This window comes from Chromobacterium fluminis (assembly GCF_011602385.1).
In the GTDB taxonomy this organism is placed as follows: domain Bacteria; phylum Pseudomonadota; class Gammaproteobacteria; order Burkholderiales; family Chromobacteriaceae; genus Chromobacterium; species Chromobacterium fluminis.
Window position 1 is genome coordinate 57,672 of sequence record NZ_JAAOMA010000011.1, and the last position, 84,068, is coordinate 141,739.

General features: G+C 63.0%; 68 protein-coding genes (1 of these 68 only partly in view). 47 read left to right on the plus strand and 21 right to left on the minus strand.

The window, feature by feature from the left end:
• The 3 genes from HA052_RS09795 to HA052_RS09805 form a co-directional block, all read right to left on the minus strand.
• Positions 1-680, minus strand: the start of a protein-coding gene (locus HA052_RS09795) for an FAD/NAD(P)-dependent oxidoreductase (RefSeq protein ID WP_166451793.1). It extends 718 nt beyond the left edge of the window; only the first 680 of its 1,398 coding nucleotides appear in the window; it begins with the start codon at positions 678-680; the stop codon falls past the left edge of the window.
• The gene (locus tag HA052_RS09800; protein ID WP_269473801.1) at positions 677-955 is read right to left on the minus strand and encodes a (2Fe-2S)-binding protein; all 279 of its coding nucleotides are present in this window, start codon (positions 953-955) and stop codon (positions 677-679) included. Before HA052_RS09800 ends, HA052_RS09795 begins: the two co-directional genes overlap by 4 nt.
• A gap of 539 nt (positions 956-1,494) precedes the next feature.
• Positions 1,495-2,190 (minus strand): GntR family transcriptional regulator, encoded by a 696-nt coding sequence (locus HA052_RS09805; RefSeq protein WP_081547724.1) that lies wholly within the window; start codon positions 2,188-2,190, stop codon positions 1,495-1,497.
• Positions 2,191-2,564: 374 nt separating this feature from the next.
• Here HA052_RS09805 and HA052_RS09810 point away from each other — a divergent pair, with 374 nt between their 5' ends.
• From HA052_RS09810 to uhpC, 8 genes are all read left to right on the plus strand, one after another.
• Positions 2,565-3,566 carry a 4-hydroxyproline epimerase gene (locus HA052_RS09810; RefSeq protein WP_166451794.1) on the plus strand — a complete coding sequence of 334 codons (1,002 nt, stop codon included), beginning with the start codon at positions 2,565-2,567 and terminating at the stop codon, positions 3,564-3,566.
• 2 nt (positions 3,567-3,568) lie between these two features.
• Positions 3,569-4,813: an NAD(P)/FAD-dependent oxidoreductase gene (locus HA052_RS09815; RefSeq protein ID WP_166451795.1), complete on the plus strand. Its 1,245-nt coding sequence runs from the start codon at positions 3,569-3,571 to the stop codon at positions 4,811-4,813.
• Between the two features lie 64 nt (positions 4,814-4,877).
• The gene (gene nhaC, locus HA052_RS09820; protein WP_166451796.1) at positions 4,878-6,281 is read left to right on the plus strand and encodes a Na+/H+ antiporter NhaC; all 1,404 of its coding nucleotides are present in this window, start codon (positions 4,878-4,880) and stop codon (positions 6,279-6,281) included.
• Between the two features lie 44 nt (positions 6,282-6,325).
• Complete coding sequence (gene dapA, locus HA052_RS09825; protein WP_081547716.1) at positions 6,326-7,201, plus strand: 4-hydroxy-tetrahydrodipicolinate synthase; 876 nt, start codon at positions 6,326-6,328, stop codon at positions 7,199-7,201.
• Between the two features lie 12 nt (positions 7,202-7,213).
• Positions 7,214-8,695: an aldehyde dehydrogenase gene (locus HA052_RS09830; protein ID WP_166451797.1), complete on the plus strand. Its 1,482-nt coding sequence runs from the start codon at positions 7,214-7,216 to the stop codon at positions 8,693-8,695.
• Positions 8,696-8,770: 75 nt separating this feature from the next.
• The gene (locus HA052_RS09835; protein ID WP_166451798.1) at positions 8,771-9,904 is read left to right on the plus strand and encodes a branched-chain amino acid ABC transporter substrate-binding protein; all 1,134 of its coding nucleotides are present in this window, start codon (positions 8,771-8,773) and stop codon (positions 9,902-9,904) included.
• A 12-nt stretch (positions 9,905-9,916) separates the two neighbouring features.
• Positions 9,917-10,717 carry an inositol monophosphatase family protein gene (locus tag HA052_RS09840; RefSeq protein ID WP_166451799.1) on the plus strand — a complete coding sequence of 267 codons (801 nt, stop codon included), beginning with the start codon at positions 9,917-9,919 and terminating at the stop codon, positions 10,715-10,717.
• A gap of 72 nt (positions 10,718-10,789) precedes the next feature.
• The gene (uhpC, locus tag HA052_RS09845) at positions 10,790-12,139 is read left to right on the plus strand and encodes an MFS transporter family glucose-6-phosphate receptor UhpC (protein WP_166451800.1); all 1,350 of its coding nucleotides are present in this window, start codon (positions 10,790-10,792) and stop codon (positions 12,137-12,139) included.
• Positions 12,140-12,145: 6 nt separating this feature from the next.
• Here uhpC and HA052_RS09850 read toward each other — a convergent pair whose 3' ends face one another.
• The 7 genes from HA052_RS09850 to HA052_RS09880 all read right to left on the minus strand — a co-directional run bounded on the left by HA052_RS09850 (position 12,146) and on the right by HA052_RS09880 (position 20,509).
• On the minus strand, positions 12,146-13,540 hold the full coding sequence (locus tag HA052_RS09850) for an aminotransferase-like domain-containing protein (protein ID WP_166451801.1): 1,395 nt from the start codon (positions 13,538-13,540) through the stop codon (positions 12,146-12,148).
• Positions 13,541-13,653: 113 nt separating this feature from the next.
• Entirely contained in the window at positions 13,654-15,015 is a 1,362-nt protein-coding gene (gene ccoG, locus HA052_RS09855) for a cytochrome c oxidase accessory protein CcoG (protein WP_166451802.1), read from the minus strand.
• 288 nt (positions 15,016-15,303) lie between these two features.
• The gene (locus HA052_RS09860) at positions 15,304-15,933 is read right to left on the minus strand and encodes a MarC family protein (protein WP_081547702.1); all 630 of its coding nucleotides are present in this window, start codon (positions 15,931-15,933) and stop codon (positions 15,304-15,306) included.
• A gap of 146 nt (positions 15,934-16,079) precedes the next feature.
• Positions 16,080-17,213 (minus strand): succinyl-diaminopimelate desuccinylase, encoded by a 1,134-nt coding sequence (dapE, locus tag HA052_RS09865; RefSeq protein WP_166451803.1) that lies wholly within the window; start codon positions 17,211-17,213, stop codon positions 16,080-16,082.
• Positions 17,210-17,560: an arsenate reductase gene (locus HA052_RS09870; RefSeq protein ID WP_166451804.1), complete on the minus strand. Its 351-nt coding sequence runs from the start codon at positions 17,558-17,560 to the stop codon at positions 17,210-17,212. The genes dapE and HA052_RS09870 overlap by 4 nt, the downstream gene beginning before the upstream one ends.
• 7 nt (positions 17,561-17,567) lie before the next feature.
• Positions 17,568-18,695, minus strand: coding sequence for a PilT/PilU family type 4a pilus ATPase (locus HA052_RS09875; RefSeq protein WP_240937327.1), 1,128 nt, complete (start codon positions 18,693-18,695; stop codon positions 17,568-17,570).
• A 131-nt stretch (positions 18,696-18,826) separates the two neighbouring features.
• Positions 18,827-20,509, minus strand: a complete 1,683-nt coding sequence (locus HA052_RS09880) for a long-chain-fatty-acid--CoA ligase (RefSeq protein WP_081547694.1) — start codon at positions 20,507-20,509, stop codon at positions 18,827-18,829.
• Positions 20,510-20,821: 312 nt separating this feature from the next.
• Here HA052_RS09880 and rimP point away from each other — a divergent pair, with 312 nt between their 5' ends.
• The 8 genes from rimP to HA052_RS09920 all read left to right on the plus strand — a co-directional run bounded on the left by rimP (position 20,822) and on the right by HA052_RS09920 (position 30,902).
• Positions 20,822-21,247, plus strand: coding sequence for a ribosome maturation factor RimP (rimP, locus tag HA052_RS09885; protein WP_081547692.1), 426 nt, complete (start codon positions 20,822-20,824; stop codon positions 21,245-21,247).
• A 52-nt stretch (positions 21,248-21,299) separates the two neighbouring features.
• Complete coding sequence (nusA, locus tag HA052_RS09890) at positions 21,300-22,778, plus strand: transcription termination factor NusA (protein WP_081547690.1); 1,479 nt, start codon at positions 21,300-21,302, stop codon at positions 22,776-22,778.
• Between the two features lie 39 nt (positions 22,779-22,817).
• Positions 22,818-25,751, plus strand: coding sequence for a translation initiation factor IF-2 (infB, locus tag HA052_RS09895; protein WP_166451806.1), 2,934 nt, complete (start codon positions 22,818-22,820; stop codon positions 25,749-25,751).
• 170 nt (positions 25,752-25,921) lie between these two features.
• Positions 25,922-26,341 (plus strand): 30S ribosome-binding factor RbfA, encoded by a 420-nt coding sequence (gene rbfA / locus HA052_RS09900; RefSeq protein ID WP_081547686.1) that lies wholly within the window; start codon positions 25,922-25,924, stop codon positions 26,339-26,341.
• Positions 26,338-27,261, plus strand: a complete 924-nt coding sequence (truB, locus tag HA052_RS09905; RefSeq protein ID WP_166451807.1) for a tRNA pseudouridine(55) synthase TruB — start codon at positions 26,338-26,340, stop codon at positions 27,259-27,261. The genes rbfA and truB overlap by 4 nt, the downstream gene beginning before the upstream one ends.
• A gap of 120 nt (positions 27,262-27,381) precedes the next feature.
• Complete coding sequence (gene rpsO / locus HA052_RS09910) at positions 27,382-27,651, plus strand: 30S ribosomal protein S15 (RefSeq protein WP_019104449.1); 270 nt, start codon at positions 27,382-27,384, stop codon at positions 27,649-27,651.
• A gap of 192 nt (positions 27,652-27,843) precedes the next feature.
• Positions 27,844-29,988, plus strand: a complete 2,145-nt coding sequence (gene pnp, locus HA052_RS09915) for a polyribonucleotide nucleotidyltransferase (protein ID WP_166451808.1) — start codon at positions 27,844-27,846, stop codon at positions 29,986-29,988.
• A gap of 212 nt (positions 29,989-30,200) precedes the next feature.
• Positions 30,201-30,902, plus strand: a complete 702-nt coding sequence (locus HA052_RS09920) for a hypothetical protein (RefSeq protein WP_166451809.1) — start codon at positions 30,201-30,203, stop codon at positions 30,900-30,902.
• A gap of 87 nt (positions 30,903-30,989) precedes the next feature.
• On the opposite strand, the gene HA052_RS09925 is transcribed toward HA052_RS09920, so the two are convergent.
• Complete coding sequence (locus tag HA052_RS09925; RefSeq protein WP_166451810.1) at positions 30,990-31,667, minus strand: DUF3313 domain-containing protein; 678 nt, start codon at positions 31,665-31,667, stop codon at positions 30,990-30,992.
• A 295-nt stretch (positions 31,668-31,962) separates the two neighbouring features.
• On the opposite strand from HA052_RS09925, the gene HA052_RS09930 reads away from it, so the two are divergent.
• The 15 genes from HA052_RS09930 to HA052_RS10000 all read left to right on the plus strand — a co-directional run bounded on the left by HA052_RS09930 (position 31,963) and on the right by HA052_RS10000 (position 53,091).
• Positions 31,963-34,584 (plus strand): family 20 glycosylhydrolase, encoded by a 2,622-nt coding sequence (locus tag HA052_RS09930; protein WP_166451811.1) that lies wholly within the window; start codon positions 31,963-31,965, stop codon positions 34,582-34,584.
• A gap of 371 nt (positions 34,585-34,955) precedes the next feature.
• Entirely contained in the window at positions 34,956-36,170 is a 1,215-nt protein-coding gene (locus tag HA052_RS09935) for an aspartate aminotransferase family protein (RefSeq protein WP_166451812.1), read from the plus strand.
• 305 nt (positions 36,171-36,475) lie between these two features.
• Complete coding sequence (aruF, locus tag HA052_RS09940) at positions 36,476-37,507, plus strand: arginine/ornithine succinyltransferase subunit alpha (RefSeq protein WP_166451813.1); 1,032 nt, start codon at positions 36,476-36,478, stop codon at positions 37,505-37,507.
• Positions 37,504-38,538 carry an arginine N-succinyltransferase gene (gene astA / locus HA052_RS09945; RefSeq protein ID WP_166451814.1) on the plus strand — a complete coding sequence of 345 codons (1,035 nt, stop codon included), beginning with the start codon at positions 37,504-37,506 and terminating at the stop codon, positions 38,536-38,538. The genes aruF and astA overlap by 4 nt, the downstream gene beginning before the upstream one ends.
• The gene (astD, locus tag HA052_RS09950; protein WP_166451815.1) at positions 38,538-39,998 is read left to right on the plus strand and encodes a succinylglutamate-semialdehyde dehydrogenase; all 1,461 of its coding nucleotides are present in this window, start codon (positions 38,538-38,540) and stop codon (positions 39,996-39,998) included. Before astA ends, astD begins: the two co-directional genes overlap by 1 nt.
• The gene (gene astB / locus HA052_RS09955; RefSeq protein WP_346774552.1) at positions 39,995-41,341 is read left to right on the plus strand and encodes an N-succinylarginine dihydrolase; all 1,347 of its coding nucleotides are present in this window, start codon (positions 39,995-39,997) and stop codon (positions 41,339-41,341) included. The genes astD and astB overlap by 4 nt, the downstream gene beginning before the upstream one ends.
• Before the next feature lie 600 nt (positions 41,342-41,941).
• A complete protein-coding gene (locus HA052_RS09960; RefSeq protein ID WP_081547664.1) occupies positions 41,942-43,252 on the plus strand; it encodes a lysine N(6)-hydroxylase/L-ornithine N(5)-oxygenase family protein in 1,311 nt (436 codons plus the stop codon).
• On the plus strand, positions 43,249-44,301 hold the full coding sequence (locus HA052_RS09965; protein WP_166451817.1) for an NAD(P)/FAD-dependent oxidoreductase: 1,053 nt from the start codon (positions 43,249-43,251) through the stop codon (positions 44,299-44,301). Before HA052_RS09960 ends, HA052_RS09965 begins: the two co-directional genes overlap by 4 nt.
• Positions 44,302-44,307: 6 nt before the next feature.
• A complete protein-coding gene (locus HA052_RS09970; protein ID WP_166451818.1) occupies positions 44,308-46,326 on the plus strand; it encodes a class I tRNA ligase family protein in 2,019 nt (672 codons plus the stop codon).
• Entirely contained in the window at positions 46,323-47,945 is a 1,623-nt protein-coding gene (locus HA052_RS09975) for an AMP-binding protein (protein ID WP_166451819.1), read from the plus strand. The genes HA052_RS09970 and HA052_RS09975 overlap by 4 nt, the downstream gene beginning before the upstream one ends.
• 36 nt (positions 47,946-47,981) lie before the next feature.
• Complete coding sequence (locus HA052_RS09980; RefSeq protein WP_081547656.1) at positions 47,982-48,587, plus strand: GNAT family N-acetyltransferase; 606 nt, start codon at positions 47,982-47,984, stop codon at positions 48,585-48,587.
• 53 nt (positions 48,588-48,640) lie between these two features.
• On the plus strand, positions 48,641-49,351 hold the full coding sequence (locus tag HA052_RS09985) for an alpha/beta hydrolase (RefSeq protein ID WP_166451820.1): 711 nt from the start codon (positions 48,641-48,643) through the stop codon (positions 49,349-49,351).
• Positions 49,352-49,483: 132 nt separating this feature from the next.
• The gene (locus HA052_RS09990; protein WP_166451821.1) at positions 49,484-50,455 is read left to right on the plus strand and encodes a cupin-like domain-containing protein; all 972 of its coding nucleotides are present in this window, start codon (positions 49,484-49,486) and stop codon (positions 50,453-50,455) included.
• Positions 50,456-50,502: 47 nt separating this feature from the next.
• On the plus strand, positions 50,503-51,720 hold the full coding sequence (locus tag HA052_RS09995) for an ATP-grasp domain-containing protein (protein ID WP_166451822.1): 1,218 nt from the start codon (positions 50,503-50,505) through the stop codon (positions 51,718-51,720).
• A gap of 153 nt (positions 51,721-51,873) precedes the next feature.
• On the plus strand, positions 51,874-53,091 hold the full coding sequence (locus HA052_RS10000) for an MFS transporter (RefSeq protein WP_166451823.1): 1,218 nt from the start codon (positions 51,874-51,876) through the stop codon (positions 53,089-53,091).
• Between the two features lie 396 nt (positions 53,092-53,487).
• Here the strand turns inward: HA052_RS10000 and HA052_RS10005 are convergent, their stop codons facing one another.
• Both HA052_RS10005 and folE read right to left on the minus strand, forming a co-directional pair.
• Positions 53,488-53,913, minus strand: a complete 426-nt coding sequence (locus tag HA052_RS10005; protein ID WP_081547646.1) for a BLUF domain-containing protein — start codon at positions 53,911-53,913, stop codon at positions 53,488-53,490.
• Between the two features lie 93 nt (positions 53,914-54,006).
• On the minus strand, positions 54,007-54,702 hold the full coding sequence (gene folE, locus HA052_RS10010) for a GTP cyclohydrolase I (RefSeq protein WP_081547644.1): 696 nt from the start codon (positions 54,700-54,702) through the stop codon (positions 54,007-54,009).
• Between the two features lie 496 nt (positions 54,703-55,198).
• On the opposite strand from folE, the gene HA052_RS10015 reads away from it, so the two are divergent.
• The 11 genes from HA052_RS10015 to HA052_RS10065 all read left to right on the plus strand — a co-directional run bounded on the left by HA052_RS10015 (position 55,199) and on the right by HA052_RS10065 (position 69,309).
• Positions 55,199-57,112, plus strand: coding sequence for a thiamine pyrophosphate-binding protein (locus HA052_RS10015; protein ID WP_166451824.1), 1,914 nt, complete (start codon positions 55,199-55,201; stop codon positions 57,110-57,112).
• Positions 57,113-57,143: 31 nt separating this feature from the next.
• Positions 57,144-58,739 carry a flavin monoamine oxidase family protein gene (locus HA052_RS10020; protein WP_081547640.1) on the plus strand — a complete coding sequence of 532 codons (1,596 nt, stop codon included), beginning with the start codon at positions 57,144-57,146 and terminating at the stop codon, positions 58,737-58,739.
• Positions 58,740-59,007: 268 nt separating this feature from the next.
• Positions 59,008-60,660: an ATP-binding cassette domain-containing protein gene (locus tag HA052_RS10025; protein WP_166451825.1), complete on the plus strand. Its 1,653-nt coding sequence runs from the start codon at positions 59,008-59,010 to the stop codon at positions 60,658-60,660.
• Between the two features lie 331 nt (positions 60,661-60,991).
• A complete protein-coding gene (locus tag HA052_RS10030) occupies positions 60,992-61,441 on the plus strand; it encodes an Os1348 family NHLP clan protein (protein WP_166451826.1) in 450 nt (149 codons plus the stop codon).
• Between the two features lie 91 nt (positions 61,442-61,532).
• On the plus strand, positions 61,533-62,528 hold the full coding sequence (locus HA052_RS10035) for a radical SAM protein (protein WP_166451827.1): 996 nt from the start codon (positions 61,533-61,535) through the stop codon (positions 62,526-62,528).
• A gap of 27 nt (positions 62,529-62,555) precedes the next feature.
• Positions 62,556-64,067 carry a radical SAM/SPASM domain-containing protein gene (locus tag HA052_RS10040; protein WP_166451828.1) on the plus strand — a complete coding sequence of 504 codons (1,512 nt, stop codon included), beginning with the start codon at positions 62,556-62,558 and terminating at the stop codon, positions 64,065-64,067.
• Entirely contained in the window at positions 64,064-64,960 is an 897-nt protein-coding gene (locus HA052_RS10045; protein ID WP_166451829.1) for a hypothetical protein, read from the plus strand. Before HA052_RS10040 ends, HA052_RS10045 begins: the two co-directional genes overlap by 4 nt.
• Before the next feature lie 29 nt (positions 64,961-64,989).
• On the plus strand, positions 64,990-65,808 hold the full coding sequence (locus HA052_RS10050; protein WP_166451830.1) for a hypothetical protein: 819 nt from the start codon (positions 64,990-64,992) through the stop codon (positions 65,806-65,808).
• The gene (locus HA052_RS10055) at positions 65,792-66,943 is read left to right on the plus strand and encodes an aKG-HExxH-type peptide beta-hydroxylase (protein WP_166451831.1); all 1,152 of its coding nucleotides are present in this window, start codon (positions 65,792-65,794) and stop codon (positions 66,941-66,943) included. Before HA052_RS10050 ends, HA052_RS10055 begins: the two co-directional genes overlap by 17 nt.
• Positions 66,940-68,175, plus strand: coding sequence for an aKG-HExxH-type peptide beta-hydroxylase (locus HA052_RS10060; RefSeq protein ID WP_166451832.1), 1,236 nt, complete (start codon positions 66,940-66,942; stop codon positions 68,173-68,175). Before HA052_RS10055 ends, HA052_RS10060 begins: the two co-directional genes overlap by 4 nt.
• Positions 68,176-68,184: 9 nt before the next feature.
• Positions 68,185-69,309, plus strand: a complete 1,125-nt coding sequence (locus HA052_RS10065; protein WP_166451833.1) for a 2OG-Fe(II) oxygenase — start codon at positions 68,185-68,187, stop codon at positions 69,307-69,309.
• 17 nt (positions 69,310-69,326) lie between these two features.
• On the opposite strand, the gene HA052_RS10070 is transcribed toward HA052_RS10065, so the two are convergent.
• Positions 69,327-69,929 (minus strand): TetR/AcrR family transcriptional regulator, encoded by a 603-nt coding sequence (locus HA052_RS10070; protein ID WP_166451834.1) that lies wholly within the window; start codon positions 69,927-69,929, stop codon positions 69,327-69,329.
• Positions 69,930-70,041: 112 nt separating this feature from the next.
• Here HA052_RS10070 and HA052_RS10075 point away from each other — a divergent pair, with 112 nt between their 5' ends.
• The 3 genes from HA052_RS10075 to HA052_RS10085 are packed head-to-tail and all read left to right on the plus strand — an operon-like array spanning position 70,042 to position 72,950.
• On the plus strand, positions 70,042-71,097 hold the full coding sequence (locus HA052_RS10075) for a sugar phosphate isomerase/epimerase family protein (RefSeq protein WP_166451835.1): 1,056 nt from the start codon (positions 70,042-70,044) through the stop codon (positions 71,095-71,097).
• Between the two features lie 30 nt (positions 71,098-71,127).
• On the plus strand, positions 71,128-72,006 hold the full coding sequence (locus HA052_RS10080; protein WP_166451836.1) for an alpha/beta hydrolase: 879 nt from the start codon (positions 71,128-71,130) through the stop codon (positions 72,004-72,006).
• Between the two features lie 2 nt (positions 72,007-72,008).
• Positions 72,009-72,950: an alpha/beta hydrolase gene (locus tag HA052_RS10085; protein WP_166451837.1), complete on the plus strand. Its 942-nt coding sequence runs from the start codon at positions 72,009-72,011 to the stop codon at positions 72,948-72,950.
• A gap of 257 nt (positions 72,951-73,207) precedes the next feature.
• On the opposite strand, the gene HA052_RS10090 is transcribed toward HA052_RS10085, so the two are convergent.
• From HA052_RS10090 to HA052_RS10110, 5 genes are all read right to left on the minus strand, one after another.
• Positions 73,208-73,780: a hypothetical protein gene (locus tag HA052_RS10090; protein WP_166451838.1), complete on the minus strand. Its 573-nt coding sequence runs from the start codon at positions 73,778-73,780 to the stop codon at positions 73,208-73,210.
• Positions 73,781-73,917: 137 nt separating this feature from the next.
• Positions 73,918-74,898: a T6SS immunity protein Tli4 family protein gene (locus HA052_RS10095; RefSeq protein WP_166451839.1), complete on the minus strand. Its 981-nt coding sequence runs from the start codon at positions 74,896-74,898 to the stop codon at positions 73,918-73,920.
• A 154-nt stretch (positions 74,899-75,052) separates the two neighbouring features.
• Positions 75,053-76,021, minus strand: a complete 969-nt coding sequence (locus tag HA052_RS10100) for a T6SS immunity protein Tli4 family protein (protein WP_166451840.1) — start codon at positions 76,019-76,021, stop codon at positions 75,053-75,055.
• 12 nt (positions 76,022-76,033) lie between these two features.
• Positions 76,034-77,758 carry an esterase/lipase family protein gene (locus HA052_RS10105; protein ID WP_206118853.1) on the minus strand — a complete coding sequence of 575 codons (1,725 nt, stop codon included), beginning with the start codon at positions 77,756-77,758 and terminating at the stop codon, positions 76,034-76,036.
• Positions 77,758-80,448 (minus strand): type VI secretion system Vgr family protein, encoded by a 2,691-nt coding sequence (locus tag HA052_RS10110; protein ID WP_166451842.1) that lies wholly within the window; start codon positions 80,446-80,448, stop codon positions 77,758-77,760. Before HA052_RS10110 ends, HA052_RS10105 begins: the two co-directional genes overlap by 1 nt.
• Positions 80,449-80,748: 300 nt before the next feature.
• Here HA052_RS10110 and HA052_RS10115 point away from each other — a divergent pair, with 300 nt between their 5' ends.
• Together HA052_RS10115 and HA052_RS10120 are read left to right on the plus strand one after the other, a co-directional pair.
• Positions 80,749-80,898, plus strand: a complete 150-nt coding sequence (locus HA052_RS10115) for a hypothetical protein (RefSeq protein ID WP_166451843.1) — start codon at positions 80,749-80,751, stop codon at positions 80,896-80,898.
• A 505-nt stretch (positions 80,899-81,403) separates the two neighbouring features.
• Positions 81,404-82,141 (plus strand): protein NO VEIN domain-containing protein, encoded by a 738-nt coding sequence (locus tag HA052_RS10120; RefSeq protein ID WP_206118854.1) that lies wholly within the window; start codon positions 81,404-81,406, stop codon positions 82,139-82,141.
• Between the two features lie 167 nt (positions 82,142-82,308).
• Here HA052_RS10120 and HA052_RS10125 read toward each other — a convergent pair whose 3' ends face one another.
• Positions 82,309-82,620 carry a DUF1484 family protein gene (locus HA052_RS10125; RefSeq protein WP_166451844.1) on the minus strand — a complete coding sequence of 104 codons (312 nt, stop codon included), beginning with the start codon at positions 82,618-82,620 and terminating at the stop codon, positions 82,309-82,311.
• Between the two features lies 1 nt (position 82,621).
• Entirely contained in the window at positions 82,622-83,965 is a 1,344-nt protein-coding gene (locus HA052_RS10130) for an amidase (RefSeq protein WP_166451845.1), read from the minus strand.
• Between the last annotated feature and the right edge of the window lie 103 nt (positions 83,966-84,068).

The following is an 84,068-nucleotide window of genomic DNA, read 5'->3' on the forward strand; positions in this document are numbered from 1 at the left end:
TCCACGATGCCCCAGCCGTAGTGCAGCGGCACGCCATGGCGCTTCAGGTAGGCCAGCATGCTCAGACCGTCCAGAAACAGCTGCGGCTTGTTCAGCATGGCCAGGGTTTCCTTGGCGATGCGGCCGAAGGAACTGGCTTCGTAGACGCCCTGAACGTCGGCGCCGGCGCGGTGCAGTTGACAGGCCACCAGCGGCAGCAGGGGACCGGTGCCGACGATGGTGGTGCGGCCCAGCGGCTTGACCACGCCGCTCTTGATCTGCAATTGCAGGCCGCCCAGCATGATCACGCCGGGCAGGGTCCAGCCGGGGAAGGGCACGCTGCGTTCGTGGCAGCCGGCGGACAGCAGCAATTGTTCAAAGTCGATCTTTTCGACTTTTTCCTGTTCATTCAGCGCGTACAGCCACTGGCCGGCTTCGCCGCCGACGACGCGGGTGTTCAGCTTGACTTCCACCGCATGGCTGACCTTGGCGAACTCCGCGTGCAGAGCCTGCATGGCGTCGCGATAGCGTTCGCCCAGGTAATCCAGAGTCACGCCCTGGCGCAAGGGGCCGCGATAAACCACGCCGCCCAGGCGCGAGGCCTCGTCCAAAAGGGTGCAGGGCTGGCCATGGTTGACCAACTCGATGGCGGCGGCCATGCCGGCGGGGCCTCCACCGACGATGATGGGGCGCGTGCTCATTGCAGGCCCTCCAGTTCGATGCGATTGGCCGCGGTCTCTACGGTCATGCCGGCTTGCACCACCGTCTGGCAGGCGCGGCGCTTGTAGCGGCCGTCGATGCGCACCAGGCAGCAGTGGCATACCCCCATGCCGCAGTAGGAACCCATGGTTTGCTGGCTGTCGTTGCGGCTGACGCGGCGCAAGCCAACGGCGTTGAGCACGCTGAGCACGGTCTCGCCCTGCGCGGCGACGACGGTGTTGCCATTGATGTTGATGGCGATTTGATCTTCATTCAATTTCTGAATGTCATATTTTCTGTCTAAATTTGGCATCGAAATAGCTCGTTCTGGTTCTGCTGACACGAAAGAGGTGCCGGAGAGAGGGCAGTCTTTTCCGGCTGTGAGCGATTTTGTCTCGTCTGATTTTGGTCAGACAATCAGACTGGGCGGTGGATGCCGTAGTCTAATTATGATGAATCGCTTTTTAATTGTCGCAAGCATTGTTATCGCATTGTATGGGTACAGGCAATGTACAGATTGCTGTGATCAGATGTGTACAGATTGGCGGGTGCGGCAGGGGCTTGGTGGGCGATGGCTTGCTGTTTGTTTTTGAAAAACAATGGATTGCTTGTGTTTTGCACGCGACTAGACCGTTGGAATAATGTATTTTTCTGTTATTTTAATGCGTATAGCATTTTCAAAACTGTGCATTATTTGATTATGATCAAATGGCTACAGGGTTGATGTCATCATCATTATTTTAGCTATTGGATATAGTGTGTCTAAAGACTTTTCTGTTTGAAACCAAGCGCTTGTCGCGTTTGGCTGGGCGGGGTTCAGGCCGGTTTGCGCGCGCCGCGTCCGGTTTCGCTCTGGTGCTCCTGATGCCAGGCCTCCAGAGCCTCTTCCGCGTTCAGAATGTGTTGCCGCAAGAAGGCGGCGGCGCTGATTGCGTCCTTGCGGCGGCACAGTTCGAGCATTTCGCTGTGTTCGCGGTGGGCGCGGTCGCTGAAATTGGTCAGCAGAATCTGCATTCGCGTGTAGCGATCAGTGCGATTGTGAAGCTGCTCTATCAGCGCCAGGGTTTGCGGCCGGTTGGCCGCCTGATACAGCGCCAGGTGGAAGCGTGAATTCAGAATGCCCCAGGCGCCGACATCCCGTTGGCGCAGCGCCTCTTCGAATTGCGTCAGCAGCGCGCCGGCCGCGTCCAGGTCCGCCTGGGTTTGCCGCGGCACGGCCTCTAGCAACATATCGCATTCCAGCAGCACTCTCACCCGCAGCAATTCCATCACTTCCGGCAGCGACAGTTGGGCGATCACCGCGCCGCGCCGCTCGGTAATCGCCACCAATCCCTCTGCCTCCAGTTGGCGCAGCGCCTCGCGCAAGGGAACCCGGCTGACGCCCAATTCCTTGGACAGCGCTTCCTGGCGCAGTTGAGTGCCGGCAGGCCATTCTCCCAGCAAGATGCGCTGTCGCAGCGTGTCGGTCGTGGTGGCGGTGAGGGTTTGGCGCGGGGCGGTGGTTCGAGGCATGGTGGTGTCGACGGTTGGGATTCTCAAATTATCACAGGCGCGGGGTGGGCCGGCAATGGTCAAGGCAACGGTGGCTTGACTGCGGCCGGCTTTGATCTTTGTAGGTGCTGTTTACGGATCAGGCTTTAATTTTGTATTCAATTATCGATGGGTTTTTCGTTGTTTTCACAAGTTGATTTGGCGTTAAATATGTTGCAATGCAAGGTGATCAAAAAACAACAAGCAATAACTAGTTGATTTTATTGTGTAAAAAATTAATTTTGATGTAAATCAATGCTTTCTCATCGCTGTCTCCTTTCCATTTCATGTTGGCAAAATTGTATTCAAAAAATGATGGAGTTAGAGTGGCCCCATCACAAGCGAGGAGCAAGAACATGGCGGTGCGCGAATTCGAATGTCTCGATGGCCATACCTGCGGCAACCCCGTGAGGCTGGTGGTGAATGGTGGCCCGCAGCTGGAAGGAGAGACGCAGGCGGAGCGGCGTTTGGACTTCATTCGCCGCTATGACTGGATACGCACCGGCTTGATGTTCGAGCCGCGCGGCCATGCGCAGATGTCCGGCGCCTTCCTGTATCCGTCGACGCGGGAGGATTGCGACATCGCAGTGCTCTACATCGAGACCAGCGGCTGTCTGCCGATGTGCGGCCACGGCACCATAGGCGTGGTCACCATGGCGCTGGAGCACGGGCTGGTGACGCCGGCCGAGCCCGGCGTGTTGAACCTGGATACGCCGGCGGGCAAGGTGGCGGCGCAATATCGGATGGAGGGCGGCAAGGTTGCCGCGGTAACGCTGACCAATGTGCCGTCTTTTCTCTATCTGCGCGATGTGGAGGTTGAAGTGTCGGCGCTGGGGCGTTTGCGGGTGGACATCGCCTACGGCGGCAACTTTTATCCCATCGTCGAGGCGCAGCCGGGCTATCGCGACATGGCGGATTATTCGCCGGCGCAATTGGTGGCGATGGGACGTGAGCTGCGCGAATACCTGAACCGGCATTACGACATCGTTCACCCCTTGGACCCGAATATCAGCGGCGTCCGTCATTGCCAGTGGACCGGGGCGGCCAAGAACGCCGGCTCCAGCGCGGCCAACGCGGTGCTGTACGGCGAGTCGGCGCTGGACCGCTCTCCATGCGGCACCGGCACTTCGGCGCGGCTGGCGCAGCGCCATGCGCGCGGCCTGCTCGCCGTCGGCGAGAGTTTCGTCCACGAGAGCCTGATCGGCAGCCAGTTCGTCGGCCGCGTGCTGGCTGAGACTCAGGTTGGCGATTACCCGGCAATCGTGCCCTCGGTGCAGGGCTGGGCGCGCTTCACCGCTTACAACCGCATCCTGCTGGACGACGCCGATCCCTATGTTCACGGTTTCGAGGTGGCCTGAGCATGAGCGAGCGAATCATTGTCGTCGGCGCCGGCATCGTGGGCATCGCCACGGCGCTGCAATTGCGGCTGGCCGGCCTGGAGGTGTTGTTGCTGGACCGCGGCGAGCCGGCGCGGGAAACCAGCTACGGCAACGCCGGCGCGCTGGCGGTCAGCGATGTGATCCCGCTGGCCGAGCCCGGCGTCTGGCGGCGACTGCCCGGCTGGCTGCTGGATCCGCTGGGGCCGCTGGCGGTGCGTTGGCGTTATCTGCCGACGCTGGCGCCGTGGTTGGCGCGCTTCGCATTGGCCAGCCGGCCGGCGCGGGTGGCTTCGCTGACCCGAGCGCTGGCGGCCTTGTTGAACCGAGCCGCCGCCGACTACGCGCCGCTGGTGGCGCGGGCCGGGCTGGGCGGCATGTGGCGGCGGCACGGCGCGCTGACCTTGTACCGCGACGCGGCCGAGCTTGAACAGGCCTTGCCGGCCTGGCGGCGCAAGGCCGAGCACGGCGTGGCCTGGCAGGCGCTGGATCAGGCGGCCGCTCAGGATTGCGAGCCGTCGCTGCGGGATGGATGGGCGCGCGCGGTCAAGGTGGCGGCCTGGTCCCATGTCGACGACCCTTATCTGTTCAGCCGCGGCCTGCTCGATGCCTTCGTCGCCGCCGGCGGCGTCTTCGAACAAGCGGAAGCGGCCGCCTTGAGCGAGCGCGGCGGCAAGGTGGACGGCGTGGTCTGTGCCGACGGCCGCACGCTGGCTGCCGGGCAGGTGATCGTCGCCGCCGGCATTTGGAGCGACCGCTTCACCCGCCAGTGCCGTTACCGGGTGCCGCTGGAAAGCGAGCGAGGCTATCACGTCAACCTGCCCAAGGCCGGGGTGGATTTGCGCCATTTCATTCAGTGCGCCAGCGAAAGTTTCGTGATTCTGCCGCTGGCCGACGGCGGCCTGCGGCTGGCCGGCACCGTGGAACTGGCTCACCGCGACGCGGCGCCGGACTGGCGGCGCGCCGAGATCCTGCTGGACAAGGCGCGGCGCATCGTCGGCGAATTCTCCACCGAAGGCATGACGTTGTGGATGGGCAACCGGCCGTCGCTGCCGGACACCGTGCCGGTGATCGGCCCGGCGCCGGATCGCCAGGGCCTGTATTTCGCCTTCGGTCACGGCCATCTGGGCCTGACGCTGGCCGCCACCACCGGCGCATTGCTGCGCGACATGGTGTTGCAGCGGCCGGCCAGTCTGGATTTGCATCCTTACCGCTTGGCGCGTTTTTAGCGCCGCGGCCGCGCCGGCTGCTGAGAGCCGCCGGCCGCCCACCCATCCGCAGAGGAGAGACGCCATGCAGCAAACATCGCCGCGCTTGCCGAGCGCGATCCAGGTTGTCGCGGTGATGGCCGGTTTCATCGCCATCATGTTCCTGTTCCTTAACGTGCTGGATCTGCCCATCCAACTGGCGCTGTTCAGCAGCTGGTTTCTGGTGATTGGCCTGGGCGTGTGGCTGGGCCGCAGTTACGACGATATGCAGCAGGGGCTGATCCAGGGCATCCACAACGGCATGGTGGCGGTGCTGGTGTTGATCACCGTGGGCGCGTTGATCGGCGCCTGGATCGCCGGCGGCGTGGTGCCGGCCATCATCTACTACGGCCTGGCCATCATGAGCCCGCAGATATTTCTGGGCGCGGCCTTCGTCATCTGCATGCTGACCTCGCTGGCCACCGGCACCTCCTTCGGCACCGCCGGCACGGCCGGCATCGCGATGATGGGCATAGGCTATAGCTTCGGCATGCCTTTGCCCTTGGTGGCCGGCGCGGTGATTTCCGGCGCTTACGTCGGGGACAAGATGTCGCCGCTGTCGGACACCACGGTGATGACCGCCTCGTTGTGCAAGGTGGATCTGATTGACCATATCCGTTCAATGATGTGGGTCAGCGCGCCGGCCACGTTGTTGACCGCTTTGTTGTTCCTCGGCGTCGGCTTCTTTTATGCGGACGCCGGCCTGGACACCAGCCGCGCAGATCAGGCGATGCAGGCGCTGACCTCGCACTTCGTCATCAACGGTTGGCTGCTGCTGCCCGCGGCGGCGGTGATCGGGATGCTGGCGATGCGGTTGCCGTCCATTCCTGTGATCACGGCCGGCGCGGTCATGGGCATAGTCTGCGCCTGGTGGGCGCAGGACATGCCCTTGCTGGACGCGGTGCGCACCGCGTATTTCGGCAACCGCACCGCGTCCGACGTGGAGTTTCTCAATACCTTGCTCAATCGTGGCGGCATCGAATCCATGCTCAGCGTGATCGCGCTGATCCTGTTCGCCCTGGGCCTTGGCGGCTTGATGGAGCGCGCCGGCATTCTGGAGGTGATCAGCGCCAATTTTCTGCGCTGGGCCAACAATCCGGGCCGGCTGACCGTCTCCACGCTGCTGGGCGGTTTCTTCGGCAATTTCTTCGGCGGCGCCGCCTATGTGTCGCTGATCACCGCCAGCACCATCACCGAGCGCAATTACGATCTGCAGGGCATTGAGCGCAGGGTGTTGTCGCGCAATGTCGAGGCCGGCGGCACGGTGACCGCGCCCATGGTGCCGTGGAGCGACGGCGGCGTGTTCATGGCGGCGACGCTGGGCGTGTCCACGCTGCAGTATCTGCCCTTTCTTTGGTACCACCTGCTGGTGATCGCCATCAGCGTGTTCTATGGCTACGCCGACATTGCGATCTGGCGCACCCGTTCCGCCGCCGCGACGCCGGTTTGAGCCGCGCGGCTTCCGTCCACCCTCAAGCACAAAGGAAACACCCTATGCAACAACAAGGCATTCTGGTCCCCATCGTCACGCCGTTCGACCGCGACGGCCGTCTGGATTTGGCGGCGCTGCGGCAGCTGGTCGAGCGCTTCATTGAACAAGGCGTCGCCGGCGTCGTCGCCTGCGGCACCACCGGCGAATACTACGCCTTGGACGAAGGCGAGCGCAGACAAGTGCTGGAGTGCGTGGCCAAGACGGGCAAGGGCCGCTTGCGCTTGATCGCCGGCGCCAATGATCTGTCCACCCACGGCGCGATAGCGCGCGCCCGCCAGGCGGCGGAGCTGGGCTACGAGGCGCTGATGCTGGCGCCGCCGGCCTATAGCCTGCCGGATCAGGACGGCATCGTCGCTCACTTCAAGGCGGTGGCCGCCGCCAGCGCGCTGCCCATCATTCTCTACAACTTCCCGGCCCGCGCCGGCGTATCCATCGACGTCGCCAGCGTGATCGAGTTGAGCCGCGTTCCCAATATCGTCGGCATCAAGGAAAGCAGCGGCGATTTCAGCCGCGCGCTGGCGCTGATTCAGGCGCGGCTGCCGGATTTCGAAGTGATCTGCGGTTGCGACGATCAGGCGGCGGATTTCCTGTTTTGGGGCGTGCGCAGCTGGATCAGCGGCGCGGCCAATGTCTTCCCCGGCGAGCAGGTGGCGATGCTGAACGCCGCCAAGGCCGAAGACTGGGCGCGAGTGCGCGCGCTGATGGCGGCGATGTATCCGGCGATCCAGGCGATGGAGTCCGGCGGCTACAACCAGAAGGCCAAGCTGGGCGTGCGCCGCCACGGCGTCGAAGCCGGCGATGTGCGCCTGCCCTTGCTGCCTTTGCCGGGGGCGGAAGCCAAGGCTTTTCTCGACGCGCTGGCCGCGTTCGATCGTTAACGGGAGACTGAGATGCCATTAAGCAAGGAAACGGTATTCGAGCAGGCCCGCGCCGGGCAATTGTGGGCCGGCTTGCTGATCCCCGGACATGAGGGCAGGGGAGCGCGGCTGGACAATATGACGCCGATGGACAACAGCCTGATCGGCCATGTCGCCGCCGGCGACGCCGCCGACGTCGACGCCGCGGTGGCGGCGGCGCGCGCTTGCTTCGAGTCCGGCGAATGGTCGCGTCGGCCGCCGGCCGAGCGCAAGCAGGCGATGCAACGGTGGGTGGCGCTTTTGCGCGAACACGTGGAGGAACTGGCGGCGCTGGACTGCATCGACGCCGGCAAGCCGATCACCGAATGCCTGAACACCGATCTGCCGGCCACGCTGGACACCTTCGCCTGGTACGCGGAGGCGATAGACAAGTGCTACGGCAAGGTGGCGCCCACAGGGCCGGAAGCGTTGGGTTTTATCGTCAAGGAGCCGATAGGCGTGGTGGGCGCGGTGCTGCCGTGGAACTTCCCGGCGCAAATGTACGCGTGGAAAGTGGCTCCGGCGCTGGCCGCCGGCAATTCAGTGGTGGTGAAGCCGGCCAAGCAGACCTCGCTCAGCGCCTATCGCATCACCCAGCTGGCGCATCAGGCCGGCATTCCCGCCGCGGCGCTGACCCTGGTCACCGGCTCCGGCCAGGCGGTGGGCGAGGCGCTGGGACGGCATCCGGACGTGGACATGGTGTCCTTCACCGGCTCCACCGAAGTGGGCCGCTTGTTCCTGCAATACGCCGCCGAGAGCAATCTGAAGGAAGTGGTGCTGGAGCTGGGCGGCAAGAGCCCGCAGCTGGTGTTCGAGGACGCCGAGCTGGATGACATCGTCGACGACGTGTTGGCCGCGGCCTTCTGGAATATGAGCGAGAACTGCAGCTGCGGCTCGCGCTTGATCGTCGCCGCCGGGGTCAAGGACGCCTTGCTGGAGAAGCTCAAGCGGCGGCTGGCCGGATGGAAGCTGGGCCTGCCCACCGATCCGACAGTGCAGGTGGGCCCGCTGGTGGAACAAGCCCATTTCGAGCGGGTGAAAGCCTATCTGGAAGCGGCCAAGGCCGAGGGCGCGCGGCTGGTCCACGGCGGCCGCATCCACGCCGAGTTGGGCAGCGGCTGGTATATCGAGCCCACCATCTTCGATCAGGTCAGCGCCAAGATGCGTATTTTCCAAGAGGAAATCTTCGGCCCTATCCTGGCGGTGAGCACCTTCGACAGCGAGGAAGAAGCGGTGCGCCTGGCCAATGACAGCGTCTACGGTCTGGCCGCCTCTCTGTACACCCGCGATGTCAAGCGCGCCCAGCGCGTCGCCGCCGCGCTGCGCGCCGGCACGGTGTCGGTCAACGGCTTTTCCGAAGGCGACATCACCACGCCTTTCGGCGGTTTCAAGCAGTCCGGCTTCGGCGGCCGCGACAAAGGCCTGGAAGCGCTGGAGCAATATCAACAGACCAAGACCATCTGGTACGTGAACTAGAGTCAGGCCCGGCGTCGCCAACGCGGCGCCGGGCTGTCTTCGGCAGCACCCATGTCAAAACAAAGGAGAGACGAGATGAAACCCATTATCCCCTTGCGGGCGGCGCTCGCCGGCGCCGCGTTGCTGATAGGCGCCTGGCCGGCCGCCGCCGAAACTCTGGTCAAGATCGGCTTCGCCTCGCCCTTGTCCGGCCCGCAGGCGCATTACGGCAAGGACAATGAAAACGCCGCTCGGCTGGCGGTGGACGAATTGAACGCGCGCAAGCTGCAGGTCGGCGGCCAGTCGGTGCGCTTCCAGCTGTTGGCGGAGGACGATCAAGCCGATCCGCGCATCGGCACTCAGGTGGCCCAGCGCTTCGTCGACTCCGGCGTCAAGGCGGTGCTCGGCCATTTCAACTCCGGGGTGTCGATCCCGGCGGCGCGCATCTACGCCGCCGCCGGCGTTCCGCAGTTGTCGGTGTCCACCAACCCGGCTTATACCCGGCAGGGCTACCGCACCGCCTTCCGGCTGGTGGGCAGCGACAGCCAGGTGGGGGCGGCGTTGGGCCGCTTCGCGGTGCAGACGCTGAAGGCGGCCAGCATCGTGGTGATAGACGACCGCACCGCCTACGGTCAGGGCATCGCCGACGAGTTCGCCAAGGCGGTGCAGGCCAGCGGCGGCAAGATCGCTCGCCGAGAGTACACCAACGACAAGGCCAGTGATTTCTCCGCCATTCTGACCGCGGTCAAGCCCTTGCGGCCCCAGGTGATCTTTTACGGCGGGGCCGACGCCCAGGCCGCGCCCATGGCCAAGCAGATGAAACGGTTGGGCCTGGACGCCAGGCTGTTGGGCGGCGACATGTTGCAGACGCCTACCTTCCTCAGCCTGGCCGGCGACAGCGCGGGCGGCCACTTCGCCGGCATTCCCGGCGGCCAGTTGAACGACAGGCCAGCGGGCAAGGCTTTCCGCCAGCGTTATCAGGCGCGTTTCAAACAGGATGTGGTGCGGCTGGGTCCGCAGTTCTACGACGGCATGATGATGGTGGCCGCCGCGATGCAGCAAGCGGGCTCGGTGGAGCCGGCGCGCTTCATGCCGGTCTTGGCCAAGCTCAGCTACGCCGGGGTCAGCACCGATTTTTCCTTCGACGCCAAAGGCGATCTCAACAAGGCGGCGGTGACGATTTCCGAGGTCAAGAACGGCCAGTGGACGACAAGAGCGGTGATGCAGTGAAAGGAGGTTTGAATGATGCGGTATTCCCAAGGGCAGTTGGACGAATGGTTGAGCTTCGCTCGGGAACTGGTGGCGGACAGCCGCGCTTTGCTTGCTTCCCGTTCTGAGTGGAGTTCGCAGTTCAAACCGGACCGCACCCTGGTGACCCAGCTGGATCTGGAGATTGAGCAAAAGCTGCGCGAGCGCATCCTGCTGCGCTATCCGAGCCACGGGGTGCTGGGCGAGGAGTTCGGCGCGCGGGAGCTAGACGCGGAATGGTTGTGGGTGTTGGACCCTATCGACGGCACCGCCTCCTTCATGGCCGGCATGCCGGTCTACGGCACGTTGATCGCGCTCTTGCATCAAGGCGTGCCGGTGCTGGGCGTGATAGATCAGCCGGCCACCGACGATTGCTGGATCGGGCGTCGGGGATTGCCCACCTTATTGTTTACGCGCGACGGAGCCCGCGAATGCCGCACCCGCGGCAGCGCCAGCCTGGAGCGGGCTTTCGTCTCGGTCAGCAGCCCGGATTTTTTTCTGCCGGAGGAAAGGCCGGTATGGCAGGGCTTTTGCGAGCGCACGGGCTGGCGGGTCTACGGCGGCGCTTGTCGCAGCTACGGCCTGCTGGCCTCCGGGCGTACCGATCTGGCGTTGGACGCCGGCCTCAAGCTCTACGACTACGCGGCGATGCGGCCCATTATCGAAGGCGCCGGCGGCGTGATCAGCGACTGGGAGGGCAGGGCGATCACATTGGACAGCGGCAGCCGGGTGTTGGCGGCGGGCGACCCGGCCCGCCATCGCGAGGCGCTGGAGTTGATTCAGCGCCTGGGTTGAGGCAAGGCGCGCGGAGACGCGCCAGTAACAACAGCGCCGCCGTCGCAGCGGCGCGGACAGAGGAGAACGCACATGTCCCTGAGAACATGGCTGAGCTGGCTGCGCGCGCAGCCGGAAGCGCCGGTAGACAAGAGCCAGGAAGAAATCAACGCCAGCTACCGCCATTGGCGGCTCCACATCATGCTGGGCTTGTACGCCGGTTATGCCGTTTACTATTTCACCCGCCGCAGTTTCAATTCCATCATGCCGGCGATGCTGGACGACCTGGGCTGGGAACGGGCCGCCGGCGGCGCCATCCTGTCGATGTTCTACATTGTTTACGGCGTGTCGCGTTTCGTGTCCGGCATGGTGAGCGACTTCGCCAATCCGCGTTACTTCATGGGCTTGGGGCTGATCGCCACCGGCATCGTCAACATCCTGTTCGGCTTCAGCAGCAGCCTGCTGGCCTTCACCGCGCTGTGGACGCTGAACGCTTTCTTTCAGGGCTGGGGCTGGCCGCCGTGCGCCAAGCTGATGACGGCCTGGTACTCGCGCAACGAGCGCGGTTTCTGGTGGGCGATTTGCAATACCTCGCACAATGTCGGCGGAGCCTTGATCCCGCTGCTGGCGGGCGCCTTGGCGATGGGGTACGGCTGGCGCTACGGCATGATTGTACCGGGCCTGATCGGCATCGCCGTCGGTCTGGTGCTGTGCGTCCGTTTGCGCGATCGGCCGTCGTCCATGGGTTTGCCGACGGTGGGCGTCTGGCGGGGAGACGAGCTGGAGCTGGAGCAGGAAAAGAACAGCGCCAAGCTGCCGATGGCGCAGGTGCTGCGGCGTTATGTGTTCGGCAACCGCTTCATCTGGCTGCTGGCCGCGTCTTATCTGTTCGTCTATGTGGTGCGCATCGGCATTAACGACTGGGGCAACAAGTATCTGCAGGAGCAGCATGGCTACGCGTTGCTGAAGGCCAACTCAGCGATTTTCTGGCTGGAGGTGGGGGGCTTCATCGGCACCATTGTCGCAGGCTGGGGATCGGATCGTTTTTTCCGCGGCAACCGGGTGCCGATGAACATCATCTTCACGCTGGGCATCTTGCTGTCGGTGCTGCTGCTGTGGACATTGAGCGTCGATCACTACTTATTGATCGCCGGCAGCTTCTTCTTCATCGGCTTCTTTATTTTTGGGCCGCAAATGCTGATCGGCATGGCGGCGGCCGAAGCCGCGCACAAGGAGTCGGCGGGCGCCGCCACCGGCTTTGTCGGCGTGTTCGGCTATTTGGGCGCGGCCTTGTCCGGCTATCCCTTGGCCAAGGTGACCGATGCCTGGGGCTGGGACGGGTTTTTCCTCGCCCTGTCCATCACCACCTTGTTGTCCGCCGTCTTGCTGCTGCCCCTGCTGGGGCAGCGCAAGCGGTTGGAGCCGGCCCGTGGCCGGGCCTGAGGAGACTTAGCGGACGTTGGCCGGGCTGAGCAGCTCGGCCAGCAGGGGGACGCCGGAACGGTGTTGCAGCGGATCGAAGAAGCTGAAGTTCAGCCGCATCGCGTTGCCGGTGTCCTGGCCCGGGGTGTGGAACATCTGGGACGGCGCGAAGTGCAGCCCTTGTTGCATCGCCATCGGCAGCAAGCGGCGACAGTCGACGCCCGGCGGCAGCTCCACCCACAGGAAGTAACCGCCTTGCGGCCGCGCCATCCGGCAGTCGGCGGGGAAGTGAGCGGCGATCTGCTGTTGCAGCGCGGCCAGATTGTTTTGCAGGCGCTGGCGCAGCAGGCTGAGCATGTCCTCGTGATGGCCGCCGGCCAGCAGCCGGGCCAGCGCCATCTGGCTGGGCAGCGGCGTGGCCAGCGAACTGCATAGCTTGAGGCCCAGAATGCTGTCGCGGAAACGTCCGGCGGCGATCCAGCCCACGCGATAGCCGGGGGCCAGCGATTTGCTGAAGGAGGAACAGTGCAGCACGCTGCCGCGCTGATCGAAAGCCTTGAGCGGCAGCGGCGCGCCTTCGCCGAAGTACAGCTCGCGATAGGTGTCGTCCTCGATGATGGGCACGCGGTGGCGTTCCGCCAGCGCCAGCAGCGCGGCTTTTTGCGAATCGCTCATCACCTGGCCGGTGGGGTGCTGGAAATTGGGCATGGCGATGATGCCGGCCGGCTGGTGCTGGATCAGCAGCGCTTCCAGCCGCTCCAGGTCCAGCGGCTGCCCCGGCGGGCAGTTGAAGCCGACGGCGCGCAGTTCCAGGTGTTCCAATTGCTCGAAGATGGGCGGGAAGGCCGGGGTGATCACCAGCATGCAGTCGCTGCCGCTGAGACGGGCCACCGAGCGGATCGCCAGGTTCAGCGCCTCCATGCCGCCGCAGGTGATCAGCATTTCCTCGCCGTCCAGCTCCACGCCCTGGGCCAGGTAGCGCAGCGCCAGTTCTCGGCGCAAGCCTTCGTAGCCTTCGCTGTCGGTGCTGGACAGCGCGTAGCGGTAATCGCTGAGCGCGCGGGTCAGCGCGCGGGTCAGCGGCGTGGTGTTGATCAGCACCGGGTTCATGAACGGGCAGCCCCATGGCATGGGCAGCGCCATGGTCAGGTGCTCGGCGCGGAACTCCCCGGGGTGGTCCGGGAGCGGCGGCGCTTGGCGCAGCGACAGCGAAGACAGGCCCAGCACCCTGAAGCCGGAGCGGGGAAGGGATTCGATCAGGCCTTGTTTTTCCAACTCGGCGTAGGCGCGTTGGGCGGTGGTGATGCTGACCTTGTGGTCCAGGCACAGTTTACGCAGCGAGGGCATGCGATCGCCGGGGCGCAGATGGCCTTGCTCGATGGCATGGCGAAAGCGCTGGCTCAGTTGACTGGTCTTGCTCATTGTATTCCTGGCGGTTGGACCGCGGCGGCGTTGCGCCGCGGCTTGACTCCTGATGGACTGCCTAGGATCGCCGACGTTTGCTTGGCGCGGAAAAATGTCGGCGGATCCTAGATTCATTCGCCGATGAAGCTGGATTTTTCCCTGATCATACTACCGTCATGGCTCAGCGAGCTGACCACAAAGTAGATGTCGTGCGCGCCACGGGTGGCGTGCTCGGGTTCGGCCTGTACCCGCACGGTGACGGTCTCGGTTTGGGTGGGCGCGACTTCGACCACCTGTCCGGGCTTGTCCAGCCTCAGGCTGGGCAGGCCTTCCACTTGGATCTTGAAGCGCTGTGCCTGTTCGCTGGTGTTGATCAGCTTCAGGTTGTAGCTGTTTTCCAGCAGGCCGTCGTCGGTGGCGCGCACCAGGACGGCGCGGTCGCGCAGCACATCCACTTTGAACGGTTTTTTCAGGATTAGCGCGGTGGTGGACAGGGCGATGATGCCGGCCAGCAGGCTGGAGTACACGATGACCCGCGGACGATGGCTGCTGCTGGGGCGGTTTGGCTTACCGGCGGCTTCCAGCGCGGCGGCGCTGGTATAGCTGATCAGCCCGCGCGGCGCATGGATCTTGTCCATCACCTGGTCGCAGGCGTCGATACAGGCGGCGCAACCTATGCACTCGTATTGCAGGCCGTTGCGGATGTCGATGCCGGTGGGGCAAACCTGTACGCAGATGCCGCAATCGATGCAGCTGCCGCGCGCCTTGTCCGCGGCCTGCTTGCTTTTGCCGCGCGGTTCGCCGCGGCGGTTGTCGTAGGAGATGATCAGCGTGTCGTTGTCGAACATCGCGCCCTGGAAGCGGGCGTACGGGCACATGTGCAGGCAGACTTTCTCGCGCAGCACGCCGGCCAGCAGCCAGGTGAAGCCGCCGTAGAACAGGATCCAGAAGCTTTCCCACGGGCCGTAGGCCAGGCTGGGCGCGGCGGCGGCCAGTTCGCGCACCGGGGTGAAGTAGCCCACCAGGGTGAAGCCGGTGATCAGCGAGAACAAGCCCATCAGCCCGTGCGACAGCGTTTTGCGCGTGAACTTGTTCACGCTCATCGGCGCCGCGTCCAGTTTGCGGCGCGCGTTGTGGTCGCCTAGCGTCAGCCGTTCTATCCACAACATGATCTGGGTGTAGACTGTCTGAGGGCAGCTGTAACCGCACCAAAGCCGTCCCGCCAGCGCGGTCCACAGGAACAGGCCCAGCGCGCAGATCACCAGCAAGGCGGCGAAAAAGATGAAATCCTGCGGCCAGAAAGTGAGGCCGAAAATCAGGAAACGGTGTTGTTCCAGGTCCAGATGCACAGCCTGCCTGCCGTTCCACTGCAACCAGGGCAGGCCGAAGAACGCCAGTTGGGTGGCGAGAACCATGAACACCCGAACATTGTTGAAGCGGCCGGTGGTCAGGCGCGGATAGATTTTGATGGGGACGGCTTGCTGGCTAGACATGGCAAAATGACCATTGGATGAAAACCCCTTATTAGTACTGCTTGGGATCGGTACAAACAATGAACAGTTGTCTTTGAAAATGTGTATACAGGGCTGTCTGTCTATATACAGATAAGGGGTGAGGCTTGACCGGGATATGGAGAAACTTCAAGTGAAAACAATGAGTTTTCCGTGCATGAAACGGGTGCGTCCTCTGGCTGATCCCGCTTCATGCTGTATTGGATGCTTGAGGCTGTGCTGATGGCCTCCACACAATAATCCTGCCGAGTTTGTGGGTTTTACGGGATTTTATCTGGCAAGCTGCGGGAAAAGCCGATAAATCCCATCCACGATGATTTCCACCGACACCGCCGCCAGCAGCATGCCCATCACCCGGTTGACGATGTTGATGCCGGTTTGCCCCAGCAGGCGCGACAGCGGAGAGGCCAGCACCAGCGCGCCGTAGCAGGTGATGGCCACCAGCAAACTGCTTACCAAAAGGTAAATCACCTGTACCCATGACGACGCCGTGGTCGCATAGATGATCACGGTGGAGATGGTGCCAGGCCCGGTCATCAGCGGAATCGCCAGCGGCACCACGGCGATATTGGTCTTGGTTTCCGCTTCCTCGCGTTCCACCTTGGTGGTTTTGGTGGGGCCCGGCTTGGCGTTCATCAGGGCGATGGCGATCAGCATCACCAGCAGGCCGCCGCCCACCTGGAAGGAGCCGACGCTGATGCCGAGAAAGCGCAGCAAGGTTTCGCCGACGACGGCGAACAGGCAGAGCACGATGGCCACGGAGATGGCCGTGGTCTTGGCGATCTTCTTGCGCTCCAATTGATTGGAGGTGGGCGTCAGGCTGATGAAGATGGGGATGGCGCCCAGCGGATTGACCAGCACCAGCAGCGCGATGAATATTTTTGCGATTTCGACTTCCATGGTTCGGATCATACCTTTCGCTGGGGGACTGCGCATTCAGGCGGGAGACGGGAAGCGTCGGCACTGCGTCAGACTGGGTCGTCTTCACGTAAAAAACCGGTTGGCCCAATTGGGCGCAACCGGTTTCAGCATAGCCGGAATTCAGCTCAGTCCGCGTTCAGCAATTGCTCCAGCGTGTGCCGGTAAATCGCGGACAGCGGCTCGATGTCGGCCACTTCCACGCATTCGTTCAGCTTGTGGATGGTGGCGTTGACCGGGCCGAACTCCACCAGCTCGCGCGCGATGCGTTTGATGAAGCGGCCGTCGGAGGTGCCACCGGTGGTGGACAGTTCGGCCTGGCGGCCGGCGACGGCGACGATGGCGCGGCCGAGGGCCTCGGTAAGCTTGCCCGGCTGGGTGAGGAAGGGGTGGCCGGACAGCTGCCAGTGCAGTTCGTAGCCCAGGCCGTGGCGGTCCAGAATCGCGCAGACGCGTTCCTTCAGCGATTCCGCGCTGCTCTCCGGCGAGAAGCGGAAGTTGAAGCGAATTTCGCAGTGGCCGGGGATGATGTTGCTGGCGCCGGTGCCGGCGTGGATGTTGGAGACTTGCCAGCTGGTGGGCGGGAAAAAGGCGTTGCCCTCATCCCAGCGCGTCGCCGCCAGTTCCGCCAGCGCCGGCGCCATCAGGTGCACCGGGTTTTTGGCCAGGTGCGGGTAGGCGATGTGGCCCTGAATGCCGTGCACGATCAACTGGCCGGACAGCGAGCCGCGGCGGCCGTTTTTGATGGTGTCGCCCAGGGCTTGGTCCGAGGTGGGTTCGCCGACGATGCAATAGTCTATGGTTTCGCCGCGCGCCTCCAGCGCGTCCACGACCTTAACGCTGCCGTCCACCGCCACGCCTTCCTCGTCCGAGGTGATCAAGAGGGCGATGGAGCCGGGATGTCCGGGGTGGCGGGCGACGAAGTCTTCGCAGGCGGTGACGAAGGCGGCCAGCGAGGCTTTCATGTCGGCGGCGCCGCGGCCGTAGAGCAAGCCGTTGCGGACGGTGGGCTCGAAGGGCGGGCTGTCCCATTGCTCCAGCGGGCCGGTGGGCACCACATCGGTATGGCCGGCGAAGCAGACCAACGGGCCGTCGCCGCCGCGGCGCGCCCAGAAATTATCGACGTCGCCGAAGCGCATGCGTTCCACGCGAAAGCCGATGGCTTCCAGCCTGGCTATCATCAGCTCCTGGCAGCCTTGGTCGCGCGGGGTGACCGAGTCCAACCGGATCAATTGCCGCGCCAGTTCTAGGGTTGCGCTCATTTCAGCAGGCGCTCCGCCCAGTCGGCTTCGAAGAAGCCGACGCTGATCTTGCCGCCGGCGTCCAGCACCGGACGCTTGATCACCGAGGGGTTGGCCTGCATCAAGGCCAGCGCGGCAGGCAGCTGATCGGCGCCGGCCTTGACCTCGTCCGGCAGCGCGCGCCAGGTGGTGCCCTGGCGGTTGATCAGTTTGGCGAGGCCGACCGCGGCGGCCCAGCGCTCCAGGCTGGCGGCGTCCGCGCCCTGTTTCTTGAAATCATGGAAGTGGTAGTCGAGGCCGTTGTCGCTCAGCCATTGGCGCGCTTTTTTGACGGTGCTGCAGTTGGGGATGCCGTAAAGAGTAATCATGGGTGGGTTACAGGTCCAGTTTGATGCTGTCGAAGCTTGGCGGCTCGCCGCCGGTTTGCTTATCGTCGCCGCTCGCCGCTTTTTCCTTGCTCTGATTGATCAACCAGTACAGGTTGGTGGGCGAGTCGGCGTTTCTCAGGGCCTCGTCCAGGCTGATGCGCCCCGTGCTGTAGAGCCGGTACAACGCCTGTTCAAAGGTTTGCGAACCATCGCTCATGCTGCTTTCGATGGCCTCCTTGATTTTGTCTATCTCTCCGTTGCGGATCAACTCCGAAATGCGAGGGGTGTTGATCAGGATTTCAATCGCCGGCACTCGGGAGCCGTCCACGGTGGGGATCAAGCGCTGCGAAACCACCGCCTTTAGCGCGGCGGAGAGGTCCATCAACAAGGCGGTGCGGCTTTCCGCCGGGAAGAAATTGATGACTCGGCTCAGCATGTGATAGCTGTTGTTGCCGTGCAGCGTGGAAATGCACAGATGGCCGGACTGGGCGTAGGTGACCGCCTGGGTCAGGGTTTCCGGGTCGCGGATCTCGCCTATCATCAGCACGTCCGGCGCCTCCCGCATCGCGTTCTTCAGCGCGCGAGCGTAGGAGAGGGTGTCGAAGCCCACCTCGCGCTGGTTGACGATGGATTTATCGTGGCGGAACAGAAACTCGATCGGGTCCTCCACGGTGAGGATGTGGCCGCTCATGCTCTGGTTGCGGGTTTGCAGCATCGCCGCCACGGTAGAGCTTTTGCCGGAGCCGGTGGAGCCGACCACCAGGATCAGACCGCGCTTTAGCTTGATCAGTTCGCTGAGTATCGGCGGCAGCTGCAAGTGATCCAGTGAAGGAATGTTGGGCAGGATGTAGCGCACCACCATGCCCACCGAACCGCGCTGCCAAAAAATATTGATGCGGAAGCTGCCGAGGCCGGGCACGGGATGGCCCAGATTCATTTCGCGTTCCTGCTCGAAAACGCTGATCTCCTCTTCGCTCATCAGGCTGTAGGCCAGTTGCTTGACCATGTCCGCGGTCAGCGGTTTTTCATTCAGCGGCAGCAGTTCGCCGTTCTGCTTGATCATCGGCGGAGAAAAGCTGGTGAAGAACAGATCGCTGGCGCGGCGTTCGGCCATCAATTTGAAAAACGGCAGCATCAACATAATCGTGCACCCGGAAGCGACAAGGTTTATCAATAAAGCGGTTTTTTAAAGTGTAGCCGTCCCACGGCCAAAAAAAACGCCGCCCAACAGAACGGGCGGCGGTGATTTCATGGTGTCGGCATGCGTCAGGCGGGTTTGGCGCTGCTGCTCTCGTCCCGCAGCGCGCGGCGCAGAATCTTGCCGACATTGGTCTTGGGCAATTCGTCGCGGAACTCCACCAGCTTGGGCACTTTGTAACCGGTGAGATTGTCGCGGCAATGCTGGATGATGTCCTTTTCCGTCAGCGCGCGGTCCTTGCGCACCACGAAGACCTTGACCACTTCGCCGGACTTGTCGTCCGGCACGCCGATGCAGGCTACTTCCAGCACCCCGGCGTGGCCGGCCACGACGTCTTCGATCTCGTTGGGGTAAACATTGAAGCCGGACACCAGAATCATGTCCTTTTTGCGGTCCACCAGTTTGACGAAGCCGTCCGCGGTCAGCATGGCCATGTCGCCGGTGGCGAGGAAGCCGTCCGGGCTCAACACCTTGACGGTTTCGTCCGGGCGGTTCCAATAGCCTTTCATCACCTGAGGACCGCGGATGCACAGCTCGCCCTGTTCGCCAGGGGCCACTTCATTGCCGTTCGCGTCGCGCAGTTGCATCTCGGTGGAGGGCACCGGCACGCCGATGGTGCCGTTGTAGGCGGGGAGGTCCAGAGGGTTCATGCACACGGCCGGGCTGGCTTCGGTCAGGCCGTAAGCTTCCACCAGGGTGACGCCGGTCACTTGCTTCCACTTGTCCGCCACCGCTTTTTGCACCGCCATGCCGCCGCCCAACGCCAGGCGCCAGGTGGAGAAATTCAGCTTGGCGAACTCGGGATTGTTCAGCAGCGCGTTGAACAGGGTGTTGACCCCCGTCATGCAGGTGACCGGGTACTTGCCCATTTCCTTGATGAAGCCGGGGATGTCGCGCGGATTGGTGATCAGAATGTTGAGCGCGCCCACCTCGGTGAATACCATAAGGTTGGCTGTCAGCGAGAAGATGTGATACAGCGGCAGCGCGGTGACGATGATCTCTTGTCCCGGACGGATAACCGGTTTCACCCATTCGCCGGCCTGCAGCATATTGGCGACGATATTGCGGTGCAGCAGCATTGCGCCCTTGGATACGCCGGTAGTGCCGCCGGTGTATTGCAGGAAGGCGATGTCGTCGTGGCAGAGCTCCACCGGACGATAGGGCGCGCGCGCGCCGCGGGACAGGGCGTCGCTGAAGCGGACATGGCCGGGCAGCTGCCACGGCGGCACCATTTTCTTGACCTTGCGCACCACAAAGTTGACCAGCATGCCCTTGGCGAAGCCCAGCATCTCGCCGATGGAGGCCACGATCACATTCTTGACCTGGGTGCGCGGCAGCACTTGCTCCAGCACATTGGCGAAGTTTTCCAGGATCACGATGGTTTCCGCGCCGGAATCCTTTAGCTGGTGCTCCAGTTCGCGAGGGGTGTACAGCGGGTTGACGTTGACCACGGTGCCGCCGGCGCGCAGGGTGCCGAACACCGCAACCGGATATTGCAGCAGATTGGGCATCATCACCGCAACGCGGTCGCCCTTCTGGAGTTTCAACTCATGCTGCAAATAGGACGCGAACTGACCGGAGAGCTGATCCATCTCACGGTAGCTGAGCTCTTTGCCCATGCAGGCCAGAGCGGGGCGGTCATGGAATTTCTTTACGCTGCGGTCGAAAACCTCGACCACGGACTGAAACTGGTTGATGTCGATTTCATGAGCTACGCCCGGCTGGTAGTTTTTGAGCCACACCTTTTCCATAAATCCCGGTTTCTCCATCGTGCTGGTTAACGAGAGTCGCGCCAGCGTGTCGCGCGCCGGCGGGCGTCGTACCTATTTGGTGACTATATATTGTTATGTCGCGGCGGCTTGGCCGCTCATGACGTCAAACTACTGTTTGAGTGCCCGGTAATGTACCGTAACTGGAACCGCTCGCAAAGAAGTCCGGTGCAAACAGCCGCCCGAGTCCGTTGGGGGCGGGTGGTTCGCCGGTTTTCTTTTTCAATGGAATAGGTTACAATCGCGTCGGTTAGGGATGGGCGTTTCGCCCATTTTTTATTTGTGGAAAAAGCAATGGATGTTCGTTTGCTGCTGGACAGCACCCTGCCGGGTCTCGGCTATGAGTTGGTCGATTTCGAAATGACCCCGGGGGGCGGTTTTCGCGTTTTTATCGACAAGCCGGGTGGTATCACCGTGGAAGATTGCGTCCAGGTGAGCAATCACTTCACCCGCCTTTTCATGGTCGAAAACATCGACTACGAGCGACTCGAAGTATCTTCGCCGGGCTTGGACCGTCCGCTGAAGAAAGAGGCTGATTTCGTCCGCTTCGCCGGAAAGCTTGCCAAGATCAAGACGCGCATGCCGATCGAGCAGCAGAAGAAATTTACCGGTCGTCTTGCCGGGGTCGAAGAAGACTCTGTGAAGCTGGATGTGGATGGCCGCATCATGGCGATTCCGTTTGCCAATATCGACAAAGCCAGGCTGGAGCCTGAGTTTTGATGTCTGGACGGCCATAAAGCCACGCAAAAGGACAAAAATCGGAGAGGAATGAATGAGTCGCGAGATTTTGTTGCTGGTGGATGCCCTGGCGAGCGAAAAGAATGTCAGCAAGGATGTGGTGTTCTCCGCCCTTGAGATGGCGCTTGCCTCGGCAACCAAGAAAAAGTTTACCGATGACGAGATGGACGTGCGCGTCGAAATCGACCGTCACAGCGGCCAATACCAGACTTTCCGCCGCTGGTTGGTGGTGGAAGACGAGCTGCTGGAATCGGAAAGCAAGGAAATCGGCGTAATCGACGCGCGTGAGCGCGATCCGCGCATCGAAGTGGGCGCGTTCATCGAAGAGCCGATGGAAGCGGTGGAGTTTGGCCGCATCGGCGCTCAAACCGCCAAACAAGTGATCCTGCAACGCATCCGCGACGCTGAGCGCGAGCAGCTGCTGAACGAGTTCCTGCAGCGCCGCGAGCACCTGGTGACCGGCACCATCAAACGCATCGAGCGCGGCAACGCCATCGTCGAATGCGGCAAGCTGGAAGCGGTGCTGCCGCGCGATCAGATGATCCCCAAGGAAAACCTGCGCGTGGGCGACCGCATCAAGGCCTTCCTGTTGCGCATTGATCGTTTGGGGCGCGGCCCGCAGCTGGTGCTGTCGCGGACCTCTCCGGATTTCCTGACCAAGCTGTTCGAGCTGGAAGTGCCGGAAATCGATGAAGGCCTGCTGGAGATCAAGGCCGCCGTGCGCGATGCCGGCATGCGCGCCAAGATCGCCGTCAAAGCCAACGACGCGCGCATCGACCCGCAGGGCACCTGCATCGGCATGCGCGGTTCGCGCGTTCAGTCGGTCAGCCAGGAGCTGGGCGGCGAGCGCATCGACATCGTGTTGTGGGCGCCAGAACCGGCTCAGTTCGTGATCAACGCGCTGTCGCCGGCCGAGGTTAGCCGCATCATGGTGGATGAAGACAACCACAGCATGGACGTGGTGGTGGAAGAGGAACAGCTGGCGCTGGCTATCGGTCGTAGCGGCCAGAACGTCAAGCTGGCCGCCGAATTGACCGGCTGGTACCTCAACATCATGACCGTTGCCGAGGCTGAAGAGAAGCACCAGGCGGAAGACGCCGCCGTGCGGGATCTGTTCGTGAGCGCCCTGGGTGTGAGCGAGGATGTCGCCACCGTACTGGTGCAAGAAGGCTTTGCCGCTTTGGAAGAAGTGGCTTATGTGCCAATTGCGGAAATGCTGGAGATTGAAGGGTTTGATGAGGAGCTGGTCAACGATCTGCGCAGCCGCGCACGTGACGCTCTTTTAACACAGGCTATTGCGTCCGAAGAAAAGGTGGAAAGCGTTTCCGATGGCCTGCGCGATATCGAGGGCCTGGACGCCGAGCTGGTTCGCAAGCTGGCCGAAGGCGGCGTGATCACCCGGGACGACCTGGCCGACCTGGCCGTGGACGATCTGGTGGACATGACCGGCATGGAGGCCGAGACCGCCCGCGCTGTCATCATGAAGGCGCGTGAGCACTGGTTCGACCAGTAAGGCCTGTCCGGAAAGAATTTACAGAATTTGGGAAGACGCATGGTTTTGACAAACGTAAAACAATTTGCCAGTGAGCTGAACCTCACACCGGAACGCCTGCTGGAACAGCTGGGCGCGGCCGGCGTGAGCAAGCGCTCGCCGGATGACGCGCTATCCGCGCAAGACAAGACCCAGCTTCTAGACTATCTGAAGCGTTCCCACGGCGCGCGCGACGAAGAGTCGCGCATCGCCCTGACGCGCAAGTCTACCAGCGAGATCAAGACCGCCGACGGCAGCACCGTCAAGGTGGAGACCCGCAAGAAGCGTTTCGTGGTGCGCCCGGAAGAAGCGTCCGCGGCTCAGCCCGCCGCGGCGGAATCCCGCCCGGCCGAGCCGGTGAAGGCGCCGGAACCGGCGCCGGCTCCGGTGGCGGAAGCCAAACCCGAGCCGAAACCGGAAGCCAAGCCCGAGCCTAAGCCGGAAACCGCTCCGAAAGCGGCGGAAGCCAAGCCCGAGTCCAAGCCGGCGGAAGCGCCGCGCCAGGAAGCCGCCAAGCCGGCCGCTCCCAAGCCGGCCGCGCCGGCGCAGCGTCCCACCGTGGCGTCCATCCTGACCCCGGAAGAGATTGCCTCGCGCGAAGCGGAAGAAAAGCGTCAAGCCGCGTTCCGCGCCCGTCAGGAAGCGCTGATGCGCGAGAAGATCGAACGCGAAGAGCGCCGTCAGGCCGCTCGCCAGGCCGCGCTGCAGCCGCCACCGCCGCCGCCGGCTCCCGAGCCGGTACGCGCCGCAGAGCCGGCGCGCCGTGACGAACCGCGTCGCGACGACCGTCGTCCGGCAGGCGACAACCGCGGCCCGCGCCCGGCAGGCGACAACCGTGGCCCGCGTCCGGCAGGCGACAACCGCGGCCCGCGTCCGGCTGGCGATAACCGTGGCCCGCGTCCGGCAGGCGACAACCGTGGCCCGCGCCCGGCAGGCGACAACCGCGGTCCGCGTCCGGCTACGGCTGGCGCGCCCGGCGCGCCGGCGGTGCCGGCCACCGTGGCTGGCCGTCCCGATGCCAAGAAGGGTGGCAGCGGTAACAAGAAGGGCGGCGATCGCTGGGATGACAATAAGAAGGGCGGCCGCGGCCTGAGGACCAAGGGCGGCGATGCCGGCAGCGACTGGAAATCCCGCGGCGGCAAGAACCGTCACAAGCAGAACAATCAGCACGCCTTCCAGACGCCGACCGAACCTATCGTGCACGAAGTGCTGGTGCCGGAAACCATTTCCGTCGCCGACTTGGCGCACAAGATGGCCGTCAAGGCCGTTGAGGTGATCAAGGCGCTGATGAAGATGGGCATGATGGTGACCATCAACCAGGTGCTGGACCAGGAAACCGCGATGATCGTGGTGGAAGAAATGGGCCATGTGCCGAAGGCGGCTCAGGCCGACGATCCGGAAGCCTATCTGGAACTGGGCGGCGGCGAAACCGTGGAAGTGGCCGAGTTGCCGCGTTCCCCGGTGGTGACCGTAATGGGGCACGTCGACCACGGCAAGACCTCGCTGCTGGACTACATCCGCCGCGCCAAGGTTGCCGCGGGCGAGGCCGGCGGCATTACCCAGCACATTGGCGCCTACCACGTGGAAACCCCGCGCGGCATGATCACCTTCCTGGATACCCCGGGTCACGAAGCGTTTACCGCGATGCGTGCCCGCGGCGCCAAAGCCACCGACATCGTGGTGCTGGTGGTGGCGGCCGACGACGGCGTGATGCCGCAAACCATCGAAGCCATTCACCATGCCAAAGCGGCCAAGGTGCCGATGGTGGTGGCGGTGAACAAGATCGACAAGCAGGGCGCCAACGTAGAGCGCATCCGCCAGGAACTGGTATCGCATGAAGTGGTGCCGGAAGACTGGGGCGGCGACACTCAGTTCATCGAAGTTTCGGCCAAGATGGGCCTGAACATCGACGCGCTGCTGGAAGCCATCCTGCTGCAAGCCGAAGTGCTGGAACTGAAGGCTCCGGTGGAAGCGCCGGCCAAGGGCATCATCGTCGAGGCTCGCCTCGACAAGGGCCGCGGCCCGGTGGCCACGCTGCTGGTGCAGTCCGGCACCCTGAAGAAGGGCGACGTGATACTGGCTGGCACCGCTTTCGGCCGCGTTCGCGCCATGATGGACGAAAACGGCAAGGCCATCGAATCCGCCGGTCCGGCGATTCCGGTGGAAATCCTGGGTCTGTCCGACGTGCCGCAGGCCGGCGAGGACGCGATGGTGCTGACCGACGAGAAGAAGGCGCGTGAAATCGCCTTGTTCCGCGCCGGCAAGTTCCGCGACGTGCGCCTGGCCAAGCAGCAGGCGGCCAAGCTGGAGAATATGTTCGCGCAGATGGCGGAGGGCGAGGTGCAAACCCTGTCCATCATCATCAAGGCCGATATGCAAGGTTCGTACGAAGCACTGGCCGGCAGCTTGCAAAAGCTGTCCACCGACGAAGTGCGCGTGGGCATCCTGCACTCCGGCGTGGGCGGCATCTCCGAGTCCGACGTCAACCTGGCGATCGCCTCCAAGGCCATCGTGATCGGCTTCAACACCCGTGCCGACGCCGCCGCCCGCAAGCTGGCGGAGAGCGAAGGCGTGGACATCCGCTACTACAACATCATCTATGATGCGGTAGACGAAGTGAAAGCGGCCTTGTCCGGCATGCTGGCTCCGGAGAAGAAAGAGCAGATCCTGGGCACGGTGGAAATCCGTCAGGTGATCCCGGTGTCCAAGGTGGGCAATATCGCGGGTTGCATGGTGACCGACGGCATGATCAAGCGCACCGCTTCGATCCGTCTGATCCGCAACCACGTGGTGGTGCATACCGGCGAACTGGATTCCTTGAAGCGCTTCAAGGATGACGTGAAGGAAGTGAAGCAGGGCTACGAATGTGGTCTGATGCTGAAAAACTTCAACGACATCCAAGAAGGCGACCAGCTGGAAGCGTTCGAAATCGTGGAAGTGGCGCGCTCTCTGTAAGCGAGACGCCAGGGGCGGGCGCCGGTCTGACCGTGAGGTCGGCGGGCGCTCGCCTTTTTTAATTTTCGCCGCGAAAACCACGAAATGACATGGCGGTTCGGGCCGTGCCATTTCGTGGGTTTCGTGGCCTTGAGCGGCGGCGACGCCGCGCAAAGTTGATTGGAAGTGATATGGCAAAAGCCAAAAAAGGTTTCTCCCGTTCCGACCGCATCGCCGAACAGATTCAGCGCGAATTGGCGGAACTGACCCGCAAGGGTTTGAAAGATCCGCGCGCCGGTTGGATCACCATCACCCTGGTGCAAGTGACCCGGGACTACTCGCACGCCAAGGTGTTCTACACCGTGATGGACGAGAAGACCCGCGAAGCGACGCAGGAGGCGCTGGAAAGCTCCGCCGGCTATCTGCGCTCCGAACTGGGCCGCAGCATCAAGATCTTCACCACGCCGCAGCTGCATTTCGTCTACGACGAATCGGTGGAGCGCGGCATGCACATGACCAGCCTGATCAATCAGGTGGCGCGCGAGGACGCCGAAAAATTCGGCGTCCAGGAAGCCCCGTCCGGCGAGGACGGCGCCGAGGGCAAGGAATGAGCAAGCCGCGCAGCAATCGCCGCCCGATAGACGGCGTGCTGCTGATCGACAAACCCTACGACATCTCCAGCAACGGCGCCTTGCAAAAGGCGCGCTGGCTGCTGAACGCCGCCAAGGCCGGCCATACCGGCGTGCTGGATCCGCTGGCCACCGGCCTGTTGCCGGTGTGCCTGGGCGAGGCCACCAAGTTTTCCTCTTATCTGTTGGACGCGGACAAGGGGTATTGCGCCACGGTGAAGTTCGGCGTGGTCACCACTACGGGCGATGTGGAGGGCGAGGTGGTGTCCGAGCGGCCGGTGGCTTTCGATCGCGACGGCTTGTTGGCGGCAATGGCGGGTTTCCGCGGCGAAATCTCCCAGGTGCCGCCGATGTATTCGGCGCTCAAGCATCAGGGCAAGCCCTTGTACGAGTACGCTCGCGCCGGCATCGAGATCGAGCGCGAGGCGCGGCGAGTGCACATCCGCAAGCTGGAGTTGATCAGCCTGGACGGCGACACCGCGGTGATCGAGGTGCTGTGCAGCAAGGGCACGTATATCCGCACCCTGGCCTGCGACATCGGCGAAGCCTTGGGTTGCGGCGCGCATTTGACCGGTTTGCGCCGTACCGCCACCGGTGGTTTTTCGCTGGACGAAGCCTTGCAGTTGGCCGACATCGAGGCGTTGGAAATGCCGCAACGCGAGTCCTTGCTGCTGCCGGCGGACATCCTGGTGCGCCATCTGCCGGAGGCGGAGTTGGCCGCCGACGAGGCCGGTAAATTCATGCATGGGCAGCCCGTGCGTTTTACCGAAAAATGTGCGAAAATGCAGCGTTTCCGGATTTACCGCGAGGGAAGCCGGGAATTTTTGGGGCTGGGCGAGGCGCGCGACGATGGTCGCCTGCATCCGATCCGGCTCCTGGCGAGCAAGGCGGCGACGTCTTGAACGCCGGCGGCCTTAGAGCCGCGACCGGAGTGTTGATGGGTTGTCGAGGTTTCGGCCTTGCTTGCTCGCTGCACTTGTCGGGTTGAAAAACCCCTACTGATAATTTGGAGTTACCCCAAAATGGCAATGACCGCCGCTCAAAAAGCAGACATCGTTAAAGACTTCCAGCGCAGCGAAGGCGACACCGGTTCGTCCGAAGTGCAAGTGGCTCTGTTGACCGCTCGCATCAACGACCTGACCCCGCACTTCAAAGCCAACACCAAGGATCACCACAGCCGTCGTGGTCTGTTGAAGCTGGTTAGTCGTCGTCGTCGTCTGCTGGATTACCTGAAGCGCACCGATGCCGATAGCTATCGCGCATTGATCGCCCGTCTGGGTCTGCGCAAGTAAGGTTGGGTTTTGGAAAAGTCGCAGCGTGCTGCGACTTTTTCATGCCGCATCAAGATCGCGAGCATTACTGCTGTAACAACGGGGGGAGCCTCTAAAAATTCGGATCGGCGCAACAGGTCGGAATTTTTAGGGGTTCCCGTTGTTTTTTTAGCTTGCGATTATTTGTCACACACAAAAGATTAGGGAAACCCTGTGTTCAATAAAATCACTAAGTCTTTCCAATACGGCCGTCACACCGTGACCGTGGAAACCGGCGAAGTCGCGCGTCAAGCGTCCGGCTCCGTCATCGTCTCCGTTGAAGACACCGTAGTGCTGGTATCCGTGGTTGGCGGCAAGAACGTCAAGCCGGGCCAGGACTTCTTCCCGCTGACCGTGGACTATCTGGAGCGCACCTACGCCGCCGGCAAGATCCCGGGCGGCTTCTTCAAGCGCGAAGGCAAGCAGTCCGAGAAGGAAGTGCTGACCAGCCGCCTGATCGATCGTCCGATCCGCCCGCTGTTCCCGGAAGGCTTCTTCCACGACGTGCAAATCGTCGCCACCGTGATGTCGCTGAACCCGGAAGTGGATTCCGACATCCCGGCGATGATCGGCGCTTCCGCCGCTCTGGCCATTTCCGGCCTGCCGTTCGCCGGCCCGATCGGCGCCGCCCGTGTGGGCTACGCCAATGGCGAATACATCCTGAACCCGACCCGCACCGAGCTGGCCACCTCCGAAGTGGATCTGGTGGTTGCCGGTACCGAGCGCGCGGTGCTGATGGTGGAATCCGAAGCCAAGGAGCTGTCGGAAGCCGTGATGCTGGGCGCCGTGGTGTTTGGCCACGAGCAGATGCAAGCCGCGATCAAGGCCATCAACGAATTGGCCGACGAAGTGAACCCGGTGATGTTCGACTGGGCCGCTCCGGTGGCCAATGAAGAGTTGATCGCCCAAGTGCGCTCCATTGCCGGCGAGCAACTGGCCAACGCCTTCCGCCTGCGTCAGAAGCAAGCGCGCACCGTGGCGATCAACGATGCCTGGAACGCGGTCAAGGCCGGCCTGATCGACGAAAACACCGACACCCTGAAGGCCAATGAGATCAAAGGCATCTTCAAGGGCCTGGAAGCCGAAATCGTTCGCGGTCAGATCCTGGCCGGCGAAGCGCGCATCGACGGCCGCGACACCCGCACCGTGCGCCCGATCAGCATCCGCAACAACGTGCTGCCGCGCACCCACGGTTCCGCGCTGTTCACCCGCGGCGAAACTCAAGCCATGGTGGTGACCACGCTGGGCACCAAGCAGGACGAGCAGATCATCGACGCGCTGGCCGGCGAATACACCGAGCGCTTCATGCTGCACTACAACTTCCCGCCGTACTCCACCGGCGAAGCCGGCCGCATGGGCCCGCCGAAGCGCCGCGAAATCGGCCACGGCCGCCTGGCCAAGCGCGCGCTGGTTGCCGTGCTGCCGCCGGAATCCGAGTTTGGTTACTCGATGCGCGTGGTGTCGGAAATCACAGAATCCAACGGTTCCTCGTCGATGGCTTCCGTGTGTGGCGGCTGCCTGTCGCTGCTGTCCGCCGGCGTGCCGCTGAAGGCGCACGTGGCCGGCATCGCCATGGGTCTGATCCTGGAAGGCAACCGCTTCGCGGTGCTGACCGACATCCTGGGCGATGAAGATCACCTGGGCGACATGGACTTCAAAGTCGCCGGTACCGCCGCGGGCGTGACCGCGCTGCAGATGGATATCAAGATCCAGGGCATCACCAAGGAAATCATGCAGGTGGCGTTGGATCAGGCCAAAGAAGGCCGCATGCACATCCTGGGCCTGATGAAGGAAGCCGTGGACGGCCCGCAAGAGCTGTCCGCTCACGCTCCGCGTCTGTACGTGATGAAGATCAACCCGGACAAGATCCGCGAAGTGATCGGCAAGGGCGGCGAAACCATCCGCTCCATCACCAAGGACACCGGCTGCGAGATCAATATCGAGGAAGACGGCACCATCACCATCGCTTCGGTCAGCAACGAAGGCGCGGAAGCTGCCAAGAAGCGCATCGAAGAGATCACTGTTGAAGTGGAAGTGGGCAAGGTGTACGAAGGCACCGTGGTCAAGATCCTCGACAACAACGTCGGCGCCATCGTGTCCATCCTGCCGGGCAAGGATGGTCTGGTCCACATTTCCCAGATCGCCAACGAGCGCATCAAGAATGTGGCCGACTATCTGAAAGAAGGCCAGATCGTGAAGGTCAAGGCCATCGAAATGGACGACCGCGGCCGCATCCGCCTGTCCATCAAGGCCCTGCTGGAAGAAGAAGCGAAAACCGCGCAGGCGACTGCCGATTCCTTCGGTCTGAAAACCCAGTAAGCCAGCCTGAGCGCCGTTCCAATGCGGAGCGGCCGCCGGCTCAAATCACCCCCTGCCAAGGCAGGGGGTTTTTTTACGTCCGCTTTTAGCGCTTGCTTATTGCCGTCATGTAGGGTCTTTATGCCTGTCGCGCTTACTTACATGTCTTTTGATTGGAATTTTATGAATGAAAATGACAAAATGAGACGCTTTTGAATATTAGGAGTGGGTCGATGATGAGAAAAATATTGTTTTGCGCCTTGGTGTTCAATCTATTGCTAGCCAATGTCTGTAGCGCCGAAAGTGTGAAAACCCGCTATGGCACGGTTTCTGAAGATGGCGCCGGCCAACTGCACTTAGGCAAGAAACTACTGCATGACGCGGATGATAATAATATTTATCTGCAAGGAAGCTTTCAGCTCAAGGACAAGGATGTGGTCTTGTTCAACAGCCATTGCGGTGGCAGCGGCTGTGTGGAGCAAAGCTTTTATCTGCTGACGGTAAGCAAGGGAGGTGCCAGCAAAAAATTCAAGCTGGGGGATTTCTCCATGGGTGTCGAGGCGACCGCCCGTGTTGAAGGCGAACGTTTGAAAGTGGTTTTCAGTCCGGAGAACGGTAGACAGGAAACCGTGGTTTTTGATGGTGAAAAGCCGGCGAAGACGGTTAAGCGCGTCAAGTCCAAAGCGGAACTTAGCAAGGAGAACTGCCAGTGGGTTTATAAGTACGCCGATTCATGTGTAGACGCCGGTCAAAACGGCAATGATTGTAATGCAAAGCTACGCGATGATTTTCCCGGCTGGAGCGCACGCGGTATCGCCGAGCTTGATGATAGCTACAAGCCAGCAGCATTCGACAAGGCTTGCCGTTCAATGTGCTTGGCCAAGCGCAAGAATATAGGCTTTGATGCTTTTGCCAAGATCGTGTGCAAATCGTGATGTTCTACAGGACTAGCTTCTAAAGAGAGCTTGGATATAAAAACGCCGGTACCCGTGAAAGGGGCCGGCATTTTTCATGGTCAGCGTTCAGGGTTGGGCGGGATTGACCGCCATGCCTCGCGCCAGCAGTTTGGCGCTGTCGCGGCACCAGTCGTCGATCAGGTTTTCCAGGCTCTCCAATTTGACTGGTTCGCCGCGCTGGCGGCTCTTGTCGCTCTTGCGCAGATTGACGCTGCCGGCCAGCAGTTTGCCGCTATTGGCGTCTTCCAGTTGCCCCATGCTGGCCACCTTGGTCAGGTAAGGCTCCTTGCCGGCGGCCAGACGGCCCAGATTGAACACCGCCTTGATCGGCAGGATGTCCAGCGGTGCAACGCCCGGCCGTTCCTGGGCCATGCCGGTGACGGCCACGCGCAGGCGGGCGCTGTCCGGCAGCGCCTCGCGGCTGACCGGGATGCCGACCTTATGCAATTCCTCGGTCATCCGTCGCTGAAAATAGGCGGCGATCCGGTTTTCCTCGCCGCTCTGCAGCAATTGCCAATCGCCGTCCGGCTGGTGACGCATGAAATAGAGCGGCTCCACCACGATGGATTTGTAAGCGTTCAGTTGAGCGTCCGGGGCACGGTACAGCCGTTGCGAGGCATCGCGGTCCGCTGCCTTGAACGCGGTGAGCGGCAGGCTGAACAAGGTTTGCGGGTCTGTTGCGTCCTGGGCCAGTGCGGGCAGGGCGGCCAGCAATAGCAGGCCGAGCGATAGAGTCTTGCGCATGATGCGTTCCTGTTGGTATTGAGTGATGGCGCGCCGTCCGCCCGTAGCGGCGGATCCGGTGGCAACCGCGGCTAGACCGTCGGCATGACGCCGGCGTTCCCCGGCTTCACAGATATTTGCATTCCGCCATCATCATGCTAGCAGCCAGCGGCGGGAGAGCGCGATTTTGATCTTGAGCATTGAATACCACATTAATACCAGTTAGCCTGTGCCCACGGTGGCATGCGGATGACGAATGGGAGGCGGGCGGATAAGCTCCGCCGCGCGGCGCGCCACGCAAATCGCAGAGGTGAGCATGAGGACGAAACAACTATTGGCGGCGGGCCTGTTGTCGGCCAGCGCGCTGGCTTGGGCGCAGCCGGATGTCGCGGCGCTGGCGCGGGATCTGTCTCTGGCCGTAGCGGTGGACAGCAATAAGGGGGCGGCCGCGGGCGCGCCCTGCGTGGAGTTGGGCGCGGACTGGGGCAGCTGTTTGAAAGGGAGGCTGATCCTGCACAACCACGGTTCGGCCGCGGTGCCGGCCAAGGATTGGACTTTGTATTTACACAGCATCCGTCGGCTGCTGCGCGTGGATAGTCCGGACTTCGAATTGAGTCATCTGACCGGCGACCTGTACCGGCTGACCCCCAAGCCCGGCTTCGCCGGCATTGCCGCCGGCGCCAAGTTGGAGCTGCCGCTGGTGGCCGAGTACTGGATGTTGAACAACAGCGACGTGCTGCCGCGGCCTTACCTGGTGGCGGAGGGTCAGGCGCCGGCGGTGCTGGCGCGCAATGACGATGACGACGCCAGCTATTTGCTGCCCTTGCCGGGCGATGAATGGAAGTCGCCGGCAGGGGAGGCGCGGCCCTTGATGGACGCCGCCGAACGCTATAGAGAGTTTGCGCGCCGGGGCCCGCAACTAGCCGCCGCCGACGTGGCCGCGCGGGTGATTCCCGCCGCGCTGCGCGTCAAGCCGGACGGCGGCAAGGCGGCTGTAGGCGGCCTGAGCTGGCGGCTGCCGGCCTTGCCCCCGGACGCGCGCGCAGCGCTGGCGCAGCGCAGCAGTCAACTGGGCCTGGCCGGGCAGGGCCTGCCGGTCAGCGGCGCGGTGGTCAAGGGTTTGCCGGCCGACATCGCCGTCGCCGGCGGCTACCGCCTGCGGGTGGAGCATGGCGGCGCGCGCATAGACGCGCATGACGCCGCCGGACTGTTTTACGGCGCGCAGACCTTGCTGGGCCTGATCCCGCAGGGCGGGGGAGAGATCCCGACACTGACGGTGGAAGACGCGCCGCGTTACGGCCATCGCGGTTTCATGGTGGACGTGGCGCGCAATTTTCGTCAGCCGGCCACGCTCAAGCGCTTGATCGAGCAGATGGCCGCCTACAAACTCAACAAGCTGCATCTGCATCTGTCCGACGACGAAGGCTGGCGCTTGCAGATCAACGGCCTGCCGGAATTGACCGAGGTCGGCGCGCGCCGCTGCCACGATCTGAACGAGGATAGCTGCCTGCTGCCGCAACTGGGTTCCGGTCCGGACAATCGCTCCGGCGGCGGCTATTTGAGCCGCGAGCAGTATGTGGAATTGCTGCGTTACGCCAAGGCGCGTTTCATCGAGGTGATTCCGGAAATCGACATGCCGGCGCATGCGCGCGCGGCGGTGATGGCGATGGAGCGGCGCTACCGCCATCTCCAGCAACTGGGCCAGCCGGAAGCGGCTTCCGCCTACCGGCTGATCGATCCGCAAGACCGTTCCAACACCTTGTCGGTGCAGTTCTACGACCGCCACACCTATGTCAATCCCTGCGTGCCCGGCGTGCCGCGCTTTGTTGATAAAGTGGTGTCGGAAGTGGCCGCCATGCACCGCGAGGCCGGCGCGCCGCTCGCCGCTTGGCATTTCGGCGGCGACGAGGCCAAGAATATCCTGTTGGGCGGCGGCTTCCAGGACCTGTCCGGCAAGGATCCTGGCAAGGGCAAGATCAAGCTGGCGGAACAGGACAAGCCCTGGGCGCGCTCGCCGGCCTGCCGCGCCTTGTTGGCGGGGCAGCCGGGGAAAACTGTCGCCGACCTGCCCTTGCAGTTTGCCGAAGACGTCAGCCGCATCCTGGCGCGGCGCGGCATCGTCACGATGGGCGCCTGGCAGGATGGTTTGAAGGGAGCCAAATCGCCCAAGGACTTCGCCACGGCCAAGGTGATGGTGACCGAGTGGGACACCTTGTTCTGGGGCGCGGCCAAGGAAGCGCACGAGTTCGCCAACAAGGGTTTCCAGACCGTGCTGGCGATGCCGGATTATTTGTACTTCGATTTCCCCTATGAGCTTAACCCCAAGGAGCGCGGCTATTACTGGGCCTCTCGTGCTACCGACAGCTACAAGGTGTTCAGCTTCGCGCCGGACAATCTGCCGCAGAACGCCGAGGTGATGACGGATCGCCAGGGCAAGGCTTTCGAAGTGCCCAGCGAGGCCGCGCCGGCGCGCTTCGCCGGCATTCAGGGCCAGGCCTGGAGCGAGGTGATGCGCAGCGACGCCCAGTTTGAATACATGGCCTATCCGCGCTTGCTGGCGCTGGCCGAGCGCGCCTGGCACCGCGCCGGCTGGGAGCGGCCTTATCGCCAGGGCGAGCGTTATCAGCTAGGCGTCAGCCATTTGGTGGACCGCGCGGCCTTGAACCGGGACTGGCAGCAGTTCGCCGCGGTGCTGGGCTGGCGCGAGGCGGCCAAACTGGAAGGCGCCGGCGTTGGCCTGCGCATCGCGCCGCCGGGCCTGGCGAGCGGGGCGGCCGGGGTGTTGACGGAATTCCCCGGCCAGGCGTTGCAGTTCTCGCCGGACGGGCGCAACTGGACGCCGTATCGGCCGGGCCAGGGCGCGGAAGCGCCTTATTGGCGCGGCGTCAGCGGCGACGGCGCACGCTTTAGTCGACAGGAGGCGCGCGGCGGCGACTGAGCGCCGATGCGGGCAAGGCAAGGATGCCCGGGCCGCTGGCCTGGGCGTTTTTCATTGCGAATAGGCGCTTAGGCGTTGATTAAGGCAATAATGTTGATCTATCTTGCTCATCCCGCAGCGGGCCGGAGGGCGGCGTTTACAGCAGGACTGGACACAGTTGCCCTCTGTAATGGATGTTGTCGGACAAAATTTATTGCGCTGTATCAAGGAATGTATACGGCGGTGTCGCAAACCGGATATGGATTTGCGACGGGCTTACCTTAGAATCATTGAAACTTCATGAAATCGTCGATAAAGCCGGCATCACGACCGGCTCAGGGTTTCATGAGACGGATAAGAAACAACGATAGAGCAGGAAGGGAACCATCAAGATGAGCAATACTGTAACGCGCGCCGATTTCGACCAAGTCATGGTCCCCAATTATGGCCCGGCCGGCTTCATCCCGGTCAAGGGCCTGGGCTCCCGCGTATGGGACCAGAGCGGCCGCGAATTCATCGATTTCGCCGGCGGCATCGCCGTCAACTCGCTGGGCCATTGCCACCCGCAGCTGGTGGCGGCTTTGACCGAGCAAGCTTCCAAGCTGTGGCACGTGTCCAATGTGTTCACCAACGAGCCGGCTTTGAAGCTGGGCAAGCTGCTGACCGAGACCACCTTCGCCGAGCGCGTGTTCTTCTGCAACTCCGGCGCGGAAGCCAATGAAGCCGCCTTCAAGCTGGCGCGCAAATACGGTTCCGATCACTTCGGCCCGGAAAAGAACCAGATCCTGGCCTGCAAGAACTCCTTCCACGGCCGCACCTTGTTCACCGTCAGCGTCGGCGGCCAGCCCAAGTACACCGAAGGCTTCGGCCCGGTGCCGGGCGGCATCGCCCACTTCGAATACAACGATATCGAATCGCTGAAGGCGGCCATCTCCGACCAGACCTGTGCGGTGGTGATCGAACCCATCCAGGGCGAGGGCGGCGTGATGCCGGCCGACAAGGCCTTCCTGGAAGCCGCGCGCCAGTTGTGCGATCAGCACAATGCGCTCTTGGTGTTCGACGAAGTGCAAAGCGGCGTGGGCCGCACCGGCTCGCTGTTCGCCTACCAGGAATACGGCGTGACCCCGGACATCCTCAGCTCCGCCAAGGGCATTGGCGGCGGTTTCCCGATCGGCGCGATGCTGACCACCGAGAAAGTGGCCAAGAGCTTCGGCATCGGCACCCACGGCTCCACCTACGGCGGCAACCCGCTGGCTTGCGCGGTGGCGCACAAGGTGCTGGAACTGGTCAAGGAACCGGCGGTGCTGGACGGCGTGCGCGCCAAGCACCAGCGCTTCGTCGACGGCCTGAACGCGATCAACGCCAAATACCAGGTGTTCAAGACCGTGCGCGGCATGGGCCTGCTGTTGGGCTGCGTGCTGACCGACGCTTTCGCCGGCCGCGCCAAGGAGTTTCTGAAAGCCGCTGAAAAGCAGGGGCTGATGTTGCTGGTGGCCGGCCTGAGCGTGGTGCGCCTGGCGCCGTCGCTGGTGATCGAGGATCAGGACATCGACGAAGGCTTGGCGCGTTTTGAAGCGGCCATCGCCGAACTGACTTCAGCTCAATAAGAACGTGTTTACGATCTCGCGAGCAAGGGCGAGACAAGGCGAAAACGGCTGAGAAAGCGGAATGTACAAGGGGTACATGAGCATTTCGAAGGTGTTTTCAACGCTGTATCGCCGACGCGCAGCAGATCGTAAACAGGTTCTAAGAGCCTCGCAGCACTGATTCCGGGCGGTCGTAGCGGCCGCCCTGGCTCCAGACACAATACCGTTATCCGCCCACGTTCCTGCCCCCGGCAGGCGCGCGGGTGATGCTGCGCCGCGGTCCCGCCACGGTCCGGCCGGATTTCAGCGATTAGGGGAGATGTCCCATGCTTACCGTGCGTCCCGTCCGCACTGCCGATCTGCCCGCCATCGAACGCATGGCGGTGGCTAGCGGCATCGGCGTCACCAGCTTGCCCAACAACCGGGAAAAGCTGTTCGAACGCATTCAACAGTCTGTGTCCGCCTTCGAACACGAAGCCATCGGCGATTCAGGCTGCGAATACTATATGTTCGTGCTGGAGGAAGGCGGCCAGGTGCTGGGCACCGCGTCGATCAACGCTTCCGCCGGTTTCGACGAGCCCTTCTACAGCTACCGCAGCGAAATCTTCGTGCACGCCTCGCGCGCGCTGAAGGTCAACAACCGCGTGCATGTGCTGAATATGTGCCATGACCTGACCGGCATGGTGCAGCTGTGCGGCTTCTACGTGGACGGCCATCTGGAGCCCTTGGCCGCCGAGCTGTTGTCGCGCGCCCGGCTGCTCTTCATCGCCAGCAAGCGCGAGCGCTTTGGCCGCCGCGTGATCGCGGAGATGCAGGGCATTCACGACGACGCCGGCCAGTCGCCGTTCTGGAACGCCATCGGCCGCCGCTTCTTCAATATGGATTTCCTGCAGGTGGAACAGGCCTTCGTCAGCCACAGCAAGACCTTCATCGCCGAACTGATGCCCAGCTACCCTATCTACGTGCCGCTGTTGCCGGACGAGGCGCAGCACGCCATCGGCCAGATCCACGCCAGTTTCGAGCGCTCTTGCCAACGGTTGTGCAACGAGGGCTTCGAGGCCGACAACTACATCGACATCTTCGACGGCGGCGCGGTGCTCACCGCCGAAGTGGACCGGCTGAAAACGCTGGAAACCAGCCGTTGTTATCCGGTGGAAGTGCTGGCCAGCCTGCCGGAGCAGGCGCAGCCGCAGCTGTTGAGCAATCTCGAATCCAGCGAGTTCGCCGCCGCGGTGTGCCGCGTGGCGGTGGTGGACGGCGTGGCCTTCATCAATCCCGACGCCGCCCGCGCGCTGGGCCTCGCCAGCGGCGGCCAGGTTCAAGTGGCCGGTTTGCAGCAGAAGGAGTCCGCAGCATGATGTTCATCCGCCCCGTAGCCCACAAGGACCTGGACGGCCTGATGAATCTGGCGCGCAGCGCCGGCGTCGGCCTGACCTCGCTGCCGGTCAACGAAGAGCGGCTGTCGCGCCGCATCGCCCGCTCGGTGCTGTCTTTCGCCGGCGAGCTGGACAAGGCCGATCAAGGCTATGTCTTCGTGATGGAAGACGGCGCCACCGGCGCCATCGCCGGCATCTGCGCGCTGGAGGCCGCGGTGGGCCTGAAGGAGCCGTGGTACAACTACCGCGTAGGCACCATCGTCCACGCGTCCGAGGAGTTGGGCGTGTATTCGCGCCACGACACCCTGTTCCTGTCCAACGACCACACCGGCCATTCCGAGCTGTGCACGCTGTTCCTGCACCCGGACTACCGCGCCAACCGCAACGGCGGCCTGCTGTCCAAGAGCCGCTTCCTGTTCCTGGCCCAGTTCCCGCAGCTGTTCGGCAAGCTGGTGGTGGCCGAGATGCGCGGCGTGTCTGACGAGGCCGGCCGCTCGCCGTTCTGGGAAGGTTTGGGCCGCCATTTCTTCTCCATAGACTTCGCCCACGCCGACTACCTGACCGGTGTCGGCCAGAAGGCCTTCGTCGCCGAGCTGATGCCTAAGCACCCGGTCTACATCGACTTCCTGCCGCCGGAGGCGCAGGCGGTGATCGGCCAGACTCACGAAAACACCCGCCCAGCGGTGGCGATGCTCGAATCCGAAGGCTTCCGCTACGAGGGCTATGTCGACATCTTCGACGCCGGCCCGACGGTGCAGACCTATACCAGCGAAATCCGCGCGGTGAAGGAAAGCGCGACGGTCGCGGCGCGGCTGGCGGACCCGCTGCCGGAAGGCGACAAGAACTTCTACCTGGTGTCCAACGACTCGCTGGCCGGCTTCCGCGTCATCCTGGCCGAGACGCTGGCGCCCACCCATGAAATCCTGCTGACGCCGGAACAGGCGCAAGCGCTGAACGTGGAAGAGGGCGGCCATCTGCGCTGCGTCGCGCTCTATCCCAAGGAGAATGCATAGTGAGCAGCTTATTCATCAATGGACAATGGCTGGAAGGCGCCGGCGCGGCGCTGAACAAAACCAATCCGGCCGATAATAGCCCGCTGTGGCAGGGCCGCGCGGCCGACGCCGCCCAGGTGGACGCCGCCGTGACCGCCGGCCGCGCCGCGTTCAAGCACTGGGCGCGCACGCCGCTGGATGCGCGGGTTGCGGTGGCCAAGCGCTTCGGCGAACTCCTGAGCGCCAACAAGGACGCGCTGGCCCGCGTCATCGCCCAGGAAACCGGCAAGCCCTTGTGGGAGGCGCTGACCGAAGTGACCACCATGGTCAACAAGGTGGACATCTCGCTGAAGTCCTACCACGAGCGCACCGGCGAACGCGCCGCCGCCATGGGCGACGCCCAGGCGGTGCTGCGCCACAAGCCGCACGGCGTGGTGGCGGTGTTCGGCCCTTACAACTTTCCCGGCCACCTGCCCAACGGCCACATCGTGCCGGCGCTCTTGGCCGGCAACGCGGTGATCTTCAAGCCGTCCGAACTGACGCCGTGGACGGCGCAGGAAACGGTGCGCTTGTGGGCCGAAGCCGGCTTGCCGGCCGGCGTGATCGCGCTGCTGCAAGGCGCGCGCGACACCGGCGCGGCCCTGGCCGGCCACGCCGGCATCGACGGCCTGTTCTTTACCGGCAGCTCCGCCACCGGCGCGCTGCTGCACAAGAACTTCGCCGGCCATCCGGACAAGATCCTGGCGCTGGAAATGGGCGGCAACAACCCGCTGATCGTGGAAGGCGTCCAGGACATCGACGCCGCCGTCCACCACATCGTTCAGTCCGCCTTCGTCTCCGCCGGCCAGCGCTGCACTTGCGCGCGCCGCTTGCTGGTGCCGCAAGGCGCCTGGGGCGACGCGCTGCTGGCGCGGCTGGTGGAGGTGGCGGCCAAGCTGCGCGTCGGCAAATACGACGCCGAGCCGGCGCCCTTCATGGGCGCGGTGATCTCCAGCGCCGCCGCCGAGGCGCTGTTGCAGGCCCAAGCCGCGATGCTGGCCGCCGGCGGCAAGGCGCTGCTGGAAATGCGCCGGCTGACGCCGGACGCGGCGCTGCTGAGCCCGGGCATCATCGACACCACCGCCGCCGCGCGTCCGGACGAGGAATACTTCGGCCCGCTGCTGCAAGTGATACGCTACGCCGATTTCGATCAAGCCATCGCCATCGCCAACGACACCCGCTTCGGTCTGGCCGGCGGCGTGCTGTCCGATGAGCGCGCGCTGTACGAGCGTTATCTGTTGGAAAGCCGCGCCGGCGTGGTGAACTGGAACAAGCCCTTGACCGGCGCGTCCAGCGCCGCGCCCTTCGGCGGCGTAGGCGCCTCCGGCAACCATCGCGCCAGCGCCTATTACGCCGCCGATTACTGCGCCTATCCGGTGGCCTCGCTGGAATGCGACAGCCTGACCGTGCCGGCCCAACTCTCGCCGGGGATCACGCTGTGAACGCCTATGAAGTGAATTTCGACGGTCTGGTGGGCCCGACGCACAACTACAGCGGCCTGTCCTTCGGCAATGTGGCGTCCACCAGCAATGTCAGCGCCGCGTCCAATCCCAAGCTGGCCGCCAAGCAGGGCCTGGCCAAGATGAAGGCCTTGCACGACCTGGGCTTCAAGCAGGGCGTGTTGGCCCCGCACGAGCGTCCGGACGTCGCCAGTCTGCGTCTGCTGGGCTTTGGCGGCAGCGACGCCGAGGTGGTGGCGCGCGCCGCCAAGGAAGCGCCGGCCATCCTGGCCGCGGCCAGCTCGGCCTCCTGCATGTGGACGGCCAACGCCGCCACCGTCAGCCCGTCCGGCGACACCGCCGACGGCCGCGTGCATTTCACCCCGGCCAATTTGAACAATAAATTCCACCGTTCGATCGAGCATCCGACCACGGGCCGGCTGCTGCGGGCGATGTTCGCCGATGAGTCCCGCTTCGCCGTGCATCCGGCGCTGCCGGCGCAGATGCACTTCGGCGACGAGGGCGCGGCCAACCACACCCGTTTCTGCGCCGAGTACGACGGCGCGGGGGTGGAGTTCTTCGTGTTCGGCGCGGCGGCTTTCGATGCCCGTTATCCCAAGCCGGCCAAGTTCCCGGCGCGCCAGACCCTGGAAGCCTGCCAGGCGGTGGCGCGCTTGCACGGCTTGAGTGCGGAGCGCGTGGTCTACGCGCAGCAGGACCCGGACACCATAGACGCCGGCGTGTTCCACAACGACGTGATCTCGGTGGGCAACCGTCAGGTGCTGTTCCACCACGAGAAATCCTTCCTCGATCAGCACAAGGTGCTGGCCGAGCTGAGCGCCAAGCTGGCGGCTGTCGGCGGCGACTTTGTCTCGGTGGAGGTGCCGGCTGCGGAGGTCAGCGTCGAGGAGGCGGTGAAGAGTTATCTGTTCAACAGCCAGCTGCTGTCCAAGCCGGACGGCAAGATGATCATCGTGGTGCCGGAGGAGTGCCGCAATCAGCCGCGCGTCTGGACCTACCTTGGCAAGCTGGCCGCCGGCGGCGGCCCCATCGACGAGGTCAAGGTGTTCGACCTCAAGCAGAGCATGCAGAACGGCGGCGGCCCCGCCTGCCTGCGGCTGCGCGTGGCGCTGTCCTCGGCGGAGATCGCCGCGGTCAACCCCAAGGTGCTGATGAGCGACGCGTTGTTCGCCACGCTCAACGGCTGGGTGGAGCGTCACTACCGCGACCGCCTGAGCAGCGATGACCTGGCCGATCCGCAGCTGCTGATCGAAAGCCGAACCGCCTTGGACGAGTTAAGCGGCATCCTGGGCTTGGGTTCGGTGTATCCCTTCCAGCTGGCTTGAGCCAGTATCGCGGCTCTCTGATTACAAGTCAGGTGCTCTAGCAAAACAGGCCGGGAATCCCGGCCTGTTTTGCGTTTGAAGCGGCGGCGTCCGTCCGGATTCGCCGTCATCGTCGTCGGGATGACGACAGATTTTATTCCCCCGAAAACTGTCCTGATTGATGGTATCTATTTGACGATTATCATCTATTTTTGGTTTTTAATGTTGTTTGACATGACAAAAGTCATGTGATAACTTGAATGACATTGGAATATATTGATCGATACGGCTTGCGGAATTCGTCCTCTCAGCCAGGGAAAACGGGGGTTTTCGGCGAGGCTGTCCATGGCGGCGTAGCGGCATGGAGTTGGGCGAGCGTGGAGACGAAATGACGCCTGGGGCGTTTCTACAACGGGATACGGCCTGGTCTTTAGTACTGGTCTGGACGAAACAGCGGATGTTCATGCCGGAGCGGGCGGTGTTTCGTCCCCGGCGATGTTTTGGCGGTTTTGCGGTTGTTGTTGATTGCGAATGAGAGTGCCGGTTGGATTTTCCGCCGCTGCGACGCGCAGTTCATCGCGGCTCCTTTTGTCTTGCATACACTTCGAGTGCCAATACACCATGAAATACCACTGCATCGGCATCGGCAGCGGGCCGTCCAATCTGAGCGTGGCTTCGCTCTTGCATGGCCAGCACGACATCAAGAGCATCTTCTTCGAACAGAAAGCGGCGTTCACCTGGCACGACGGCATGATGATTCCAGGCGCGGGGCTGCAGGTCTCCCTGTTCAAGGATCTGGTCACGCTGGCGGACCCGACCAACCGCTTTTCCTTTGTTTCCTATCTGCATCAGCACGGTAGATTGCTGCAGTTTCTCAATGCGCGATTCGATCAGGTGTCGCGATTGGAATTCCGCGACTATTTGAAATGGGCGGCGGAGAGCAACGGCAATATCTGCTTTGGCGAACGGGTGCTGGAGGTGGATTTCGACGGCGCCGCCTTCGTGGTGCAGACCACGAAACGACGGGTGCAGGGCGACAATGTGGTCGTCGGCGTCGGCATTGTGCCGGAGGTGCCGGACTTCGCGCGTTCCTGTCTCGACGAGGTTACGCATTTCCACATTAGCGATTTCGCCGCCAAGGCCGGCGTCGCGGCGGGCAAGCGCGTGTTGGTGATAGGCGGCGGACAGTCCGGCGCCGAGGTGGTGCTGGATTTGCTGCGCCGAGGCGGCGGCCAGGCGCCGGCCGCGCTGAGCTGGTTGTCGCGCCGGGAGAACTACTTCCCGCTCGACGATTCCCCGTTCACCAACGACCTGTATACGCCTACTCATTCCAACTACTTTTACGAGCAGGACGAGATATTCCGCAGCGCCTTCATCAAGCGCAATCTGCTCAGCAGCGACGGCATTTCCGAATGCACCTTGCGCAGCCTTTACCAACAGATCTATTCGCTGCGCTTCATCGAACGCGCGCCTATCGACATCAGCTTGCTGCCCTTCCGCGAGGTGCGCGCCATCGGCCGGAACGGCGAGCGCTGGTCCATCGCCGCCAGCCATTTGGGCGCCAACGCGTCGGAAACGCTGGAAGCGGACGTGGTGATCTGGGCCAGCGGATTCAAGCCGGCGCCCACGCCCTTCCTGCAGCCGCTGCGGGAGCGCCTGGAGCGAGAGGGCGAGGAAATCGCCGTCGACCGCGATTACGCGGCGCTGGGCAAGCTGCCGCGCAATCGCAGCTTGTTCATTCTGAACGCCATCCGCCAGCAGCGCGGCTTGGCCGATCCCAACCTCAGCCTGACCGCGTGGCGCAGCCAGATTGTCATCAACCGCATGCTGGACGCGCCGCGCGTCGACAACGTCGACGCCGCCTTCGTGTCCTGGGCGCCGCTGGCCTCGACGTTCGCGGCCGAGCGCAAGAGCAAGAGGGAATGGGCATGACGGCGCCTCGCATCGTCGTCGTCGGCGGCGGCATTCTCGGCTGCACGATAGCCGCGCGCCTGCTGGAGCGCGAGCCGCGGGCCCGGCTCACCCTGGTGGATCGCGGTTTGGTCGGCGCGGGAGCGTCGATGTATTCCGCCGGCGTCCATTTCCCGGTGGGGCGCTCCGAGCGCGTGCGCCAACTGAGCGCGGCCAGCGCGGATTACTACCAGACCTTGCGCGCCCGCCATCCGCAGCTGCCCATGTACGGCTTCGACTTTTTCGTCGCGGCCGGCGCGGCCGACGCCGAGGAGGTCCGCGCCCGCTGCGCCGGCCTGCTGCCCTTGTCGGCGGAGGAAAAGTCGCGCGTCGCGCCGGATCTGCCGGCCGGCCGCGAGCTGTGGCGGATGCCGGACTGTCATGTGACGGATGTGCAGGGGCTGGCCTTATGGTACGCGCAGCGTCTGCGCGATCGCGCCGAGGTGTTGGAGGGCGTCGGGGCCGAGGCGCTGGACGAGAGCGCCGACGGCGTTCGCCTGACCCTGTCCAGCGGCCGGGAGCTGGCCGCCGACGCCGTGGTGCTGGCCCCCGGGCCGTGGGTCAACGAGGGCTGCTGGAGCGGGCTGACCGCCGGGCTAGGCGTCCGCGTCAAGAAAGTGGTGGCCCTGCATATTCAGTGGCCGGCGGAGGAGGGGGCCGCGCTGTTCTTCCCCGCCGAGGACGCTTTTCTGGCGCCGCTGCCGCACCGCGGGCATTGGCTGTTCAGCTACACCTGCCAGCAATGGGACGTGTCGCCGGAGCAGTGCCGGCAGGCCAGGGTGGAGGCCCGCGAGATCGCCGAGGCGCGCGAGGCGTTGAAGGACGTTGCGCCGGAGCTGGCGTCGCTGGCGGGCTCGGGTAGGGTGTTCTGCGACGCCTACAGCCCAAGCCGCGAGCCGCTGGCGCAATACCTCGGCCGGCATCGACGCATTTTGTTCGTCGGAGCGTGCAACGGCTCCGGTTATCGCCTGGCGCCCGGCGTTGCCGCGGAAGCCGTCGCCCTGCTCAACCACACTCTCACCAAGGGGTAGCCGATCATGCACATCATAGAATTGAACGAAGCGCAGCTGGCGCCGGCTTTCGGCATCGAGATGGCTTCCATCGCCGGCCTGGGTGAGCAGGAGCAGGTGCGGCTGGCCTACGGCGTCGTCGAGCCCGGCGGGGAAAGCCAGCCGCACAAGCACGACGAGCTGGAAGCCTTTCTGATTCTGAGCGGCGAAGGCGTCATCGACGCCGACGGCCGCTCCCAGCCGGTGCGCGCCGGCAGCCTGGTGCTGTTCAAACCGTTTGAAAAACACGTGTTGCGCAATACCGGCGAGCAGCCGCTGCGCTTCTGCGACTTCTACTGGCGGGACGCGGCCAAACGCGAGGCCGCCGCGCAAGACAACGGCGCCGCGCGTTTGAAGGGGCGTCCTGTGTTCGTGTTTTCCACGCCGCCCACGCCCAACGGCGACTTGCACCTGGGCCATCTGTCCGGCCCCTATCTGGGCGCCGATGTCTATGTGCGCTTCCTGCGCGCCAACGGACACGAGGCCTATCACCTCACCGGCAGCGACGATTACCAGAGCTATGTAGTGGGCCGCGCCCGTCAGGAAAACAGCAGCCCTCAGCAGGTGGCCAGCCATTACTCGGCGGCGATCAAGTCCACGCTGGACCTGATGGACATCCACCTGGATCAATACACCATCACCACCCGCGACCCGGCTTACGCGGCCGGCCTGCGCGATTTCTTCTCGCGCCTGGTGCGGGGCGGCGCGCAGCTGCGTTCCGACGCGGCGCTGTTCGACGCCGAAACCGGCGACTATCTGTACGAGGTGGACGTTTCCGCCAAGTGTCCGAGCTGCGGCTCGCCCTGCGGCGGCAATATCTGCGAGGAGTGCGGCGAGCCGAACAACTGCGTGGACCTGGACGCGCCGCGCTCGCGGCTGTCGGACGCGACGCCGGTTACCGGCGCCATCCGCCGCTACATGATCAATCTATCCGCCTTCAAGGATGCGGTGGAACAGCATCAGCGCCTGAGCAAGGTGTCGCCGCGCTTGCAGCAATTGGCGGAGCGGGTGCTGGCGCGCAAGGACTATTGGGTGCCCATCACCCATCCGGCGCAGTGGGGCGTGCCGCCGGCGGAGGAGGTCGAGGGCGAGCAGGTGATCTGGGTGTGGCCGGAAATGGCGTACGGCTTCCTATACGGCATCGCGGAATTGGGCGGCCGGCTGGGCAAGCCCTGGCAAGCCGACCGGCCGCAGCCGGACTGGAAGATCGTCCACTTTTTCGGCTACGACAACAGCTATTACCACTCCATCCTCTATCCGGCCTTGTACCGGATGGCCTTTCCGGACTGGCAATGCGATATCGACTACAACGAGAACGAGTTCTACCTGCTCGAGGGCCTGAAGTTCTCCACCAGCCGCCGGCACGCGGTATGGGGCAAGGACATCCTGAGCCCTGACAGCGTGGACGCGGTGCGCTATTACCTGGCGCGCACGCGCGGCGAGCAGGAGCGGACCAATTTCACGCTGGACGACTTCCATGCGTGCGTGGAGCGGACGCTCTTGGGCCAGTGGCAGGCCTGGCTGAGCGGCCTGGGCGAGCGCTTGCGGCAGGATTTCCAGCAGCGCGCGCCCGACGCCGGCAACTGGACCGCCGCTCACACCGCCTATTTCGACGCGCTGAGCAATCGGCTGACCAGCCTGAGCACCCATTACGGCGCAGACGGTTTCACGCTCAACCGCGTGGCGGAAGAGCTGGACGGGCTGGTGGCCGGCGCGTTGCGCTTCGCCAAATCGAACGAGCGCATCCGTCGGAATCCGGCGCTGCGCGACGAGTACCGGACCGCGATCGCGCTGGAACTGGCCACGGCCCGTCTATTGGCTCAGGCCGCCGGCCCCTTGATGCCGCGCTTCGCCCAGCGCCTGGGCCGAGCCTTGGGCATGGAGCGCGTCGACGTCTGGCCGGAAAGCGTGGAGCTGTCGCCGCCGGGCACGCCTTTGAACTTGGCGGAGCAGCGTTTCTTCACGCCGCTGCGCCGGGCGGGCGCGGAGGAGGAAGGGCGGTCATGAGTGAGATGATGTCTCAAGCGCCGCGCGGCCCGGACGTCGATCTGGTCAACGCCATCGCGCTGCGCGGATGCGATGACGAGCGACATGTCATCCGCTTCCCGCAAGACGGCGCGGTGCGCGCCTGGACGCTGGCCGAGCTGGACCGCAAGGCGGCGCGCGTGGCCCGGCGCTTGCAAGCGCTGGGCTTGCGCCCGCGCGACCGGGTGGGCGTGTTGTCCCGCAACCGGATCGAATTCGTGCTGCTGGATCTGGCCGTCCTGAAACTGGGGGCGGTGACCGCGGGCTTCGAGGCCGGGCGCTTCGAGCCGGCGCGTATCGTGGACCTCTACGGCTTGAAAGCTTTGTTCGCCGAGGGTGTGGACCGCTCGGGCGCGGTTTTCGACATCGCCGAAGTGTATGCCTGGGCCGAACACGCCGAGGCGGACGCGACGGAGCGGCCCTTGCACGCCGGCTACGACCCGGCCGACGTGCTGGCGATCAAATTCACCTCGGGCAGCACCGGCGCGCCCAAGGGCCTGGAAGCCACCGTCGCCAGCGTCAACAGTTCCATCAATGAAGTGCAGGCGATGTTCGGGCATGGGGACGGTGACAATCTGCTGGTGTTCCTGCGGCTGGCCTTGCTGCAGCAACGCTACTGGATTTATTCGGCGCTGGCGTTTGGACACGACCTCACGCTTTCCGATCTGGATCAGGCGCTGGACATGGCCAAGGCCTGCCAGCCCACCGTCGTCATGGGCGTGCCGGGCTTTTACGAAGCCTTGCGCGCCAGCCTGTCGCAGCGGCACGGGGACGGCGATCCGGCCGCCCGCGGCGCGCAGATCCAGGACGCGCTCGGCGGGCGCGTCCGTTATCTGTGGACCGGCTCCGCCCCGGCCAGCCGGACCGTGCTCGAATTCTTCAACCATGCCGGCGTGCCCTTGTACGAGGGATACGGCAGCAACGAGGCCTGCATCGTCGCCAAGAACCACCCCGGCGCCTTCCGCCTGGGCAGCGTGGGCAAGGTGCTGCCGAACAAATCCATCCGTTTCGACCAGGACGGCGTCTTGATCGTGGCCAGCCGTCATCCGGTCAACTGCCGCTATACCTGGTGCGATCCCGGCGTCAGCGAAAAAAGCTTCCTGCCCAGCGCCGAGGTCAAGACTTGGGACTTGGGCCATGTGGACGAGGACGGTTTCCTGTACATCCACGGCCGCGTGGACGACGTCTTGACCATGGCCAGCGGCCGCAACGTGCTGGCGAGGCCGATGGAGGAGGGCTTGCGCCGGCATCCGGACGTGCATGAATGCGTGCTGTACGGCACCGGCAAGCCCTTTATTACGGCCATCCTGTCCCCGGCGCTGGCCGGGGCGGACGCCGAGGCCTTGCGCCGGCATATCCGGGCGCTGAACGAGGATGTCTTCCAGGAGGCGCGCATCCTGGCGGCGCTCATTGTCGACGAGCCGTTTTCCATCGAGAACGGCCTGCTGACTTCTCAATTCAAGCCCAAGCGCAAAATGATTCATCAGCGTTACATGGCGCAGCTGGACGACATCTATGCGCGCCACGCGCGGACGCCGGAAGCGTTTTCGGCGGACGCGGCGTATGTGCGGGATGGCCGGGCGCCGCAGCCCTCTTTCTGATACACGGCCCGCTTAAACCTATGCAAGGAGCGATAAATGACTTGGCGTAATTTGAAGGACCTCACCCTGGAAAACGAACGCGTGCGTTTGCGCCGGATTCAGATCGGCGATTACGCGGCGTTTGAGCGCATCGTGTTCGAGCCCGCCATTTGGGAGTATTTCGTCGCTCGCATCCAGACGCCGGACGATCTGGGCCGCTTCCTCGAGCAGGCGATACAGGACACCCTTAACGGCAGCCGCATCGTGTTCGCCATCATCGACCGCCAAACGGACCGCATCGTCGGCAGCACCGCTTACGGCAATCTCGCCGAGGGCGAGCGCCGCCTGGAGATAGGCTGGTCCTGGCTGTGCCGGGACGCGCGGCGCACCGGCATCAACCGCGCGGTCAAGTTCGAACTGCTCAAGCACGCGTTTGAAGCGCTGGAATGCGAGCGCGTGGAGTTCAAGACCGACGTGTTGAACGCCGGCGCGCGCGCGGGCCTGGCCGGCATCGGCGCGACGGAGGAAGGCGTGCTGCGCAGCTTCAACTTCATGCCCGGCGGCCGTCGCCGCGATGTGATCTATTACAGCGTGCTGCGCCAGGAATGGGAGCGGGTCCGCGCCGAACGCTTCCCGACGCTGGCCGCCGCGGCAAGCCGTTGAGCGGCCGGGCCGGCATCAAGATGGACGCCCCCGACATGTCCGCGAGCCCGTCGATGAAAACGGAAGACTTTGTCTTTAGCGCCGGCGAGCAATGGCTGGCCGCCACCCGCGTGCAGCCGGACGCCGGCGCGGCAAGCAGCATCCTCACCCTGCACGGGCTGGGCCAGACCGCGAACCGGCACACCATACGCTATGTGCTGGACCACTTGGCCGGGCATGGCCTGGCTTCGGTGTGCTTCGAATTCTCCGGCAACGGCGACAGCAGCGGGGCGCTGGAAGAGGCCTGCCTGCGGCGTCGTTACGAGGAAACGCTGGCCGCCGCCGAACATCTGGACAAGCGCGAGTCGCTGACCCTGATCGGCACCAGCATGGGCGGCCATCTCGCCGCCTGGGTCGCGCCGGTGCTGAAGCCCGCCTGTCTGGTGCTGTTCTGCCCGGCAAGCTATCCGGCCGATGCCGCCGAATCCCGTTTCGACGGCGGGCTGGCCCGTCCCGCCCCCTATCCGGACTCCCCGGCCTATGCCGGCCTGCGCGAATTCAGCGGCGACTTGCTGATCATAGGCGCCGGCAAGGACGCGGTGGTGCCCGCCGAGACGCTGGACGGCTATCTGGCCGCGGCCAAGAACGCCCGCAGCAAGCATATTGTCTGGCTGGACGACTGCGAGCATTTCATCCATCGCTGGCTGCCGCATCAGGACGCTTTGCGGCCGCAAGTGCTGACGACGATAAGGGACACCATTCTGCGGGCGCGCGCCCGCCAATAAGACCGACTAACAAAACCCCTGATCCCGCGTTGCGCCTCCTTGTCGTACGACTTGTACTGCCCGCGTCGGCGCGCCTTGGCTCAGGTTCTCTGCGAGGTTTTGTTAGCGGCTCTAAGTCTATTGGAGGAATCCATGCAAAACGCTCCCGTTCTGATCGAAGCGAATATCCTGAAGCGGCGCGATGTCGCCAGCTTGCAGATCGTTGAAAACGCTTTCTCCGACGGCCCCGTCGCCGAGGCCTTGCGCCGGGCGCCGGGCATCGAGCGCCGCCGGGGTCTGAGCAAGGAGGTGTTCGACCGCGAATACCGTCACCAGCAGCGGCCGGTGATTCTGGAAGGCTACGCCGCCGACTGGCCGGCGGTGCGCCATTGGAGTTTCGAGCATCTGGCCCGGCGCTGCGGCGCAACGCCGGTGGTGGTCAACAGCTATAGCAGCCAGCGTTCCGCCCAGGCCAGCTTCGCCGAGTTCGTCGACATGCTGATGCGCAACGAGGGGCCGGAGACGACGCCCATCTATCTGCAGGAATGGTATTACCAGGCCTCCTGCCCCGAACTGGCCGAGGACATGCCGGAACTGGACATCGCCCAATACGATTTCCGCCGCGATCTGTACGGCGAGGTGATCTCCACCAATCACCAGCTCTGGCTGGGCCAGCGCGGCGGCGTCACCCGGCTGCATCAGGACTCCTACACCATAGACGTCATGCATGTGCAGCTGGTGGGCGAAAAGCATTGGACTGTTTTGGGGCCGCAGGCGATGTTGCCGGAAACGGAGACGGGGGATGCTGATCTACAAGCGCTGGCCGACGATCCCGCCGCCCAACTGATGCAATGCACGCTGAAGCCCGGCGACGTGCTCTATCTGCCGGCGCTGTGGTTCCACCGCATCAAATTGCTGAGCAACTCCATCGGCCTGGGTCGGAAGTGCCTGGACCAGGCCAATCTGCAAACCCACATCCGGCAACGGATGGCGGAGCTGCTGGCGCTCGCCCTCAATCCGGAAGAGGTCAAGCTCACCCATCCCGAACTGTTCAATGTGGTGATGATGCGCAACCGGGTCTGGGCCAAGCGCATGGGCATCGATTTGTCGAAACTGCGCCCATGATCCGGTTTTCGTCCCGCGGTTTGGGATACCTCATCAGGAGAGAATAAATGAAGCAAGCGCATGTATTGGTTGTCGGGGGATTGAACCACACGCTGGATAGGCTGGAGCAATTGGGCGCCCGCTATTCGATGATGCAGATCCCGGAGCGCGTCAATGAGCGGCAGTACAGCGCGGCCGCCCGTTACGCGGTGATGGATTACGAAGACATGGAAGAGGTGTTGCTGCTGGCGCGCGCCTGGCACGCCAAGGACCCGTTCGACGCGGTGGTGTCCTTCACCGAATACGGCCTGCATCCGGCGTCGCAATGCGCGATCGAGCTCGGCGTCGCCGGGGACAATCTGGAAGCGGTGCTGAACACGCGCGACAAAATCAAGATGCGCGAGCTGCTGGGCCGCCAGGGCCTGAGCCCGGTGCGATACCAGGTCTGTCAAAGCCTGGACGACGCGAGAAGCTTTTTCCACTCGCTCAATGGCGAGGCGATGGTGCTGAAGCCGTTTGCCGGCGGCCTGAGCGAGGGCGTGTTCTTCGTGGATGAGGACGCGCATCTGGAGGAACGCTGGAACGGCTCCCGCGCGGTGATGGACGGGCCGGTTCTGGCCGAGGAGTTTTTACACGGCCCGGAGTACAGCGTGGAGTCGCTGTCCATCAACGGCCGGCATGAGATCGCGATGATCACCGAGAAGGAAGTCACGGCGCTGCCGCGCTTCATCGAGCTGGGCCACCAGGTGCCGGCGCGGCTGGACGAGGCGCAGCAGGCGGCGGTCAAGACCTTGGTCAGCCGTTTTCTGGACGTCATCGGCCAGAAAACCGGGCCCGCGCACACCGAGATCCGCCTGACGCCGTCCGGGCCCAGGATCATAGAATCGCAAACCCGGATAGGCGGCGATCAAATCTGGGAAATGTGCGAGCTGGTCAGCGGCGTCAATCTCACCGGCGAAACCATGGCGGCGCTCACCGATCTGTCGCGGCCAGCGCGCAAGCCCGCGGCCAAGGCCGCCGCCATTCGTTTCTTCTCCTACGAGAACGCCCGTATTCTGAGCGTGAGCGGCATTGAGCAGGCGAAAAGCGCCCAGGGCGTGGTCCGGGTGGAGTGTCAGCTGCACGCCGGCCTGCGCTGCGAGACGCTTAAATCGTCCAACTCCCGCCAGGGCTACGCGCTGTGCGTGGGCGACACGATAGAGCAAGCCGTCGCCAACGCGGAGGCAGCGCGCGACGCGGTGCGGGTGGAATGGGAGCCGCTTAGCGTGGAGCAGGGCGGACTTTGAATCGTTTCTTGGATCAACTCGAATAAGAGCCGCTAACAACACCTCGCAGAGAACCTGAGCCAAGGCGCGCCGACGCAGGCAGTACCAGTCGTACGACAAGGAGGCGCAACGCAGGATCAGGGGTTTTGTTAGCGGGTCTAAAGACAGGCAAGCATGAACTCACATCCGGTCCGGCGCAGCGTGTTGTACATCACCGCGCATTACATCATGACCTATCTGGGCTACTACGGCCTGGTCTCCACCCTGGTGGTCACGCTCAACAAGGCCGGGTTCAGCGCGGAACAGATCGCCATGCTGGTCATTCTGTTCACCTTGACGACCAAGGCGGCGAAGATACCGCTGGCGCCCTGGCTGGACCGGATGGCGGCGACGAAGTCCGTCTTGATAGGCTGCGTCATGGCCGCGGCCGGTTTCATGTTGCTGTATTCGGCCAAGGACGTGTATTTGACCGCCTGTGCGCTGGCCCTGTCCGGCACCGGCATTTCCATCAACGCGCTGGCGAGCAAGCAACTGGCCGCGGCGACCAGCGATATGATGGAGAACCGCGCCAAGCTGTTCTCCATCACCTATATCGGCATTAATATCGCGGCGGCGGCGGCGGCGCCGCTGGCCCTGTACCTGGCGGCCAAGGGGCAGTACCAGCTGGTGTTGATCGGCATCGCCGTCTCCTACTGCGTGGCCGGGGTGGTGACCTTCCTGAACTTCGGCAGGCTGGGCATGAAACGCCCTGGCGGCGGCGCGCCGTCGTTTCTAGCCTATTGGAAGTTGCTCTATGTGCCCGGCATCCCTCCCTTTCTGCTGATCAATTTCTTTTGCTGGCTGCTGTACGGCCAGTTGTTCAACGTGCTCGCGCTCTATGTCTCGGAAACGCTGGCCCAGCCGGGCAAGCTTGGCTGGCTGTACACCTTGAACGCCTTGCTGGTGATCGCGCTTCAGCTCTTGGTCACCCATCTGGCCCACCGCTGGAGCGGCGGCAAGCCGCTGGGCATTGTCCGTTCCTCCTACGCCACCTTCGCGTTGGCCTTCATCATGCCCTTCATTCTCCCGGGCTATATCGGCGCGCTGGCTTTCGTGCTGGTGTTCACCTTCGCCGAGATGATGTTCGCGCCCAGCATGGACGTGTTGCTGCTGTCCTTGATCGGCCAGGAAAGCCGGGCGGTAGCTTACAGCGTGCTGTCCATCAGCACCGCGCTTGGGGAGTCGCTGGGCGGGGGCATGGGCGTCGCGGTTTACCGCTGGATGGCGGATTACGGCCATGCCGGCCAATTCTGGCTGGCGCTCGCCGGCTTGTCGCTGCTGTGCATCGCCGTCGCCTATGTGTTGCAGGAGTCGAGCGCCGGCTTGCGCGCGCAGGCGGCGGGCGCGGCTTAGAGAAGCGGAGCAGAGCGTAAACCGCTGCTTAGAACCTGTTCACGATCTTTCCGAGAGATGGCTCCAAAACATGGAATCCGCTGCGCGGATGGTGATTTTCATTGCCGGGGCTGCCCGGCGAGCAGGGAGGAGATATTTGCTTGGCCAAATATCCCCTCCACCCCTAAAGGCCACCCTGCAAGCCAGGCCTACGGCTTCCCGCCGGTTCCCGTCAGGTCCGAGGCGCGGCTGAACTCGCAGCGCGCTACCGTCGCGCTGCTCGAACAGGCAGCCGCTTAAGACCTCGGACCTGCCACCCGACGGCAGGCTTGAAGGGACCCGGGGCGCGTCGGATACGCGGCCTCCTGTGCAGAAAACCGTGTTTCAAAGCACAGACAAAAGATCGTGAACAGGTTCTCAGTGGCGGATCTGGGTGCTGCCGGCTTCGGCCAGCGCCTCCAGCAATAAGGCGGTGCTGGCGCCGGGCAGGTTGAACGGGTCCAGCCGAGCCTGGGCGGAATAGCGCAGCAGCAGCGAGGTGTTGAGTTTTTCCATCATCACCTCCGCCATGCTCCAGTTGGCGAAGCGGCGTTGCTCCACTTCCTGGTATTCCAGCAGCGTCAGACATTGATGGCGCGGGTCGTGGGCCAGTTTCTGGTACAGCAGGTTGACCTCGGCGCGGCCGCCCTCCAGCGATTGAACGAATACGTCCTTGCTGTAGCACAGCACTCCGGTGATGCCCTGGGCCGGATTGTATTTGCGCGCGGCGATCATGATGTCGTCCACCAGATCGCTGTCTATGGATTTGTGCGCGCGGCTGCAGTAAGTCAGGCGTACCAGCATGATGTGCCCCTTGGATGCAAAGAGGCCGCGCCAGACCGGCGCGGCCTCGTTTCATCTTAGTTGCTGCGCGCCGCCTTGCCGGCGGCAAGGGGCTTATTTATGCATCAAGGACAGGAATTCGCGGCGCAGATTGGCGTCGCTGAGGAAGGAGCCGCGCATCACGCTATTGGTCATCTTGCTGTTGCTGTCCTTCACGCCGCGCCAGTGCATGCAGAAGTGGTCCGCCTCCATCACGATGGCCAAGCCATCCGGCTGCAGCTTCTTCATCAGCAGGTCGGCGATCTGCGACACCGCTTCTTCCTGGATTTGCGGGCGGGTCATCACCCAATCTATCAGCCGCGCGTATTTGGACAGGCCGATCAGGTTGGAGTGTTCATTGGGCATCACGCCCACCCAAACGCGGCCGATGATGGGGCACAGGTGGTGGGAGCAGGCGCTGCGCACCGTGATCGGGCCCACGATCATCAATTCGTTGAGCTTTTCCACATTGGGAAACTCGGTGCTGGCCGGCATCGCCACATAGCGGCCGCGGAAGACTTCCCTGATGAACATCTTGGCCACGCGCTTGGCGGTGTCCTGGGTGTTGTGGTCGTGTTCGGTGTCGATGACCAGGCTTTCCAGCACGGCTTTCAGTTTTTCCTGAACCTCGGTTTGCAGCTGATCCAGCTCGCCGTCTTCGATGTGGGCGGCGATATTGTCGTTGGCGTGAAAACGGACGCCGGCTTGCTGCAGGCGGCTGCGGATGCGCTGTGAGACCGGCAGATGGTCAACGGTATTGGTCTTGTTCATTGTGTTGGCAGTCTCGGATGCTTATTTATCATTTTGGCGCCGCCATGGCCGGCGGCTCTATCCATTGCGCATGATTTGGGGCGAGGCAGGCGGTGGGCGCCTCCCCGAAAGGCGGCGTGCTTGGAGCCTGGCCGATGCGACAGGAACGCTCCATGTTAGCACAAGCGCCGGAGCGCATCCGCAGCCGATGTCCCTAGTAGAAACCCTTAGCCCATCAGGGCTTGACGCGGAAAGTCCTTAATTTGGCTGGCATGCAAAGTCAATGCCGGCGGCTGGCCGTACATGATCTTGCTGTCCTTTTGGACGGGGGTGGATATGGGGCGGCGAGACTTTGCCGCGGCGGCGCAAGCCTTGTTTGTCGGAAGCGGGCGCGCCGTTCGTCTTAGCGCCAATTCGCATTGGTATTTTCGACACAGAAATTATCCGGATTGAATTTCCTCCCGCCTGGATTACCACTCACATAACGACGACAACTTATGAAGAGGGGTGGGACGGTATGGATAGTCAACAACGCAACGGCGGGCAACGCTGGGCCCGGGACTATGTGTTCGACGCATTGAGCGAGTTGGGCATTCATCGCATTTTCGGCGTGCCCGGCACCAATGAGATTCCCATCATCGACGGTACGTCCTACCCGGAAAACCAGGTGGAGTACATCGAGTGCCTGCACGAGAACATCGCCATGGGCGCGGCGATGGGGTCGGCGCGGATGACCGGCAAGCCCGGCGTGGTGGTGGTGCACGTCACCCCGGGCATCGCCCACGGCATCGGCAATCTGTTCAACGCCTGGCGTTCTCAGGCGCCGCTGGTGATTCTGTGTTGCCAGCAGCAGAACGAGCTGGTCACCCAAGAGCCTTTGCTGGCCTCCAACCTGGTGGATCTGGCGCGGCAATACACCAAGTGGGCGCATGAGGTGCGCACCGAGCAAGAACTGCCCATGGTGTTGCAGCGCGCCTTCAAGGAGGCGATGGCGCCGCCCAACGGCCCGGTATTCGTCGCGATTCCCTGGGAGTTCACCATGAGGCGCATCGGCGACGGCGACCGCCTGCCCGGCATTACCCGCATCTCCCCGCACTTCACCGCGGACGCCGACGCCATCCGCCAAGCGGCCGTCATGCTGCGCGAGGCGGTCAACCCGCTGATCGTGGTGGGCGACGCCGCGGGCTACGCGGAGGCCTGGCCGGAATTGCAGGCGCTGGCGGAGTTGATCGGCGCGCCGGTGTCGCTGCAAACCTTCAGCAGCCTGGCCAACTTCCCCAATGGAGATTACCACTGGCAGGGCGAGCTGCCCGGCGGGCAAAAAGATCTGCAGAAGGTTTTCGCCGGTCATGACGTCGCCTTTTTGTGCGGTTTCAGCAATCAGGCCCAGGTCACCGTGTTCAAGTACAGCGACGGCCCCTTGATTCCGCCCTCGGTGCGTCAGGTTTACCTGAGCAACAACAGTTGGGACATCGGCAAGAACTACTACGGCGAGTGCGCCTTGTTCGGCGACATCAAGGCCACTTTGCCGCTGCTGAACCGGGAGATCGGCGATCAGCCGTCCGCGGCCGCGCGGCAACGCAATGAGCTGTTGCGGCAAAAAGCCGACGCGCGGCGCGTGCAATGGGACGTCTATCTGCGCGAGGCGATGCAACAGCAAGAAATCTGGGCGGTGGTGATCGCCGACGCCTTGCGCCTGGAGATCAGCGAACGCCAGCTGGAAAAGCAATTCGTCTATGTGCACGAAGCGGTGTCGGATCCGGCGCCTTTCCAATACCTGCTGCCCTTCACCGAAGAGGCCGCCGCGCCGATCAGCTACTACTGCGTGGGCGGCGGCTCCTTGGGCTGGTCCATGCCCGCCACCCTGGGCATCAAGCTGGAGGCGCAAGGCTGCCAGGGCATAGACACCCGTTTCGTGGTGGCGGCCACCGGCGACGGCTCCTCGCTGTTCTACCCGCAAACCTGGTGGACCGCGCAGCACCGCCAGCTGGGCGTGCTCTACATCATCACCAACAACCACGAGTACCACACCCTGCAAATGGGGCTGCAACAAGTGGAGGCGATGTACGGCGACGCGGCCGGCTACGGTTGGCATGCGCGCACCCAGGATCCGGAATACCTGCGCATCCACCGGCCCAAGCCGGACTTCGTCGCCCTGGCCAAGGCCTTTGGCGGCATGGAGGGCGAGGTGGTGGCGCATCCGGAGGCGGTGCGCGCCGCGGTGCGGCGCGGGCTGGACCACGCGCTGGCCGGCCGCGCCTATGTGCTGGACATGCAGACCGTGGGCCTGGACCAGCCGCCGCCCACGCCGCAGCAGGCCAACGCCCGCTACCGCAACCAGCCGCGGCTGGATTGCTTCCACGCGCCGGACGGGGACGCCCAGCGCAACACGGACAACGGCCAGCCGGCCAATGTGCCGGTGATTTTCTGATCCCGGCTTCACTCAGCGAGGACGAGCAAACATGGCTAGCGAAAACATAGACATCGCCATTGTCGGCGGCGGCGTGTCCGGCGTGTACAGCGCCTGGCGGCTGCAACAGCACTATCCCCAGAGCAAGATAGCGGTGTTCGAGGCCAGCGATCACATCGGCGGCCGTTTGCTGTCGGTGCGGCCGCCGGACATCCCCGACATGGTGGCGGAACTGGGCGGCATGCGCATCCTGCCGGAAGTGCAGCCGCTGATTTACGACCTGATCCAGGAGTTGAACGCGCTGCTGCCGGCGCCGGAGCAGATCGAGCTCTATGGCTTCCCGGTGGACGAGCCGCAAAACATCGCCTATCTGCGCGGGGTCTACCTGCGCTTGCAAGACTTCACCACCCAGCCGGACAAAGTGCCGTACCGGCTCAACTTCCTGGACCGCGGCCAAACCGGCGGCGCCGTCATCATCGACGCCATCGAGCAAATCGTGCCCGGCATCACCAATAAATCGCTGACGGAGGAAGAGCGCCGGCTGATGGCGCAGAGCGCCAGCTTCGGCGGCGTGCCGCTGTACCAGCAGGGTTTCTGGAACGTGTTGTTCCGCGTGATCACCGGCGAAGCCTATGAATACGCCGAAGACACCGGCGGTTACGACACCACGCTGTGCAACTGGAACGCCGCCGACGCCATCCCCTGGTTTCTGTCGGACTTCGGCGTATCGGCCCAATACATGGGGTTTTGCAACGGTTTTCAGCAAGTGCCGAGGGTGCTGGCCCAGCTGTTCGAACAAGCCGGCGGCGAGGTGAGGCTGGAAGCGCCGGTCAGCGGCGTGACGCGCAGCGAGCAGGGTTTTCAATTCCAGACGCCGGGCGGTACCGTGTCCGCCAAGACCCTGATCCTGGCGATGCCGCGCCGCGCGCTGGAGCTGCTGTCCGCCACCAGCCCCTGGCTGCAGGAGTCCGCGCGCTTCCAGCAATTGACCGCCAGCGTCACCCCGCGGCCGCTGTTCAAGCTGTTCACCACCTACAACAGCCCCTGGTGGCTCAATACCGGCTACAGCAAGGCCGACGGTGAATACGTGCCGGTCAAGTCCGGCCGTTCCGTCACCGATTTGCCGGTGCGCCAGACCTATTACTGGCCGCGCAGCAACGGCCAGCCTGCCTTGCACGGCCACGCCATGTTGCTGGCCAGCTACGACGACGGCGACAACACCGGTTTTTGGGACGGCTTGCGCGGCCGTCGTCACAGCGCCTGGAAGAAGGGCCTGGAGGTGGCCGAGCTGGCCGATCCCTTCATCGGCGCGGACGACCATGTGCGCGCCAATGAACTGAGCTGGCACCGCTACAAGGCCCCGCGCATGATGACGGAAGAAGTCACCCGCCAACTGACGGTGATGCACAGCCTGTCCTACACGCCCAAAGTGCGCAACGCCGCCTTCCGCGACTGGGGCGACGATCCGTTCGGCGGCGGCTGGAACAGCTGGAACATCGGAGTGAAAAGCTGGGAGGTGAAACGGCAGATCATCCAGCCGCTGGACGGCCAGCCGTTGTATGTGTGCGGCGAAGCCTATTCCGACGCCCAAGGCTGGGTGGAGGGCGCTTTGCAGACCGCGGACATGATGTTGGCCAAGCTGGTTTGAGCACCTGTTCACGATCTGCCGCGCTGCGGCGAGCGCTGAGACAGGAGGGTTGAATCGCTTCCGGAAGCGGGACAGGGTCTGCCTGTCCCGCTTGGCGCGCGGCCCGGCGCGCGCTACCATATCGCTTTCGCGCGGGGCCGACCCCTTGCGCGACCCAATCTTTCCCCGAGGTCTTAGTCCGATGCGCCATTGATGCCGCCGTCCCCCTGGACGGCCACGTTCTCCGCCCCCTGCGCGCAGGGGAATGTTCGGCATCCCTGGAAGCTTCATGACGCACACTCATCTCACTTTGGACGACGTGTCCTATCTGCTGCCTGACGGCAGGGTTCTGTTCAGCCATCTCAATATGAGGTTTCACGCCCAGCGCATCGGCCTGGTGGGCCGCAACGGCGTGGGCAAGACCGTGCTGGCGCGCTTGCTGGCAGGAGAACTGCGGCCCAGCGCCGGCCGCTGTCTGCGCGGCGGCACGACGCATTACCTGGCGCAGCGGGCCGGCGCGCCCCGGGGCGACACCGCCGCCGGCCTTGCCGGACTGCAAGCGCCGCTGGACGCGCTGGCGCGCATTGAGGCCGGCAGCGTCGACGCGCGGGATTTCGAGCTGCTGGGCGACCGCTGGGACTTGCGCCAAAGCCTGGAGCGGGAATGGCGGCGTTTCGGCCTGGGACATCTGCGCCCGGAAACGCCGGCCGACGCGCTCAGCGGCGGCGAAGCCGCGCGGGCGGCGCTGTGCGGAGCCATATTGTCCGACGCTGACTTTCTGATCCTGGACGAGCCCAGCAATCATCTGGACCGGAATCAGCGACAGGCCTTGATCGAACAATTGTCGCTCTGGCCGCGCGGTCTGCTGGTGATCAGTCACGACCGCCGCTTGCTGGCCGGGATGGAGCGCATCGTTGAACTATCGCCGCAGGGCCTGGCCAGCTACGGCGGCGCTTACGATTTTTACGCCGAGCACAAAGCGCAAGAGCAGGCGCGGGCGCTGCAAACGCTGGAGCAGCGCAAACAGGAGCGCTTGCGCGGCCAGCGGGCGCTACGCGAACAGCAAGAGCGGCAAGAACGGCGTCAGGCCCGCGGCGAACGGCGCGGCCGCGAAGCCAACCAGGCCAGTATTTTGTTGGACCGCCAGCAGCAGCGCAGCGAGGACAGCGCCGGCAAGTTGCGACGGCAACAGGCCGCGGCGCGGGAAGGCCTGGACCAGGCGGTGCGCGAGGCGGCCCGGCGAGCGGAGGACGACGCGGCGGTCGTCGTGCACGCCTTGCCGCAGGGGCGGGCGCTGCCGCGCACCGCCATTGTTCTGGACGAGGTGGAACTGCCGTTCGCGCCGCCGGCCACGCGCCGGGTCGGCCTCAGCCTGGGCGGCGGCCGCCGCATCGGCGTGCTCGGCCCCAACGGCTGCGGCAAGTCCACCCTGCTCAAGGTGCTGGCCGGACAACTGCGTCCGGTCGCCGGCCGGGTTCGATCGCCGGCCGCCTGCGCCTATCTGGCCCAGGATCTGGACGGGTTGGATCCTAGCCGCGGCGCGATCGAGCAACTGCTGGCGCTCAACCCCGCGGCCAGGGAAAGCCGGCTGCGCATGTTGCTGGCCCAACTGGGGCTGGACGCCGAGCGGGCGGCCCGGCCCTGTGGCCTGCTCAGCGGCGGGGAGCGGCTGAAGGCGGCGCTGGCCTACGCGCTCTACGCCGATCCGCCGCCGCAGTGGCTGTTGCTGGACGAACCCAGCAATCACTTGGATCTGCCGTCGCTGCAGGCGCTGGAGGCGATGCTGCGCGGCTACCGCGGCGGCTTGCTGGTGGTGTCGCACGACGAGGGTTTCCTGGACGCGCTGGGCCTGGACGGCTGGCTCACGGCGGACGAGGGCGGCTGGCGGCTGTTGGACGGAGCGGAGTGGGAAAAGCGCGTCATCAATCAAGCTTGGTTTTAGGTAATTTAACGTACAGATATATTAAAAACGCATGAATATAGTTAAAGCGCTGACGAAAACCGTCGGCGCTTTTTCATTCCAGTGATACGCAGGCTGGCTGGATGACGAGGCGGATGGGCGAGGCATTTGGGTGGGTGCGGAGATTCCCCGGGGGGTGCGGCGGCCGCTTAGCGGCTTAGCGGCGAAGGCCCCTTGCCGGCGTGAAGCCGATCGGGAGCGCGAACCGCATATTGCCTTCAGTCGCAGAACGCGCCGCCGGTTTCCGCTCCATCCAGACGACGGCGCCAAGCCAAGCACGCCTCGGTCACAGTGCTCAAGCCAGGAGGACACCATGGCCCAACCGGAAGTGAACAAACTGCTGATGCGCGCGGTGAGCGATAACGATTTCCGCGCCAAGTTCTTGTCGGACCCTGTCGCCGCGGCGAAGGACGCCGGCGCCAATACCGCAACCGTCGCCGAATTGAAAAAGATCGACGTCGCGCGTCTGCGCGCCCAGTTCGATCACCTGACCCGGGTGTCCGGCGATTTGCTGGCCGGCTCGGTGGTGGCGGCCGGGCATAGCCGCGACTGGAGCGACCGCAGCAACATCCACGACAACGACGGCCATATCCACGACAAGGCGGCCACGGTGTTCTCGCCGGGCGATCTGGTCACCAATCCGGCGGTGTCCGCCACGCTGAACCCGGCGGCGGTGCGCGACGCGCTCAAGGACCCGCTGGTGCTCAAGGAAATCGAAAACAACCCCCAGATCAAGGCGGCTTTGAAGCGCGGCGTCAAATAGCCGCGAGGCGGAGCGGACCCCGGCGCGGCCAGCCGCGCCGGGACGGATTTTCTGGCGGCCCGCTTGCGGGCTTCTTGGTGGGGCGACGGCGATGATCATCCGGCTGACGGCTTCCTGCAACAACAAATGTTTCTTCTGCATCGTGGACGACGAGATCGCCCAGCGCGCTTTTAGGCCGCTGGAGGAGATCGTGGCCGAGCTTGACCAGGCGGCGCCGGACGAGGAGGTGGACATCTTCGGCGGCGAGCCCACCATAGACCCGGTGTTCTGGGAGGTGCTGCGCGAAGCCTTGAAAACCGGCCGCCGAGTCAGCCTGGCCTCCAACGTACGGCTGTTCTCCCACCGTCCGTCGGCGGAGCGGCTGGCGGCCATGGCCGACGGCCGGCTGGAAGTGCGCACCAGCCTGATGGGCCACAACGCCGAACTGCACGATAAGCTCAACGGCGTGCGCGAAGGCGCGTTCCGGCAAACCCTGCAGGGCATCCGCCACCTCAGCGAGCTGGGCTTCGACATCCAGACCAATATCGTGATCCTGGCGGAAAACGTGGAACACCTGCTCGCCACCGGCGTGACCGCGGTAGAGGCCGGTTCCTCGCGGCTCAAGTTCAGCGGCACCGTGCGCACCGGCAAATTCATCGATTCCATCGCCGACCCGGCGCTGGTGCGCGAAAGGCTGCGCGCCATCGTGCCGCTGTTCCGCGCGCTGGGCGTGCCGGTGACGCTGGAGAAACTGGCGCCCTGTCTGATACCGGATTTCCTCGATCTCTTGATCCGGGATTCCGATCCGGCGGTGGACACCCATCCCTGGTACGAAAAAACCCGCGCCTGCCGCGGCTGCCGGCTGGCCGACGCCTGTCCGGGGGCCGAGCGCGGCGCGCTGATCCGCCACGGGCGGGACTGGGTGCGGCCCTTGGCCGAGATCCCGGCGGAGCTGATAGACGAGGTGCGCGTCGCCGCGCTGGAGCGCTATCAGCCGCGGCGCGACAAGCCTTTTTTGCGCGTGCTGTTCGATCACCGGGACTTGTCCTCGCTGGGCCTCATCGCCAGCTTCTCGCGCCAGCATCCGCAACTCTATCTGATCGCCTGAACCCGCCACCCGTTTGCGAGGCCCGCCATGAACCACGTCGTTACCCCGATTCGCCCGATTGAAGCGCGCGCGCCGCGCGCCGCGTCGGCCGCGCCCGCCCAGCCGGACCGGGCCGGCATGGAGGACATCTTCGCCGACTTCCGGCTGCGCGACCGCTGGAAGCCCAATTACCGCGCCCGAGACATCGGCGACGGCGTCTTCCTGTCCAGCGATCAGGGCAGCTGGGCGCTGCTGAGCCGGGAGGAATACCGCGCGCTGCGCAGCATCGCCCTCCCCAGGGCGCTGCACGATCTGCTGGAGGAGCGCGGCCTGATCCTCACCGCGCGCAACGCCGACAGCGTGATGCGCGCCTATGAAGACTGGTCCGCCAACTACTTTCCCGGCACCGCGCTGCACATCATCGGCATGACGCGGCGTTGCAATCTGCGCTGCGCCTACTGCCACGCGGCCGTGGTGCGGGACAGCTCGGACCCGGCCCGCTACGACCTGGACGAAGCCACCGCGCGCGCCATCGTCGATTTCGCCTATCAATCGCCGTCCTCGCGCATCCATTTCGAATTCCAGGGCGGGGAGGCCACGCTCAACTTCGGCGCGGTGCGCTATCTGCACGCCTACGCCATGATCAAGAACCTGGCGCACAAGCGCGCGCTGTCCTTCTCCATCGTCAGCAACGGCGTGGACCTGCCGGACGAGGTGCTGGACTATCTGGCGGCCAGCCGCATCAACATCACCACCTCCATCGAGTTCGACGCCGCCGAACACCCGTCGCTGCGCGTGGATTGGGAAGGCCGCGGCCATTGGGACGACATCCGCCGCAACCGCGCCCGCATGCGCGACCGCGGCCTGGACGTGCCCTCGCTGATCGTGGTGGGGCGCAACAATCTGCACAAGCTGCGCGACTACGTCGACTTCGCGGTGGCGGAGGGGCAGTCGTCCATTTTCTTCTCCCCGGTGCAGAAAATGGGTTTCGCCAAAGGCAAATGGGACAGCGTGGGCATGGAGATGGACGAGTTCTTCGACGCCTGGCGCGACGCGCTGGACTACATCTTTTCGCTGTGGGACCAGGGCATCTTGCTGGAGGAGCGCTATTTCTCGCTGGCGCTGGAAAAGCTGTTCAACAACCGCGACGTCAAATACGTGGACTTCCGCAACCCCAGCGGCATGGTGCTGGGCAATCTGGCCTACGATCATCTGGGCAATGTCTACGGCTGCGACGAAGGCCGCGGCCACGCCGATTTCCGCATCGGCAACGTGCACACCGACAGCTACGCCGCCGCGGTCACCTCCGAGAAGGCGCGCCAACTGGTGTCCTACTCGCTGCGCGAGCACGACGCCTGCCAGGTGTGCGCTTACCGGCCTTATTGCGGCGTGTCGCCCATCGTCAGCAAGGGGGAAACCCATTCGCTGGACCCGCAGCCCTTGACCAGCTCCTGCTGTCAGCGCACCCGGCACCTGTTCGACTTTGTGACGAGGCTGATGCGCGAGCGCCCGCAGCGCATCGACCAGGCGCTGACCATCATCCGGATGAGCACCCAATGAGCGCCCGGGACTTGATCGCCGGCGAACTGCAAGCCGGCGGCGAAGGCGCCCGCATCGCGGTGGAAGCGCTGGCGGTGCTGGCCGGCCTCAAGCCGCTGGCGCGCTTCACCGCCGGCCGGGACAGCGCCGCGCGGCTGTGCGCGCTGCTGGACGCCTGCGGCCTGCGCCATGGCCAATACGTGCCGCCGCCGGACGACTGGGGCTATCGCCACGCCACAGCGGAGGAACGCGCCGCCTTCAGCCGCAGCGATGTCCGCGTCTATTACGCGCTGGACGCGGACGCTTTGGAACAAGGGCTGGACGCTCAGCGGCGGCAAGACAATGTGGCCTTGGGGCGAGCGCTGGGCTACCCGGCCTGCTGCGTCGCCGCCAATGAATACTTCGGCGCCGCGCCGATGACCGACCTGCTGCGCGTGGCGCGGACTCCGGGCGGGCGCGACTGGCGGCTCAATGTTTTCCTCACCGAGATGGAAGTGGGGAGCGGCTCGCCGTATTACCTGATTTCCCACTTTCCCTGCCATCTGGGCTGCCGCGCCAGCATCGCCTACGCCGCGGCGCTGCTGGACGCCTTGCGCGAAGCCGTCCCGGGCTTCGCCGCGCAACTGGAGCGACTGCTGCCGCTGCCCTTGCTGCTGCGCGACGAGGAAGCGCCGCCGGAGGCGCGGCGTTACGGCAATTTCGGCGCGCAGCTCTACGGCGGCGGCGTGGGCGACGCGGTGTTCTACCAGGGATGGCGGCCGCTGCGCTCCAGTGATCGCTTGCCGGAGGCCAGGCTGGACCAGGGCGATTGCATCGAATGGCAACAGGAGGACTTATGCGTGCTCAACGCGCGGGACGGGCGCGAAGTGGCGAGGCTGCCCACGGAGCGTTGGCATTTGGTGGCCTTTCAATAAGAACGGCGGCGGCCGCCTCGCCGGAGGGCTTGCGCGCCATTTTGCCGCAACTGACCCAGGCGGCGCGGGTGGACTTGGCCTTGACCCTGGCCGGCGCCAAGCCGCTGGCGCGGGTGTCCTGCGCCTACCGCGAAGCGGAGCGCGTGATCGACGCGCTGCGGCGGCTGGGCCTGTCCGCCCGCCGCTGGGAGCGGGCGCTGCGGCCGGCGGTGGCGGACGCCGACGACTACGTGGTGTCCGCCGTGGCCAGCGACGAGGCCGCCGCGCCGGACGCGCGCGCCTTCGTCTTCGCCGCCCGCGACGGCGAATTGGCGGAACTGGCGGCGCGCTTCACCGACAACGACATCATCGCCGGCCGGTTGTTGGGCTACCCGGACTGCTGCGTGCAAGCCTATCTGGCGCATAGAGACCACCACCACGCGCGCCTGGAGCCGGCTTTCGCCGGGGACGGCGGCGCGCTGCCCTACTGGACCAACACCATGCTGGACGTGTTCGGCTGGCATCTGCTCAGCCACTTTCCCTGCCGCGCCGACTGCGAGGCCAGCCGCGCCCAGGCGATGCGGCATTGGGAGGCGCTGTGCCGCGTAGACCCCGGCTTCGGCCTGGCCGCGGTGCGTCATCTGCGCAGCCTGGTGCTGCGTCATCCGCGCTTGGGGCTGGTCTACGGCCAGCCGATGGCGGACGGCGGTTTGCTGTTGCTGGGCGGCTCCGCCGCCTTCCGCGCGGAACTGGGCGATGTCGAGCGGGTGAGCTACCAGGCCGGCCGGCTCAGCCGCGGCGGCCGCGCCGTGAGCGGCTTGGAAGCTTTCGACTTCACCGCGGGCAGCGACGATGTCCACCCCGTTTGACGACCTCGCCGCCAGCGCCGCCTGTCCGGAGGATCCGGACGGGCTGGCGCTGCTGGAAGGCTGCGCGGCCCAGGCCTGGCGGCAAAGCCTGCGTGTTTTCCTTGAGCGCGCCGCGCCGGGCATCGCCTTGCCGGCGGGCGCGGCGCGGGCGTTGCGCGAGCTGGCCGAGGCGGAGCCGGATTTCGAACGACTATGGCACCCGTCGCTGGGCGCGCTGGTTCAGGCGGAACGCCAGCCGCGCGCCGGTTTCCTGCTGGCCTGCGCGCTGGAGATCGCCTGGCACGCGCATCAGAGCGGCGTCGCGGGCGAATGGCGCGCGCGTTGGAGGCCGCCGCGCACCCTTGTGCTGCCGGACCGGATCGTCGACGTCCGCGCGCTTCGCGTCGCCGCGGACGGGCGGCGGTTGAGCCTGAGCGCCATCGACGCGGACGGCGCGCGGCTGACGTTGAGCGCCGCGGCGGCGTCATGGGACGGAGCGGGCAGGCAACCCATGCTGGCGGCCTATCCGGCGCGCACCCCGGATGACCGCCAACAGCCCGCCGGCGAGCCGGATGTGGCGGCCGCTCAGGCGCTGGCCGCCGGGCTGGCCTTGTTTGATCAGGGCGCGCCGGTTTACGGCCCCTGGGTGCGCCGTCTGGTGCGCCTGGTCCGGCCGCTGCGGCGCAGCGGAAGCCAGGTGTCCAGCTGGAGCAGCCTGCACTATCCAGGGCTGGTGTCGATGACGCTGTTCGCCTCGCCGCTGGACATGGCGGAAACCCTGGTCCATGAAGCCAGCCACCAGCACTTTCACTTGGTGGACCGGCTGTTCCCCCTGGTTGAGCGCGGCGTCGAAGAATGGCTGTATTCCCCGGTCAAGCGCTGCCGGCGTCCAGCCCTCATGTTGCTGTTGGCTTATCACGCCTTCGGCAACGTGGCCTTGTTTTTCGACGCCTTGCGGCGCAATGGCCGGCTGGCGGATGCCGATTGGCGCCATCACATGGCGGATTTACGAGACTGGCTGCCGCGGATGGCCGCCGAGCTGGAACGGGCGCGCAGCCTGAGCCCGGCCGGGCGGCGCTTTCTGAGCGCCTTGCAGCGGCGATTGCGGCCGTTGACGGCGCCGGCGGAGAACTTGAGCGAGGAGATTGCGCGATGACCCCTGAAATCGCCCGCGCCTATTCCAGCCCTTTCGAAGCCTTCGACGAGGACTGGCACGCCGGCTGGACGCGGCAACTGCGCGGCCGGCAATTGAACGCTTTTCTCGAGCATTGGCGACCCTTGTTGCAGCGCCATGCGCCCGGCGTCGCGCCGGCGCTGTCGGAGATGGCCGCCGCCATGTTCAGTGCGGACGGCGCCGACGCGGCCGAGGCCGCGCGGCTGACCGAACTGGCGGCGCACCCGTTTTGCAATCTGCAAGCGTTGCGCGACGAGGAGGCCCGGCAGCCGGATCTGCTGTTGTCGCGCGCACTGCAATGCGCATTGCACTGGAGCGCGCACCGGCCCGGACGCGAATTCCACCTGCGGCTGTCCCGGCCGCTGACGCTGGGTTTCACCGGCTACGCGCTGCCGCCCGCCGTGGCCTACCGCGTCAGCGGCGACGCGAAGCGGCTGGAAATCCTGCTGGACACGGCCGCGCACGCGCAACGCGGCTGCGCTTTCGAGCGCGCGGAAGAGGGCTGGCGCAGCGTGACGGGGCCGGCGCGCAAACTGCCGGCCGTCGCCTTGGGCGAAACGGGGCCGGATATTGTGCTGAGACCGCTGCCGCGCAGCCTGCTGAGCCCGGACCTGGAAGTCGTTCCGCCCGGCCCTGGTTGCGCGGCCACCCTGGGCCGGGCGGTGGCGCTGATCGCCCGTCATTCCCCGGCTTATCACCGCTGGATCGCCCGCCTGTTGCGCGTGGTGTCCCCGCTACGGCTGGAGCCGGGCAAATTCAACAGCGAAACCTATTCCATGCTCAACGGCGCCTTGTACATGACCCTCCATCCGGACCCTTTGCGCTGCGCCGAAACCCTGGTGCACGAAGTCAGCCACGATTATCTGCACCAGCTCGCCGCGATGGGGCCGCTGAGCGACTCCTCGCTGGGCGAAACCTTCCACTCCCCGGCGCGCGGGGTGCCGCGGCCGACGCTGGGCATACTCAAAGCCCACCACGCCTTCGTCAATGTGCTGATTTTCTATTACCGGCTGATCATGGCCGGCGTCGAGGTGCACAGGGAGCTGGCGCGCAATGTGTCGGAATTGGAAGACTGGCGCGCCCAGATGGAGGACTCGCTGGACCGGGCGCGGGCGTTGACCGCGCTGGGACAGGCGCTGTGGCGACCTCTGGCGCAGCGGGCGGACCAGTTCCGCGCGCTGGCCGGCCGCGACGCCTCGGCGCATTGCGCATAGGGGCGAACCATGTTGGAAAACGTCTTGTTCTTTGAGCAACCGTACCGGCACTTCCTCTGTTTCGACACCTTCGACGAGACGGTGGTGGCACAAGCGGGCGCGGTGCTCAGCGGCCCGCTGCCTTGGGAGGAGCGGGTGGGGGATTTCTTCGTCACCTATCGGCTGGATCTGCGCCGGCTCTATATGTTGAGGCCGGACGCGCCGGCCTTCGTGCGGGACGATTTCCTGGAGGCTTTGCGCGAGCAGATGCAAATCCTGTTCGAGGTGCCATTGTCGGCGGACGACATCCAGGTGCTGGGCCACCGCATGGTGCCGGGGCAGCGCATAGGCGTGCACAACGACAACCCGGGCCTGGGCTACGAAGGCTACCGCGTGGTGGTGCAATTCACCCGCGACCACAGCCCGGAAGACGGCGGCCTGCTGAATATCCACGCCGGCGACGAGCCGGAGGCCGTTTACCAGAGCATCCGCCCCTATCCCAATATGGCCTTCGGCTTTGAGATGAGCGCGCACTCCTACCATTCCGTGTCGCCGTTGACGCGGCGGCCGCGCGACGCGCTGATTTTCAATTTCTGGCATCAGGGCAATACCCCGGCGGTGGAGCGCAGCGTGCGGCAAACCCTGGCGCCCCTGTTTCCGGACGCGGCGCTCTCCGCGTCGGATCCCGGCGAGCGCGGCCTGCACCGCGACGGAGAGGTGTCGGCGACGCCAAACTGGCCGGCGCCGCGCGCGGCGCAAGCACTGCTGGCGGAGTGGGGCATGGGCGGTGCGGCACAAGCGGGCGGCTTGCTGTTGGCCGCCGCCCGTTCCTGCGCGCCGGAGCCCGTCCGCTCGCCGGAGGTGAGCGCGGCGATGGCGCGGCTGGGCTTCGCGCCCGACGCGCCGCTGCCGGTGAGCGAGGCCATCCACGCCGCCGCGCAGGCCAATGTGGGCTTGAGTACTGATCCGGACACCCTGCGCGCCGCGCTGGTGCTGGCGGTGTGGGTGGCCAGCGCGCCCAGCCGCATGTTCACCCACGAGCACTGGCGCCGCTGCGCCGCCCAGGTCCGTCCTTGGGCGCACCGCTTGCCGATGCGCGCGATGCATCTGGCCGAGACCTTGTTCCCCGAGTGGCCGCAGGCGGGAACGGGCTAGGACGGCCCGGCGCGGGCTCAGGCCTTGGCCGCCGCCATCAAAAGCGGCGCCATGGCGACGGACACCGAAGCCAGCAGGCGCTCGCGCGGCACGCCGTCGCGCGCCTGCACCGAGATGCCGTGCAATTGCGCGGCGTAGAAATCGCCCAAGGCGTCTACATCCGTATCCGGCCCCAACTGGCCGTCGGCCACGCCGCGCCGCAGGCGGTCTATCACCGATTGCGTGCGCTCCTGTCGCTGCGAACGCAGCCATTCCAGCACGCCGTCGTTCTGTTCCGAGCAATTGGTGGCTGCCGACACCACCATGCAGCCGCCCGGCGCGTCATGCCGCGTATAGAGCGCGACGGCGTCCCGCAACATCCGCTCGATGGCGGAGGCCACATCGCTCTCCTGGCGCAGCGCCAGATCGGCGAAGCCGCCGTCCCCGGCGGCGTAGAGCGCCACCGCCTCGCGGAACAAACCCTCCTTGCTGCCGAAGGCCGCGTAGATCCGGGCCGAGGCGATGCCCAGCGCCGCCACCAGGTCGGACATCGACGTGCCCTCGTAGCCGCGCCGCCAAAAAGCCAGCATCGCCTGTTGCAACGCCTGGTCCCGGTCAAACTCTCTGGGCCTGCCCGCCATCTTTTCGCCTCGCTCAAATGTTATCGGACAGAATTTTATCGCGCTCCGCCGTTGACGTGTAGCCTTGCCGACGTCTATTATTTGTCGATCGACAAACAATAGACAACGACACATGACAACACTCAAAGGCCCCAGCCTCCATCTGGCTCAATTCGGCGCGGATCAAGCCCCGTTCAACACCCTGGACGGCATTGCCGGCTGGGCGGCGCGCACCGGCTTTAAAGCCCTGCAAATTCCGGCATGGGACAGCCGCTTCATCGATGTGGAGCGGGCCGCCGCCAGCCAGGACTATTGCGATGAGATCAAGGGCACGCTGGCTGCGCACGGTTTGGAGCTTAGCGAGCTGACCACGCATATCTTCGGACAACTGGTCGCCGTGCACCCGGCTTACGACGCGATGTGCGACAACTTCGCGCCGCCGAATCTGCGCGGCAAGCCGGCGGAGCGCACCGCTTGGGCGCTGGAGCGTTTGCGGATGGCGGCTCAGGCCTCGCGGCGGCTGGGGCTGAGCGAAATGGGTACGTTTTCCGGCTCCTTCGTCTGGCCGTATTTGTTCCCGTTTCCGCAACGGCCGGAAGGCTTGATCGAAACCGCCTTCGAAGAACTGGCGCGGCGCTGGCGGCCGATTCTGGACGCTTGCGACGAACACGGCGTCAATCTGTGCTACGAAATCCACCCCAGCGAAGACCTGCATGACGGCGCCAGCTTCGAACGCTTCTACGAGCTGGTGGACCAGCATGCGCGCTGCAAGATGTTGTTCGATCCCAGCCACCTGGTGCTGCAGCAACTGGACTACCTCGCCTACCTGGACATCTATCACGAGCACATCCGCATGTTCCATGTGAAGGACGCCGAATTTCGGCCCAACGGCCGGCAAGGCATCTACGGCGGCTACAGCGGTTGGATGGAGCGCGCCGGTCGTTTCCGTTCCCTGGGCGACGGCCAAGTGGACTTCAAGGCGATCTTCTCCAAGCTGGCGCAGTACGACTACGAAGGCTGGGCCACGCTGGAGTGGGAGTGCTGCCTCAAGGACCAGGAAGACGGCGCGCGCGAGGGCGTGGACTTCATCAAGCGCCACATCATCCACGTCACCGAACGGGTGTTCGACGACTTTGCCGGCGCGTCGGTGGATCAAGCTCAGATCCGCGCGATGCTGGGCATCGCCTGACTTCCCATCCATTTTTTCAGAGAGATCCCGATGACAGCTCTTCCATGCTCCCATTCCGAAGCCGATTTCAAACATGACTATGTGCGGCTGAACGGCCAGCGCATCCACGTGGTCACCGCCGGCGTCGGCCGCCCGGTGCTGCTGATTCCCGGCTGGCCGCAAACCTGGTACGCCTGGCGTCACGTGATGCGCGCCTTGGCCGCCCGCGGTTTTCAAGCCATCGCCGTGGACCCGCCCGGCACCGGGTTTTCCAGCCGGCCGGACGCCGGCTACGACACCGGCGCGGCCGCCGCCGTATTGCATCGCGTGATGGTCCGGCTGGGCCACGCCCGCTATCCCGTGGTGGGCCACGATGTGGGCATGTGGCTGGCTTACGCGCTGGCCAGCGACCATCCCGGCGTGGTTAGCCGGCTGGCGCTGACCGAGGCGGTGATACCCGGCCTGGCCCCGGCGCCGTCGATTTTCGCGCCGCCCGAGGAAAACATCTTCCTGTGGCATTTCATGTTCAACCAGCTGGCCGACTTGCCGGAAACGCTGATCGCCGGGCGCGAGCGCGCCTACCTGGACTTCATGTTCCAGCGTTGGTCGTGGCGGCGAGACCGCGTGGCGGCGGAGGTCTATATCGACGCCTACTCCTCGCCGGGCGGCCTGCGCGGCGGTTTCGCTTACTACCGGGCCATCCCTGAAACCATTCGTCAGAACCAGCGGCGCGCGCAAAGCAAGCTGACCATGCCGGTGCTCGCCATCGGCGCCGAGCACGCCACCGGCAAGGCCCCGCTGGACACCATGCGCGGCCAGGCCGACGACTTGCGCGGCGTGGTCATCCCGGACTGCGGCCACTTCATCATGGAGGAGGCCGCCGACGAGTTCATCGCCGAGCTGCTGCCCTTCCTGGAAAGCGAGGATTGAGCATGCCATTGGATATCAAGATCCAGCAGTGGCTGGAACAAGCGGAGGCGGGCGATGCCGCCGCGCCCGCGGACATGGCGCGGCTGCGCGCCGACACCGATGCCGGGCTGCGCCAACAGCACGGCCCGCTGGAAGACGTGGCGCGGGTGGAGGTGTTCCAAGTGAGGGCGCGGGACGGCTATCCGCTGCGGGTGGTCGGCTATTGGCCCGAGGCCCGCGCGGCGGCGCAGCCGGCGCTGGTCTTCGCCCACGGCGGCGGCTGGTGCCTGGGCTCGGCCGAGGTCTACGACAACCCCTGCCGCGCGCTGGCCAAGGCCACTGGCTGCGTGGTGCTGTCCGTCGATTACCGGCTGGCGCCGGAGCACCGCTATCCGGTGCCGCTGCACGATGTGTATGACGCCCTGTGCTGGGCCTTTGAACACGCGCCAGCGCTCGGCGTGGATCCCGGCCGGCTGGGCGTGGCTGGTGACAGCGCCGGCGGCAATCTCGCCGCCGCCGCCTGCCTGCTGGCGCGCGATCACGGCGGCCCGTCCATCGCCCATCAACTGCTGATCTACCCGGCCTTGAACCACAGGATGGACAGCGCCTCCTACCAGGCGTACGGCGACGGCTACTACCTGACGCGGGAGTTGATGCGCTTCTGCTACGCCACCTATCTCTCCGAGGAGGCGGAGGGGAACTCGCCCTATGTCTCACCGCTGCTGGCGACCCGCCTGGAAGGCTTGCCGAGCGCGACCATCCTGACGGCGGAGTTCGACCCGCTGCGCGGCGAAGCGGAGGACTACGCTGCGCGGCTGAACGAGGCCGGGGTGGCGGCAACGGTGCGCCAGCTGGACGGCATGGTCCATGGCTGCATCCACATGCTGGGGCTGACGCCGGCCGCTGGCGCGTTGTTCGACATCGCCGGCGCGGAGGTGAGGGCGGCGCTGGGCGTGGACGGGTGATTTCGTTCTGATGCACTGAGCACCAAGGAGCGTCGGGCGCTCCCTGGCGTCTACACTAGGCGGTTGATGCGGTGTCGCCCATCTGTGGGCCCGTGTGGTTTAGAGCCGCTAACAAAACCGCGCAGCGTAGCTGAGCCAAGGCGCGCCGACGCAGGCAGTGCCCGTAGTACGACAAGGAGGCGCAACGCAGGATCAGGGGTTTTGTTAGCGGGTCTTATTCTGACTTTTCCTGGCAGCCTAGCAACGTTGCTCCATGCTTATCTTGTAAGCTGCATTGAAAAGTCACAGTGATCTTGCATCTGAAAAACTACTGTTTCACCGTGATAGTCTGCACGGGATTTATATACTTCTTTCCCGCACGCCAACAACTTGTATCCAGCCCCGCTAGACGGCTTGCCGCTTCTTGAAACCAAGGTGAAGTTGCCCCGATAGTTCCCGCTGCCCACAACTTCTACAAAGCGTACGGCATTCACATTAATATCAAAAAGGGGTGATACAAATTGGCTTCTTCCTTGGCCATCCGTCCGTCCCTGCAAAGAAATCGCAGGTGCTTCGTCGCTGGACTTCGGGTCATGGACCTGAAGTAAATAAGGAGTATTCTTGAGCACTCTTCCCGTTTCCGGGCTATGTAGCACAAAATAGCAGCCTTTATTTGTGCCTTGCTCACCTTGTCCTGCTTTATCTAGTTGCGATGAATGACATTGATAAGTCGCTTTCATCGCGGCGCGAATCGCCTCAGGCTCAAGCGGCCTATTGACAGCGCAACCCGTCGCCATTAATACGGCAGGCAATAATCCAAAATAGGTAGCAATCTTAGAAATATTAATCATAGAGGAATGGTCCTTGCTAATTGCAATATCAAAAATTAATAAATTGCACTGTGGCCTCGCATAAAGCCAGAGACTATTTTTAGCGATGAATGTTGACGCGGACTGATCAATGTTGTTACCCGTTACGCCACTTAAATTTATTGAGCTACCGGACGAACTCGGATGGACTTAATCACGCTTTCATAGAGATGCTGCATTTGTGTTGCATTTAATGATGACTCCCCGGTAACACCGGCTACGCCTTCACCAGAGGTTAGCTGTATCGAGACTTTTGGATTGAGGGGGTTATCAAAACCACCCTGTACCTCCCACATAAAACTATGTGCAACACCCATGCCGTTGTCAGAGGGGAACTCATTTAGAGATTCCTCACCTTGCATTCCATTTACCGTTCTAGCGCCCTTCCTGATTGCCTTTATCTTGCCAGGAAATCGCTCATCCAGTTTTGCTGCCTTTTGCCTTTCCAGCAAGGATGGCTCTGGCTTTGACAGTGTGAAGCTGTCTATGCTGAACCAAACATCCGGATTATTCTTCAAGGCGAAAGTGATTGAAGCCATCTCAAACTGTGGCGATTTTCCATCATTGGAGACAAAGCCATTTGCAATGCAAAAACCGGCCTCTTTCGGAATGTCTCGATCCGAGCGATAACGAATCCCTTGTAGGTAGGCCTCATACTCAGAAAGTGTTTCCTGGATGTTTTTTTTGTTTAATGCACGGACTGAGGAAAGTGCAGTGTATCCATTTCCTAAAAATTTATAGGCATCCAATGAATACATGAGTCGTCCAAATGGTTCTGACTTTGCTAACACCAATCTCTTGTCTGGTGAGTTTGAAAATCGAGTTTCCGCAAACTGATCTTCATATTTGTCATGCTCGTTTTTTAAGGTGAGTTCTTTTTTCTCCGCCAGCTTAAGCATGGCTTCCCTACTAATTTTTTCGGTTTTTATTGATGCAGAAATATATTTATTTCCCTGCCCCTTGAGTTCTGCTTCATGCGGAATGTCAACCAAGTATCTGCCAAAGCAATAGGTTCTCATTTTGTCAAAAATCGTACTCTCCGCAGCATAAAGAGCAGGGCTGGTCATCAATAAGGCAAGCAATAAAGCAAGTCGACTCATAGTGGCAGTCTTTTAGTGCGCCTTGGGGGGGCTTGTTGAACGATTTTGGCAATGCGATAGACTGTAGCTTGAATTACATATCAATTCTTGTAACTCAAGCGCAATAGCCACTTTTCAACGAACCGAATAGTCTAATTCATTGCTTCTCTTAAATTTATTGGGCTGTCGGACGAACTCGGATGGACTTAATCACGCTTTCATAGAGACGCTGCATTTGTGCTGCACTTAAAGATGACTCCCCGGTAACACCGGCTACGCCTTCACCAGAGGTAAGCTGTATCGAGACTTTTGGATTGAGGGGGTTATCAAAACCACCCTGTGCCTCCCACATAAAACTATGTGCAACACCCATGCCGTTGTCAGAGGGGAACTCATTTAGGGACTCCTCGCCCTGCATGCCGTTTACCGTTCTAGCTCCCTTCCTGATTGCCTTTATCTTGCCAGGAAATCTCTCATCCAGTTTTGCCGCCTTTTGCCTTTCCAGCAAGGATGGCTCTGGCTTTGATAGTGTGAAGCTGTCTATGCTGAACCAAACATCTGGATTATTCTTCAAGGCGAAAGTGATTGAAGCCATTTCAAACTGTGGCGATTTTCCATTGTTGAGGATAAAGCCATTTTCAATGCAGAACCCTGGCTCTTTCGGAATGTCACGATCCGAGCGATAGCGTACATTTTTTAAGTAATCGGCAAATAAACTAACAGTACGATCAATTCCCTTATCACTATAGGATGCACCCGAAGTAATAAATGCGTACCCTCTATCCCACTTGAATGTGTCTATGCTATACATAGGATCCTTAAAAGCCTCCTTGTAGCCAAGTAAGATCACTCCGCTTCCATTGTTTATTTCCTTGCTAAGCTCGTAATACGGAAATGCCTTTTTTTTCAAATCTCCCATCTTCTTGTCAATTTTAGCTTTCAATGATGTATCACTTGTTTTAACCGTTTGAATGGTGTCATTCATGTACTTGCTAAGCTGTCCATCCAGTTCAGCCTCATACGGAATGTCAACCAAGTATCTGCCAAAGCAATAGGTTCTCATTTTTTCAAACATCTTCTTCTCCGCAGCATAAAGAGCAGGGCTGGCCATCAATAAGGCAAGCAATAAAGCAAGTCGATTCATAGTGACAGTCCTTTAGTATGCCTTGGGCGGCGGGGCTTGTTGAACGATTTTGGCAATGCCATAGACTGTAGCTTGAATCGCATATTGATTCTTGTAGCTCATTTGATGGTCGAACCCCGACATGCTAAATACTGCTTTGGGTGTTGGTTGCAGCTGGGTCAGCACTTTCCCAGAGTCTAGAGGAACCGTGCCATCCCCTCCCTGATCACGCTCATTGCTTAATTTGAATTTAATTTTTGGCGAGCCTTCATCTTGATAAAGTGGAACGGTACTTTTCCCCGTCATGGTTCGCTGACTATCCTTTTGATAGATTAATGGCATGACATCATCTCCTGGAATACTGCCTGAAGCCTGCCAATGAATATGGCCAAAAGTACGGAATTTCTTCTGATCAATACCGTAATAGCCATAAGTTTGTGGGTGAGCATAAAGATCAAGTGCATTATGAAATTTACTTGCCTGGTCTAACGCATCTCTATGCGATTTCAACGGTGAATTTCCACTCGAGCTTAATTTGTTAGCAGGATCAATTAACCCAGGATCAAGCATCCCCCACCAGCATTCATCCGTAGTCTTGCTGTAGATTTCCTCATAGGGATCAGCCTGCGGCAAGCTAAAAATTACATCGCTACCGCCTTTCTTAACAACTTTCAGCCAGCCCGGTGCATAGTGCTTGGTCGGCAACAACTCCAACGGTCCAGGAGAACATGCCAGAGTCGGCGTAATGTCTCCAGCATTCCAACCAATGATGGCAGCCACGGCGGCGCCTTCAATATCTAAAAAGCCGCCTACCTCAGTCCCGGCGCGGAAACGGCGATAGACCACTGGCGCGCCTGCTACCGGCTGCACACCATGCACCACCCCCAATATCTTGTCAGGAGCCATCTGAGCCGCCCTGCGCCCCACCAAGCCGCCCATGGAGTGCGTGACCAAGATAACTTTGCCATCGCAATCGAAATAGTTGGTATTTTTGTAATGTTCAATGATTTGATCAATCTTTTCGATCAGAGATTGCGCGGACTCTTCATTGCTTTGTAGCCAGTTGTAACCATGTGCCCATACCGGGTAGTAATAATCGTCCAACCGCAACACTTCGTCTTGACTTAGTCCCTGTGGGGTCAAATTCCAAGCTTTTACCGCCTCCGCTGCGGCCTTGGCGTAGTCCGGCTCTTTTTCAGAGCGAGGAGCAGTCTGCTTGCCGCCATTGAGATGGGCCAGTAGACCAATTTCCGGCAACAGAAAATTACCACGCTCCTCAGGATGACCCGGGCTGCTGTATTGGTCATTGAGGATGACTTCCAAGCGCTGCAAAATGAAGTGGTAACTGTCGGCATGCAATGCGCCCCAGCCACGCCGTTTCGCCTCTTCGGCGCTGACCCAATGCAAATTATCAGGAACTTGGCAAGGGCCATCCGGGTTAACCTCGGTGTCTCCGGGGGAAAATAGCGCTTGGCGCTCCGCAGGCGATTGAGTAGTTCCGTTAAGAGCCGCTCCTATCCCGCCTAGCTTCCCATTAGGCGGAGCCCATGCTTTTATTTGCTTCTTACCCCTTATTCTTAAATTCGTTCCCATAATCCCCGGCACAAAAATCACCGGAATAACGGTATGCGGCGGTTTTACGCATAAGGCGCATTGCTTGAAACTGTCCGGGCTTTTGACGGATTCAAAATACGGGTTGCCTTTCTTGTCGAATTGCAAGGATACGCGGCGGGTTGCGGTGCTTAATACGTCTGCCATCATCCGTTCCGTTTCAGATGCATTTTCAGTTGATCAATGGCCTTGCCGGTCAGCGTAGAGGTTGCGCCGCTGCCATCCGTGCTGCCAGAGCCTTCCAGCTTGTTCTGACCATTGCGGACTTCATGCTGTATCTGGGATTGCGCCTTGCCGGAGCGGCCTGCTATGCCAAACTGTTCATTCGTCTGAATGGCGCTTTGCGGCAGGTTGAGCATTTGCGGGCTGACACTGGCCGGCCCTGTCATGGCGTGGTTGGCGGCATGCTGGGTATGCGTGGCCGATGTCTTCGTGGTGATCCCGCCCCCATACTCCGCGCCGGCATTCTGTGCGGTGATATTGACCTGAGGCCCTTCAATACTGACCGCCTTCAAGCCCACCAGACGTAAGCGCTTGGCGGCGATAATTTCAATGTCGTCATCCTGCGCTTGGATGCGAATCGCGCCAGAGGCGGAGATGAGCTTCATGCCCAACTGCATCACGAAGATGGACAGGGACTGTCCCACGCGCATGCGCAGATGCTGGCCTATGCTCTGGTTGCTATCCTTGGCGGCAATCAAGTCGTGCGTGCAGCCCGTCGCCATCGAGATGTTCGATTCGCTGGCCAGGGCAATGCCTTCCGGTGCGCCGAGGGCCAGGATGGCTTTGTGCCCACTCTTGGCTTCCTTGGCGGTATTGCTGCCACCTTCCCATTGTTTAACGTCTTGCGCCAGTTGCTCTTGCGGTTTGGTGTCGGTTTCATCCGCATGATGAACCTCGGCCTGCTTGGCGAGAGACTTCGCAATGGACAGCGCCATCTCCAACTGGCCGATCAACTCTTGTCGGTCCAGCTGGTTGCCGCCAGCGCCTGTACGGGCATAGGCGCTGACCAGAACCCCTTGAGCGGCCCGGATCGCGCCTGACAAATCCGTTCGCAACTCAAAGCCGTTGCCGCGTGGCTCCGCTTTCCCGTCTTTGCGGGGATGAGTCAAAAAGCCCTGGTTCAACTGGGTCTTACCCGGCTCACTGGAAAGCTTGGCGCGGACTTCTCCAGGCGTGTCATCAAACAGCAGTTCGCTGTAGCCGCCGCCTTGATGCTCTTTCGACTTGATGCCGGAGAGGGTCTTGTTCGCCGGCAAAGCGCCTGCGCCGCTAAAGTCCGGGGTGGCGTGGCTGCCGTTATAGAGCACGCCAACAACGACAGGACGGTCAATGTCTCCTTCCAGAAAGTCCACCAAGACTTCCTGACCGATGCGGGGAATGAACTGATGCCCCCAAGCCGCCCCGGCACTAGGCATCACCACTCGAATCCAACAAGAGGACTTATCATCCATCGCCGCGCCGATGCCGGGATGCTCTTCAGGGCGCTGCCAATGGAATTGCACCTTGATGCGTCCGAATTGATCCGTATGCACCTCTTCGCCGGCCGGCCCCACCACAGTAGCGGTCTGGCTGCCCAAACTCGTTGGCTTGGCGTGCCGGGTATAGGCATATGCCGGCGTCAGCGGAATGCCGCGCCGTTGAGCGGTAAAGGTGGTTTGGTAAGGCGCGGGTTCAGTCTGTTCTTTGCTTTGGGATAGATAAGGGATGGAGGTTTGAAGCAGCCGCTTCAGCCCTTGGGGAAGATTGTTGTGAGCGATGAAGCGCTGTTTGGTCACCACGAATTCACGTTGCTCGCTGCTGTCCCCGTCATGGTTGGGATGGTTGTCCAGACGGAACCATTCGCCCGGCAGCAGCCCCCTGACCGCGCCACCGCCGCTGAACTGTTTGGCTTGTAAATCATGCGCCTGCTGCCGCAGCTGCGCGTAATGCCCAAATTGCTCCGCATCGCTCGCATAGTAAAGCGTCTGCGGCGAGTAGTCCTGCAAGGTGGACTGTAAGGACTTGCCGCTCTGGCCCTGATTGATTTGGCTTTCATCGCCCGTCATATTGCTGGTGACCGGCTGGTAATCGAAGCTCGCCAGCGCGACATTGCCGGATACGATTTGCCGGGAAGACTCCCAAGCGCTTAAGCCGTCCTCTTCTTCCGTCGCATCGCTGCGGTGAAAGCGCAGACGCTCCATGCTGGCGGCGGGTAGCCCAAACGGATCATCAAACAGGATCAGCTGTACTTGCGGCAGCTTGTCTTTCTCAGAGTGGGCAAACCGCCAGCCGTAGCCCTCTTCATGCATCAAGCGCACGATAAAGTCATAGTCGCTCTCGCGGTATTGTAGGCAGTAGCTGCGCGGCGAAGCCGGACCCACTTGAATGTCCAAAGTCTGAACCCGTGCGAACTGAGCATTATTCGCCTGATGCTCGGCCAGAATCTGCTTAATGATGTCTGGCACGGTCAAGTCCTGAAACACGCGTGAAGTCCGCCGATAGCGCAGCAGCGAAAACGGGGACTCCACCGTCAAACCGTACTGAGCGAAACCGCCATCCGCCCCCAGCTGCTTCACCTCCGACACCACCCCACAGCGTACAAGCTCTTCCCCGGAGGCGGCGGCAATGCCTATCTTTGCCGCAACGCCCAGCAGAGACTTCAGTTCGATGGAGCCATTGGGAGACAGGCAGGTCAATTGATAGCGATAGCTCTCTGAAACGCCTTCCTCGCCTTCCAGAGTCTGAGGCAACAGGGTTTCAGCCGCGATGCTGCCATCCCCGAGGGACAGCGTGAGCAGACGATTGTCTTGCGTGAAGGCGCTGGAAAAACTGGCAAGCAGCTGGCTGATATCCATGGAATAGAATGTCCGCAAAGAAAAGCCACTTACGCAAAGTGGCCTGATGATGTTGGTTCGCAATGGAGAGCGGAGACATTCTATTTGGATGGCTTGTGACGGTACAAGCGAGCTAGATCAAGGTTTGGAGAGGCCCAGTTCTAAAGGACAGGTACGGCACGTTGGCGGTTTTGAAAAGAGCGCTCCACGGCAAAGCACTTATTGTCAGACTGGAAAATACGAAGAGGCTTCATGCTCAACACCAGATATCGACAGCGGCAGTGATCGCCATGAAGTTGCTGGGCAGCGGCCTATTACGACGTGGGATCGGACGAGGGCAAGGCGACGCTGGCCAAGGCCGCCAAGCACATCATGGGCACCATCGACGCCGAGGGTGCGCGCATCCGGCGCGAGGGCATGGGTGCGGCCTTAGCGCGGGAGGGGGAAGAGGACGGTTTCTTGCTGTATTGAGAGGAGGGGCTTAGGTAAGGAGGAGCCGTGGCGGTTTAGTGTTGGCTTGTATCTCAATGAAACATGTTATTGTCTTAAATTTGATAATTGGCATGGTGGGCTGAGCCTTGCCAACTCACTCTTGGCTAATTTTTTTAGCGGCCGTGAGTCAGCGTCGTGCTTTGTGCGTTGTTATGTAAACAAAGAGATAAGAGAGATATTGGAATATGCATCCGTTATTGGTATTGCGCGTGGGCTATATGGAGAAGTATGACGGAGTGGGGACCATCACAAGTGGTGGGGCCTACATCCGACAAAATGGTATTGGTGGAGAGATTTTCAACTTTAAGCCTAACAGGGGAAAGTGCTTCGGATATGCGATGAGCCGGAATTATGCGGGTATTAACCTCCGAAGTATCCAAAATGGCAGTTGGTCGGTTGGTGATGAGTTGGCTGGTGTTGATGTTATATTCATCGCACGCCGTAGAGGGTATGGACAGGTGGTGGTTGGTACCGAGGGGCCACTGTGTTCCACAAACAATATCGAGCAAGGCGTGGACAGGTTCCAGAGATTGAAGGGGCCGATGGCAAGTATCTATGCGTAGTCAATGTCGACGGAGCAACTTTGCTTGTTGAGGAACGTCGCATTTTCGAGGTTCCGTCGGCGCAACAAGGTAATCCGGGGTTTCCGGGGCAATCAAATGTTTGGTATCCAGAGGCCCAAGGGAATAATGTGGAAGTGCAGAAGTTTATGCGAACGCTGCGTAAGTTTATGGAGGAAGAAGAGGGGGGCGCTCTGCCTTCCGATGAGCCGTTAGGAAAAAAGAAGGTAGGGGGGAGAGCAAGCAAGCCTGATAGTGCGCATAATACACGGGTCGAAGGGGCCGCAGTCGACTCTGCCACTGCTTATTACGAGGCTCAAGGATACACAGTAGTTTCTGTGGAGGAGGACTGTTTAGGCTGGGATCTTGAGGCTAGGAAGGGCAAATCTTTCCTTCGCATAGAGGTTAAAGGCATGTCGCGTGACACTCTAAATTTCGAACTCACTCCAAACGAATATGCAAAGTTGAAAGCGTTTTCTGGAGACTACAAAGTCTTTGCGGTATTAAATGCGCTTGATGACCCAACGCTGTTCGAACTTACCCCTGCTAATGTCGAAGGTCAGTGGTTCTTGGTCTCAAAAGAAGAGGGGGTTCAAATTAAATTGAAGGAAAAAATTGCTGCGGTGGCCGTGGACAATGGTGAGAAAGTGATCACGATATGAATTTGCTTAACTGTCCACTTCCCATCGTCTGCTAGTTTCATTTTGGGGTGACATGAACTGCAGTGTGAAGTGCAAGTCAATGTGGCGGGTTGAGCTCTTGTTCAAAGGCGATTGCTTGATGCGCAGAGAACCAGGGAGCGCCAGGCGCTCCCTGGCATATGGCCGGGCTACACCAGGCGGTTGATGCTGCTTAGGCCGTGGCTCAAGCGTTGCTGCACCGGCTCCAGCAGCGCCACCGCTTCATCGCTGCTGAACTGCAGCGGTTCATCGCGCCGTTGCAGCAGGGTCAGGATGGCTTGCAAGCCGATATGGGCGGCGCGCAGTTCCATCAAGCCCTGCAGCAGACAGGCATCCATTTCCGCGCACTGTTGGCTTAGTTGCTGGCCTAGATGGGACAGCGCGGTGTGATCCGGCTGGGCGTCGAGCAAGTCTTGATTCAGCTGCTTCAATTGCTCCATCACGGGCATTGGGGCCTCCATGTCATTCTCCTTCCGTTTTCGCCAGCGTGGCTTCAATGCCGGCCGCCAATTTCAGAATATGGGTGTCGCTGCCGTGCAGCCCGCAGACGCTCAGGCCGATTTGGGGGGAGAGGGGCAGGCTGACGGCGCAGCCGTCCAGCAGATTGACGACGGCGCTATTGCGCTGCACCAGGTGGTTCAAGCGGGTGTAGGCGTCGTCGTCCTCCAACTGAGCCAGCGTGGGCGGCAGGATGGCCACGGTGGGCATGAGCCAGGCGTCGGCCATGGAGAGCCGATGCGCGGCGACGGCTTGCAGCGTGCGGCGTTGCTCAAGCAGGTCTTGATAATCCACGGCGCTCTGATTGGCCCCTTGTCGGATGAGCTGGGCGATGCGCGGGTCGTAGCGGCCGTTGTCCTTGCCTTCCAGCCGCGTGCGGTGCCGGCGCCAGGCTTCGGCCGCGATTTGCCCGCCCTGGGCGTTCATTTCTGCAATCTGCCTGAGTTCGGGAAAGTCGAAGGGAATGATGCGGGCGCCGGCTTTGGACAGGCGCGTCAGCGCCTTGTCGAAGGCTTGGGCCACCGCGGGGTCCAGTTGCTCCGCGAGATAGTCCTCGGTGACATAGAGCCGGCATCTTTTGATGCCCGGCGCTTGGCCGCTGCGGGTGTGGGCGGGCATCCAGCCGCCGCTGAGCACGGCGTCCAGGACGGAGCAGCAGGGGGCTGAACGCGCCAGGATGCCGACGGAATCCAGGGAGAAGGATGGGGATAGGCAGCCTTGCAGCGGCATCCGCTTCGACGTGGCCTTGAAGCCAACCAGGCCGCAGAAGGCGGCGGGGATGCGCGCGGAGCCGCTGCTGTCGGACACCAGCGCGGCCGCGCTCATGCCCAGGGCCACGCTGACCGCCGCGCCGGAACTGGAGCCGCCGGCCACGCGGGTGGGATCGCCGGGGTTCAGCGGGGTGCCGTAGTGCGGGTTCAGGCCCAGGCCGGAGTAGGAGAACTCGCTGATATTGGCGCGCGCCAGCAGCACGGCGCCGGCCGCGCGCAGGGTGGCGACGATGGCCGCGTCTTGGCTGGCGGGCGGGTTGGATTTCAGCACCACGGAGCCGGCGCGCGTGATTTGGCCTTGTACGTCGAAGCTATCGTTGATGACGAGAGGAATGCCGGCCAGCGGGGTGAGGTAGAGCTGGGCGGCGTCGATCTGCCGGGCGGCGGCCAGGGCGGCTTTGGCGTTGACTAGGGTGAAGGCCGCGCCGCCGGCTTTTTGATGGCCGGCGATGGCGTCGAGCGCCTGAATGGTGAGCGTCACGCTGCGGGTGTTGCCCAGCAGCAAGTCCTTATGCAACTGCATCAAGCTGGGTTTCATATCGTCTCCCATGCCGAGTGCTCGCTTTGGGCCGTGGCGTTGATGTGTTGTAGTTGGGCGGCGTAGTGGTCCAGCACTTCGACGGAGAGTCGCGCTAATAGCT

Coding starts and splice junctions, on each gene's coding strand:
- HA052_RS10090 (WP_166451838.1), bottom strand. CDS start 73,780: ATGATTAATATTTCTAAGATTGCTACCTATTTTGGATTATTGCCTGCC.
- HA052_RS10065 (WP_166451833.1), top strand. CDS start 68,185: ATGTTGGAAAACGTCTTGTTCTTTGAGCAACCGTACCGGCACTTCCTC.
- HA052_RS10075 (WP_166451835.1), top strand. CDS start 70,042: ATGACAACACTCAAAGGCCCCAGCCTCCATCTGGCTCAATTCGGCGCG.
- HA052_RS09925 (WP_166451810.1), bottom strand. CDS start 31,667: ATGCGCAAGACTCTATCGCTCGGCCTGCTATTGCTGGCCGCCCTGCCC.
- HA052_RS09965 (WP_166451817.1), top strand. CDS start 43,249: ATGACGGCGCCTCGCATCGTCGTCGTCGGCGGCGGCATTCTCGGCTGC.
- rimP (WP_081547692.1), top strand. CDS start 20,822: ATGGATGTTCGTTTGCTGCTGGACAGCACCCTGCCGGGTCTCGGCTAT.
- HA052_RS10025 (WP_166451825.1), top strand. CDS start 59,008: ATGACGCACACTCATCTCACTTTGGACGACGTGTCCTATCTGCTGCCT.
- HA052_RS10110 (WP_166451842.1), bottom strand. CDS start 80,448: ATGGATATCAGCCAGCTGCTTGCCAGTTTTTCCAGCGCCTTCACGCAA.
- HA052_RS10045 (WP_166451829.1), top strand. CDS start 64,064: ATGAGCGCCCGGGACTTGATCGCCGGCGAACTGCAAGCCGGCGGCGAA.
- HA052_RS09810 (WP_166451794.1), top strand. CDS start 2,565: ATGGCGGTGCGCGAATTCGAATGTCTCGATGGCCATACCTGCGGCAAC.
- rbfA (WP_081547686.1), top strand. CDS start 25,922: ATGGCAAAAGCCAAAAAAGGTTTCTCCCGTTCCGACCGCATCGCCGAA.
- HA052_RS09870 (WP_166451804.1), bottom strand. CDS start 17,560: ATGATTACTCTTTACGGCATCCCCAACTGCAGCACCGTCAAAAAAGCG.
- HA052_RS09805 (WP_081547724.1), bottom strand. CDS start 2,190: ATGCCTCGAACCACCGCCCCGCGCCAAACCCTCACCGCCACCACGACC.
- folE (WP_081547644.1), bottom strand. CDS start 54,702: ATGAACAAGACCAATACCGTTGACCATCTGCCGGTCTCACAGCGCATC.
- HA052_RS10055 (WP_166451831.1), top strand. CDS start 65,792: ATGTCCACCCCGTTTGACGACCTCGCCGCCAGCGCCGCCTGTCCGGAG.
- rpsO (WP_019104449.1), top strand. CDS start 27,382: ATGGCAATGACCGCCGCTCAAAAAGCAGACATCGTTAAAGACTTCCAG.
- astA (WP_166451814.1), top strand. CDS start 37,504: ATGATGTTCATCCGCCCCGTAGCCCACAAGGACCTGGACGGCCTGATG.
- nusA (WP_081547690.1), top strand. CDS start 21,300: ATGAGTCGCGAGATTTTGTTGCTGGTGGATGCCCTGGCGAGCGAAAAG.
- HA052_RS10020 (WP_081547640.1), top strand. CDS start 57,144: ATGGCTAGCGAAAACATAGACATCGCCATTGTCGGCGGCGGCGTGTCC.
- HA052_RS10130 (WP_166451845.1), bottom strand. CDS start 83,965: ATGAAACCCAGCTTGATGCAGTTGCATAAGGACTTGCTGCTGGGCAAC.
- HA052_RS09985 (WP_166451820.1), top strand. CDS start 48,641: ATGAAAACGGAAGACTTTGTCTTTAGCGCCGGCGAGCAATGGCTGGCC.
- HA052_RS09960 (WP_081547664.1), top strand. CDS start 41,942: ATGAAATACCACTGCATCGGCATCGGCAGCGGGCCGTCCAATCTGAGC.
- HA052_RS09990 (WP_166451821.1), top strand. CDS start 49,484: ATGCAAAACGCTCCCGTTCTGATCGAAGCGAATATCCTGAAGCGGCGC.
- dapA (WP_081547716.1), top strand. CDS start 6,326: ATGCAACAACAAGGCATTCTGGTCCCCATCGTCACGCCGTTCGACCGC.
- HA052_RS10005 (WP_081547646.1), bottom strand. CDS start 53,913: ATGCTGGTACGCCTGACTTACTGCAGCCGCGCGCACAAATCCATAGAC.
- HA052_RS10030 (WP_166451826.1), top strand. CDS start 60,992: ATGGCCCAACCGGAAGTGAACAAACTGCTGATGCGCGCGGTGAGCGAT.
- HA052_RS09980 (WP_081547656.1), top strand. CDS start 47,982: ATGACTTGGCGTAATTTGAAGGACCTCACCCTGGAAAACGAACGCGTG.
- HA052_RS10125 (WP_166451844.1), bottom strand. CDS start 82,620: ATGGAGGCCCCAATGCCCGTGATGGAGCAATTGAAGCAGCTGAATCAA.
- HA052_RS09840 (WP_166451799.1), top strand. CDS start 9,917: ATGATGCGGTATTCCCAAGGGCAGTTGGACGAATGGTTGAGCTTCGCT.
- HA052_RS09880 (WP_081547694.1), bottom strand. CDS start 20,509: ATGGAAAAGGTGTGGCTCAAAAACTACCAGCCGGGCGTAGCTCATGAA.
- HA052_RS10040 (WP_166451828.1), top strand. CDS start 62,556: ATGAACCACGTCGTTACCCCGATTCGCCCGATTGAAGCGCGCGCGCCG.
- HA052_RS10060 (WP_166451832.1), top strand. CDS start 66,940: ATGACCCCTGAAATCGCCCGCGCCTATTCCAGCCCTTTCGAAGCCTTC.
- HA052_RS09930 (WP_166451811.1), top strand. CDS start 31,963: ATGAGGACGAAACAACTATTGGCGGCGGGCCTGTTGTCGGCCAGCGCG.
- HA052_RS10095 (WP_166451839.1), bottom strand. CDS start 74,898: ATGAGTCGACTTGCTTTATTGCTTGCCTTATTGATGACCAGCCCTGCT.
- HA052_RS09860 (WP_081547702.1), bottom strand. CDS start 15,933: ATGGAAGTCGAAATCGCAAAAATATTCATCGCGCTGCTGGTGCTGGTC.
- HA052_RS10105 (WP_206118853.1), bottom strand. CDS start 77,758: ATGGCAGACGTATTAAGCACCGCAACCCGCCGCGTATCCTTGCAATTC.
- truB (WP_166451807.1), top strand. CDS start 26,338: ATGAGCAAGCCGCGCAGCAATCGCCGCCCGATAGACGGCGTGCTGCTG.
- HA052_RS09850 (WP_166451801.1), bottom strand. CDS start 13,540: ATGAGCAAGACCAGTCAACTGAGCCAGCGCTTTCGCCATGCCATCGAG.
- HA052_RS09970 (WP_166451818.1), top strand. CDS start 44,308: ATGCACATCATAGAATTGAACGAAGCGCAGCTGGCGCCGGCTTTCGGC.
- HA052_RS09815 (WP_166451795.1), top strand. CDS start 3,569: ATGAGCGAGCGAATCATTGTCGTCGGCGCCGGCATCGTGGGCATCGCC.
- aruF (WP_166451813.1), top strand. CDS start 36,476: ATGCTTACCGTGCGTCCCGTCCGCACTGCCGATCTGCCCGCCATCGAA.
- HA052_RS10085 (WP_166451837.1), top strand. CDS start 72,009: ATGCCATTGGATATCAAGATCCAGCAGTGGCTGGAACAAGCGGAGGCG.
- dapE (WP_166451803.1), bottom strand. CDS start 17,213: ATGAGCGCAACCCTAGAACTGGCGCGGCAATTGATCCGGTTGGACTCG.
- HA052_RS09835 (WP_166451798.1), top strand. CDS start 8,771: ATGAAACCCATTATCCCCTTGCGGGCGGCGCTCGCCGGCGCCGCGTTG.
- infB (WP_166451806.1), top strand. CDS start 22,818: ATGGTTTTGACAAACGTAAAACAATTTGCCAGTGAGCTGAACCTCACA.
- HA052_RS10100 (WP_166451840.1), bottom strand. CDS start 76,021: ATGAATCGACTTGCTTTATTGCTTGCCTTATTGATGGCCAGCCCTGCT.
- HA052_RS10035 (WP_166451827.1), top strand. CDS start 61,533: ATGATCATCCGGCTGACGGCTTCCTGCAACAACAAATGTTTCTTCTGC.
- HA052_RS09935 (WP_166451812.1), top strand. CDS start 34,956: ATGAGCAATACTGTAACGCGCGCCGATTTCGACCAAGTCATGGTCCCC.
- nhaC (WP_166451796.1), top strand. CDS start 4,878: ATGCAGCAAACATCGCCGCGCTTGCCGAGCGCGATCCAGGTTGTCGCG.
- HA052_RS09920 (WP_166451809.1), top strand. CDS start 30,201: ATGATGAGAAAAATATTGTTTTGCGCCTTGGTGTTCAATCTATTGCTA.
- HA052_RS10070 (WP_166451834.1), bottom strand. CDS start 69,929: ATGGCGGGCAGGCCCAGAGAGTTTGACCGGGACCAGGCGTTGCAACAG.
- HA052_RS09830 (WP_166451797.1), top strand. CDS start 7,214: ATGCCATTAAGCAAGGAAACGGTATTCGAGCAGGCCCGCGCCGGGCAA.
- uhpC (WP_166451800.1), top strand. CDS start 10,790: ATGTCCCTGAGAACATGGCTGAGCTGGCTGCGCGCGCAGCCGGAAGCG.
- HA052_RS09975 (WP_166451819.1), top strand. CDS start 46,323: ATGAGTGAGATGATGTCTCAAGCGCCGCGCGGCCCGGACGTCGATCTG.
- HA052_RS10080 (WP_166451836.1), top strand. CDS start 71,128: ATGACAGCTCTTCCATGCTCCCATTCCGAAGCCGATTTCAAACATGAC.
- HA052_RS10000 (WP_166451823.1), top strand. CDS start 51,874: ATGAACTCACATCCGGTCCGGCGCAGCGTGTTGTACATCACCGCGCAT.
- HA052_RS09995 (WP_166451822.1), top strand. CDS start 50,503: ATGAAGCAAGCGCATGTATTGGTTGTCGGGGGATTGAACCACACGCTG.
- HA052_RS09875 (WP_240937327.1), bottom strand. CDS start 18,695: ATGCTGCCGTTTTTCAAATTGATGGCCGAACGCCGCGCCAGCGATCTG.
- ccoG (WP_166451802.1), bottom strand. CDS start 15,015: ATGTCTAGCCAGCAAGCCGTCCCCATCAAAATCTATCCGCGCCTGACC.
- HA052_RS10015 (WP_166451824.1), top strand. CDS start 55,199: ATGGATAGTCAACAACGCAACGGCGGGCAACGCTGGGCCCGGGACTAT.